Source organism: Shewanella sp. SM68 (assembly GCF_025653925.1).
GTDB classification, from domain to species: Bacteria; Pseudomonadota; Gammaproteobacteria; order Enterobacterales; family Shewanellaceae; genus Shewanella; species Shewanella oncorhynchi.
Genome location: NZ_JAKKRU010000014.1, coordinates 1 through 115,343, shown reverse-complemented (window position 1 = coordinate 115,343; position 115,343 = coordinate 1). Strand labels below are relative to the sequence as shown.

97 protein-coding genes, 1 tRNA gene, 1 rRNA gene, 3 pseudogenes and 1 riboswitch (1 of these 103 running past the window's edge) are annotated in these 115,343 nt (G+C 46.5%); of the genes and pseudogenes, 67 read left to right on the top strand and 35 right to left on the bottom strand.

The annotated features are described in order from the left end of the window. From L5M40_RS19480 to L5M40_RS19455, 6 genes are all read left to right on the top strand, one after another. Positions 1-269 carry the 3' portion of a MerR family transcriptional regulator gene (locus tag L5M40_RS19480; protein ID WP_105250930.1) on the top strand. 91 nt of this gene lie to the left of the window's left edge, so only the last 269 of its 360 coding nucleotides appear in the window; its start codon lies beyond the left edge, outside the window; the stop codon is at positions 267-269. A gap of 67 nt (positions 270-336) precedes the next feature. Further along, complete coding sequence (locus tag L5M40_RS19475; protein ID WP_263142259.1) at positions 337-915, top strand: NAD(P)H-dependent oxidoreductase; 579 nt, start codon at positions 337-339, stop codon at positions 913-915. A gap of 25 nt (positions 916-940) precedes the next feature. Further along, positions 941-1,336: a GFA family protein gene (locus tag L5M40_RS19470; RefSeq protein ID WP_105250932.1), complete on the top strand. Its 396-nt coding sequence runs from the start codon at positions 941-943 to the stop codon at positions 1,334-1,336. A gap of 3 nt (positions 1,337-1,339) precedes the next feature. Continuing rightward, positions 1,340-1,690, top strand: a complete 351-nt coding sequence (locus tag L5M40_RS19465) for a MerR family transcriptional regulator (RefSeq protein WP_105250933.1) — start codon at positions 1,340-1,342, stop codon at positions 1,688-1,690. Positions 1,691-1,906: 216 nt separating this feature from the next. After that, a complete protein-coding gene (locus tag L5M40_RS19460; RefSeq protein ID WP_263257096.1) occupies positions 1,907-2,293 on the top strand; it encodes a carboxymuconolactone decarboxylase family protein in 387 nt (128 codons plus the stop codon). A 269-nt stretch (positions 2,294-2,562) separates the two neighbouring features. Then, a complete protein-coding gene (locus tag L5M40_RS19455; RefSeq protein WP_263257095.1) occupies positions 2,563-3,654 on the top strand; it encodes a hypothetical protein in 1,092 nt (363 codons plus the stop codon). Positions 3,655-3,768: 114 nt separating this feature from the next. Here L5M40_RS19455 and mtnC read toward each other — a convergent pair whose 3' ends face one another. Next, on the bottom strand, positions 3,769-4,449 hold the full coding sequence (mtnC, locus tag L5M40_RS19450; protein WP_105253037.1) for an acireductone synthase: 681 nt from the start codon (positions 4,447-4,449) through the stop codon (positions 3,769-3,771). A gap of 381 nt (positions 4,450-4,830) precedes the next feature. Between mtnC and L5M40_RS19445 the strand changes: the two genes are divergently transcribed. Next, complete coding sequence (locus L5M40_RS19445; RefSeq protein WP_263237116.1) at positions 4,831-5,262, top strand: hypothetical protein; 432 nt, start codon at positions 4,831-4,833, stop codon at positions 5,260-5,262. Positions 5,263-5,269: 7 nt separating this feature from the next. Here L5M40_RS19445 and L5M40_RS19440 read toward each other — a convergent pair whose 3' ends face one another. Beyond that, positions 5,270-7,093, bottom strand: a complete 1,824-nt coding sequence (locus L5M40_RS19440; protein WP_263257094.1) for a glycerophosphodiester phosphodiesterase — start codon at positions 7,091-7,093, stop codon at positions 5,270-5,272. Between the two features lie 689 nt (positions 7,094-7,782). Between L5M40_RS19440 and L5M40_RS19435 the strand changes: the two genes are divergently transcribed. The 3 genes from L5M40_RS19435 to L5M40_RS19425 all read left to right on the top strand — a co-directional run bounded on the left by L5M40_RS19435 (position 7,783) and on the right by L5M40_RS19425 (position 9,838). After that, positions 7,783-8,055 carry a hypothetical protein gene (locus L5M40_RS19435; protein ID WP_014610083.1) on the top strand — a complete coding sequence of 91 codons (273 nt, stop codon included), beginning with the start codon at positions 7,783-7,785 and terminating at the stop codon, positions 8,053-8,055. Between the two features lie 477 nt (positions 8,056-8,532). Next, a complete protein-coding gene (locus tag L5M40_RS19430) occupies positions 8,533-9,093 on the top strand; it encodes a MarR family winged helix-turn-helix transcriptional regulator (RefSeq protein WP_113941237.1) in 561 nt (186 codons plus the stop codon). Next, positions 9,086-9,838 (top strand): siderophore-interacting protein, encoded by a 753-nt coding sequence (locus L5M40_RS19425; protein WP_263173719.1) that lies wholly within the window; start codon positions 9,086-9,088, stop codon positions 9,836-9,838. Before L5M40_RS19430 ends, L5M40_RS19425 begins: the two co-directional genes overlap by 8 nt. Before the next feature lie 97 nt (positions 9,839-9,935). Here the strand turns inward: L5M40_RS19425 and hutI are convergent, their stop codons facing one another. Then, positions 9,936-11,162: an imidazolonepropionase gene (gene hutI, locus L5M40_RS19420; protein WP_198573384.1), complete on the bottom strand. Its 1,227-nt coding sequence runs from the start codon at positions 11,160-11,162 to the stop codon at positions 9,936-9,938. 173 nt (positions 11,163-11,335) lie between these two features. On the opposite strand from hutI, the gene hutC reads away from it, so the two are divergent. The 9 genes and pseudogenes from hutC to selB all read left to right on the top strand — a co-directional run. Continuing rightward, positions 11,336-12,043, top strand: coding sequence for a histidine utilization repressor (gene hutC, locus L5M40_RS19415; protein ID WP_263175893.1), 708 nt, complete (start codon positions 11,336-11,338; stop codon positions 12,041-12,043). A 155-nt stretch (positions 12,044-12,198) separates the two neighbouring features. Continuing rightward, the gene (hutU, locus tag L5M40_RS19410) at positions 12,199-13,866 is read left to right on the top strand and encodes a urocanate hydratase (RefSeq protein WP_173496972.1); all 1,668 of its coding nucleotides are present in this window, start codon (positions 12,199-12,201) and stop codon (positions 13,864-13,866) included. A 52-nt stretch (positions 13,867-13,918) separates the two neighbouring features. Continuing rightward, positions 13,919-15,460: a histidine ammonia-lyase gene (hutH, locus tag L5M40_RS19405; protein WP_263257093.1), complete on the top strand. Its 1,542-nt coding sequence runs from the start codon at positions 13,919-13,921 to the stop codon at positions 15,458-15,460. A 675-nt stretch (positions 15,461-16,135) separates the two neighbouring features. Continuing rightward, positions 16,136-19,150: a formate dehydrogenase-N subunit alpha gene (gene fdnG, locus L5M40_RS19400; RefSeq protein ID WP_158683032.1), complete on the top strand. Its 3,015-nt coding sequence runs from the start codon at positions 16,136-16,138 to the stop codon at positions 19,148-19,150. A 2-nt stretch (positions 19,151-19,152) separates the two neighbouring features. Next, positions 19,153-20,064: a formate dehydrogenase subunit beta gene (fdxH, locus tag L5M40_RS19395; RefSeq protein ID WP_287480897.1), complete on the top strand. Its 912-nt coding sequence runs from the start codon at positions 19,153-19,155 to the stop codon at positions 20,062-20,064. Then, positions 20,061-20,702 (top strand): formate dehydrogenase subunit gamma, encoded by a 642-nt coding sequence (locus L5M40_RS19390; protein ID WP_011982054.1) that lies wholly within the window; start codon positions 20,061-20,063, stop codon positions 20,700-20,702. The genes fdxH and L5M40_RS19390 overlap by 4 nt, the downstream gene beginning before the upstream one ends. Continuing rightward, positions 20,702-21,607 carry a formate dehydrogenase accessory protein FdhE gene (gene fdhE, locus L5M40_RS19385; protein WP_263257091.1) on the top strand — a complete coding sequence of 302 codons (906 nt, stop codon included), beginning with the start codon at positions 20,702-20,704 and terminating at the stop codon, positions 21,605-21,607. Before L5M40_RS19390 ends, fdhE begins: the two co-directional genes overlap by 1 nt. A gap of 96 nt (positions 21,608-21,703) precedes the next feature. Continuing rightward, positions 21,704-23,125, top strand: a complete 1,422-nt coding sequence (gene selA / locus L5M40_RS19380) for an L-seryl-tRNA(Sec) selenium transferase (protein WP_263257108.1) — start codon at positions 21,704-21,706, stop codon at positions 23,123-23,125. After that, positions 23,122-24,969: pseudogene (gene selB / locus L5M40_RS22645) on the top strand (selenocysteine-specific translation elongation factor); the annotation flags it as partial. The gene selA and the pseudogene selB, both read left to right, overlap by 4 nt. 69 nt (positions 24,970-25,038) lie before the next feature. On the opposite strand, the gene L5M40_RS19375 reads toward selB, so the two are convergent. Further along, positions 25,039-25,133, bottom strand: a tRNA-Sec gene (locus L5M40_RS19375). Positions 25,134-25,274: 141 nt separating this feature from the next. Between L5M40_RS19375 and fdhD the strand changes: the two genes are divergently transcribed. The 3 genes from fdhD to yedF all read left to right on the top strand — a co-directional run bounded on the left by fdhD (position 25,275) and on the right by yedF (position 27,669). Next, a complete protein-coding gene (gene fdhD, locus L5M40_RS19370) occupies positions 25,275-26,111 on the top strand; it encodes a formate dehydrogenase accessory sulfurtransferase FdhD (RefSeq protein WP_105250949.1) in 837 nt (278 codons plus the stop codon). A 110-nt stretch (positions 26,112-26,221) separates the two neighbouring features. Then, positions 26,222-27,436, top strand: coding sequence for a selenium metabolism membrane protein YedE/FdhT (gene yedE / locus L5M40_RS19365; RefSeq protein WP_107946195.1), 1,215 nt, complete (start codon positions 26,222-26,224; stop codon positions 27,434-27,436). After that, a complete protein-coding gene (gene yedF / locus L5M40_RS19360) occupies positions 27,436-27,669 on the top strand; it encodes a sulfurtransferase-like selenium metabolism protein YedF (protein WP_263257090.1) in 234 nt (77 codons plus the stop codon). Before yedE ends, yedF begins: the two co-directional genes overlap by 1 nt. Before the next feature lie 128 nt (positions 27,670-27,797). Here yedF and L5M40_RS19355 read toward each other — a convergent pair whose 3' ends face one another. Then, complete coding sequence (locus tag L5M40_RS19355) at positions 27,798-29,126, bottom strand: M48 family metallopeptidase (protein ID WP_113941250.1); 1,329 nt, start codon at positions 29,124-29,126, stop codon at positions 27,798-27,800. Between the two features lie 452 nt (positions 29,127-29,578). Here L5M40_RS19355 and L5M40_RS19350 point away from each other — a divergent pair, with 452 nt between their 5' ends. The 4 genes and pseudogenes from L5M40_RS19350 to L5M40_RS19335 all read left to right on the top strand — a co-directional run. Then, complete coding sequence (locus L5M40_RS19350) at positions 29,579-30,217, top strand: MliC family protein (protein WP_131524607.1); 639 nt, start codon at positions 29,579-29,581, stop codon at positions 30,215-30,217. A gap of 18 nt (positions 30,218-30,235) precedes the next feature. Further along, positions 30,236-30,658: a VOC family protein gene (locus tag L5M40_RS19345; protein WP_131524609.1), complete on the top strand. Its 423-nt coding sequence runs from the start codon at positions 30,236-30,238 to the stop codon at positions 30,656-30,658. Between the two features lie 484 nt (positions 30,659-31,142). Next, positions 31,143-32,441, top strand: a complete 1,299-nt coding sequence (locus L5M40_RS19340; RefSeq protein ID WP_263175888.1) for a M23 family metallopeptidase — start codon at positions 31,143-31,145, stop codon at positions 32,439-32,441. A gap of 97 nt (positions 32,442-32,538) precedes the next feature. Continuing rightward, positions 32,539-32,739, top strand: a pseudogene (locus L5M40_RS19335) (VOC family protein); the annotation flags it as partial. A gap of 3 nt (positions 32,740-32,742) precedes the next feature. On the opposite strand, the gene L5M40_RS19330 reads toward L5M40_RS19335, so the two are convergent. Next, the gene (locus tag L5M40_RS19330; RefSeq protein ID WP_105250958.1) at positions 32,743-33,738 is read right to left on the bottom strand and encodes a DUF481 domain-containing protein; all 996 of its coding nucleotides are present in this window, start codon (positions 33,736-33,738) and stop codon (positions 32,743-32,745) included. 138 nt (positions 33,739-33,876) lie between these two features. Next, complete coding sequence (locus L5M40_RS19325; protein ID WP_263198304.1) at positions 33,877-34,506, bottom strand: DUF3157 family protein; 630 nt, start codon at positions 34,504-34,506, stop codon at positions 33,877-33,879. A gap of 215 nt (positions 34,507-34,721) precedes the next feature. Between L5M40_RS19325 and L5M40_RS19320 the strand changes: the two genes are divergently transcribed. Further along, a complete protein-coding gene (locus tag L5M40_RS19320) occupies positions 34,722-35,114 on the top strand; it encodes a DUF1090 domain-containing protein (protein ID WP_212600820.1) in 393 nt (130 codons plus the stop codon). A 32-nt stretch (positions 35,115-35,146) separates the two neighbouring features. Here L5M40_RS19320 and L5M40_RS19315 read toward each other — a convergent pair whose 3' ends face one another. Then, the gene (locus L5M40_RS19315; RefSeq protein ID WP_219235484.1) at positions 35,147-35,725 is read right to left on the bottom strand and encodes a porin family protein; all 579 of its coding nucleotides are present in this window, start codon (positions 35,723-35,725) and stop codon (positions 35,147-35,149) included. A gap of 209 nt (positions 35,726-35,934) precedes the next feature. Here L5M40_RS19315 and L5M40_RS19310 point away from each other — a divergent pair, with 209 nt between their 5' ends. After that, complete coding sequence (locus L5M40_RS19310; RefSeq protein WP_263175885.1) at positions 35,935-37,203, top strand: mechanosensitive ion channel family protein; 1,269 nt, start codon at positions 35,935-35,937, stop codon at positions 37,201-37,203. On the opposite strand, the gene L5M40_RS19305 is transcribed toward L5M40_RS19310, so the two are convergent. Next, complete coding sequence (locus tag L5M40_RS19305) at positions 37,200-37,823, bottom strand: LysE family translocator (protein ID WP_263257089.1); 624 nt, start codon at positions 37,821-37,823, stop codon at positions 37,200-37,202. The two genes, L5M40_RS19310 and L5M40_RS19305, sit on opposite strands and share 4 nt — an antisense overlap. 26 nt (positions 37,824-37,849) lie before the next feature. Next, a complete protein-coding gene (locus L5M40_RS19300) occupies positions 37,850-38,413 on the bottom strand; it encodes a lysophospholipid acyltransferase family protein (protein ID WP_113941259.1) in 564 nt (187 codons plus the stop codon). 133 nt (positions 38,414-38,546) lie between these two features. Between L5M40_RS19300 and L5M40_RS19295 the strand changes: the two genes are divergently transcribed. After that, a complete protein-coding gene (locus tag L5M40_RS19295) occupies positions 38,547-38,999 on the top strand; it encodes a YybH family protein (protein WP_263198303.1) in 453 nt (150 codons plus the stop codon). 39 nt (positions 39,000-39,038) lie between these two features. On the opposite strand, the gene L5M40_RS19290 is transcribed toward L5M40_RS19295, so the two are convergent. Further along, the gene (locus tag L5M40_RS19290) at positions 39,039-39,842 is read right to left on the bottom strand and encodes an NRDE family protein (protein WP_131525674.1); all 804 of its coding nucleotides are present in this window, start codon (positions 39,840-39,842) and stop codon (positions 39,039-39,041) included. A 61-nt stretch (positions 39,843-39,903) separates the two neighbouring features. After that, positions 39,904-41,556, bottom strand: a complete 1,653-nt coding sequence (locus L5M40_RS19285; RefSeq protein WP_263257106.1) for a metal transporter — start codon at positions 41,554-41,556, stop codon at positions 39,904-39,906. 532 nt (positions 41,557-42,088) lie between these two features. Here L5M40_RS19285 and L5M40_RS19280 point away from each other — a divergent pair. Together L5M40_RS19280 and L5M40_RS19275 are read left to right on the top strand one after the other, a co-directional pair. After that, positions 42,089-42,682, top strand: coding sequence for a YhgN family NAAT transporter (locus tag L5M40_RS19280; RefSeq protein WP_011848195.1), 594 nt, complete (start codon positions 42,089-42,091; stop codon positions 42,680-42,682). 326 nt (positions 42,683-43,008) lie between these two features. After that, a complete protein-coding gene (locus L5M40_RS19275; protein ID WP_263257087.1) occupies positions 43,009-45,600 on the top strand; it encodes an immune inhibitor A domain-containing protein in 2,592 nt (863 codons plus the stop codon). A 117-nt stretch (positions 45,601-45,717) separates the two neighbouring features. On the opposite strand, the gene L5M40_RS19270 is transcribed toward L5M40_RS19275, so the two are convergent. Next, complete coding sequence (locus L5M40_RS19270) at positions 45,718-46,281, bottom strand: chorismate--pyruvate lyase family protein (RefSeq protein WP_263257086.1); 564 nt, start codon at positions 46,279-46,281, stop codon at positions 45,718-45,720. Positions 46,282-46,451: 170 nt separating this feature from the next. Here L5M40_RS19270 and L5M40_RS19265 point away from each other — a divergent pair, with 170 nt between their 5' ends. Both L5M40_RS19265 and rlmF read left to right on the top strand, forming a co-directional pair. Further along, the gene (locus L5M40_RS19265) at positions 46,452-46,880 is read left to right on the top strand and encodes a flagellar basal body-associated protein FliL (RefSeq protein WP_105250969.1); all 429 of its coding nucleotides are present in this window, start codon (positions 46,452-46,454) and stop codon (positions 46,878-46,880) included. Positions 46,881-46,938: 58 nt separating this feature from the next. After that, complete coding sequence (rlmF, locus tag L5M40_RS19260; RefSeq protein ID WP_263175881.1) at positions 46,939-48,039, top strand: 23S rRNA (adenine(1618)-N(6))-methyltransferase RlmF; 1,101 nt, start codon at positions 46,939-46,941, stop codon at positions 48,037-48,039. Positions 48,040-48,126: 87 nt separating this feature from the next. Here the strand turns inward: rlmF and L5M40_RS19255 are convergent, their stop codons facing one another. The 4 genes from L5M40_RS19255 to glp form a co-directional block, all read right to left on the bottom strand. Beyond that, positions 48,127-48,372 carry a DUF333 domain-containing protein gene (locus L5M40_RS19255; RefSeq protein ID WP_263175880.1) on the bottom strand — a complete coding sequence of 82 codons (246 nt, stop codon included), beginning with the start codon at positions 48,370-48,372 and terminating at the stop codon, positions 48,127-48,129. 17 nt (positions 48,373-48,389) lie between these two features. Next, positions 48,390-49,052 carry a Bax inhibitor-1 family protein gene (locus L5M40_RS19250; protein ID WP_168826929.1) on the bottom strand — a complete coding sequence of 221 codons (663 nt, stop codon included), beginning with the start codon at positions 49,050-49,052 and terminating at the stop codon, positions 48,390-48,392. 128 nt (positions 49,053-49,180) lie between these two features. Beyond that, a complete protein-coding gene (moeB, locus tag L5M40_RS19245) occupies positions 49,181-49,951 on the bottom strand; it encodes a molybdopterin-synthase adenylyltransferase MoeB (RefSeq protein WP_263257085.1) in 771 nt (256 codons plus the stop codon). Positions 49,952-49,961: 10 nt separating this feature from the next. After that, on the bottom strand, positions 49,962-51,215 hold the full coding sequence (glp, locus tag L5M40_RS19240) for a gephyrin-like molybdotransferase Glp (protein ID WP_263175878.1): 1,254 nt from the start codon (positions 51,213-51,215) through the stop codon (positions 49,962-49,964). A gap of 349 nt (positions 51,216-51,564) precedes the next feature. Here glp and ftnA point away from each other — a divergent pair, with 349 nt between their 5' ends. Beyond that, positions 51,565-52,101 (top strand): non-heme ferritin, encoded by a 537-nt coding sequence (gene ftnA, locus L5M40_RS19235; protein ID WP_105250975.1) that lies wholly within the window; start codon positions 51,565-51,567, stop codon positions 52,099-52,101. Between the two features lie 72 nt (positions 52,102-52,173). On the opposite strand, the gene L5M40_RS19230 is transcribed toward ftnA, so the two are convergent. Together L5M40_RS19230 and ribB are read right to left on the bottom strand one after the other, a co-directional pair. After that, complete coding sequence (locus L5M40_RS19230) at positions 52,174-55,398, bottom strand: EAL domain-containing protein (RefSeq protein WP_263175877.1); 3,225 nt, start codon at positions 55,396-55,398, stop codon at positions 52,174-52,176. Between the two features lie 433 nt (positions 55,399-55,831). Then, complete coding sequence (gene ribB / locus L5M40_RS19225) at positions 55,832-56,485, bottom strand: 3,4-dihydroxy-2-butanone-4-phosphate synthase (protein WP_105250977.1); 654 nt, start codon at positions 56,483-56,485, stop codon at positions 55,832-55,834. 190 nt (positions 56,486-56,675) lie between these two features. Continuing rightward, positions 56,676-56,907, bottom strand: a riboswitch (FMN riboswitch). A 180-nt stretch (positions 56,908-57,087) separates the two neighbouring features. Here ribB and L5M40_RS19220 point away from each other — a divergent pair. After that, positions 57,088-59,223 carry a S9 family peptidase gene (locus tag L5M40_RS19220; protein WP_131525666.1) on the top strand — a complete coding sequence of 712 codons (2,136 nt, stop codon included), beginning with the start codon at positions 57,088-57,090 and terminating at the stop codon, positions 59,221-59,223. 20 nt (positions 59,224-59,243) lie between these two features. Beyond that, positions 59,244-59,513 (top strand): annotated as a pseudogene (locus tag L5M40_RS19215) (GIY-YIG nuclease family protein); the annotation flags it as partial. 348 nt (positions 59,514-59,861) lie between these two features. On the opposite strand, the gene L5M40_RS19210 reads toward L5M40_RS19215, so the two are convergent. The 3 genes from L5M40_RS19210 to L5M40_RS19200 form a co-directional block, all read right to left on the bottom strand. Further along, a complete protein-coding gene (locus tag L5M40_RS19210; RefSeq protein WP_263175875.1) occupies positions 59,862-60,554 on the bottom strand; it encodes a hypothetical protein in 693 nt (230 codons plus the stop codon). 144 nt (positions 60,555-60,698) lie between these two features. Beyond that, positions 60,699-61,145, bottom strand: coding sequence for a hypothetical protein (locus L5M40_RS19205; RefSeq protein WP_263175874.1), 447 nt, complete (start codon positions 61,143-61,145; stop codon positions 60,699-60,701). A gap of 309 nt (positions 61,146-61,454) precedes the next feature. Next, positions 61,455-62,240: a hypothetical protein gene (locus tag L5M40_RS19200; RefSeq protein ID WP_263175910.1), complete on the bottom strand. Its 786-nt coding sequence runs from the start codon at positions 62,238-62,240 to the stop codon at positions 61,455-61,457. Between the two features lie 269 nt (positions 62,241-62,509). Here L5M40_RS19200 and L5M40_RS19195 point away from each other — a divergent pair, with 269 nt between their 5' ends. Then, complete coding sequence (locus tag L5M40_RS19195; protein WP_263175873.1) at positions 62,510-63,277, top strand: class I SAM-dependent methyltransferase; 768 nt, start codon at positions 62,510-62,512, stop codon at positions 63,275-63,277. 25 nt (positions 63,278-63,302) lie between these two features. Here the strand turns inward: L5M40_RS19195 and L5M40_RS19190 are convergent, their stop codons facing one another. The 3 genes from L5M40_RS19190 to L5M40_RS19180 form a co-directional block, all read right to left on the bottom strand. Further along, the gene (locus tag L5M40_RS19190; protein ID WP_263175872.1) at positions 63,303-65,339 is read right to left on the bottom strand and encodes a M14 family metallopeptidase; all 2,037 of its coding nucleotides are present in this window, start codon (positions 65,337-65,339) and stop codon (positions 63,303-63,305) included. Positions 65,340-65,473: 134 nt separating this feature from the next. After that, positions 65,474-66,610: an FUSC family protein gene (locus L5M40_RS19185; protein ID WP_263175871.1), complete on the bottom strand. Its 1,137-nt coding sequence runs from the start codon at positions 66,608-66,610 to the stop codon at positions 65,474-65,476. Between the two features lie 274 nt (positions 66,611-66,884). Further along, positions 66,885-68,135, bottom strand: coding sequence for a dicarboxylate/amino acid:cation symporter (locus L5M40_RS19180; protein ID WP_131525701.1), 1,251 nt, complete (start codon positions 68,133-68,135; stop codon positions 66,885-66,887). Positions 68,136-68,634: 499 nt separating this feature from the next. Between L5M40_RS19180 and L5M40_RS19175 the strand changes: the two genes are divergently transcribed. Beyond that, positions 68,635-68,991 carry a hypothetical protein gene (locus L5M40_RS19175; protein WP_263175870.1) on the top strand — a complete coding sequence of 119 codons (357 nt, stop codon included), beginning with the start codon at positions 68,635-68,637 and terminating at the stop codon, positions 68,989-68,991. Positions 68,992-69,187: 196 nt separating this feature from the next. On the opposite strand, the gene L5M40_RS19170 is transcribed toward L5M40_RS19175, so the two are convergent. From L5M40_RS19170 to hslR, 4 genes are all read right to left on the bottom strand, one after another. Then, positions 69,188-70,747 (bottom strand): AbgT family transporter, encoded by a 1,560-nt coding sequence (locus L5M40_RS19170; RefSeq protein WP_263175869.1) that lies wholly within the window; start codon positions 70,745-70,747, stop codon positions 69,188-69,190. A 253-nt stretch (positions 70,748-71,000) separates the two neighbouring features. Beyond that, a complete protein-coding gene (locus L5M40_RS19165; RefSeq protein WP_173497001.1) occupies positions 71,001-72,542 on the bottom strand; it encodes a phosphoenolpyruvate carboxykinase in 1,542 nt (513 codons plus the stop codon). A gap of 198 nt (positions 72,543-72,740) precedes the next feature. Beyond that, positions 72,741-73,601 (bottom strand): Hsp33 family molecular chaperone HslO, encoded by an 861-nt coding sequence (gene hslO / locus L5M40_RS19160; protein WP_105250990.1) that lies wholly within the window; start codon positions 73,599-73,601, stop codon positions 72,741-72,743. Positions 73,602-73,615: 14 nt separating this feature from the next. Further along, positions 73,616-74,014, bottom strand: coding sequence for a ribosome-associated heat shock protein Hsp15 (gene hslR, locus L5M40_RS19155; protein WP_105250991.1), 399 nt, complete (start codon positions 74,012-74,014; stop codon positions 73,616-73,618). Between the two features lie 253 nt (positions 74,015-74,267). On the opposite strand from hslR, the gene gspC reads away from it, so the two are divergent. From gspC to L5M40_RS19095, 12 genes are all read left to right on the top strand, one after another. Continuing rightward, a complete protein-coding gene (gspC, locus tag L5M40_RS19150) occupies positions 74,268-75,197 on the top strand; it encodes a type II secretion system protein GspC (RefSeq protein ID WP_263175868.1) in 930 nt (309 codons plus the stop codon). A gap of 24 nt (positions 75,198-75,221) precedes the next feature. Then, the gene (gene gspD, locus L5M40_RS19145) at positions 75,222-77,336 is read left to right on the top strand and encodes a type II secretion system secretin GspD (protein ID WP_212600806.1); all 2,115 of its coding nucleotides are present in this window, start codon (positions 75,222-75,224) and stop codon (positions 77,334-77,336) included. Continuing rightward, entirely contained in the window at positions 77,329-78,894 is a 1,566-nt protein-coding gene (gene gspE, locus L5M40_RS19140; protein ID WP_105250994.1) for a type II secretion system ATPase GspE, read from the top strand. The genes gspD and gspE overlap by 8 nt, the downstream gene beginning before the upstream one ends. A 3-nt stretch (positions 78,895-78,897) precedes the next feature. Then, complete coding sequence (gene gspF, locus L5M40_RS19135) at positions 78,898-80,121, top strand: type II secretion system inner membrane protein GspF (protein ID WP_105250995.1); 1,224 nt, start codon at positions 78,898-78,900, stop codon at positions 80,119-80,121. A gap of 62 nt (positions 80,122-80,183) precedes the next feature. Further along, complete coding sequence (gene gspG / locus L5M40_RS19130; protein ID WP_105250996.1) at positions 80,184-80,618, top strand: type II secretion system major pseudopilin GspG; 435 nt, start codon at positions 80,184-80,186, stop codon at positions 80,616-80,618. A gap of 1 nt (position 80,619) precedes the next feature. Then, positions 80,620-81,195: a type II secretion system minor pseudopilin GspH gene (gene gspH, locus L5M40_RS19125; protein WP_113941577.1), complete on the top strand. Its 576-nt coding sequence runs from the start codon at positions 80,620-80,622 to the stop codon at positions 81,193-81,195. Continuing rightward, positions 81,182-81,550: a type II secretion system minor pseudopilin GspI gene (gspI, locus tag L5M40_RS19120; protein ID WP_105250998.1), complete on the top strand. Its 369-nt coding sequence runs from the start codon at positions 81,182-81,184 to the stop codon at positions 81,548-81,550. The genes gspH and gspI overlap by 14 nt, the downstream gene beginning before the upstream one ends. Next, on the top strand, positions 81,531-82,301 hold the full coding sequence (gspJ, locus tag L5M40_RS19115) for a type II secretion system minor pseudopilin GspJ (protein WP_263175866.1): 771 nt from the start codon (positions 81,531-81,533) through the stop codon (positions 82,299-82,301). Before gspI ends, gspJ begins: the two co-directional genes overlap by 20 nt. Next, positions 82,298-83,296 carry a type II secretion system minor pseudopilin GspK gene (gene gspK / locus L5M40_RS19110; protein WP_263175865.1) on the top strand — a complete coding sequence of 333 codons (999 nt, stop codon included), beginning with the start codon at positions 82,298-82,300 and terminating at the stop codon, positions 83,294-83,296. Before gspJ ends, gspK begins: the two co-directional genes overlap by 4 nt. A 177-nt stretch (positions 83,297-83,473) precedes the next feature. Then, a complete protein-coding gene (gene gspL, locus L5M40_RS19105; protein WP_263175864.1) occupies positions 83,474-84,661 on the top strand; it encodes a type II secretion system protein GspL in 1,188 nt (395 codons plus the stop codon). A 1-nt stretch (position 84,662) separates the two neighbouring features. Beyond that, positions 84,663-85,139 carry a type II secretion system protein M gene (locus L5M40_RS19100; protein ID WP_105251002.1) on the top strand — a complete coding sequence of 159 codons (477 nt, stop codon included), beginning with the start codon at positions 84,663-84,665 and terminating at the stop codon, positions 85,137-85,139. A gap of 14 nt (positions 85,140-85,153) precedes the next feature. Beyond that, positions 85,154-85,915 carry a type II secretion system protein N gene (locus L5M40_RS19095; RefSeq protein WP_263175863.1) on the top strand — a complete coding sequence of 254 codons (762 nt, stop codon included), beginning with the start codon at positions 85,154-85,156 and terminating at the stop codon, positions 85,913-85,915. Positions 85,916-86,058: 143 nt separating this feature from the next. Here L5M40_RS19095 and yrfG read toward each other — a convergent pair whose 3' ends face one another. Then, positions 86,059-86,721, bottom strand: a complete 663-nt coding sequence (yrfG, locus tag L5M40_RS19090) for a GMP/IMP nucleotidase (protein ID WP_263175862.1) — start codon at positions 86,719-86,721, stop codon at positions 86,059-86,061. Positions 86,722-86,881: 160 nt separating this feature from the next. On the opposite strand from yrfG, the gene L5M40_RS19085 reads away from it, so the two are divergent. The 14 genes from L5M40_RS19085 to L5M40_RS19020 all read left to right on the top strand — a co-directional run bounded on the left by L5M40_RS19085 (position 86,882) and on the right by L5M40_RS19020 (position 107,636). After that, positions 86,882-87,469, top strand: a complete 588-nt coding sequence (locus tag L5M40_RS19085) for an aspartyl/asparaginyl beta-hydroxylase domain-containing protein (protein WP_173242591.1) — start codon at positions 86,882-86,884, stop codon at positions 87,467-87,469. After that, positions 87,447-89,492, top strand: a complete 2,046-nt coding sequence (locus L5M40_RS19080) for a phytanoyl-CoA dioxygenase family protein (RefSeq protein ID WP_263175861.1) — start codon at positions 87,447-87,449, stop codon at positions 89,490-89,492. The genes L5M40_RS19085 and L5M40_RS19080 overlap by 23 nt, the downstream gene beginning before the upstream one ends. Beyond that, the gene (locus tag L5M40_RS19075; protein ID WP_263175860.1) at positions 89,492-90,631 is read left to right on the top strand and encodes a sulfotransferase family protein; all 1,140 of its coding nucleotides are present in this window, start codon (positions 89,492-89,494) and stop codon (positions 90,629-90,631) included. Before L5M40_RS19080 ends, L5M40_RS19075 begins: the two co-directional genes overlap by 1 nt. 276 nt (positions 90,632-90,907) lie before the next feature. After that, the gene (locus L5M40_RS19070; RefSeq protein WP_181800906.1) at positions 90,908-91,399 is read left to right on the top strand and encodes a GNAT family N-acetyltransferase; all 492 of its coding nucleotides are present in this window, start codon (positions 90,908-90,910) and stop codon (positions 91,397-91,399) included. A gap of 84 nt (positions 91,400-91,483) precedes the next feature. Then, complete coding sequence (locus L5M40_RS19065) at positions 91,484-92,005, top strand: phage tail protein (RefSeq protein WP_131525226.1); 522 nt, start codon at positions 91,484-91,486, stop codon at positions 92,003-92,005. Positions 92,006-92,017: 12 nt separating this feature from the next. Further along, a complete protein-coding gene (locus L5M40_RS19060) occupies positions 92,018-92,548 on the top strand; it encodes a phage tail protein (protein ID WP_263175858.1) in 531 nt (176 codons plus the stop codon). An 11-nt stretch (positions 92,549-92,559) separates the two neighbouring features. After that, entirely contained in the window at positions 92,560-93,096 is a 537-nt protein-coding gene (locus tag L5M40_RS19055) for a phage tail protein (RefSeq protein ID WP_113941567.1), read from the top strand. A gap of 69 nt (positions 93,097-93,165) precedes the next feature. Further along, complete coding sequence (locus L5M40_RS19050; protein ID WP_168826979.1) at positions 93,166-94,026, top strand: sulfotransferase family protein; 861 nt, start codon at positions 93,166-93,168, stop codon at positions 94,024-94,026. Next, the gene (locus L5M40_RS19045) at positions 94,023-102,470 is read left to right on the top strand and encodes an Ig-like domain-containing protein (protein ID WP_263257083.1); all 8,448 of its coding nucleotides are present in this window, start codon (positions 94,023-94,025) and stop codon (positions 102,468-102,470) included. Before L5M40_RS19050 ends, L5M40_RS19045 begins: the two co-directional genes overlap by 4 nt. A gap of 235 nt (positions 102,471-102,705) precedes the next feature. Further along, positions 102,706-103,287, top strand: coding sequence for an ADP compounds hydrolase NudE (gene nudE, locus L5M40_RS19040; RefSeq protein ID WP_212601707.1), 582 nt, complete (start codon positions 102,706-102,708; stop codon positions 103,285-103,287). Positions 103,288-103,591: 304 nt separating this feature from the next. Next, positions 103,592-104,404, top strand: coding sequence for a 3'(2'),5'-bisphosphate nucleotidase CysQ (gene cysQ, locus L5M40_RS19035; protein WP_198573335.1), 813 nt, complete (start codon positions 103,592-103,594; stop codon positions 104,402-104,404). Positions 104,405-104,411: 7 nt separating this feature from the next. Beyond that, entirely contained in the window at positions 104,412-104,855 is a 444-nt protein-coding gene (locus L5M40_RS19030) for a GNAT family N-acetyltransferase (protein ID WP_263170315.1), read from the top strand. Between the two features lie 316 nt (positions 104,856-105,171). Further along, on the top strand, positions 105,172-105,783 hold the full coding sequence (locus L5M40_RS19025) for a TetR/AcrR family transcriptional regulator (protein ID WP_263175856.1): 612 nt from the start codon (positions 105,172-105,174) through the stop codon (positions 105,781-105,783). Then, positions 105,774-107,636 carry an MFS transporter gene (locus tag L5M40_RS19020; protein ID WP_263175855.1) on the top strand — a complete coding sequence of 621 codons (1,863 nt, stop codon included), beginning with the start codon at positions 105,774-105,776 and terminating at the stop codon, positions 107,634-107,636. Before L5M40_RS19025 ends, L5M40_RS19020 begins: the two co-directional genes overlap by 10 nt. 79 nt (positions 107,637-107,715) lie before the next feature. Here the strand turns inward: L5M40_RS19020 and mnmH are convergent, their stop codons facing one another. The 3 genes from mnmH to L5M40_RS19005 all read right to left on the bottom strand — a co-directional run bounded on the left by mnmH (position 107,716) and on the right by L5M40_RS19005 (position 111,082). Beyond that, complete coding sequence (gene mnmH, locus L5M40_RS19015; RefSeq protein ID WP_263175854.1) at positions 107,716-108,822, bottom strand: tRNA 2-selenouridine(34) synthase MnmH; 1,107 nt, start codon at positions 108,820-108,822, stop codon at positions 107,716-107,718. Continuing rightward, positions 108,822-109,880 (bottom strand): selenide, water dikinase SelD, encoded by a 1,059-nt coding sequence (gene selD, locus L5M40_RS19010; RefSeq protein ID WP_263175853.1) that lies wholly within the window; start codon positions 109,878-109,880, stop codon positions 108,822-108,824. The genes mnmH and selD overlap by 1 nt, the downstream gene beginning before the upstream one ends. A 95-nt stretch (positions 109,881-109,975) precedes the next feature. After that, entirely contained in the window at positions 109,976-111,082 is a 1,107-nt protein-coding gene (locus L5M40_RS19005) for an acyl-CoA desaturase (protein ID WP_263175852.1), read from the bottom strand. Between the two features lie 144 nt (positions 111,083-111,226). Between L5M40_RS19005 and fabR the strand changes: the two genes are divergently transcribed. Then, entirely contained in the window at positions 111,227-111,841 is a 615-nt protein-coding gene (fabR, locus tag L5M40_RS19000) for an HTH-type transcriptional repressor FabR (RefSeq protein WP_105251021.1), read from the top strand. Positions 111,842-111,947: 106 nt separating this feature from the next. Here fabR and trmA read toward each other — a convergent pair whose 3' ends face one another. Beyond that, positions 111,948-113,045, bottom strand: a complete 1,098-nt coding sequence (gene trmA, locus L5M40_RS18995) for a tRNA (uridine(54)-C5)-methyltransferase TrmA (RefSeq protein ID WP_263175851.1) — start codon at positions 113,043-113,045, stop codon at positions 111,948-111,950. 222 nt (positions 113,046-113,267) lie between these two features. Between trmA and murI the strand changes: the two genes are divergently transcribed. Then, a complete protein-coding gene (gene murI / locus L5M40_RS18990) occupies positions 113,268-114,092 on the top strand; it encodes a glutamate racemase (protein WP_263175850.1) in 825 nt (274 codons plus the stop codon). Positions 114,093-114,127: 35 nt separating this feature from the next. Here the strand turns inward: murI and L5M40_RS18985 are convergent, their stop codons facing one another. After that, on the bottom strand, positions 114,128-114,589 hold the full coding sequence (locus tag L5M40_RS18985) for an RNA-binding protein (protein ID WP_113941557.1): 462 nt from the start codon (positions 114,587-114,589) through the stop codon (positions 114,128-114,130). A 644-nt stretch (positions 114,590-115,233) separates the two neighbouring features. Between L5M40_RS18985 and L5M40_RS18980 the strand changes: the two genes are divergently transcribed. Then, positions 115,234-115,343: ribosomal RNA gene (locus tag L5M40_RS18980) — 16S ribosomal RNA — on the top strand; the annotation flags it as partial.

Here is a 115,343-nt window from a genome sequence, read left to right as displayed (position 1 = left end):
GTCAGGGGCGTTATCGTATTTATAGTGCGGCGGATATTAGGCTGTTGTTGCTGATCAAAGAGGCCAAAGCCCTCGGTATTAAGCTTGTTCAACTAAAAGATTTACTCGAACAAGGCGATAAGCATGCTCAGTTAGCCACAGTGCAGGCTTTTTTGTTGGGTATAAAAGCGGATTTTTTACGCCAGATAAGTGAGTTAGAACATAAAGTCACTCAGTTAGATGCCTGTATTGATGGGCTCACCTCCTGTGAGTCGCAGCTGTTACCTTAGGTCTTGACTCTCCCCTTAGGGGCAGAGTTTATGCTATTTGTCACATTGACTGTTATGGAGTTTCATCGTGGCAAAAAAGATTTTAGTGATCTGTGGTAATCCTAAGGCGCAGAGTTTTTGTGAGCATCTGGCTGAAACCTATGCCCAAGCGGCGGCAGATAAACACTCAGTGAGAATCGTCAAACTAGCTGAGCTGAATTTTGACCCGAATCTGAGCTATGGTTATCGTCAACCTCAGCCACTCGAAGCCGATTTGCAGACGTTTCAAGCGAATATCCAGTGGGCGGAGCATGTGGTGATTGTCACCCCGATTTGGTGGGGCGGTATTCCTGCTAAGTTTAAAGGCTTAATCGATAGGACATTTTTATCTGGGTTTGCATTTAAATATGAGAAAGGTAAATTGATACCCGCTAAGTTGCTGCGCCATAAAACCTCGCGAATTATCATGACTATGGACACGCCGCCTTGGTATTACAAGTGGTTTCAAGGCGCTCCCGCACTCAAACAGCTTGATACCGCCACTTTAGTTTTTAGTGGTTTTAAGCGGGCTAAGTCCAATATGTTGGGGCCAGTGATGAGTGCTAAGGAGCCGCAATTGCAACAATGGCGAGCGTTGGTGCAGCGGCTGGGGAATTTAGGTTTATAGAATCTAGCGAAACAAGGAGTGGGCTGTGATTAAACAAGTGGGCAATACTCTTATTCAGCCAAAACACAGAGCGTCCTGCCATTGTGGTGCCGTGGTATTGGAGTTGTCATTGCCTAATGGCATCGAAAATCCACGCCGTTGCGATTGCTCTATCTGTCGCCGTAAGGGCGCAATGGTTGGCTCTGTGCCGCTGGCGGGGATTAAGATCCTCAAGGGTGAGGATGCGCTGAAACTCTATGAGTTCAATACCAAAACTGCCAAACACTACTTCTGCTCTATCTGCGGTATTTACACCCATCACCAGCGACGTTCCAATCCCCATGAGTATGGTTACAACATTGGTTGCCTCGAAGGGGTTAACCCATTCGATCTCGAAAATGTGCCCACGAATGATGGCGTTAACCATCCTGCGGATCGTTAGATTATGAATATAGGTCAGTTTGCTGTACTCACAGGACTGTCGGCGCATACGCTCAGATATTACGAGAAAATTGGCCTACTGCAGTCTGTCGTTCGAAATGGCAGCGGGCATCGTGATTATGCGGCGAAAGAAGCGGAATGGATTGGGTTTATCAATCGCTTAAAAGAAACGGGCATGCCGTTAAAGCAGATATTGACCTATGCCGAGTTGCGTGTTCAAGGCGATGCAACCGCTGGCCAGCGACAGCAGTTGCTCGAGCAACATGCAACACAATTGGCTGAGCGTATTCGCCAAGAGCAGGAGCATTTGGCTGCCCTTAAGCAAAAAATTCACTATTACCAAACTCATTTTTAGTGGCTAAGCTCAGTCGCTAACATTTGTGGTTAAATGCTAAAAAGCTAATAGTATTTACTTTTCTATTTGCTTGCTTGTGCCTCTAGTCGGTGAGTTAAGTAGAGGGTTAGTTTTACTGATCCGCATTGCCTGTGTCATGCATCAATGAACCATTGACTTAGAGTTAACTCTAAGGTTTAGGCTGCTTGCTGTGATTTAATCCAACTGGAGCTAAAAATGAGTGATCAAAGATATGTGCAGGGCCTCGCTAAACTGACTGAAATCGACGGTGAGGCGGGGGAGAAAGTCATCCGCAGTCTTGCCGATATTTGCCCTGACTTAGGCAAGTACATTATTGAATATCCTTTTGGGGATATTTATCAGCGTGAAGGGCTCGACCTTAAGACGCGGGAGCTAGTGACAGTTGCCGCACTCACGGCGCTAGGGCATTGCCAGCCACAGTTAAACGTACATATTAATGGCGCATTGAATGTTGGTTGTACGCCGCTGGAAATTGTTGAGGTGATATTGCAAATGTCGGTTTATGCTGGCTTTCCTGCTGCACTTAATGGCATGTTTGTCGCTAAAACCGTATTTTCTGAGCGGGAGTTAAGCGTCGTTTAGTTAGTCCTGAGTCAGGTTTATCGATTTGCAAAAGTGACCATAAGGCCGCTTTAATTTCCTCTCTCAAGTTCATTTTAGTTGGATTTAAACGGGCGATGGGGTGTTGCAGAGCTTTCATTCGACTCTAAACAGAACATTCGACTTTGGCTAGAGATAGCCAAAGTGACCAATGTACCGAGATTGAGTGGCACAGTTGCCATCACTGTGCTTGGCACATTACAGTGGCAAATGTTGCCCGTCTTACTATTTCAATGGAATGTAAAATAATAATGAATTTAATCGGTTACATTGGGGCGACTCGCCAATACTTGCGAAAGCTCAGTTTACCATCACTGAGTGAAATCCGTTTAGGTTTGGGCAAGTTCTGGCGCTGTCTTATCCTAGGGGTGGCTAAGTTATCCTTTGCGCAAAAGCTGTATCTTATTGCTTTGATATTGGCTTTTAGTAGTGAGTTAATGGGGTTGGTCGCTGTGATTGCCGTAATCGCTATGGCTATCGAGTTTTGGCCTGTGTTCGAGCGGGTTTGGCACAGTTTGGCGGGCAAAGCTGTGTTGTTGCTGTTTTATGCGATGATTGCCAACTTTGCTTTGGGCTGGTCTGGCGCGATAGTTAACGAAGTGGTTGGGGTCTCAGCAAGCGATCTCAATTACACCCATAACTTAGCGATTTTACTCTATATGCCCGCTTGGTTTTTGATGGTGAGCGCGATCGTGCTGCTGGCATTGCAGTTGATTATTCCTATCTATTTAATATTAATTTTTTTGCTTAAACCTTTGGGTGTCAAGTCGTTACGGCTTACCTCGCATACTTCATTCCGTAAAACGACTTTTTTGATCCGTATCGTGCTAGCGACTGTGGTTTTGTATCACTTGAGCCTGTTAATTGATTTAGAGACGCGCATTGAAACTTCGTTTGGCAACTTTATTACCTCTCCCCAAGAAGCCTCTAAGCATGCGCCTCGCGAGCCTAAATCGGGACGGTTGCCGGATGCGACCGATGTGCTGACGGTACCGATTGTAGAGCTAACTCAAACTGCTCTTGATTCTGAAAGTGATAAATCGAGCAAGGCTGAGAATAGTAATGATGACGGCGAGCAAGAAGAGGAAGAGCGCAAAAAGGCCTACGCCTCGGTGCGAACTCAATATCAGTACTTAGTGCGGCAATGGCTAGCTACGTTCGCATTTTCACTTGAAGCCAATGGCCGCTCGCGTTGTAAAAAGCCTGCCGAGTCGAATGTGATTGAATTAAATGATTACGAGATTTTGTTGATCACACCCGATAAGAATGCGGATTATGGTTATCGTTTTGAGGTGGAAAAATGTATCTCGGCCGCGTTTCCGCTGGCGGTGAAGGGTAATTGAGTCAATTAATAAAAAAGCGACCACAAGGTCGCTTTAGTTTTATCGGCTAAATCAGCTTGAGCTGACTGAGTCGACTATCGTGTTATTCAACCATCACGTTATTCAATAATCGCATTATTCAATCAGCAGCTCATCGAAGCTGCTGATTTTGCGGAACTCGCCAGTGCGTTGCTTGCTGTCGCGAACCATTTGGCAGGTCATCATGCCCGCAGCGTCGGCAGCCTTTAATTCTTCAATAACATCAGACACAAACAGCACTTGTTTGGGGCTTAAACTGATAGTGTTGAGGATATTGCAGTAAGCCTGCTTATCTAATTTGTTGCCCGTGCGGGTGTCGAAATGGCCGTTAAACATTTCAGTTAAATCGCCGCCGTCACTGTGGCCGAACAACAGTTTTTGCGCGTCGACAGAGCCGGATGAAAAGCTGTAAATACGCAGATTTTGTGCGCTAAAACGTTTCACCGCTTCAATAAAGTCCGGGAAGATATGGCCCTTAAATTCGCCATGGGCATAGCCTTGCTTCCAAATTAACCCTTGTAAGGTTTTAAGTGGCGTAGCTTTACGGTCTTCGTTGACCCACTGTTGCAGTATCTCAGTTACACGCGCTAAGTCAGCCTCGGGCTCTAGGGCGATATCTTTAGTGTCACAAATACAGTTTTCAACCAATACATTGTGTTGGTTCTGTTCTAAAAAGTCTGGCAAGGCTTTGACAGAATAGGGGAATAGTACATCTTGGATAAAGTTTAGGTCTGTCGTGGTGCCTGCTGTGTCTACGACTATGGCTCTGATACCCATAATGTTTTGATACTCCACAATATGTTGGCTAAAAAATGCAACTCCGATCCTAAGCGTTATTGGTGAAATTGGCTAGTCTATTTCACCCAAACACATGGGCAAATTGTGGGTGATATCACTAAGCGATAAGATTGAAATTTGATTAATCTAGTAATTTTAAAAGCTTATCCACTGATTATCCGAGAAAACACTAACTTGATACTGGATTTCATCTCGTTTATTGCGCACAAGTTTGTGGTAGACATAAGACTATGGTCTTAATAGCTAAGGGAAATTTAGGCTGCTATTGTAGTTAATGTCTCTTTACTCCTTTATACCTTGCATGCTGTGGTTTTCGGGAGACGAGACAGCATATTTCACCTGCGAATAGAGAGACCTTACATGAAATATTTACCCGCACTTGGCTTTGGTATCCTATTAGCCTTATTGAGTTTTATCAGCTTCTCATTGGTCGCCAGCGCGGGTTATATGTTGGACATGTTGAGTACGGTGCCTCACATCTCGCATAACAGTGTGGAGTATCTTTTGTTGGCGGCTCACGATGCGAGTTTGCTGATATTGCTTGCAGGTTTAGTGCTTTATGCTTACCACAGGATCTTTCCTAAACTTCCCTTCGATTGGTTTACCGCTGTGCTTATCCAAATGCCCCTTGGCTTGGCGGTACTGGTGTTAGATGGTTTTACTTTAAACCTGTTTTCATTCAAAGGTTTTGCTCTAACGTTGACCACTTTAGCCGCTTCATTTGGGGTGTTAAGCCTCTTTTGGTTGCTTCAACGCAGAGCTAAGCGCTTCGAGGCGAGGTTGAGTAAATAAGCAGAATTTACAGAACATAGCGTAGGCGCAGCGCCGTTTGTTCAACAGGGGATAACGCGAGCCACTGTTCTCGGATTTCCACGGCTTCCTGCGGATAGTCGGTAATGAGCACATCGGCTCCCAGCGCCAACATGCGCAGCATTTGCCGCGGATTATTTACTGTCCATACATGCACTTGCTTACCTCCTTTGTGTGCACGGGCGATAAATTTTTCGTTAGTAATCGATTGATTGACCGCTAAGAATTGTGTATTCGCCTTAATGGGATCGCCAATGGATTGAGTTACGATAAGGCCTGTGTGAATGGAAGGGTCGAGTCGTTGCACTTCTTCAATGGCTCTTGCTTCGAGTGATGTAATGACGACTTGTTGTGTCATTTTCTCTTGTTGCAATAAGGCGACAACGGCCTGTGCCAAGCTGGGATCGGCTTGATTATATTTAAGCTCAATGTTCAAACCGATTTTGTTGCGTGCCTCATTAAGCATCTCTAGTAGTGTTGGTACGGATTCACCTGCAAAGGCGGCACAGTGCCAACTCCCCGCATCGAGTTGTTGTATTTCACTCGCACTGAGGTTGGCAACTCGCCTAGAATCGCCCGCTATGCGCATTAAATCAGCATCGTGCAATACCATTAAGGTGCCATCGGATGCCGTTTGCACATCGATTTCGGCATAATCCGCCTTTTCTGCAATCGCTAAACGCAAAGCCGCAAGGGTATTTTCTGGTGCCCTAGCAGCGCCAGCACGGTGGGCAGTAATCAGGATGTCATCCCTTTGTGGTTCACTATTGAGGGCATATACCCCTAACCCCAACATGATTAAAAAAGTGCCGATCAACACCCCGCTTATCGTATAAATCGACAGTTCAGACGTTCTTTTTACCGTTTGTCGCCCAAGGCGTTCTAACCCTGCGGGTTTTTCTCCCAGTTGGCGGTATAACAGCAATATGATAAAAGCTTCGCCAAACATTCCGAGTAAGGACCATGCTGCACTGAGCATAAAAATCAGTGCAGAAACGAGGGCCAATATGGCTAATTCTGCCGAAAGTGTCAGCGTAACCCTATCGAGTAAAGTATCGGCTCCCCAGGAGATCAGCAGTATTAAGGGATACACCAAAGCACCTATCCTCAACCACCAACCCGCAGCGTGCCACATAATCGGGCGTTCATTGCCTGCGCTTAATTGCCAACTGCGTTTGAGTGCCGTCAAAGCATCGGTCGTTTCACTCACAATAATCGTCAGTGAAAAGGCCGCTTTGGCCCACAGATATAAGGCAACAAGGACATAGATTATCGCTAAGAACGCCATACTCGTTAAGGCGAGATACCAGTCTATAGGCTTGAAATACAAGTAGTAATTGATGTCGTGTCCCTGTAGAAACACGCTGAAAATCAGATATCCTAACCCGATAAAAGGTACGCTGAGCAGCAATAAGCAAGCCGCATAAATGCTACCAAGGCGAATAAATACGGGTAAGCGCGCAGTCGCGAAAATCAGCGCCCGCACTGGGCCAATGGGAATATCGTATAAGCCAGATGCTGCGAGAATCGTGACTCCAGCACGTTGGGTAAAAAACACGGTAAAGCTGCTGAATAGAGTAATGACCATAAACAGCAAGCCATAGGGAGACATGGCGAAAGCGATTAAGTCATAATTGGTTATGGTGACATTGCCCGTTTGGGCAATCAGATGGCGCAGTAGCCAGCCAAAAGACGGGACGATAATACCCGCCGACACTAAGGTGAATAACAGTTCAAATTCAATGAGTTTTCTACCGCAGCGACGAATGGCTTTAAGCGTGTCATGCCAGTAACTGTGTCCAGGATTGAGCATGCAGCTTCCTTAATCGTGCGAGTTTAGGACTGTAATTTAGCAGCGTTTCAGGTTGACGGTTAGTCATTCGTGTAATGTTTTGAGCTGGTGAGTCAGTTGTTATTATCCATAACGCAATAAATACACTGATTATTTCAAGTTTCCGAGCTGCGCCTATGTCGGGTCGTTTGTCATTGAGCTTTCTTCAAAGTGTAATAATAGATAGCTCGTTAAGTTGGTTCACTCGATTTAGTATCGTCGCCAAGTTTATTGGTATCGCAATCTTTCTCTATTTTAAACATTGGGTTGAGTATATTCGGCTGTGAGTGTGCTGATGGTGATACCTTCTATTCTTATTTTTGATATTTAATATGTTTTAGTGAGTCGACTTTATAAATAAATTACTTATCCCAGAAGTGCACAATATCGCAGATTAAGCCTGTCTATGTTTTGTTGCTTATTCAATATTTTGATTTTTTTGTGGATAAAAATCAAAATATTGAGATGTAAACTTGGTGATTAATCTAGGTAAGACCTGCGTATACATGTTTGCCTCGTTAAAATCCGTGAATCAGATTTACCTCGTCTGGTTTACATACTAAAATTTCACGCAATTTACCCGTGTCAAAGGGATTGCGTTGGTAACAGTCGTTCTTTTATGTAGTTCTACATGATAAGAATTTGCTTATAAATAAAAGAGTAGTAATAAATTGTCTTATAAAAAATTTAATGCATTTTTGAACGCAAACATGCGGACCTTTGAAATGGTTGGTGTTCTAATGCGCATATTTAGTTTCTCACTTGTCAGTTGGCTTGGCCCTGAAAGTCCTTTTATGTTTGTATGGATTTTCAACACGATAGATGCTGTTTTGCTAACATGGTGTGCCGCTTTACGCAAAGATGCCGCTTACACGTTACTCAATGGTTTTTGGATTTTGATTGGTATTGTAGGGATCGCAAGAGCTGGCGGATTGATTCACTAAGTTTTCTGGTTCATGTCAGTGAATCACTCTACCCCAGACTGATTCATCACATCGCCAAAACATGCCCTTAAGCCCTGTTATCGGGTATTGGAGGGCATTTTTTTTACCCTAAAATGAATCAAATTCCTTAAGAACTGATTCAAGCCATCTTGATGACACCACATTATCAACATAACGAGTTTGTGATGGCGGCGCAGTTTCCTGTAACTCAAATTGCATAAGGCTAATGGCTAAACTAGATCGTCAATATGCGCGGGAGTTGATGAGATTAAGCACTGGCATCTAAGTCACCGTTTGTGACAGGGATGTCACGGTCGAGCCCTCAAGGATGAGTTTATGGCGCGTCACTGGAAAGCTAGTGCTTAATCATTTTCTGATTATTTGCACATTGCCGCACACTCAGTACAGGGCTACTTAGTTGACACAATCAATCAATCTCGATATTGTTGATACAGTCAACTATATCGAGAGCCTTCTATGTCGTCATTGTCACTCAGTGAAACTTTGCACAGATTAGTGCATGCCTACAAAAAGCAATTGCGTAGTGATATTGCTGCACAAGAGATTGATTTACCTGTCACTCATATCCGTGCCTTGAAGGGGGTTTGTCGTAATCCTGAATCAACGGCCCAGTCTATCGCCCTGCGTATGCAGCGGGATAAAGCACAAATTACCCGTGTTCTTAATGAGCTACAGCAGAGTGGGTTGATCACTAAAATCGATAACCCTAAGGATGGCCGCAGCCAGTTGCTGCGACCCACGGCTGAGGGGGAAAAGATCATGACTCAGATCAATGCCTCAGAACGTAAAACCGTGGCGCGCATGACGCAGGCGCTCAGTTCAGACGAAGTTGATACTTTTATTAAACTTGCCAATAGGATCAGTAAAAGTGTGGATGATGCTGCTGCCGCCAAAAGTGAAACTGATTGCCTTACTCAAAAAAGACCATCTAGTAAGCCAAAAGATACGGCTGGAAAAGGAGCCATTGAGTTGCGCTTAACGGCAGAAAACGCAATAGGAGAAAATCATAATGAATAAACCTGCACCACGTGAGCTAGAAGTGATCCGCTCGACTTATATCACTCCGCATATGTTACGCATCACCTTAGGCGGTGCGGGATTGGCTGGATTTCCTGTCGATCAAGAGAGTGCCTATATCAAGTTGTTATTCCCACAAGCGGGTGAGCGTCCATTAATGCGAACTTACACTATCCGCCAGCAACGCGATGATGAAATCGATGTGGATTTTGTGCTGCACGATACTGACGGCCCCGCATCGAGTTGGGCGAAAACGGTGCAGGTGGGCGAACTCATTCAAATTGGCGGACCCGGACTTAAAAAACTGATCAACTTTGAGGCGGATTGGTTTTTACTCGCAGGTGATATGACAGCCTTACCCGCAATTAGCGTGAATCTGGAAAAATTGCCAAACAATGCAGTAGGTTACGCTGTGGTAGAAGTGCTAAGTGAAGCAGATATTCAACCTTTAGTGCATCCTGAACGCGTCGAGCTGCATTGGGTGATCAATCCTGAAGCCGATCCCGAAGGTCGCCCTTTGGTCGAGCGAATTGCCCAATTACCTTGGCTTGCTGGCGAGCCAGCCGTGTGGATTGCCTGTGAATTTAACAGCATGCGCGCGCTAAGAAGACACTTTAAGCAAGCGCATTCACTGCCCAAGAGCCATTTTTACACATCGAGCTATTGGAAAATTGGTTGTAATGAGGGCGAGCATAAGCTGGTAAAACAAGAAGATGAACAGTTAGAAAATGGGGCCAGTGTTTAAATCAAGATAAGGTCGCCAAGTTTGATTTAGCGACCTTATCTAACCTTTCGCTTATGCCGTTTTTGCTGCTGATGCACCTATTATTGATGCATTTAGGCTACTGGTGAACTAGCTTGCCATTCTTCACCACATCTTTGCAGGGATTGACGCCATAGCTGTAGGCCAACTGCGCAGGCGTGGCGATATCCCACAGACAAAAATCGGCTTGTTTGCCAACGACTAAACTGCCAACAGTGTCTTCAATTCCTAGTGCTTTGGCGGCATTTAAGGTGAGTCCTGTTAGGGCTTCTTCTGGCGTTAAGCGGAACAAGGTGCAGCCCATATTCAGCATCAACAGGGTTGAGCAAATGGGGGATGAGCCTGGGTTGAAATCGCTGGCGAGCACCATAGGTACGCCGTATTGGCGCAATAAATCGATAGGTGGTTTTTGGGTTTCCCGCAAAAAGTAAAACGCGCCGGGCAGCAGTACGGCGCAGGTGCCGCTTTCACTTAAGGCTTTTACGCCTGCCTCATCTAAATATTCGATATGATCCACAGACTTAGCACCAAGATGTGCGGCCAGTGCGCTGCCGCCCATATTGGTTAACTGCTCGGCATGGAGCTTAATCTCTAAGCCCGCCGCTTTGGCTGCGTTGAGCACCCGTTCGGTTTGCTCAAGGTTAAAGGCGATATTCTCGCAGAACACATCCACTGCATCGGCAAGATTTTCGGCGATCACTGCGGGTAGCATCTTATTGATAATTAAGTCGACATAGCCGTCGCTATTGTCTTTATATTCTGGCGGAATCGCATGGGCGCCAAGGAATGTGGTCTTCACATCTACGTGGTGATGTTTGCCGAGCTCGCGGGCGACACGCAGGATTTTCAATTCAGTTTCAGTATCTAAGCCGTAACCCGATTTGATCTCAACCGTAGTCACTCCTTCTTTGGCTAGCGCGTTTAAGCGCTGGCGGCCGAGTTCAAATAATTCTGCTTCATCCGCTTCGCGGCAGGCCTTAACGGTCGAAATAATGCCGCCACCTGCACGAGCAATTTCTTCGTAACTGGCGCCCTGTAGGCGTAACTCAAATTCATTGGCGCGATTACCGGCAAAGATTAAGTGGGTGTGGGCGTCAATTAATCCTGGGGTGATCCAACCGCCTTTGCCCCTGTAAACGGGAATTGACAAAACATCGAAGGCGGGCAGTTCGCTGCGGGGGCCAAGCCAAGCAATTTTGCCATCTTTTACTGCGATGGCCGCGTTGGTGATCGCACCATAAGGTGCTGATACGGAAGGGTCCATTGTGGCTAAGTTAACGTCTATCCAAACCTGATCCCAAGACATGTATTCCCCTCGCTGTGCTGGCAGATGTTAACCAAGTGATTAACGGTTTATTAAATTTATGTGAGCTGGCTTGTATTTACTTGTATATACAAGCTAGGATTGTAGCCGCAATTTTGAACGTTTGAAAGAGTGAATAGCATCTAGATTCTAGCGCTTTATATTGAGGAAATGTTTTGGCTACACCTAAGTTTGCAGAAATTAAGCAATACATTATCTCCTCTATCGAATCTGGCGAGTGGGAAGAAAACGCCCGCGTGCCTTCTGAGAATCAGCTGGCCGACTTGTTTACCTGCAGCCGAATGACGGCGCGACGTGCGTTAACCGAACTTACGGATAGCGGTGTGCTTGAGCGTTCTCAAGGGCTAGGCACCTTTGTCGCAGGGTGTAAATCCCAGTCGTCTATGTTGGCGATCCGCAATATTGCCGATGAGATAAAAGACCGTGGCCACGGCTATAGCGTACAGCAATGGGCGTTAGAGCAAGTCGCGGCGAGTACGAGTATCGCAATTTCCCTTGGGCTTGAGCACGGTGCGGCAGTATTTCATTCGATCTTAGTGCATTGCGAGCAGGGCTTACCGTTGCAAGTTGAAGAGCGTTATGTGAATCCCGAGTTGGTGCCCGATTATTTATTGCAGGATTTTACCCAGCAGACACCCCACGAATATTTGTCCCAAGTGGCACCGCTGACCGAGGCGCATCACACGATTGAAGCGATTATCGCCAGTGAAGAATTACAGCAAAGGCTCGAAATCCCCGCCACTGAGCCCTGTCTACAGATTTTACGCCGTACTTGGTCACGCCAAGGCGTCGTGAGTTTCGCAAAATTAGTTCACCCAGGTAGCCGCTTTAAACTCGGCGGCCACTTAACCTTTAGCAAGTAACGCCAGTGGCGTGATTAACAGATGTAAATCAGTAACTTTGATAGCTGTACCCTTATAAGTTAAAAGATAAAAACACAATAAAAACAATAGTGCTAACCCGTATTAGCGACTTAGCGAATACGAGTTAGCACCACAGGTTGAAAGAGGAAAATTCAATGGATAAGCGCCACGACCCAAGCCGCCGTATTATTGCACCGCATGGCACACAATTAAGCTGTAAGAGTTGGCTCACTGAAGCGCCAATGCGTATGTTAATGAACAACTTACATCCCGATGTCGCCGAGCGCCCAGAAGACTTAGTCGTCTATGGTGGTATCGGCCGCGCCGCCCGCGATTGGGACTGTTACGACAAAATTATCGAAGTTTTACAACGCCTCGAAGACGACGAAACCTTATTAGTGCAATCGGGCAAACCTGTGGGCGTATTTCGCACCCATGCGGATGCACCGCGCGTGCTGATTGCTAACTCAAACCTAGTGCCACACTGGGCGAACTGGGAGCATTTCAACGAGTTAGACAAGCTCGGTTTGGCCATGTACGGTCAGATGACGGCGGGTTCTTGGATCTATATCGGCACTCAAGGCATAGTCCAAGGCACCTACGAGACCTTTGTGTCGGTCGCAAAACAGCACTTTGAGGGCATCTCTAAAGGCAAATGGATCCTTACTGGCGGGTTAGGTGGTATGGGCGGCGCACAAACGCTGGCGGGCACTATGGCTGGCTTCTCAGTGTTAGCCTGTGAAGTCGACGAAACCCGCATCGATTTCCGCCTGCGTACTCGTTATGTTGACAAAAAAGCCACTTCGCTCGATGAAGCATTAGCCATGATTGAAGAAGCGAACCAAGCTGGTAAGCCAGTATCAGTGGGCTTATTAGCGAATGCCGCCGATGTGTTTGCTGAATTAGTTAACCGCGGCGTTACCCCAGATGTGGTGACCGACCAAACCTCGGCACACGATCCGTTAAACGGTTATCTGCCGCAGGGTTGGACTATGGCTGAGGCCGCCGCCATGCGTAAAACCGACGAAGCGGGCGTAGTGAAAGCGGCGAAAGCTTCGATGGCGGTGCAAGTACAAGCCATGCTCGACCTGCAAACCGCGGGTGCAGCCACGCTCGATTACGGTAATAACATTCGCCAAATGGCGTTTGAAATGGGCGTTGAAAATGCCTTCGATTTCCCAGGTTTTGTACCTGCTTATATTCGCCCACTGTTCTGTGAAGGCATTGGCCCGTTCCGCTGGGTGGCGTTATCTGGCGATCCCGAAGATATCTACAAAACCGACGCTAAAGTCAAAGAACTGATCCCAGATAATCCACACCTGCACAATTGGCTAGACATGGCGCGCGAGCGTATCGCCTTCCAAGGTCTGCCAGCGCGTATTTGCTGGGTTGGCTTAAAAGATCGCGCTCGCTTGGCGTTAGCTTTCAATGAAATGGTCAAAAATGGCGAGTTGTCGGCGCCCGTGGTAATCGGTCGCGACCACTTAGATTCTGGCTCAGTGGCCAGCCCGAACCGCGAAACCGAATCTATGCTGGACGGCTCAGATGCGGTATCCGATTGGCCATTATTGAACGCGCTACTCAACACCGCTAGCGGTGCAACTTGGGTGTCGCTGCACCACGGCGGCGGCGTCGGTATGGGCTTTAGCCAACATTCGGGTGTGGTGATTGTGTGTGACGGCACAGATGCGGCGGCAAAACGGGTTGGCCGTGTGCTGTGGAATGACCCTGCGACAGGCGTGATGCGTCATGCCGATGCGGGCTACGAGATTGCGAAAAACTGCGCCAAGGAGCAGGGCCTCGATTTACCTATGCAAGACTAGCCGATGCTAACGACTCAATAACAATAATAACTAAAAGCTTGGAGCTAAAAATATGAAATCTGTGAATCACTTAGTGTTAACGCCGGGCAACTTGAGCCTAGCGCAATTGCGCGAAATCAGCCGTCATAAGTTGACACTGGAACTCGCACCAGAGGCGATTACTGATATCAACACCAGTGCGCAAATCGTGCAAAAAGTGTTGGATGAAGGCCGTACTGTTTACGGCATCAACACGGGCTTTGGCTTGTTGGCCAATACCAAGATAGCGCCCGAAGATCTGCAATTGCTGCAACGTTCTATCGTGTTGTCACATGCCGCTGGCACGGGGCAATACATGCAAGATGCCACAGTGCGTTTGATGATGGTGTTAAAAATCAATTCATTAAGTCGTGGTTTTTCAGGCATTCGTTTAGAAGTGATTAACTTCTTAATCAGTTTAGTGAACGCCGAAGTTTATCCCTGCGTGCCAGAAAAAGGTTCAGTCGGTGCCTCGGGTGACTTAGCGCCACTGGCGCACATGTGTTTGCCTATGCTGGGCGAAGGCGAAATGAGCTATCGAGGCGAGTTAATTTCCGCCGCCGAAGGTTTAGAAATTGCTGGTCTCAAGCCAATCGATTTAGCGGCCAAAGAAGGGCTGGCTTTGCTTAACGGCACACAAGCGTCGACTGCGCTGGCGCTGGAAGGGTTGTTCCATGCCGAAGACTTGTTCGCAGCAAGTTCAGTGATCGGTGCCATGAGCGTCGAAGCCGCTATGGGCAGTCGTAGCCCGTTTGATCCTCGCATCCATGCGGCGCGTGGTCAGAAAGGTCAAATCGATTCGGCCATGGTCTTCCGTCATCTACTGGGTGAAGAGTCTGAGATAAGCTTAAGTCATGCTAACTGTGAAAAGGTGCAAGATCCTTACTCACTGCGCTGTCAGCCACAGGTGCTGGGTGCTTGCTTGACCCAAATTCGTCACGCGGCTGATGTGTTAGGCACTGAGGCCAATGGCGTAACCGATAATCCACTGGTGTTCCAAGACACGGGCGATATCATTTCTGGCGGTAACTTCCACGCCGAACCCGTGGCTATGGCGGCGGATAATCTGGCGATTGCAATTGCTGAACTGGGCTCCATTGCCGAGCGTCGTATTGCACTGCTAATCGATTCTAGCCTGTCGAAATTACCCCCTTTCCTAGTGAAAAACGGTGGCGTTAACTCAGGCTTTATGATCGCCCAAGTGACGGCGGCGGCATTGGCGTCCGAGAACAAAACCTACGCACATCCGGCATCAGTTGACAGCTTGCCAACATCGGCTAACCAAGAAGATCATGTTTCTATGGCGACCTTTGCTGCCCGCCGCTTGCGCGATATGAGCGAAAATACCCGTGGTGTACTGGCAATTGAATTGTTAGCGGCGGCTCAGGGTTTAGATTTTCGCGCTCCTTTAGCCCCAAGTGCTGCAGTGGCTAAGGCTAAAGCCGAATTGCGTGAAGTCGTCGCCTATTACGATAAAGACAGATACTTCGCGCCAGATATCGAAGCCGCGACCGATTTGTTGTATACAGCGAGCTTTAACACTTATCTGCCTGCAGGAACGCTAGCCAGCTTTTAGGCGTTTGTTTTAGTTTAATGGTTGAACAGGTGTTTACTCCGCGGGAATAGGCTGCACTGAGGCGCTTTTGTTATCGCGCCCAGATTTTGCACCTCAATGTGCTAAAAATAAGCGTTAAAAGGCAAAATTTAAGGTGCAGGCAGATTGCTTGTGCCTTTTTCTTTGGTTTTTATCTGCTTTTCCTCGATCTTTGTCTTTGCCATTTTGGTGTGTTTAACACCGCAGACTCTGCACTTTTTACCCTAATCTTTACATTGTCAGTTTTTGTGGCTATCTATCCCTCTAGAAACCGTTACCTTTGTGTTTTTATCCGCCATCATTATGCATATTTGAATGCATGTAATCATTTTTAATAACCACAACCATATGATGTGGGACAATATGGGGTTGCCATGTTGGACAAAATGTCTTTTGTGGTTTATTGGTTTTTAATTCCTTAAATTGTGCTTTTATTATCATTTATTGGTCTTTGGTGCTTTATTTGAAATGTTTTTTGGAGTTAAGTTCTGTGGTTGTTTATTTGGGATCTTGATCTCATGTCATTATTTGTTATCTATTTCTTCTTTGGGGATAATCTTAAATTAAGTGTGGTCTTTAGTAGGACTCACTCAATCGGTTGCCATTTTTACCACAGCAACCACTAGACTCATAACGACAAGAGTGTGAGAGGACGCAATGAACAGACGCCAGTTTTTTAGACTGTGTGCTGCCGGAGCTGCCACCTCAGCAATTTCAGCGTTGGGATTGATGTCCGAAAAGGCCTATGCGGCCGTTCGAGAATTCAAACTCATTAGCGCGAAAGAAACCCGCAATAACTGCTGCTATTGCTCAGTGGGTTGCGGATTGCTGATGTACAGCAAAGGAAGTAACGGCAAAAACGCCGAACAAAGTATTTTCCATATCGAAGGGGATGCAGACCATCCAGTTAACCGCGGGGCCTTGTGTCCTAAGGGTGCTGGTCTAGTAGATTATGTGAACAGCCCTAATCGTCTTAAATATCCTGAGTACCGTGCGCCAGGCAGTAATGAATGGACTCGTATCAGCTGGACTGAAGCTTACCAACGCATCGCCCGTCTGATGAAGAATGACCGTGATGCTAACTTGATTGAAAAGAATTCTGCTGGGATGACGGTTAACCGTTGGCTTAGCACTGGGATGATGACCTCGTCGGCGATGCCGAATGAAGGCGGCTATATCACCCAGAAATTTGCACGGGCACTGGGCCTAGTTGCAATCGATACTATTGCGCGTAACTGACACTCTCCAACGGTAGCAAGTCTTGCTCCGACATTTGGACGTGGTGCCATGACCAACCACTGGATCGATATTAAAAACTCTAATTTGATCATTATTATGGGCGGTAATGCTGCAGAGGCTCACCCTGTCGGATTCGGCTGGGTTACAGAAGCTATGCAACATAACAACGCTAAACTTTTGGTGGTCGATCCTCGCTTCACCCGTAGCGCCGCTGTGGCCGATTACTATGCGCCGATCCGCTCGGGTACAGATATCGCCTTCCTGCTCGGAGTGATCCGCTATCTTATTGAAACTAAACAAGTGAACTACGACTATGTGAAGGCTTATACCAATGCCAGTTACATAGTGCGCGAAGACTTCTCTTTTAGTGAAGGTCTGTTCAGCGGTTTCGATGAAGAAACAGATAGCTACAATAAAGAGTCTTGGTACTACGAGTTAGACGAACAGGGTTACGCGAAAATCGATCCTAGCTTCGAACATCCACGCTGTGTGTGGAACTTAATGAAGCAACATGTAGAACGCTATGACTTTGAAACAGTAAGCAATATTACCGGTACGCCGATTGCGGACTATGAGATCGTTTGCCAACAAATTGGTAGCACTCATACCCACGATAGAGCCGCGACCTTTATGTATGCCTTAGGTTGGACTCACCACAGTAAAGGGGCGCAGAACATTCGCTCTATGGCCATGGTGCAGTTGCTGCTGGGTAACATTGGGGTGTTGGGCGGTGGTGTTAACGCTCTGCGCGGACACTCGAACGTGCAAGGCGCGACCGATATGGGTTTATTGTGTCAAAGCTTGCCCGGTTACCTCAAGTTGCCGAACGAAAAAGACATTAATCTTAAAACCTATCTCCACAACTATACCCCTGTCGCTCTGCGTCCGGGTCAAACCAACTATTGGCAAAATTACCCTAAATTCTTTGTTTCACAAATGAAGAGCTTTTGGGGCGATAACGCTACGGTTGAAAATGACTTTGGTTATGACTGGTTGCCGAAATGGGACAAGCAGTACGACTTTACTAAACACTTAGATATGGCTTTCCACGGCGAAGTGAATGGCTACATTATCCAAGGTGTTAACGCCATTAACTCTATGCCAAACCGTAATAAGGTACTCAAAGCCTTGAGTAATCTTAAGTACATGGTGGTGTTAGATGCCTTGGCAACGGAAACCGCAACCTTCTGGCAAAATGCCGATGGCTTCAATGAAGTCAATCCCGCTGAAATTATGACGGAAGTGTTCCGTTTACCTACGACATGTTTTGCCGAGGAAGAAGGTTCCATCGTCAACTCTGGCCGTTGGATACAGTGGCATTGGAAGGGTGCTAACCCGCCGGGTGAGGCCAAGCCAGATGCTGAGATTCTCTCCGGCGTCTTAATGGCAATGCGTGAACTGTACAAACAAGAGGGCGGTAAGTTGCCTGAGCCTGTACATGCGATGAGCTGGAATTACCACAATCCTCACTCACCGCACGCAGAAGAAATCGCTCGTGAGCTTAACGGTAAGGATCTCGTGACTCAACGTCAGCTCAGTAGTTTTGCTGAACTGAAAGCCGATGGTAGTACCGCCAGCGCCTGTTGGATTTATGCGGGTTCTTGGACCGAAGAAGGCAACTTGATGGCTCGCCGTGACAACCATGATCCTTCGGGTAAAGGTATTACTCCGGGTTGGGCATTTGCTTGGCCAGCAAACCGTCGTGTGTTGTATAACCGCGCTTCTTGCGATATCAACGGCAAACCTTGGGATCCAAAACGCACTATCGTCGAGTGGGTTGACGGTAAGTGGCACGGTATCGATGTGGGCGACTTCAATATGAAGTTAACACCACAGGAATCCGCTGGCCCCTTCATCATGCAACCCGAAGGTGTGGGTCGTTTCTTCGCCCTTAAACTATTGGCCGAAGGTCCGTTCCCTGAGCACTACGAGCCGATGGAGTCGCCTATTGGGTTGAACCCGTTACACAAGGTCACCAGTAACCCTGCGGTACGTATGTTACCGGGTGTGAAGGAAACCTTAGGTTCCCATAAGGACTTCCCTTATGTGGCAACTACTTACTGTGTAACTGAACACTTTAACTTCTGGTCTACGCATGCTCGTTTAGCTGCGATTTCTATGCCTGAAACCTTCGTCGAAATCGATGAAATGTTAGCGGCAGAAAAAGGTATCGCCAATGGGGATTGGGTCACTGTCAGCTCTAAACGCGGCAGCATTGAAACCAAAGCCTTAGTGACTAAACGGCTACAGCCGTTAAAGGTAAATGGCCAGTTAGTCCATACCGTCGGGTTACCCCGTCATGGCAGCCATAATGCGCTCACTCGTAAGAGTTACTCCTGTAACGTACTCACCACGGAAGTGGGGGATGCAAATACACAGGTGCCTGAGTTCAAAGCATTTTTGGTTAACATCACTAAAGCGGAGGGGATCTGATTATGGCATCACAAGACATTATCCGCCGCTCCGGTACTTCAGCGGTGACGCCTGCGGCAAAGGGGCGTAATTCGTCAGAAAAGGTCGCCAAGCTGTTCGACGCCACTAAGTGTAATGGTTGTAAAGCCTGCCAAGTGGCGTGTTCTGAGTGGAATGATTTACGGGAAGAGGTAGGTACTTTCCAAGGCAGTTACCAAAACCCTATGTCGCTATCGGGCCAATGTTGGACCCTGATGGAGTTCCATGAGGTGATGGAAAGCAACAAGCTGCGTTGGCAATTTACCCACTCGGCCTGTATGCACTGTGCTGACCCTGCCTGCTTAACGGCCTGTTCGACCTCGGGCGCGATTATCCAGCACGCCAATGGTGTGGTGGACTTCGATTCGGACAAATGTATCGGCTGCGGTTATTGCGCCAGTGCTTGTCCTTTCGATGTGCCCAAAATCGATCCTAAGGATAACAAGGCCTACAAGTGCACTATGTGCTCTGACCGTTTGGCTGTGGGATTGGAACCTTCCTGCGTTAAGTCCTGTACCACAGGGGCGCTGCGTTTTGGCACCCGTGAGGACATGTTGTTCTACTCGCAAAAACGGGTCGAAGAACTGAAGGAAAAGGGCTTTGCTAAGGCAGGACTTTATAACCCTGAGGGTGTAGGTGGCACGGGTATGATGATGATATTGCACGATATCGAGCAGCCCGAAAGCTACAACATGCCTGATAACCCGCAGATCCCACTGTCACTCACTCTGTGGCAGGACTGGGTCAAACCTTTAGGCACTATGGGTATTCTTGCCACTGCCGCCGTCGCTTGTCTGCATAAGATCACCGTCGGTCGCAACATAGTTGAAGAAGACCAACCGGGTTATCAACCGCCAGAGGAAGAGGCTAAGCAGGAAGAGGGGGCCGACAAATGAGCAAGCATGATAAGCAAGAAATGATAGTGCGTCACAAGCTGTTCGATCGCATCTGTCATTGGTTCATTGTGGCGGTTGGCCTAGTGACATTTCTCACAGGCTTTTCCTTCTTCTATCCGTCGTTTCAATGGCTTGGGGCGATAGCGGGCACACCGCAATTGGCGAAGTTTATTCATCCCATTGCGGGCTTGATGATGTGCTTACCTCTGATGTTGATGTTGGTGCGTTACTACAAACACAACAAATGGGAAAAGCACGACCTCGCTTGGATGCTCGCCATTAAGGATGTGATGTTCGAGAACGAGGAGAAAATCCCGCCTATCGGCCATTACAACCCTGGACAAAAGGTATTGTTTCGCGCCTTCGTGCTGACATCTATCACTTTAACGGTGACGGGAATCATCATGTGGCAGCCTTACTTTGCGCCCTATTTCTCCGCCACTGTGGTGGGTTGGGCCATTCTGTTGCACGCCATTTGTGCGCTCATCATGTTGATTTTTGTGATGGTGCATTTCTGGATGGCGACATGGGTGGAAGGGTCGGTTACAGGCATGCTTTACGGCAAAGTCTCTAAGGCTTGGTGCCGCAAACATCACCCTGTGATGTTGGATGAACATTCGGACGTGGAGAAACATTAATGAGTCATACAGCCGAGATACCTCTGGCCCAAGGCAGCGAATCGCCGCTGGAACTTAAACCGTTAAAAGCGGCAGATCCCCAAGCTGTGTATCACAGAAGGGCGCAACGTTTGCTGTCATTGGCCAAGGACTCGCCGCTGGCTGACTACTTTGAGCTATGTCGCCGTTTGGTCTCTATACAGGCCAGGTTAGCGCAGGAGGCTGACTTCGGTAAGCTTCTCGCTTGGGGGAAAGATGAGGCGACTCCGCTTTCCCTTTTGGGCTCAGAGGCAGATAGCTATTGGCAAGGACTGCTACAGCAACTGTTAAGTGATTTGTTGCCGCAGGTGGATGAATCCATAGCTCGGGTAGTGCGTTTGCTGATGCAGCAATCGCCCGAGCAACTGAGTTCGTGGGGGCGTTCACTACGCCAAGGGCATGTCAGTGAAGTGCCTGCCCGTTTTAGCTTATTTATCTGGGCGGCGATGGGCGTTTATTGGTCGCATTGGGCACCTATGGTCATCAAGCGGATGGATCAGCGCAAGGTGGCGCAGCAGAGTATGTGTCCCGTGTGTGGATGTCATCCAGTGGCGAGTGTGATTGTCGATCAGCCCCGAGCTGGTTTGCGCTACTTGCATTGCAGTCTGTGCGAGAGCGAATGGCATTACATTCGTGCCCATTGCACCAGTTGCGGTCAGGACAAAGAGATGACGATTTGGTCGCTAGATGATGCCAAGGCTCAAGTGCGGATCGAAAGCTGCGATGAATGTCATGGTTATACCAAGATGATGTTCGTCGAAAAGTCACCTTCTATGGATGTGGCGGCAGACGATCTCGCGACCTTGATGTTAGACAGTGAGCTAAATGCTAAGGGCTTTGGGGCGACAACATTGAACCCACTGCTACTGGCCCACGAAACCACGTAAGCCACATAGCTTAAACAAATGCGGGAGGGAGTCGGGTTGCTGATCCCTTCCTGCTTTTTATAAACCAATGGCAATAATATAAACAAAATGACACAGATGATGACCCAAGCACCTGAAACACTACAAGTTCTGTACCGAGCTTTGCCTTCAATGGATAGCTTACTTGCAGAGCCTAGTTTTGTAGTATTGCTGCAGTCCTACGGCAAAGCGGCAGTAAAGGCCGCACTGGATACCCAGTTAAAGGCGGCGCGCAGCTTAATCGGCCGCGAGCACCGTTTGCCGACATGGTGTGGTGAGCTTGCGCAATTGCACAGATGTTTGGTTGATCAACTGTCTAACGATTACAGCCACAGCTTAAAACCCGTGTGGAATCTCACTGGCACCATATTGCATACCAACCTTGGCCGAGCGCAGCAGTCAGAAGCGGCAATTCGAGCCGTGACTTCTGTTATGCGCTACCCCACACCGCTGGAGTTTGAGCTTGCGGCAGGTGAACGTGGTCACAGGGATAATGCGATCAGTGCTTTAATCCAGCGCTTAACGGGTGCCGAGGCTTGTTGTGTCGTGAATAACAATGCCGCTGCGGTTTTGTTGATGCTTTCTGCGGTGGCGGCGGGGAAAGAAGTCATAGTCTCCCGTGGTGAGTTGGTGGAAATTGGCGGCGCGTTTCGTATCCCTGACATTATGCGCCAAGCGGGCTGCACCTTAGTCGAGGTCGGCAGCACCAATCGGACTCACCTTAAGGATTATGAGCAGGCCATTACTGAAAATACCGCTGCGATAATGAAGGTCCACACCAGTAATTATCATATTAGTGGTTTTACTGCCGCAGTGGAGGAGGCAAGGCTGGGTCAGTTATGCCGTGAGCGTGGCATATCACTCATTTCGGATCTTGGTAGTGGATCACTGACGGATCTGCGCCGCTTTGGCCTAAAACAAGAACCTACGCCCCAAGCCATGCTAGCCGATGGGGTCGATTTAGTGAGTTTTTCCGGCGATAAACTATTGGGTGGCCCTCAGTCTGGTTTGATCGTTGGCAAACAGTCGCTGATTAAGCAGTTACAGAGTCATCCACTAAAGCGCGCCCTGCGTTGCGATAAGCTGATTTTGGCGGCGTTAGAAGCGACATTGATCCACTATCTTAACCCTGAAACCTTAGACATTGAGCTGCCTATTATGGCGAAATTTGCCCGTAGCCAAGAGACGTTATGGCAGATTGGTCGTCGCTTACAGCAAGCTTTGGTTCCACATTTTGAACCTTGTTATCGCATTGAGTTAGTCGAGTGCCAAACACAAGTCGGCAGTGGCTCACAGCCCGATACTTTTTTACCCTCAGTGGCGTTGTGTTTTACCGCACTCAATGGCGGTAGTTTAAGTTTGTTAGAACAACAATTTAAGCAGGCGGCACGGCCTATCATAGGCCGCATGTGTCAGGACCAACTCAGGTTAGATCTGCGCGGTCTTGATAGTGAAGCCGAACTCCTCGCCGAGTTGAGCACTTTAGGTGTGCAGTTGTGATCATTGTGACTGCGGGTCATGTCGATCATGGCAAGAGTACGCTTATTCGTGCTTTGACTGGGATGAATACCGATCGTCTGCCGGAGGAAAAACGCCGCGGTATGACGATCGATCTTGGCTATGCATTTATGCCACTTCGAGATGGTTCGCGCCTTGCTTTTATTGATGTGCCCGGCCACGAAAAATTTATCAACAACATGCTGGTGGGCGTGAGTCATGCTCGGCATGCCCTGTTAGTGATGGCCTGTGACGATGGCGTAATGCCGCAAACCCGTGAGCATCTGCAAATTCTTGCGCTCTTACCTTTGCACAGTTTGACCTTAGTGCTAACTAAGCGGGATTTAGTTGATAGTGACAAGGCGGCACAGCTTGTCGCCGATGGACTCACTTTGCTGGCCGAGTATGGCATTGAGGCCAGTGGTGTTTTTGAAGTGTCGGCGAATGGAACCGCCGACTTAGCATCCAATGGCGTGGCGGCGCTGAAGGCGCATATTCTTGATTTAGGTGAGCAAGAGTCAAAGCGAGCGGAGGATGCCAGCAGCTTTAGGATGACGCTCGATCGCGCCTTTAGTGTGAAAGGTGCGGGTTGTGTCGTGACGGGCACAGTGATCAGCGGCAGCGTATGTGTGGGGGATAGTCTTTTTAGCTCAGGGCAAAAGGCCAAACTCAGAGTGCGAGGCATACATTGTCAGGGACAAGAAGCCCAAAGGGCTGTCACGGGTACACGCGTAGCACTCAATTTAACGGGTGTCGATAACCATAGGGAGCCAGAGCGTGGCGATTGGCTGAGCAGTTTGCCTCAAGCAGAGCTCTGTAGCCGCCCCGTTGTGCACATTCGAGCCTTCGATTTTTTAGGCTGTGAGCCATTAGTGCATTGGCAAAATGTCCACTGTCACCATGGTGCCGATCATACTTTAGGTCGAGTTTCCCTGTTAAATGAAGCTGATGAAGAAGGCTTCTGTCTGGCGGAGTTAGTACTCGAAAAGCCACTACTCCTATGTCAGGACGATCGAATTGTCCTGCGACACATTGGAGGTAAACAGACTTTAGGTGCGGGGCGAGTGTTGGCGCTGAAAGTCCCTAATCGTAAGAAACGTACACCTGAACGAGTCGCGAGATTACTGCAATTAGCACGCTTGGATAATCCTGCCCATGTGGTGGCTTTACTCGGCCAAACTCAGGCGCTAGAGCTTGATGAAATCGCGTGGCGTTGGCAATTAACCGACGAAGGGCTGGCAATGCTGTTAGCCCAAGCGGGTTTAGTTCGTTTTGGGGCATTTGCTATAGCGACAAGTTTACTTGAGCAAGAAAAACAACAGTTTATTACTTTACTTAACGAGTTCCATCAACAGCATCCTGACCAACTTGGGCTTGGGCGTAATCGCTTGCAGCGAATGAGCCATAGCGCTTTGCCGCCCGAATTAGCCAATAAAGTGCTCGACACGCTTTGCCAAGAGGGACGCATGGTATTGCGTGGCGCCCTGTTGCAATTGGCCGAGCACAAAATAGTGCTAGATGCTGAGGCGCAGCATTGTTGGCAGGCACTTGCGCCTTGGCTTGCCGAGCAAACCGCCCCCGTGTGGGTCACCGAAATGGGCGAATACCTTGAGCTTGAACCTGCCAAATTAAGGCTGCTGTGTTTCCAGCTGGTGCAGCAGGGGTTTATTACTGCTGTGGTGAAGGACAGATATTTGCTCAGCGAGCAAATCTGTTACTACGCCAGCTTAGTACGTACTCATATTGCAGAACACGGCAAGCTCGAAACGGCAGAATTTAAAGACATGGTTGGGCTTGGGCGTAAGGTGAGTATTCAACTGCTTGAGTTCTTTGACAGAAGTGGTTTTACCCGTAGGAAGTATCGCAGTAATAGTCGAGAAGTTCGGGATGCGGAGTTGTTTTTTTCCCATGAGAATTGGCGGAAGAACATAGGAGTCGAACCTACCCAGGACTGCTGGCAGCCCTACCCGGATTTGAAATCCGGACGCCTCACCGGAGACGACGTTCTTCCAATAGAAGACCTAGGGATAGTAGAAAATGCGTAAGGATGATTCAAGGCGATTCTTATTTAGTTTATGGGTTTGTGATACAAGTCTTAAATTGTCATCAAACTAATTGTTTTTATTTGGTTTTATAGTTTTAAAGGGGCGCTATGGAATATCATTCACATGAAGTGGTGACAGAAAGAAACGTGATCTTGTTAGAACATGGGCACGCATCTGAGCTGACTGACTACTTAGCTAATGAAGTGCGGGTTGCACTGGTCTATAACGGCATAGCGCATACCGTGATGTTGGCGAGCCCTCAAGATTTAGAAGCCTTCGCTATTGGTTTTACGTTATCTGAACGTATCGTTTCCCATATCAATGATATCAAAGGGGTTGAGCTCGAGTTCACCAGTGAAGGCGTGTTGATCCAAGTGGAAATCAACCAACGATGCTTTATGGAACTCAAGCAACAAAGGCGCAATATGGCGGGGCGCACAGGTTGTGGATTGTGCGGCGTCGCCCAGCTCGAAGAGGCCGTCAAGCCTGTGATGCGGGTGGACTCAGATGCCAGATTTGATATCGAACACTTACAGGTCGCACTTGGGCAACTTCAAGATAATCAACAACATTTTAAGCTGACGGGCGCCACTCATGCGGCCATGGGGCTTAACCATCAAGGACAGATCATCGCCGCCTATGAGGATATAGGCAGGCATATCGCACTAGACAAGCTAATTGGCGCCTTTTCCGCTCATAATGTGGAACGTCCAGTGGCCGTATTGCTCACCAGTCGCGCGAGTTTTGAGATGGTGCAAAAGGCCGCTAGTGCCAATATCCAAATTCTGTTTGCTATGTCCGCCGTGACTTCACTGGCGTTGGAATTAGCAGAGAAAAGCAATATCACGCTTATCGGTTTTTGCCGTAATGGCAGGGCAACGCTTTACACCCACGGTTATCGCCTGTTGGGGCAGCAGTGTGTCAGCTTAGCTAAAGCCATTTAAGCGTGAGGCCACTTGTGATTGAAGTTGTCGAACGACTTCAATCACTCTGGCACACGGGTTATAAGCGCATTGCGCTTATTTTTTATAGTCTCGTTCATTAGGGTAATGACATGACATGGCAACAATTTAAACAAGAATATTTAGTCCGTTTTTGGGCGCCAATGCCAGCGGTTATCGCTGCGGGTATCCTTTCTACTTACTATTTTGGTTTGACCGGAACCTTCTGGGCTGTTACTGGGGAATTCACTCGTTGGGGTGGTCATTTACTGCAGTTTTTAGGTGCAGAACCAGAAACTTGGGGTTATTTCAAAGTGATAGGTCTGCAGGGCTCTCCTCTAGATCGTATCGACGGCATGATGATTATCGGTATGTTTGGTGGTTGTATTGCCGCTGCGCTTTGGGCCAATAACGTCAAACTGCGTATGCCACAGAGCCGTATCCGTATTGCTCAGGCACTGATCGGCGGCATTATTGCTGGCTTTGGTGCCCGTTTAGCTATGGGTTGTAACCTTGCCGCCTTCTTCACGGGTATTCCGCAGTTCTCTTTACATGCTTGGTTCTTTGCTTTGGCGACTGCGGCAGGCTCTTACTTTGGTGCAAGATTTACCTTACTACCTATGTTCCGTATTCCGATAAAACTGAAAAAGGTAAATAAAGCGACTTCAATCAAGCAGGACGAAAACCAAGCTAGACGTCGTTTCCGTATCGGTATGTTGGTGTTTGTAGGCATCGTCGGTTGGGGGTTATTGACTATGTTCAATGCGCCAAAACTCGGCATTGCTATGCTCTGTGGTGTTGGTTTTGGTTTATTAATCGAACGGGCGCAAATCTGCTTTACCTCAGCGTTCCGCGATATGTGGATCACTGGTCGTACTCACATGGCGAAGGCGATTATCTTAGGTATGGCGGTCAGTGCGATAGGTATTTACAGCTATGTGCAACTGGGTGTGCCACCTAAGATTATGTGGGCTGGCCCTAATGCGGTGATCGGCGGCTTACTGTTTGGTTTTGGTATTGTACTGGCTGGTGGTTGTGAAACGGGTTGGATGTATCGTGCAGTCGAAGGCCAAGTGCATTTCTGGTGGGTGGGCTTAGGTAACGTGTTGGGTTCAACCTTACTGGCGTATTACTGGGATGATATCGCTCAGCCATTAGCAACGAACTGGGACAAAGTTAATTTACTGACCAGCTTTGGCGATAAAGGCGGATTATTGCTGACCTATGTGCTGCTGGGGCTCTCCTTTGGCGCTATGTTGCTGTGGGAAAAACGTTTCTTTGCTCGTAAGGCGAAGCGGGATGAACAATTGCTAGCGGAGGCGGCGTAATGGCTCAATATATTCCAGATTATCAACTCGATATGGTGGGTGAACCTTGCCCTTATCCCGCAGTGGTTACTCTTGAGGCTATGCCAAAGTTAAAGCCCGGTGAAATTCTCGAGGTGATTAGTGACTGCCCGCAGTCTATTAACAACATTCCCCTCGATGCTAAAAATCATGGTTATAAAGTGCTGGAAATTGAGCAGAATGGTCCGACTATTCGTTATCTGATCCAGCGTTAATCACTGACTTTCGCGATTATGAAAACAAAAAAGCACAAACTTATGTTTGTGCTTTTTACTATTTCATCAGGAAATACAATTAGCTTCCTCAGTAAAAGTTTCTTTCAGCTAATTAGGCAAATTCAGGATTAGCCTTGGCAATCTACTGGCAGATATTCATCCGGAATACCGTTGCTGCTGCAAACCCAAGTGATATTATTTTGCTCATCAACTTGAGGCGATAGATAGACTTCATAGCCTTGATAATCCCCGAGCGCTTCGCTTCCTATAAAACCGACTATGCCATCTGTGTACAGATTAAATGTCGCAATCTGCTCGTCCGTGAGTCCAAGCACATCCAATTCGGTTGGCCAAGCTTTGTTGGTTTGATAGTAGCCGACTAAGATGTCAGTGATCGGTGCCAGTGCTTGATGTTGCTGGTCGATACTGGCAATGGCCAGTGCCGCATCGGGTACATTCAATGCTGCTGGTGTGGCTTCGGTCGTGGTTGGCGCCTCATAACTCGTGGCGGCACCCATCTTCTCTTGATAGTCCTTATACGCTGGCAACGCGACTGCTGCAGCAATACCAATAATCGCAGCGAAGATTATCAATCCACCGCCTGCTGTGCCTAAACGTGGCATAAAGAAGCTGAGTACATAGGCCCATGCACTGCGTGATGGCGGTGCATATTCCACTCCTTGTGCTTTGGCTTGGACTCTCGCCATGCGCTTGGTCAACCAAGGATAGCTGCCATTAAGCTCGTGCAGCGACATCCAAAAACCACTCGACTCACTGGCTTGGCGGATATATTGATCCACATTCATACGTTTCCATTGCTCGACACCAGCGGCTAACACAGCAACGGCATTTGTGGCTGAACGTAAGCTGTTGCAGCAACGTAATCCGTGGAGATCGCAGGTATATTCACAGGCGCGAGAATAAGCCGCACCGACTAAAGGTAACCAAGTGGCGAAGACTAAGAAGGGCGCTTTACCTATATGATTGCGGCGAATATGGCCTAACTCGTGGCCGATATAGAAGTTGAGCGCATCTTTATCTGACTCAAGCGCATCCACAATCGATGAAAATAGCACTATATAGTTGCGACCGAGGAAGCGTGTCGCCAGTGCGTTTAACATGCCATCAGCGGCCAATAAGTAAGCGCGTGGTGGCTCGCGCATTTCTAAACGTTCGCAACACGCTAAATATTGTTTATGTAATTCAGGAAATTGCTCTGCATTGATTTCGACAGCCGTGCCTTTTAAGTAGCTGATAAAGGCGGAGTGGCTAAAGAGATAAATAATAAAAAACATCAACACATAGAGCAGCGCCATGCCAAAAGTGCCTATGATCAATGCCGCCCAGACGATCCCAGAAATAATAGCTAACAGAGTGAACAGCGATTTTTCCTTCGAATAGACAATATCTGTCATTTGAATGGGATTCTCGTTCCCTGCGGTAATAACTTGTTCCATGTTGATCCTTTTCCTTGTGAAGAGACAAACGGCGTGAAAATAGTCAATTTTACTCGAAAATTCAACCACTATCGTGTGCAAAGCAAAAAATTAACCGTTTTGACATTCAGTTTAATCAGCTATGCGCAAATTGGAGTAGGTCGATTTCATCAGGATTTTGTGGTTTTTTGGCGCTAGAGAGTCCGATTATGCAGGCGGACACAGATTGGTAAGTGGCTCTTAGTCTCTGGGCATTTTCCTCGCAGCGCACTAGAATTAGGTGTTTTCGCAGCATATCGGCTGAGGGTTAAGTCTTAAGTTAGAACCGAGATAAAAGTAAATCACATCACTATGAGTGCACTTTAAGGCATGGTTCTTCAAGGCATAGTGCTTTGAGTCAGGCTCGGTTAAGCCTATATAGGGTTAGCTATGGCAAGCGTTGAAACAAACCACAGAAATACAAAGGAATTGAGATGGCTAAGTTAACAAATAAGATGATAAGTAATCGATTGGGTTTCAAATGGTATTGTGCCGCAGGCGTGATGGTTAGCGCGTTAAGTGCGGGAGTAATGGCGGCTAACGCACCTTCTTTTGACTGCACGAAAGTGAATGCTGGCAGTATTGAAGACATGGTCTGTAAGGATGCGGGGCTGAACCAACTTGATAATCAGTTAGCTAAGGTTTATAGCCAAGCGCTTGAAAAAGCGAAGAATGAACAACCTCCTACTTTAAAGGCGATGCAACGTGGTTGGGTGAAAGGCCGTAATGAATGCTGGAAGAGCGACGATAAGCACGCGTGTATTGAATCTAGCTATCAAACCCGCATTGCCGAACTGCAGGCACAATATCGTTTAGTCGACATGACCGGCCCAGTGTTTTATGCCTGTGACGGCAATCCAGCTAACGAAGTAGTGGTGACTTATTTTAAAACCGAACCTGCCACCCTGATTGCTGAACATGGTGATAGTACTTCATTAATGTTTGTGCAACCCAGCGGCAGCGGCGCTAAGTATCAAGGCCGCAATGAAAGCCTATGGGAACATCAAGGCGAAGCTAAAGTAGTTTGGGGCTACGAAGCACCAGAAATGACCTGTAAACTGGTGACTAAATAGGATTGATTTAAGGTCGCCATGAAACAAGCTCTCGTGCATATCGCCTTAGTCGTAAGAGATTACGACGAGGCGATTGATTTTTATGTGAATAAATTAAAATTCGAATTAGTCGAAGACACTTATCAAGCTGAGCAAGATAAGCGCTGGGTCGTTGTTGCCCCACCGGGTTCTAAGGGCGCTTCTATCTTGTTAGCGCGGGCGTCTAAACCTGAGCAGTTCGATTTTATCGGTAATCAGGCGGGTGGTCGGGTGTTTTTATTTTTAAATACCGATGACTTTTGGCGTGATTATCGCCGTATGGTCGCCGATGGCGTGGAGTTTGCGCGCGAGCCGCAAGAACAAGACTATGGCACAGTCGCTGTGTTTAAAGATCTCTACGGTAACTTATGGGATTTACTGCAATTGAATTCGAATCATGTCATGGCTAAGCGAATGAGTTAAGATTCAGTATTTAGTATGAATTACCGCGCAAGCTATTTAATGGAGTCAAACACTGGGAATATTCTTTGTGTTTGACCTCTGTTAAGTTCGTCGAAAATTCTCAGTTATTGATCATTTTTATTAGGGATTCACTGTAAATTTCAATTTATTCTTGTGGAACCGATAGATTTTATAATGGATCGGCCAATACCATTATGTTTTTATTCAAAATTCAATGTCTATCGAATAAATTACTCTTTTGTTTTTATAATTACCTATTCACTTTTTCCGTACTTTAGTATTTAACTCACATTTAAATTAATGAGCGTCAGTTTTTGTTGACAGTTTTATACGTCACTTATTTGCATAGGCGATTATTGTCACTTAGCTTCTTTAATGTTCTCTAGCTATAAAAATTTAGTCGTGAATATCATTACGTCTAAAGCAAGCTGGCATTTGAAAATAATATTTAATCTGAGTGACTTACTAAAGGAATCTGATAAGTATGAATTTTTTTAAAATACGTTGCACGGCATTATGGATAGGCCGCGCGTTAAGTGTCTCCGCGATAATAGCGTTACCATCGTTCGCATCTGATATGCCAACCAGTCAGTATCATATTGATGCAGAAGAAATGAAAATGGTAGATATGCCTAGTGTGTTACTGCCATTTAATAATCTGATGTTTTTATATGGCGTAGATGCATCGCAGTTTGATTTAGCTGACTTTATTTACGTCAATGTTCCTGATTTAATCGATAAAGAAGAGGCGATTACGCATTGGGCTGGATATTATAGTATTAACCCCAAAGTCATACTGACTTTGATGGAAATGCAATCTCAGTTAATTTCGTCTCCGACAGCTGAAGCGCTTAACCGACCTTTGGGAACATTATCGGATAAACAGGGTTTTGAGGAACAACTCCAAGATGTATTGGCTCAGCTATCACAACGTTTTTATGCCTATGAAGAGTCTCAATTAAAAGGCCTATACCCGCCAAGTACCGACGCAGTTAATGCATCGAGTTTTGCATTATTGGCTTTGTTAAACGGTCGTAGGATAGAGCAACAGCAACATGCCGTTATGACGGGTGAGCACGCTTTGGGATTGGACCTATTCATTGAGCAGTTTAGATTATTATTTGGCAATACTGACCGTGAGTTGTTAATGAGTTCAGTTGCTAAAAATCCGCTTGTAGCTGATTCAACTCAGTCGATGCAACAAGTCGTCCCATTGGCGAATATTACCGCGAGTAGTCTGCCACCCAGTAACATGCTGCAAATGCCTTGGCGACAGGGATATTCATGGCAATCCAATGGTGCTCATTCGCATACTGGGTCTGGCTATCCGCTATCATCAATCGATGTATCCTACGATTGGCCACAATGGGGAAGTCCGACTTATTCGGTTGCTTCCGCACATGATGGGACTGTCAATGTGTTGTCTCGCTGCCAAGTACGGGTGACAAATGCTAACGGTTGGGCGACTAACTATTATCATATGGATCAAATTACAGTGCGTAATGGTCAATATGTAAACCAAAATACTGTGATGGGCATTTATGCAAATAATAAAAATGCAGCCTTGTGTGAAGGTGGGAGTTCAACTGGGCCCCATTTGCATTTTTCTTTATTAAAGGATGGCCGCCATGTGTCGTTGCAAGATGTACATTTGGGGCAATATAGAATCAACATTGGTAGTTACAACTATGACAATAACTGTAGTCGTTTCAATCTGTTTGATGTAAGTAACAATCGTACAATGTGCGCTTGGGCGCCGCTGTATAATGCTGGAAGTCTCTAATCCATGATAGAAAGCCCCTCAATCGAGGGGCTGATATAATGCGAGGAAACCGTTGATCGATAAGCTAGCTAGACCCTCAAATTATTTGAATATCCCCCTGTTTAAATTCTTGAATACCAGTGGTTTTTGGCGGGATTGTCAACGTATGGTCGCCGATGGCGTGGAGTTTGCGCGCAAGCCGCAAGAACAAGACTATGGCACAGTCGCTGTGTTTAAAGATCTCTACGGTAACTTATGGGATTTACTGCAATTGAATGATGAGCATCCTATGGCACACAGGTTAGCGTATCGGGAGTGAGGATTAGAAGTTAACCCCTAATCCTAAGGTGTAGCTGGTATCTCTCGTATTGCCTATCACTGTTTTAGTGTCATTGAAGTCATATTTAAATGACAAATAAATCCGCTGAGTTAGCAGATATTTAAGTCCTACTGTCGAGTTTGAGATGTAATCAATCGAAGGCATATCTGGGAAGGCAATTTGCAGATCGGCATAGGACTCTAAAATGCCACCAAACCAATATTGTTTATAGTTAAGTGAGGCCGCCCAAGCATTTAGTTCTAGTTTAAAGGACTGTTGTTCAAGCCAAAAATGGTTGTAGGTTACGACGAAGTCTAATTTATCGCGCCCAGCACCCCAAAAGCGATAACCAGGACCGAGTCCCGCATAATAACTATGGCTATCGATGCCGAGTTTATCTTCTTCATAAAAATCTTCCTGACGTAACAGCCAATGCTCATTGAGCAGATAGTCTAATGAATAATGTCCTTCGAGGGTGTTGCGCTTAGTCACGTCATCTTCGGTTTCGTAGCGTACTTCGGTCTTGATATTATGTCGCCATTGCAAGGTTTCCGCTGTGATATCGCCTTTGATATGTAGCTTCTGACTATTTTTCTTGTTTTTGGTGACATCAAGTGTGGTTTCTACACTACCGTTAAAATTCCAATCTGAGTTTGCATAGTGCTGCGAGAATCTCAACTCACTCACGGGAGTGTGCTGGTTATTAATTAATACCATGCCATGTTCATTAGAGGCTTGAATACTTATGTCCTGTATGGAACGACTGACACTCCAAGGTCTAGTATCTGTGACTTCGAGGCTGAGAATGGCACTGCGTTGAATGGTAATTTTAGGGGTATAACTGGTGTTGATGATGAGATTTTGATCGTTAAACTCTTTAATTTCACCGCTAATTTTATCGCCATTGAGCAAAAAAACTGTGTCGGCATAACACAAGGGGCTGACACTACAGAGCGTAGCAACAAGGTACAATGCTGGATTGGATATCAGATTATGCATCTTGCTCGTGGGCTCAAAATAAAGGGAGAGTAAGTGTTGTCATTCTACTCGAACACAGGCTCTACAAAGCAATAACATTTGATAAAAGTGTTGATAAGGGATTGAAAACGGGTTCGCAATCCCTTACTTCTTTGCCTGTTAGCGTGAGTTAATTTCGGTTATTTTGAGGTTAATGAGCTGCTTCTGCCATTGGGATTTATCTATGCCTTCGACCCAAATGACGCTGCTTTTACGCTGTTCGCCTTTGCGTAGATAGGTCTCAGGCATGCGGAAAATGGCTTCCCACACTTCGAGTTTTTCGGTTTTGAGCAAAGTACCATTATCGGCGAAGAAGCTAGCTTCAACTTCAACTAAGGTAACGTGTTCATTGCTGGTGCTGGCGAGATCGAAGCTGAGTCCGAGTTTGTCGCCTTTCCATTGACCTTCAGCAAAGCTGACTTTGATCCCATCTTTTGCCGTTGAGCCTAATAGCTCAGGTTGGGTAATCGCAGTGGCGGTCAATGTGGTGACTGGCGCAGCAACAGTTTGAGTGGTAACTGCGGCACTTGGGACACTGGCAACATTGCTCGATGCACTTGCTACGGCTGCAGCGGCTAAGGCATTGGGCGCGGCTTTGGTTTCAGTGATCACGTATTCCCAAGTAAAGTCGTCTTTGAGTCTGACTTGGGCGCCATTTTCTAGGGTGATATTGGCTACGTCGGCCGCCATAACCGATGATGTTAGCAATAAAAATGAGCTAAGTGCGCTAAGGCGTAATGAAGTGTGCATTAATTTTCTGGCTCCGATATCCGTCTGAGTCAATATTCTGCCCTAACATAAACAATTTGCCGCATGTTAGTCACTGTCTAAGTCGTGTTTTGATGAATAAAGTGGATTAATGGCGAGATTTTAACGCTAGTACAGATTGAGCTAGCTGACTGTGGCACTATTAGATAGGTGTACATGAGCGGTATGCTCAATGAATAAAGTAACAGGAGATTAAGATGCAGATGAAACATGGAATTTATGGCTTAGTGATTGGATTGGCATTTAGCACTGTCACTTTGGCTGCTGAAGCACCGAAAGTGGGCTGCGCGGCGAAATTAGATGCTATTAGTGCCGAACTTGCCCAAGCAAAAGCGGCAGGTAATAAGCATAAAGTCGCGGGACTTGAAAAGGCCTATGACGAAGTTTCAACCCATTGCGACGATGATAGCTTATACGCCGAGCGAGTCGCTAAAGTTGAGGCCTTAGAGGAAAAACTCATTGAGCGCCAAAACGAATTGGCCAAAGCCATAGAAGAAGGTCGTTCTATGGATAAAATCAACAAGAAACGCAATAAAGTCGCCGAAGTCGAGGCTGATCTTGCTAAGGCGCGAGCCGAGCTAACGCAATAAATAGTTCAAGCTCAAGCCCAATCGCTAGGAGCTTAGCCCGCGTAACCTATGCTTAAAATAGTGGATTCTGTGCTGGAGTTATAACCGGCACTCAGTATGAAGTGCTCAGTGATTCGATATCTTAGCCCAGCTTCTGCGCCCCAACGGGTCGTTTTATCTTCTTCCCATGTGGGTTTGCCATCGACAATTTTGGGTGAAATGTTATTCGTGTAAGACACAGTGCTGATATAGCCGCTGCCTCCGGCATAAAAGCTTAAATCTGCCGTTAAGCTGTAGCTTAAGCCTAAGCGGAAGAGGCTTTCTTGGCGATAGGACTGCGCGGGTTCTGGCACGATAATATCGGTTTCACGACTGCGGGCATAGCCTAGGTAATAACCCCATTGTTGGTAATTATTATCGAAATGATAGGGGGCGATTGTAATGCCATAGAGATTATCTGTGGCGGGAATATAATCGAGCATGAGAGCGATATAAGGTGCATTGGCAGTTTCGTCTGATTTATCTGGCCTAACTAATTGCTTAGAAGTGCTATATTCGGCCGCTTGAAGCGGTTGGCATAGGCTCAGGAGTCCAATGCTAAGACAGGCTAGCGTATATGAATGACGACACATGGGATGGTTTCCTTAGGGATAGGGGAAATATTGTTCATTTTCCTGTGTGCGGGGTCAATTCAAAATGCTAAAATCTCTTTTAAAATAAGTATTTGTAAATATTTTGTGTTTTGATTTGAGTGTTTTCTAGGGTGATATTTAACCGAGGTCAACTCGGCAGTTACCTTTGTATGGGTTTGTTGCGCTAGCGCCTACGTTGGAGTGAAATTGTGGATCAGGAAATAAGGCTCGAAATTTCGGCATGGTTAGCGGGCTTTGGGATTGATAGCCAACCCTCTGATGGAATATCGACCACAGTTATGGTCATTGCTTGCTTACTGTTAGCGAGCATCGCTTATTTTATTGTCCGACGCGTGGTGATTCGTGCGGTGAATATGGTGATCCTGCGCTCTAAGGCGACGTGGGACGATGTATTCATGCGTTATAAGGTACTTGAAAAGCTGGCCATGCTTGTGCCCGCTATCGTACTTAATCTATTAGTGCCAATCGCGCTGACTGAGCATCCACTGCTAAGCGGGCTAGTCGACCGATTACTGAGTATTTGGTTAGTGGTGCTGATTATCCGCGCTATGTATGCAGGTATGGATGCGGTTGATGAAATTTCAGATGTGAATCTGGTGAGTCGGCGCTTGCCTGTTAAGAGTTTCGTACAGTTAACTAAGCTATTTTTATTCTTTGTTGGGATTATCGTTTCTATCTCAATCTTGGCCGATCAATCACCTGTGTACTTCCTCAGCGGCTTAGGTGTGGCAACGGGTTTTGTGATGTTAGTGTTCCGCGACACTATCTTAGGTTTTGTGGCGGGCATTCAGTTAGCGGCTAACCGTATGGTGAGTAAAGGCGACTGGATCCAGATGGACAAATACGGCGCCGACGGTGCGGTAGAAGAAGTCTCGCTGACCACAGTGAAAGTGCGTAACTGGGACAAAACCATCACTATGATCCCTGCTTATGCCTTAGTGTCGGATGCGTTTCGCAACTGGCGGGGTATGTCTGAGTCGGGTGGTCGCAGGATCAAACGCGCGATCAATATCGATATCAACAGCATAAAGTTTTTGACCGAGGAAGAGCGCGAACGTCTTAGTAAGATCAATTGCTTAAAAGAATATTTCCCCGCAAAAATAAACGAAATTCGTGAGTCGAATGCCAGAGTGTCGGATCTCGATATGAAAGTGAACGGCCGCCATTTGACTAACGTCGGCACTTTCCGCGCTTATCTGCAGGAATATTTACAGCGTCACGATAAAGTCCACAAGGAAATGACCTTAATGGTACGCCAATTAGCGCCGACCACTGAAGGGTTACCGATTGAGATTTATATCTTCACCAATGACACTCGCTGGGCATTTTATGAGGCGATACAAGCGGATATCTTCGACCATGTTTTTGCAATATTGCCTGAGTTTGGTCTGCAGGCGTTCCAAGCGCCCACCGGCAATGATATTCGCAGTTTAAAATCGGTGAAGGTCGAGGGTTAGTCTCGACTGATCAGAATCGCGGCTAAGGTAAGAAAAACACCGCCGCTGGTTCTGTCAAACCAATGCAGCTTGTTGCTCGCCTTTATGCCGAGCGCAAGCACATTGGCCATGCTGGCGTAAATCATCACAAAGCTAAAATCCACCACGGCCCAAGTGACTGCAAGAATGGTCAGTTGCGGTAATTGCGGCGCGGCAAGATTGATAAATTGCGGAAACAAGGCGGCAAAAAACAGTAAATCCTTCGGATTACTGATCCCCACTAGAAACGCCTGCTTATAAAGCTGCGCAGGCGTACCTTTGCCCTCTGACGGGCTAACTTCAAGGGCTTGACCCTGGTTTTTCGTCAATAACAGCTTAATACCTAAAAATACTAAATAGGCCGCGCCGCACCATTTGAGCAGAGTAAAACCGTATTCTGAGGCGCTAATAATCGCCCCCAGTCCTGCCGCTGACGCCATCATTAAGATTAAAGCGGCGCTAACACTGCCAAGGCCTGTAGCTATGCTACGCATCTTGCCGAAGTGGATCCCATGGGACATAGATAACATAGCGATAGGGCCGGGTGAAATCCCAATCAATACAATGGCAAATAAATAGAGTAACCAAGTTTCGGGTTGCATATTTGCTGCTCTAAATGGAATAAATGTTAATGTTTAGCACTCGCTATAAAATCAGGGATCACCTTGGGATGACGGCCTTTAATGGTGCGATAGAAGCTCAAAATCTCTTGCATGTCGGTCACGATATCGTCACTGGGTTGCAGTGGTGTACGGATAACGACAGTGCGGCGGCTAAAATCTAAGCCAACGGGTGTAATGGGTACTTGGGCCTTGCTGGCGATATGATAAAAGCCGCACTTCCAGCGCGTCACTGGGCCGCGGGTGCCTTCTGGCGCTAGCGCTAACTTGTAATCGGATTTTGACTCAAACAGCTGCACGGCGGCATCGACTAAGTTGTTATTCTTGCGCCGATCCACCGGACTGCCGCCAATGGCGCGGAAAAACCAGCCCCAAGGCGGGATAAAGAGTTGGTGTTTGCCGAGAAAGTGAATGCGGATACCTAGGGCGCCACGGGCTAAAATGCCGACAATGAAGTCCCAGTTACTAGTGTGCGGTGCAACTATGATGATGTATTTAGCACAGTCGGGCAGTTGGCCTTCTATCTGCCAGCCTGAAGTTTTAAGTAGCCAACGGCAAAGTGGTGTAAACATAGTTCGGTGCCCAGAGTCGAAAAATTAATAATATCATCAGCTTTTTTAGATTTTAAACTGGCTTAAACAAGATAGTCTGTACTTAATTCGTTATAGTACAGTTTAACCTGATTGATTGTGGGGGAACGATACTATGTTGAAAAATGGACGATTAAACAAGGTTATCTGGCAGCGTGTTTTTGCGGCACTGTTACTCCTGCTGACTTGTCATGTTAATGCTGTGCCGACGGATGAAATTACGCAGATGCTTAAAGGCCAAGAAGACGCTTGGAATCGCGGCGATCTCGATGCTTATATGCAAGGCTATTGGAAGAGTGATCAACTGCGTTTTGTCTCTAATGGTAAGTTTCGTTTTGGCTGGGAAGAAACTCTCGCTGCCTATAAGAAAAATTATCCAAATAAAGAAGCGCTTGGTGAACTGAAGTTCACTATCAAAGAAATCAAAATGCTCAGTAATTACGCCGCTATGGTTGTTGGGCGCTGGGATTTACGGCGGATAAAAGATGCCCCAACGGGTGTGTTTACTCTGTTGATTGAAAAAATCGACGATCGTTGGGTGATCACCATGGACCACAGTTCAGATTAAACCGTGTCCTTTGCACTCAGTGTTGCACTGCAGTTCAAATTAGATTTGCGATAATAAACAGTCTGGTTTGGTGGGCGGCTCGGCAGGCAGAGTTAAATGGAAATCCTGCTGTCCAAGCTGTCTACCTTTGCCATCGTATCTCACTTCGGTGAAATGCATACCGCCCTCAGCATCTTCAAGCAGAATGCTGGTGGAGCGGGTGCCATAGTCGGGGTGACGAATATAAATCGCAGCTAAACGCCGTTCCCACTCGATCCCTACTCCCGTATTAGGCAGCTCATTATCTTGCGGCTGGGAATCGTCTTTCATTAGTTGTAACAGTACTTGCACTTCTATACTGCTGGACTGGCTGATTGCCGCTTCTAACGCCTGCTGTCCCTTCGCCATTTTCGGCCAAATATCATCGAGTGCACCATTGCTAATGGCATGAAATCCATCGGCAAGTTTTACTGTGTCTTTATTGATACTGTTAAAACAATATAAGTCAGTACCTTGGCCGAAGATGAGATTGAACGGCTGATAATTGTCGCTATGTTCAACAAGCCAATTAGGGCACACGAGCGACCCTGAGTTGAGCGTCATAGTAATTAGCTCGCCACGACTACGCATGGCTTCAGGGTTCTTTTGCGGAACGCGCAGATTGGTTACGCCAGCGATTTGTCCTTGTTTATTGATGCCAAACCAAGTGCCACCGGCCTGCAGATCTTTACCCGCGAGTATGTTTTCTTCCGGCGGCCAAAAATGCGCTGGCGCAGTTGGTCTATGATGAAACTCATCGCGGTTGGCACAGATGATTAAGGGATACTTAGGATGGGCATTAATGGCGACAAAGAGTATGCACATAGCAGGCTAAATTAATCCAAAGGTAGATTAACTTAGCCTGTCTGCTCACAAATGAACAGCGTTAGTGGTGCGAGTGCTTATCTGTTTTTGCGTGTTCATGTGCATGTTTATCGGCACTAGGTGTCACAACAGGTTTCTGCTCGTCTGTGTGCGAAGCGCTAGATTCGTGAGTATGTGTATTCTCGTGGGAATGGCTATGGGCGTGACTATGCGCATGAACTACCGGTTTGCTGAGCATTAAGCGGCGTAAAAATTTACGTGGACCTAAGCGCAGTAAGCTGGCGGCAAACAACCCTGAGAGGATCAGTAGAGCAATTAAGTTCACGACTTCAGGCAAGGTAAATAAGGAGAACCATAGTGGCAAGCGTAATGCTGCGGCTAAGCTCAGCGCAATAATACTCAGTAATATCGCCCTTTGCGTCCATGTCATTAACTTAAGCTGAGCTATGTTGAGCACAGGTGCAGCAATCAGCGGCATCATAATCGCGATAGGATTCCAGCCACTATAAGCCAGTGCAAGAGCGAGTACGGCGGCGCCTAAGTTGCAGAAACGCATAGGTAAAAATACAAGCAATAGCACAACAACCTGTAGCAATGGATTGCTTAAGGGCATTGAAGGGTGGCCAATTAAATTCACTAATACTAGGCTGAGTAAAATCCAAGGTGCGCTGCGATCGACTAAATGAGCAAAGCCGAAACGCAGTGAACTGCTGGGTAATTTAGTGTGTGGATCGGTAATGGTGACGTTAGCATGGCTTAAATATGCACTCAGAATAAACACTACAAGCAATTGGAATAACGCTAACCAAGGACCGAGAAGTAGAGCTGTGATCACTAAGGCTTCAGGCCCAGCTAAGCGTTGGAACCAGCGACGGGCTAAACTGCTATCCTGCGGCGTCAAACCTAATTTAAAGCGCAGCGCAGCCGCACCATAGCTTAGCAGCAACACGGGTGCGAGCTTTAATAGCCAAGTCATTAATTGCTCTGTGCTGTGATCATGGTGGGCATGTTCGTGGCCGCCTGAATCCATTAATAGCAATATCACGAGTAAACCGATGCCGAGCAAACTACCTATGCCAGCTTGGTATTCATATTTGCCTTGCGTATCACTTTCATGCTGACCATGGGGTTGATGTAGTACCACATGCAGAATTGTGCCAGTAATAAAGGCTTGTAAGTAGACAGTGTCATCGATATTTAAATAAGGAAGTAGTTGCTCACCGGCGAAATAGCCTATGCCTGTAAATAGCATCTGGGCTGCAAAGATCATGAGTGTCCAACGTGTTCCGAGATGGGGTTTAAGTATCCACCATACTGCAAAACCGACGGGTAATTGGTGGAGTATGACACCAAGAGCTAGCAGAATGGAGTTATCGTCTTGCTGCGCCAAAACCATAGCGGTGCCATCGGTGATGGTATGCAGTAATAAGCCACCAATACCCAAGAAAAGCGTAAAATTATGGGTGACTTCTGAATAACGGTGAAATAGGCGTTCGCTGGCGGTAGGCCCCCAGATGCCGAGGAGTACAAAGATGATCGCAAGCATGCCACCATGCTCGAGTAATTCTGGCAAGATGTGGATCAGCACTAATCCGCCTAATGAGACGAATATAAAACCATCGAGACCCTTTTGTAAGCCACTACTCGATGAGAAGTAGCGATAAAACAGAGGGCCAATTAAGAGTGCGATACAGCTAGCAAGAAGATAGAGCATGGATTCCACGGAAAATTTGCTGAAAAAACGCCATAGTATACCAGCTGTAAAGCAAAGTGAGCAGTGACTTGCAGGCAATTTACTCAACTGACATTTTATACTGTGTTTTGAAGGGGAGAATTTTATTCACTTTGGCCATTCTGCGGAGAAATTTTCAGATCTAACTCGAGAAAAGGTACTATACCCAAGCTACCTGAAGATACGAGTTTCAGAGCGCCTAGGGTGCTTCAATTCAAGGCGCATCAATGACAGAATGTCGGCCACCTTTTGAATTGTTGCAACACGGAAGTGGAGCTCCCTAGGCGCTCCGTTCCGGCGGGTTGTAACGTACTTTATGCCGTGTTGGTTATTTTTAACTTAGCCCACTAGGTCCGCAAATAACCGCAATCGCCATGGATGGCGTGAATGCCATTTATGCAGGAGCAATAAAGGGCCTTGCCTAAAGTGCGTTACATTCCCGCTGAATCCTGCATCTTCAGGTTGTTTGGGTATATAATATCGGCTTATGTTGGCTTGGGTGTTGATACGTTAAATGGATATATTTTCTGCTGCGGTAATGTTGTTTCTGATCATGGACCCTTTGGGGAATTTGCCGATTTTCGCATCGATTCTGCGACATATCGATCCCAAGAAACGTCGTAAGGTACTGATCCGCGAGTTACTTTTCGCCTTAGTGATCATGCTGTCTTTCCTTTATGCGGGTGAAGCAATTTTAAGTTTCTTAAATCTTCGTTCCGAATCTGTGAGTATTGCAGGCGGTATTATTCTGTTTTTGATCGCGATTAAGATGATTTTCCCCCAACCCGGTGGTGTCGTTGGATTAGCCGCGGGAGAAGAGCCTTTTATCGTGCCTATGGCTATTCCCTTGATGGCGGGCCCATCGATTCTTGCAGCCTTGATTTTACTGGCGCATACCGATAGCTCACGTATGGGCGATTGGACCATAGCGTTAGTGTCAGCTTGGGGGGCGAGTGCGGTGATCTTAATGTTTTATAAACTTTTCACCCGTGTGCTGGGGGAAAAGGGGCTCACAGCAGTCGAGCGTTTGATGGGTATGGTGCTGGTCATGATCTCAGTGCAAATGTTCCTCGACGGTATTTCAAACTATCTGAAAACCGCTGGCTAACTTTATCTAGTTTGATCAAAACGAAACCGTATTAACGTTGTTAATGCGGTTTTTTTATGGCTGAGATTTGGCTTGGAATTGAGTCAGCACAGAGGTTTGCTGAATATTTGCTGACAAAAGTGCAAATCTTACCTGCGAACAGGTGTATCAAGTTGTTACTGAGGTGCAGTGCTGCTAATGTCGAAAACTCTGTCTCTATCACTTGAAGACGGATAAACCCTGAGTAGGTTACTAATTAAAGGCAATTTGTCTTAATACAAAGAGACACTAGTCTTAATAAATAGAATGGCGTAAACGGCGTTAGCTGTTACAGAAGGATGTTAAAAATGCGAAGTACAAAAGGCGTAACAGCGTTTGGACTGATGTTGGCATTGATTAGCGGCGCGAGTATTGCCGCTCCGAATCATACGCCTGCAGATGCGGGTGTGATTAATAAAGATCGAATTTTATATTGGTTGATTAAGCGTGGCGAAGTGGCCGCCGATGCCAGTGATAGCGTAAAGCAGGAGGCGATAGAAGCTTATATTCATCGCGCCACTTTGGCACAACCCAAAGCGCCGCGCATCGAAGTTGAAGCTGAACATGCGCGTCTACAAAGAGCTAAATCATCGCAAATGATGCGCTCATCCGCACAGCGTTTACAGGCCGATGCGGATGTAAAGAAAACCGTAAAAGTGCTCACGGTATTAGTGGATTTTGCTGATCTAAAACATGATAACAATGGCTTAAAAGCGGGGGATACAGACATGTATTACCCGAGTTATCCTGCGTCCCACTACAAGGAATTACTCTTTTCGCCTACGGGCTTCAAAGGTCCACAGGGGCAGACGTTAGATTCGGGGTATCAATATTATCAAGCGGTTTCTGGGCAAACCTTCTCCTTTACTGGGGATGTGAAGGGCTGGTATACCGCCTCGCAAAATGCCGAATACTATGGTGTTAATGATCCAGATACCCGTAGTGATTCACAGGTCGAACAATTGGTAAAAGAAGCCGTATCTCAAGCTGTTGCAAATATGTCTGCAGCTGAGTTGGCGAGTTATGATGTTGAAGACCAAAATGATTTGAACAATAACGGTAATTACGATGAGCCCGATGGCATTATCGACCATGTGATGATTTTCCACTCTAGCGTAGGCGAAGAGGTCGGCGGCGGAAAACTAGGATCGAGTGCGATATGGTCGCATCGATATTATGTCGACCAAGCAACCAATGGTTATGCGCTTCCTGGTACGAACAAAAAAGTATTCGGTTATACAATCCAGCCTATCGATGCGGCAACGGGCGTGTGTACCCACGAGTTTGGCCATGATTTAGGTCTGCCTGATGAGTACGATACCTCTGAAAATGATAAGAAAGACGGCTCACCTGTGGGGCTATGGTCTTTGATGTCTGGTGGTAGTTGGGCTGGTGCTATTCCTGGCGCTCAGCCGAGTGGTTTTAGTCCTTATGCTCGATCTTATCTACAGAAAAGATACAAAGGTAAGTGGTTAAATGAACGTGAAATTTCCTTAGATAGCATTCCCAAATCAGGCATGGAAGTGACGTTGAATGAGGCGGTTAATCATCAGGCGGTTAATCAGATCTCTATTCCGCTCCCTCTTGTGTTAATTCCTTTTAAAACACCTTATCAGGGCAGTTATCAGTACTATTCTGGCCAAGGAAATATGCTGAATAACAGCATGAATTTTAATGTTAATTTACCTGCCGTAACCACAGATAAACTGATTCTGAGTATGAAGGCTAGTTGGAGTATTGAGCCTAACTATGACTACATGCAGGTGAAAGTGGATGGTGTGGCCATTGCGGGTAATTACACTAAGTCGAACAATGCAATGAATAGTGCTCGTCATATCATCACTGGTGAATCGTCTGCGCTTGCTCAGGCGGAAGGTCGCGATGCTTGGGTAACATTAGAGTATGATTTATCAGCATATTCTGGAAAATCTGTTGCTGTCGAAATCAACTATGTCACCGATGATTATACCTCTGAGTCAGGGATCGCTATTGATAACATCAGCGTTAAACAAAATACCACTGAGTTATATAGTGATAACGCTGAAGTCGCGGATAAAATGACGTTTTACGGCTATAGCCGGATTAAGGATTCTCGTCCGGATCCCAAATCTCTGTCTCGTTATATTATCCAGCTACGTAGCCATAATGGTGTCGATGCGGGTTTGAAAGCAAAAAGCTTTGATCCCGGAGTTTTACTCTGGTTAGAAAATTTTAACTACAGTGACAATAACGTTTCAGACCACGCTGGCCATGGCTTGATTGGCGTGATTGATGCTGACCAGAATATGATTGGCACTCGCTCTACCGACGTACAAATTCGTGATGCGGCCTTTAGTACAGTAAATCAAACCTTCTATTTGGAGGACAATCATCGCGATGCTGTCAGCCTGTTCGATGACAGCTTAGATTACAGCGCGCCACTACAGCCACAGTCAGGTATGGTGTTGCAGCAGCTAGGGTTGACAATGCAGGTACTATCTCAAGCCAGCAATAATGGTACTGCGGTTATTCGTCTTGCGAATGCGAACTCTGATGCTATAGCGCCGTTAACTGTCAGTTTTACTAATACTGTCAACCAATTAGCAGTAAGCTTCACCAGTAATATTGATGGCGGTATGGGAGTATTAACCTACGCTTGGGATTTTGGTGATGGCACGACAAGCACTGTCACGGCGCCAACCCATACCTATGCGAAGGCGGGCACTTATACTGTGAAGCTTACAGTGACAGATGCGCAAAATACTAAGGCGATTAGCAGTTCGACGGTAACGGTTGTTGCACCTGTTACGCCTCCAGTAACTCCGCCGGCCAGTGAGAGTTCAGGTGGCGGCAGCTTAGGTTGGTTAAGCCTTGCCTTCCTTAGCTTATTGACTTGGCGCCGCCAGTTAAATGTGCACTAAGTTAAATGTCCACTAAGTTGATTGTTTGAAACCCGAACAAAAATGCCTCTGATCTAGAGGCATTTTTTATCTGTCTTGAGGCTAAATTCTGACTAAGCTTTGGATGAAGTCTAAAGTTTACAACTGACGGATAGCTTGCTCGGCCGCTGGAAGAAAGATTTCGCTGACGATCATTTCATGCTCACCGTGATGGAAATAGCGGCGGCGTCCCCAGAGTGCATGTTCGACACTTTGATCTAAACTTTCAGCTAAGTGGGCAAGGCGACTACAGGTTTCGAAGCTGGCCACTTCGATTCTACCGGGGATGAAGTTATCTTGGCTAAACAGCAATTCACCTAAGGGGCGAGTACCCAAACTAAGGAAATCCATTTTGCGCTCGGCCATTAATTTTTCAGGGATCAAGGTTCTGGCAAATACCCAAGGTATCGAGTCGAGGCAAAGCAAGACTTCACGGATCCATACAGCACCTTGCTGGGGATATTCGCCCTCTAAGGGATCATGCAGTCCTTCGCCTAGTATCTTTACTTCAAATTGAGCGCAGCAAGTTTTGAGTTTTTGCGTTAGGCTGCCAGTGGCAAGCAACCATTCTTTCAAGGGCGATTTGGGGAGTTTGTCGGCTAGATCGGCTGAAAACCACTGAATAGATTCACCATAGGGAAAGCTTAAGCTAGTCACATTCATTAAATACTCGTTACAATATAAACAAACGTCGGCAGTCTAGCATGTCGCGACGCGAGCATATATACCCAAGCTACTTCCAGATACGGATACTGCATCTTCAGGTTGTTTGGCTATATAGATTGGGAAGTTTCTTCCATTACCATTATTGTTTTAGGGAGCCGTAAGTCGCTATGAAAAAATTACTCTCAGTCTGTCTTATCCTGTTTACAAGTGTTTTCAGTGTTTATGCGGCCGATGAAAAAGAAGCTGCACCTGCAGCAGCAACCCCACCTACGGGTGAGTATGCCTACTATGGTTTCGAACCCGAAATTGTCACTAACTACATTTCTAATCGCAAGAAATTGGGTTTTGTGAAGATTAGCGTTGAGTTAATGGTAAAGAGTCCAGATGATCTAGTGACAATTGAGCTCCATAATCCATTATTACGAGCCGCAATTGTTGAAGTGTTAGGCAATCAATCGGAAGAGAAGATTAAGTCACTCACGGGTCGTGAAGAGATTCGTCGTGAGTGCTTTGAAATGGTTAACAATTTGATCACCAAAGAAGCTGGTAAACCCTTGATCGTAAACTTATTGTTTACCTCTTATCTGTACGATTAATTTACTGCCTCACTCTATGGGCTGACTTAGGTCGGCCCACTGCGTTACAAGAGCTATTATGTCAAAACCTGCCGTGAAACCCGTCCAATTAGTGACTGCGAAACGCCTAACGAGTACAGCCAGCATTGGTCATGCAAAAACTAAAGCACCAAAGCAGGCTAGAACTGAGGTGAAAGGCAAAGTGAAGTCGGTCAAAAACAGGCCCAGTGCTGAGATTAAAAAAGCTTTGCATCCTCGAAATGTACACTTGAACGGCTATGATTTTCCGGCGCTGATGAGTTCATTCCCTAAGCTAAAAGCCTTTGTTCGACCCACGCCTTATGGGGCTTTATCGGTCGATTTTGCCGATCCGTTAGCAGTTAAAATCCTTAATGCGGCGCTACTGAAACACCATTATGGGATTGAATCTTGGAATATTCCTGATGGAGCGTTATGTCCTCCTATTCCCGGTCGAGTCGATTATTTGCATTATTTAGCAGACCTTCTAGCCGAAGGCGATGATGTATTTGCCTTGGATAAGGCTAGGATATTAGATATCGGTACTGGCGCGAACGGTATTTATCCCATATTGGGTTGCCAAGTATACGGTTGGCAATTTGTCGCCTCGGATATTAATGCCGGTTCACTCAGTAATGTGCAGAGTATTATTGAGCAAAACCCAGTGCTGCAAGGGCAGATAAGTTTACGATTCCAGCCAAATGATAAGGCGGTCTTCAAGGGAATCATTCAAGCCGGAGAACGTTTTGCGTTAACCCTGTGCAATCCGCCATTTCATGCCTCTATGGCTGAGGCGAGCGAAGGTACAAAGCGTAAGGTGAATAATCTGCAGCTCAATCGAGGTGGCTTGGTCAAGTCTTCCCCTAAGCTGAATTTCGGCGGTCAAGCGGCTGAGCTTTGGTGCCAAGGCGGTGAACGACAGTTTTTAGCGACTATGATCCGTGAGAGCCAAATGTTTGCAGATCAATGCTTATGGTTTACCAGTCTAGTGTCGAAGAAGGAAAACCTGAAACCTTGTTATCAAGCCTTAGCGCAGTTGAAAGTCGATACTGTGAAAACGATTGAGATGCAGCAGGGTAATAAAATTACGCGGGTTTTAGCGTGGAGCTTCCAGTCAGCAGCTAAGCGCAAAATCTGGCGCGGTGAACACTTAGCCCGTTAAGGCTTTTTGGGTATGACCCAATTAAGTACTATTAACAAAACAGGCGCTAATGGCGCCTGTTTTTATTAAAGGTAAAAATAGCCACTGTTACTGCGGCTTTTCTTCCTTATGATCGCGACGGAATAACGCCCACTCTTCAATGGCTTCACCGCTGGGTAAGGTGCAGATCCCATGTTCACCTTCGGCTGTTTTCTCAATTGTTAATTTGCCACCAATGGAGACACAATACTCAGAGGCGGGATTGGCTATTTTTGCTTGTTCAGTATCACTGCATCCGACTAATACCACACTCGCCAGAAGTGGAGCAGTAACAAGTAGGAATTTGATTTTCATAGACACTCCTTGGTGAGTTATTTTCGCCCTAAAATCCGCAGGATCCGTAGGAACAAGTTGATGATATCCATATACAAAGCGGCGGCGCTATCGATGGCATTATCTATGGTTTTAGGAATTTGATTCGCCCGTCCCCAGTCATAACCAATATAACCGCAGAAAATCAGCACGACGATCCAATCTAAAATGCCGTGGTGAGTATTAAAGATAAACACTTCAATCAGTTCGACGACGATAACGAGCAATAAAGCAATCGTGAGTGCACCGGAAATTTTTTGGAAAAAGGCGGGGAAGAGTGTGCCTAAACACATCATAGCTATGGTCACTAGCCCTGTGATACGAATGGCCTCAGTCACCAATTCGGGATCGTATTGACTGACCACCATATTGATTATTAAGCCGAAGGGCACGACCACAAAGTTGTAGCCAATAAAACTGACAACGGGATTAGTCGATTTTTGGAATAGATAAATCCCAAAGAAACAGGAGGCGAAATAGCCGATAAAGAAAATCCAAGGATTAACACTGGCAATCGCCTCTGGGTCGATATTGGTGACCATCCAATAGTTAACGGCAAAACCCCAAATCAGCGTGAGGCCGATAACGAGGTTATAAATACCTGCGCCAACTATGGGGTCGTCTGTGGTCATGCGGTCAAATACACTGTTTTCCGAATCCATATGTTTTCCTTATGATTTCCTTATTTTAACGGGCCATTAAGCGTCATCAGTGTTGAGCTATATGACGGCAAATTAAGCGGTGGCAATTAAGTTATTGTAAATAAAGATGTTTTTCAAGCGAGAACAACCTAAGCCTCTTCAGTGCCACAAACATTGCAGCGGGCTTGTTTCGGTAACTTCATCTCGCGAAACTCCATCGTCATCGCATCGATCATCAAAATGCGTCCCGCTAAGGTTTTACCCATGCCAGTAATCACTTTGATAGCTTCAACCGCCTGCAAACAACCTATCATACCGACTACAGGGGCTAGGATACCCGATTCAACGCAGCTCAGTTGTTGCTCGCCAAATAGGGCGCTAAAGCAATGATAACAAGGCGTTTCGCTGTGATAATCGAACAGAGTGACCATGCCTTCCATCCGAATTGCCGCGGCAGACACTAAGGGCACTTTATGCTTAAAACAGCTGAGATTAAGTTGCTCGCGCACACTGACATTATCGGTACAGTCGAGCACTAGGCCGTGATCGGCGACTAGGGCGTCAATCTCATGATCATCTAATACTGCATTGATAATGTTGATCTTAATAAAGGAATTGAGCTGCATGAGGCTCTGTTTAGCCGATTCGACTTTAGGCTGGCCGACATTGGCATCTTGATGCAGCACTTGGCGCTGCAAGTTGGATAATTCAACTGTATCAAAATCGACCAGTGTCAGCTCACCAATACCCGCAACCGTAAGGTACTGGCTGGCGGCACAGCCCAAACCGCCAGCGCCTATCATCAGCACTTTGGCTTGTTTTAAGCGTTCTTGACCGTCGATATCCATAGCCTTGATGGATATTTGGCGGCTGTATCTTAAGAGTTCGCTGTCGCTGAGAATATCTTTTGGCACATTCATTGGGATTTTCCTAGCAAAGCACGCTGTTAAATGGCTCGACAGTCACTTGGGTGCCAGCGGGAGTATCACCTTGGAATTGCTCCAATAAAACGAAACAGTTTGCTAAGCTCATCGAAGTCAACATGCCAGAACCTTGGCTACCAGTAATGGCAACTTCAAGTTTACCTTGTGCATTACGGCTTAAAATGCCCCGTTGATATTCGACGCGGCCCGGTTGTTTACGCACAGGCTTGGTGAGCGTAGCGTCTAACATCAAAGGTGCAACTGGGGTTAACCCCTGCATCTTGTTCAGTATTGGCCAAACGAGTTTGTAAAACGTTACCATAGAAGACACGGGATTCCCTGGCAAACCACAGAATATCGCTTTGCCGATACGGCCCATGGCAAAGGGCTTGCCTGGTTTGATGGCGAGTTTCCAGAAGGTAATTTTGCCTTCCTCATCAAGAATTTGTTTGGTGAAATCCGCTTCACCGACCGACACGCCACCCGAGGTTAATACCATGTCGGCTTGGCTGGCAGCATGGCGAAATGCCTGACGTATGGCTTCAGGATCATCGGCTATTACGCCTAAATCAAGCCATTCCACGTTAGCGCGGCTGAGTAAGCCTTGGATCGAGTAACGGTTTGAATCGTAAATTTGTCCTAGGGCTAATTCGCTGCCAACGGGACGCAGTTCATCGCCAGTGGAGAAAAAGGCCACTTTAAGCTGACGATAAACTCGCACTTGGCTAACGCCAATCGTGGCTAACACCCCGAGTTCGGCGGCACCAATTTGAATGCCAGCACTGAGCACTTTAGTGCCTTGGGTGAGTTCTTCACCGCGGCAACGCACATTGGCGCCTTGCGCCCTAGGGTGGCGGATATGAATAATCTCACCTTCAACCTCGGCTTCTTCCTGCATTTGCACTGTGTCATAACCTGTAGGCACAGGCGCGCCCGTCATGATCCGCACGCAGGTATTAGGTTTGGCTTCACCTTTAAAACCATGGCCAGCGAAGGAATTGCCGATAAGGCGCAATGCGGTCTGATTGGTTTGCGTATTTAAGTCGACAAAACGGAAGGCGTAGCCGTCCATAGAGGAGTTGTTAAAGGGCGGCAGGTCTATGCAGGAAGCTAAATCTTCTGCTAGGACGCGGCCAAGGGCATGGGGAAGCAATACGACTTCGGTGTCTGACACTGGGCTAACTTGCTCGAGCAAAAGGGGAATAGCTTGATCTGGATGCATTAAGCTAGGTTGCGAACAAGGATCGGCTGTTACGGACATTAGGGTCTGCCTTATATGCAATGGGTCGTAATGACGCTGAATGAATTTCCACCTGATTATGACTGGCTATTATGCCACGGTGATCTGGGATGGCTATGATTTGCATGTGAGTTTCTGTGATAGGCCAGTCAGTTTTTTCTGCCACTTTGGGCGATAACCTCGCTAGAAGTCACACAATTTACTGCGCTAATTCGAGGGTTGAACGCGAGTCGATGAACAAATGAAAATCATTTTTATCAATGAATCATTAACTTAGCAAGAAATCCAAAGGTAAATTTTGTTGCTTTTGTCGACCCCCTTGATGACAATGTCCCCCATGATTCAGTTCGAATGCAAAAGAGGATTTACTATGCTGTCTGCAACTATGATCGAAAAGTTGAATGAACAAATTAATATGGAGTTCTTCTCCTCAAATTTATACCTGCAAATGAGTGCGTGGTGTGAAGATCAGGGATTTGAAGGTGCAGCTAAGTTTATGCGTGAGCACGCGGATGAAGAAATGGGCCATATGCGTCGTCTGTTCACGTATGTGAGTGAAACTGGTGGCTTACCTTTGTTAGGTGCGATTGCGGCGCCACAGTCACAGTTCGATTCTTTACTGGCGTTGTTTGAATTAACCTATGAGCATGAGCAGCTGATTACCCGTCAGATCAATGCCTTGGCCCATGCCGCATTTTCGAATCAAGATTACTCAACCTTTAACTTCTTACAATGGTATGTCGCTGAGCAGCACGAAGAAGAAAAGCTGTTTAAGTCGATTGTCGATAAGATACGTTTAGTGGGAGAAGATGGTAAGGCACTGTTCTTTATTGATAAAGATTTAGCTAAGCTAGCCTCTAAGGGTGGCGAAAGCATAATGAACGGCCAAGGCCAACCACAGGCTTAAACCCGTTTTATTTGCCACAAAAAAGCAGCCTAGGCTGCTTTTTTGCTCTTTATCGTTTTATTTTTTATAAGCTTAGATATTCACGCATTTATCTTGATAGCCATCATTCAACAGTGCTGTGTGCTTGATGCGTAGCAAGGGAGTGATTTCATTGAAGGGGAGCGGCTTGGAGATCAAATACCCTTGAGCGAAGTGACAACCTAAATCTCGTAGGAAGTGCCACTGTGCTTCGGTTTCTATGCCTTCAGCAACTAACTCCATTTCTAGGCTTTGCCCCATCATGACAATCGCTTTGACTAAGTTGGCGTTCGAGTTATTTTCGAGGGCATTTTCCACAAAGCTGCGGTCGATTTTAATCACTGAAATCGGGAATTTTTTTAGATAACTCAGGGAAGAATAACCCGTGCCAAAGTCATCGATATAGATTTGCGAGCCTAAATGACGAATAGACTCGAGCGTGCTCAAGCAATGGCTGGCATCGCCCATCAGCATGCTTTCAGTGATCTCAATATGCACATTTCGTGGGTTAACGTGGTGGCGGTTGAAGCACTCTTGCAACACTTGGTCGAACCCCATACCGCGTGTATTGATACATTGGCGGCTGGAAACATTAATCGCGACATTGATATTTAAGCCACTTTTCTGCCATTGCCTCAGGTCATGCATGGCTTGGTTGAGCACCCATTCGCCCATAGGCTCTATCAATCCAGTCTCTTCGGCTAATGGGATAAATTGATCCGGCGGGATCAACCCAAGCTCGGGATCTTGCCAGCGGATAAGGGCTTCGACGCTGCAGACACTTCCGGTTTGCATATCCACGATAGGTTGATAATGCAGGGCAAATTCATTTTGTGCCACGGCACGGCGTAGACGTTGTTCTAACTCCATCCGGGCGAACATGGCTTGATTCATACCCGCGGTGAAGTATTTAAAATTGTTCCGTCCCGCATCTTTGGCTTGATACATGGCGGTTTCGGTATTGCGGGTGAGTGAGCCAGTATCTAACCCATCTTCGGGATAGACGCCAATACCAAAGCTGGCCGAAATCTGGATCTCGCGGTCATTTAAGTTAAATGGCATACCTAAGGTTTCAATGATTCGGGTTGCCATGTGTTCGATGGCGAGTTCGTTAGTCAGTCGTGGCAAGATAAGCACAAACTCGTCGCCACCGATACGTGCGATAAAATCTGTTTTCCCCGCAATGCCTTCTAAGCGCTTTGCGACATCTTTAAGTAATAAGTCGCCAGTGGCATGGCCTTGTACATCATTGATATATTTGAATTGATCCAAATCAATCAGCAAGATAGCCAGCTTGCGAGAGTCATGCTGCGCCACATGGATTTCGTGCTGCAGTCGTTCATTGAACAGCTTACGATTAGGCAGCCCAGTTAACCCATCGAAGTTGGCCTGATACCAAAGATCCTGCTCATATTGCTTACGCTTACTTATATCCATAAATAAACCAATATGTTGGATTATTTTACCTTGCTCATTTCGCACCACAGTAATCGCTAGATACTCGGGATACACTTGGCCATCTTTGCGTTTATTCCAAACCTCACCCTCCCATTTCCCTTCTTTTTGTAGTGATTCCCACATGGCGGTGTAAAAGTGCTTAGGATGACGGCTAGAGCTGAGTAGGGAGGGACTGCGGCCTTTCACTTCTTCCAATGAATAGCCCGTAATGTGGCAAAAAGCGGGGTTGACCAGTTCAATATGGTTGTCGGCATCTGTCACCACTATGCCTTCGGCAGAATAGTCAAACACAGCTGCAGCGCGGCTTAGGGCATGGTTTGCTTTTTGCCGTTCACTAATCATACGGTTCATGGCACGGGCCATGCGGGCGAGTTCATCTGTGCCTGAGACTTGGATATTAATATTGAGCTGTGGATCTGCTGCCATTTGCTGCATGTCATTGGCAATCTTAGTGATCTTATCCATAAAATTGCGGATGATCTTTTGTCCAAGCCAAAGTGTGATGGTCGCGGTGAACAAAGCCGAGAACAAGTATAAGCCGAGTAAGATTAAGGTGTGGTTTTGTTGATATTCGCTCTGCTGCGCCATGTTCTTGGTGATATTTTGCGCCAGCAAATGTAGTTGATTGATACGCTGAGTGGTGAGATCCCACCACTCCTGGCTATCAATTGGATGTGGCGGCATTAATAGTTGGCTCATCGCTTGGCTTAATTTGTCCTCACTGGCTGGGACTTGCGCGATGGCTTTGATCTCCATCATCGGCAAACCTTGCTGCTTCAGTTGCTGCAACTTGACCATGCTGAACTGGTATTGATCTATGCTGTCCTCAATGGTTTTCAGCGCTGCCTTAAATTCGGGTAGAGAACGAGTCTCGTGACTGAGTTCATCCAAATTAAGCTGAATCGTCGCAAGTGCTGCATTAAATTTTTGCAGTGAAATCTCATCGCCCTTAAGCAAATAGTCCTGAAAACTGCCCATTAAGCCACCGAAACCTAAGTAGGCATTAATATTTTGTGCCAGAGCGCTAATGCGAGTTTGTTGTTCAATTTGCTTGCTGATTTGCAGAATGCGTTGATTTTCTGGTGAATCTTGTAGGTTTTGTAGTAAGGACCTTCTATCGGAAATTGATGCATTACTTGCGTGCATCACGGCTCGCTCATATTCATACATGAAGGAGATTATGGTGCGGTAATCATTAATATTGAGTGATTTGCTGAGCAGTAATTGATTGATGGCACTTCGTTCTTTTACGGCCAACTCCTGCACCATAAGTAGGTTCAATAGATCGGTATAGGCACGGGACTGACTGATTTCGTTGGTTTGTAACTGTAATAACTGAATGAGCTGCAAAAGCTGAGTGTGGAATTGATTATAGAGTTCCGTAAACTGACTCAGTGTTTCGTCTGTGTGGTTTTGGTGAACGTTAGCGAGTTTGTTGCCTGTGAGTTTGAGCGTATCCAACAATGCGTTCATTTTGTTTGCTTCAATACTTTTAGGGTCGAGCGCCTCCAGAAGATGCTCTAAAGGCTCACTGTTCAGTAACGCATCGAGTGCTTTTGACCTAGTTGCTTGTTGCTGTAATAGCACTTCATCGGTTGGTCGCTGATTTGTACTTAGACCATATTCGTTTTGCAACTGATAGAGTAGCTCAGTGATTTGTACCGTCGTTTGTACCGCAAGATGGTTGTGCTTGGCCGAGTGTGATTCCTTTATCAAGTCATGCATGCGCGTCAGAATGAAAAAGCTCATCATTAATAATGGGACTAACGAAAACAGAATGAGCTTTTGCTTCAAACTGAGATGGTGTAGCGCTGACGGCATTAAAGATCACTCCACTCGTTCGCCTAGGCAGAAAAAGAAAATTCAACGTAATAACGTTGAATCCGAGTTACAAATAGGACTAGGCACAGGGTGAGGATATTTAACATAGGCGGCCAGCCACCGCGACCTTTAGTTTATGGATATCTAATCTAGGTCACGAAATTAAGCAAATTGTTATATATCATGCTAAGAGACTATTTTTATTAACCTATTTTGCACCTATCAAACAAGCATTTGCTTTGTCTGTGATGTGAAGCAGTATTTCATCATTCGAAAGAATGACTTGTTTAACTTTACCTTTCATCGGTTTTTAGTGCATTAGGTGGAACGCGATTGTTAACGGTAAATCTACTTAAATAAAAAGGACGTTTGCCGCAGCTAAACGTCCTTCTATTTAAATCAATGCCCTAGGTTCAGGCGATTGGCGCGTTATCTAGCCGACATTGGCCAGCAATGATTTGCGATAAACGACAATATCTTCAATCGTCAACACGGGTATATTGTGCTGAGCACCGAAGGCAATAATTTCGGGTAAACGCGCCATAGTGCCATCGGTGTTAGTGACTTCACACAATACGCCAGCGGCTTTTAAACCCGCGAGTTGCATTAAATCAATAGTGCCTTCAGTGTGACCACGGCGGGTCAATACCCCACCCGGTTGGGCGCGAAGTGGATACACATGGCCAGGACGAGCGAGATCACTTGGCTTAGCGCCATCGGCAATCGCCGCTTTAATGGTGGTCACGCGATCGGCGGCAGAAACGCCAGTCGTCACACCGACTTTAGCTTCAATACTCACAGTAAACGCAGTGCCGTATTGGCTCGAGTTGTTTTCCACCATAGGGGGCAACTCGAGGGCTTTGACTTTTGCATCGGGTAAACACAGGCAAACAATACCGCTACATTCACGGATGAGCATGGCCATTTGAGCGTTAGTCAGCGTCTCGGCAGCGAAAATTAAATCGCCTTCGTTTTCTCTATCTTCGTCATCGACAACTAACACACCTTGGCCTTGACGCAGGGCATTAAGACCCGCTTCAACGCGTTCGATAGCAGTACCAAAAGGAGCAAGTAAAGACTGATTCATGGTTAATATCCTTAAATAAACGACATTGGAATATCCAGAATCAGGGCGTGCAGAAATACAACGTAATCAAACCAAAAGGCTCGATTTTGCTGTAGCAATATCACTTCACTTGGGGTGAAGTTATTGCAAAACATGAGGCTAACACTGCAATACATAAGTGCGTTGCACTTAAATACCGCAAGGTGTTGTCTTACATTCTCTTCCATCCGGACTCAGCACTGTCGCCATTAAAGCAAACAGTCCATTACCGTCGGCTCTGGAATAGTCAGCTTTGCACTAGGCAAAATCTAAGGCACCAGATCTGCTGACCCCGAAAGTGATTTCGGGCGCTCGCGGGCTTTGGGTGTCGCTCAGCAAAATAATCACTTAGTCGTTACCCATTTACCGCCGGTGGGGAGTTTCACCCCGCCCTGAGAATTTGCTTTTGAGCCATTTGCGCTCAAAAACGCGGTTATGTTGCTCTTATTTACCGCGAATGGCAACTTCTCGCGTTCAATGTTTGCGCTAGTGCACACCTGACCACTATCATACTGAACACATAAGCTAATTGACTGGCCGTCGCATTCTTCGACGGTCGTTATGGACGTCACAAGGACGTATAAATGCGCTCTCTGCTACTCACTTTAGGTATTGCTATGCTGTTATCCGCTTGTTCGACCTCCAAAGGGCAAGTACCCGCCCCGGTTGCTGAAAAAATTCCCCATGTGATGACTTTACATGGCGTAACGCGTACCGATGATTACTATTGGCTGCGTGATGATGAGCGCAAAGATCCTAAAGTGTTGGCCTATCTCAACGCTGAGAATCGCTATACCGCGGCTTATTTCAAACCATTAAAGCCGTTGCAAGATGGTCTTTATAAAGAGTTAACCGAGCGTTTAGTCGCCGATGAGTCGAGCGTGCCGTACCAATGGCATCTGCACAGCTACTATCACAGATACCAAGAGGGTAGCGAATATCCGCTGATCAGCCGTAAGGGCGCCGATGGTGTTGAGCAAGTGATGCTCAATGTTAACGAGCGAGCTAAGGGCCATGAGTTTTATGGTTTAGGCGGCGCCAGTGTCAGCCCAGATGAAACCATGTTGGCCTTTGGCGAAGATGTCCTAAGCCGCCGTGTATATCACATCTATTTTAAAGACTTGGCTTCGGGCGACATGATCACCGACGTGCTTGAAAATACCGAAGGTCGCGTAGTGTGGGCGAACGACAACAAGCATGTGTTCTATATCGCCAAAGATCTAAAAACCTTGCTGGGCTATCAAGTGTATCGCCACGAGCTGGGCACTAAGCAATCGAGCGATGTCTTAGTGTATGAAGAACAAGACGATTCATTTTATATCTCACTTGGCAAAACCTTAGATGAGTCGCAAATTGTGTTGTTCCAAGAAAGCACCACGACGAGTGAAGTGTCTATTCTCGATGCCAGCGAGCCTTTAGGTTTATTCAAGCCAGTATTAGCGCGGGAAGAAGGCCACGAATACAGTGTGTCTAAGCTGGGTGATACTTATTACATTCTCACCAACTGGCAGGCGACTAACTTCCGTTTGATGAAAGTCGCCATTAAAGATGCAGCGGATAAATCTAAGTGGCAAGAAGTGGTTGCGCATAATCCCAATGCCCGTATCGAAGACGAGTTAGTGCTCAAGGATTATCTGATTATTCAGACCCGTGAAAATGGCCTAACGCGGATTAAAGTGATGCCGCTCAATGGTCAAAAGCCCTTCGAGTTGAGCTTTGATGAGCCTGCTTATGTGATGGGTTTAGAGATTAATTCCCAGCAAGACAGCAATAAGTTACGCATTTTCTACTCCAGCCTAACGACGCCAGAAGCCGTATACGAATATTCGCTGGTGAATCCCGATAGACGTGATTTATTAAAACAAGATCAAGTCTTAGGCGGCTTCGATGCCAGCCAGTATCGTGCCGAACGGATATTTGTGACGGCCCGCGACGGTGCAAAAGTGCCCGTCTCTTTGGTATATCGCAAAGATAAATTCAAGAAAGATGGCACTAACCCTCTGTATCAATACGGTTATGGATCTTACGGTTACACAGTAGAACCCGATTTTTCTTCATCCGTTATCAGTTTGCTCGACCGCGGTTTTGTGTATGCCATCGCCCATGTGCGCGGCTCAGAAATGCTAGGTCGCCCTTGGTATGACAATGGTAAGCTGTTGAATAAGCAGAATACCTTCAATGATTTTATTGACGTAACAACGGCATTAACGGCGCAAGGTTATGGCGACAAAAACAAGGTAGTTGCCTCTGGCGGCAGCGCGGGTGGTTTGCTAATGGGCGCGATTGCTAACCAAGCGCCGGATAAGTATTTCGCCCTTGCAGCCCATGTGCCTTTTGTTGATGTGGTGACGACTATGCTGGACGAGTCGATTCCGTTGACGACCAATGAGTACGACGAGTGGGGCAATCCGAACGAGAAAACCTATTTCGATTACATGCTGAGTTACTCGCCCTACGACAATGTCACCGAGCAAGAATACCCACACATGCTAGTGACGACAGGTTTGCATGATTCCCAAGTGCAGTATTTTGAACCCGCCAAGTGGGTCGCTAAACTGCGCGATGTACAGAATAAGTGGTACAAGATGGATGATAAGGTGTTGTTATTCAATGTGGATATGGAAGCTGGCCACGGCGGTAAGAGTGGTCGCTATCGCCAATACCAAGACACAGCCCAAGAATATGCCTTCTTCTTGAGTCTGTTAGGTATGGCGAAGTAGGTCATTCGCAAGTGACTGGCTCAGCCCTCTGGTATTTGTATTTAGTCCGCTGCGCGAACGGGCATTTATATACAGGCGTCACCACAGATGTCACACGACGCTTTAGCGAGCATCAGTCGGGTGGCATCAAATCCGCTAAGTATCTGCGCGGTAAAGGTCCGTTAACGCTGATGTATCAAGAGCAGGTTGGCAGTCAGGGTGATGCACTGCGGCGTGAGATTGCAGTTAAAAAGCTGAGTCGCAGTCAAAAGCTGGCATTGATTGAATCTGTCGAACATAGTGCGATATGAAAGAGCAAAATCCTGTTAAGTCTTTGGTATTTGAATACAATGATTAAGCACTGGAATGGCAGTGCTTAATAGCTTAATGATTAATTTCCATAATAAATCAAGTGGTTAAGATTTCATCGCCACCAAAGACTGGTCTGCATTGGGGTTAGAGAAGTAAGAATTGAAAGTTAAAAAATGCCACTGGCCGGTTTATTGCCGGATTTATTATTGGGGTGAGTCGATTTTTTCTTCTGCTGAGTGATAAGTTTGTCAGCTATTGGTATTCTGAAATCCATTCAACGGTTTAAGAATGCCACTTACACAGATCTTTTCACGCTCTCGAACTACATGTCCGGCCTTTTTCTATGCTTAATTTACAATCCCTGGTAGGGCTTCTCTTAAAAGTTCCAACTCCTTTTTGTTTGCTTTAATCCAAAGTTTTTTCAAGTTTGGTATCGAAGCCAAGATTTCTACTGTCTCTTTAGTCTTAATTACATTTGTTTCAACAAGATACAACGCAAAAATATTTTTATTTCCACGCAACTCGTCAATACTGGACAACTGTGGGTTTCCACTGAGGTCTAAAATTTTTACGCTGTCCAGCGTTGAAATGATAGAACCCAAATCTAACTTTTGACATTTATTCAAAGATAAGTAGCTTAAATTCTGGGTGTTTCCGGTAATTTCAGAGAGTTTGCTTGCATGGGACACACTTAATGATTCAACTGAGTCTGAGCATAAATTAATTGACTCTAATGAACGAACAATGGAGCAGTTTAATGAAATTGCGACATCAACTTTTAGATTAATAACTTTGGAGTTGAATATATTTACATGCTTAATCCCATCAACCAATTCAGATGATTCATTTTGCTCAATATAACCTTTCCGAATGAATGCCATTATGGCTTTCCAATCATCTCGCTGCCATTCAGTGTTATATACATAATCCAATATTGGCAATATAGAATCGAAGGTAGGTAATGAATTTTCCCATCTCTGCCATTCTGAAACATTTTCTGGTGCTAACTTTATATATTTCTTAAAAGATGAAATGTCCATATTATCACTTAATTAAAATTGGGTTGTTGAATTTAGAACGTTGATCTCTTCCGGTATATTTTTGCATTTCTTTTGAGAAGCGGCTCTAAATTTTGATGATTTATTCTGTCACGCTATCCCTTTACTCACTCTTATTTGAGCTGACTAAAGCTTTAAAGCGAAGGTCACTCTGCTCAGAGGGGTAAGTGCCTCGGCTTTGGTGAGATATTGCATAGTGATGTGGATAGCGTCTTGATGGTGACTAAATTCCCTAAAAAGACGCTTTGCAATCAGCAGATTTAATTGATGTGCAGCTAATGAGGCATGCTCATGTTTTATCTGTAAAATAACCTCTTTTAGGGAGATAGGTTGAATTTCTCCCAAGGTTATAAGAAAGGCTTTTGCGACAGTTCTGGCGTGTGAGAAATAGTCTGATCGCGCATCTAAGGCGTAAATATGCTTGAAAATGTGTTTGGCTAGGGCTTTATTGCCGTTGCGGTAAAAAGATTCGCCATCAAAACAAATATCCCCTAGTCCTTCCATTATCTGTCTAGGGTTATCTGATAGGGAAAGCGATTCAATTTCTCTTTGGTATTCCGAAAACTGATCCATATTCTCGACCTTACTGGCACTACAGTGTGACTTTTCGACTATTGAAGTGGGAAGGCTGACAATCTTAGCAAATCCACAAGGTTAAAGCGTAACGGTCTGAATAAAATCAATCTCATTTCTGCAAACTCAAGCTTAATTTCGGTATAAAAAAATGCCACTACAAGGGGTTAGTGGCATAAATGCATAAGTCGGGCTTAAGCTTAAAAGGGTGGGTAGAAGACTGACATCTTGGCTGGGAACCGTTGCAACATCAGCCTCTACGCCGGGAAGTGGGTAAAACCTTTGGGTGTAGGGTAGTAAAACAGCGCGTTATTGCATGCTCACTGGGCCGTCGATTTTGTTAAATGTCACATCGCCAGAACCTGCCGCAAGAATCGTTAATCCCTTAGTGTTAAAGACATTAATGTTGCCTGAGCCATCTGTGATGGTCACAGCACTTTGCACATTGGCGACCTCGATGTTGCCCGAGCCGTCATCAATTGCGATATTGCCGCGAATATCGGTCACCTTGATGGCACCAGAGCCATCTTCAATGGTTAGGCTGCCGTTGATTTGGCTGATTTCAATATCACCTGAGCCATCCTCTATGTTGATATTGTTACCACCGTTGATAGTGAGTTCACCCGAACCGTCTTTGACGTTCATGTCCGACGTCATCTTGCTGATCAAAATAGCCCCTGAGCTGTCATCAATATCCAGTGTAAAGTTCGCAGGGACTTGCAGTTTTAGGTCTATATAGGGCGAGTCATTGTTAGAATCTGTTTGCTCAAAGTTGGCCTTGAGCTTGGCTTTATTGGCTTTTTTCTCAAGGGTGAGAATGACTTTGCTGTCATCGTTGCCGTCCTTATTGCTATAGATGTCGGCGACGAGTTTAATTTGGCTGAGGCCTTCGACACCGATAATTTCCAAACTGCCTGCGCCAGTTTCTGCAATCAGGCCTTGTAAGTCTTGGCTATCGAGTGTGAGTTCGCGTTGCTGGTGGTCTAAGTCTGGCATGCCTGCAGCGTTCACATTAAGAATGCAGCCAGTGAGCGATACTCCAGCAGTAAAAAACACTATAAAAGCGAGGGTGAATATAAATGGGCGTAGTGACATGTTAGCTTCCTTGTTTATCTGGCACTCGATTTTTTGGGTGAGTGCTGAGTCGTCTTGCGATGAATAAGACATTGCACAGCCCATGCCAATTTTAAGTTTCATTTATAATCAATTGGTTAAGCTGAAAGTGTCCGAGGTTCACTGTGCGGACATGTCCGCTACATGGGTGATTTACTCATAGATTAGTGAAATTGCTCATTTATTAAGTTAGTTTAAGCTCCGTAAGTCACGCGGAATCAAAAATACAAAAAAGACAAGAAGGGATGCTGATGGATTATTTAACAACAAACAAAACGGCTTGGGATGCGCGCACTCGGGTACATTTAACTTCTGATTTTTATGATGTGGCGGGCTTTCTTAGTGGTAAGACTTCGCTGCGGGAAATTGAGCTAGGTGAACTCGAGGTTGCAGGTAAAAGTTTGCTGCATCTGCAATGTCATTTCGGCTTAGACACCTTGTCGTGGGCGCGAATGGGATCGAGAGTCACTGGCGTCGATTTGTCAGAGGTCGCGATTGTTGAAGCGCAAAAGCTGGCAGAACGGACACAGTTGTCCGCTGAGTTTATCTGTAGCGATGTTTACAGTGTGGCGAGCAAGGTTGAGCCTCACGATATTGTGTTTACGTCCTATGGTGCCATTGTTTGGCTGCCGGATTTAACTCTGTGGGCGCAGACAGTGGCTGCCTGTTTAACACCCGGCGGACAGTTTTACATGGCCGAGTTCCATCCTGCGCAGCAGCTATTCGATGGCTATAGCTATTTTAATCGGGGTGAGCCAGACATAGAGCAGGAAGGCACATATACCGAAAATACCGGTGATGATCAGCAAACCTTAATGTGCTGGTCGCACAGTTTATCTGAAGTGATCAATGCATTATTGCAGGCGGGCTTAGTGTTGGAGTTCTTCCACGAGTTTGATTTCAGCCCCTATAACTGCTTTGAAGGGCTCGAAGCGCAAGCCGATGGTCGTTATGTGTTAACACACCAAGGGCAGAATGTGCCCTTGGTGTACAGCATAAGCGCGCGTAAGCCCGCTTAATCACAGCCTTTTGTAATCGAGATGATCAGCGACTACGGTAAACCGGATACTTAAGGTATTGGTTATCGTAGTAAGGGCTACGTTCATAGAACCAGCGTAGGCGTGCCTCAGGATCGGCGGCAAACTCGGCATTGGTCAGTGCTTTGTCGAACTCAGCTTGTAGCTTAGGATCATCTTTTAGCATCTTGGCCGCCAGTGGCTCTACCGCATAATCTTCAATGTATTCAGTGCGAGTGAAGATAGGATTGAAGAAACCCCATTGCAGTAAAGAATCTGGTGATTGCGGCTCAAGCAGTAAAATCGCCAGATCGCCTAGCGGTTGATCTGTACTGATTTTAATGGTGCCAGCGGGCAGAGTAGTGCTGACTTTGGTTAACTCTGACTCGGCTTTGACCGTTTGGCGGCCCTCAAAATCCTTAGTGTTAAACACGGGATTGCTGAGGGTATATTGCTGCAATTTCAACTCGGTTGGCTTTTTGAGTGTGGTCATGCGAATGCCATGCACGTTAAGACGATCAATCACTTGAGTCCATTGAGCGGGAATATAGTAAGCACTCGGACGAGTGACCTTAATGTCGGGCACTGTTTCAGCCATCACAGGCAAGTTAGGGTAAAGCTTAGGTTCACCTGTCCAGCGCACAACTTCAGCGCCACTGATGGGGCTCTTTTCAAGTTGATAATCTATGCCTTTAAAATCCCAGCCTTTTTCTAATGGTGCTAATTTCCAAGTAAGGGTGATTAGCGGTGAGGCGCGGTATTTATCTTCTTGAATCGCACTCTTAAGTTTCGTCGCCTGTTCACCCACGGTTTTGAGGGTTTGCGCTAACATCACATAAGTGCCGAGCACCCTTTGCTTAAAGGGCTTTAGGCTGTGGTTTTCAACCAGAATGGTGGGCAAATGGCGAGCATCGCCATAACCGTTAGAGAAGCGCGGGCTTGGATTCCACAGCGACATGCCTTTGTTAATATCGGCGTTATCCACGGTAAAAATCAGTGCGCCGGGAATATGGCCTTGTTCCGTTAATGCCGCTTCAACTGCAGGTCTGTAGCTGTTTTCGAGCCAGCGGTAACTGGCTGGGCTTAAGCCTTGGGCGAGGTTATAACCAAAGGTGACATCGTATTGATAGTCGATGCCGTCAGTAACATGCACATCGATATACAGATCCGGTTGCCATACGTTGATTGCACGCAGCATGTGCTGCATTTCTAAGCTGTCGGCCTTAGCATAATCGCGGTTAAGGTTGAGATTATTAGCCGTAGTGCGCCAGCCCATATTCACAGGGCCACGTTGATTTACACGATTAAATTCGCCGCTGCGCTCATGGGCATCAACACTAAAAATAGGCACAAACAAGAGGTTGGCTTTATCGAGCAGGGCACTTTTATCGCCTTGGATAATGTCTCGTAGCAGCATCATGCCGGCATCCTTACCGTCGATTTCTCCTGCATGAATTCCCGCCTGCACTAGCACTGTCGGTTTAGTGTTTTGTTTGAGGCGTGCCGATTCATTAATGCCTTCACTGCTGACGATATACATCCAAATATCGCGCCCTTGTGGGCTCTTACCTAAACTCACCTTTTGTAATTTATCTGTCTCGCCCGCGAGTTTATCGAGCCAAGCGATAGTGGCATCGTAGCTTGGACTTTCAATACCGCCACTTTGCTCAAAGGGAGTCGCCCACTCGCTATCAACACTTAACATGAGCGATTCGCTGGCGCCATGCCAAGTGATGCTGGGCGGTAAAATCGCATCGTTGACAAAGGTGTTGGCTCGTTCAGGAATGGGCGCTGGTTGTGCTTCTGGCGCCGTAACTGTGGTATCGGCAAGTACATTAGTCGCAGTTTCAGTTGCTTGGCTATTCGCTGCTGGACTTGCATCCTGTGACGTTGTGATTACTGGGGAGCCAACTGCCAATGTTTCTGTGGTAGAGGCTTGCGCCATAGTGGCTGCCGGAGTTGTTTGGGCTGTGGTTTTCGCATCATTGGCAAAAGCATTCCCAGGGGACAGATTGCCCGTAGAGAGACAGGCAATGGCGATAACGGAGAAAGAAAACAAGCGCATGAAAAGAGTCCATCTATCGAATTTTTATTAGGACGGTATCTTTTCATTAAACGCCCCGTTAACGCAAGGGCGGTTAAGGGTTATCCGGTATTTCTGACATGGATTTAAGCACTAAGCGGAATGGGACAAATCGACTAAGCCGTTTTGTTGGGCGTTATCTGAGAAGCTGGCCGCTTGTGATAGGCAATGTCGATAATGGCAATGTCTTTATAAAGTGCTTCGACGGCAATCGCGAGCTGATAAATCAGCCAGCTATAACCTGTGAGTGCAAATCCCTGCGGCACTTGGTCGTTTACGGCGGTCACTGGATCAGCGGTTGATGCTTGAGTGGCTGCGACTAGGGCAAGCTGGAGTCTGTGTTGTAATTCTTGATCTAAGCATTCTGGTAGTGTCGGTAATTGTTGAGCTTTACCCGCTACAAATTCTGCAAGTTGTTGCAAATAGAAGGCAAGCTCAGAGGCAACCGCATTAATCTGCAGATAGGCGTCTTTGTCTTCTTCCTGCCAGCGGGTTAAGGGTAAGAGTTCGAGTAAGGTGATTAAGCGCACTTGTTTATTGGCTAACTGCGACAGTAGCACTTTGTGTTTTTTGAGGGTTTGACTTTCCCATTCCAAGGAGAAAAACAGTTTCTTTTGAGTGAGTACGGCCTTCATCGCAGCCTCTAGTCTAGCGCGAAAATCGAGCTCATGATTGGCGGGTGCCTTAAGATGCTCGGCTAATACTTCGGCCATATTGTCGATGGCATTGGTGAGTTGGGAGCGCCAATCTTGTTTAGCTTTAATCGGAAAAATGAACAGTGAGACCAAAATAGCAATCACGCAGCCGGAGAGGATGTTGGCCGTGCGCCATAGTGCCTCAGAGGTGTCATGGTTGGCGTCGCCGACGACGATTATGATGGTAAATCCGGCCACTAAATAGGCATAGCTGTAACGTCCGGCCGAGATAAAACAAATCAAGCTAACGGCTAAGATCAGCAGGCTCATGATTAGCCAATAACTGTCCACGGTGGCAACTAACATCACCCCATAAGCTGAGCCTAAACAAGTGCCTATCGCCCTTTGTAGCGACTTTTCAATCGCGCCGCCTACCTGAGGTAAACTCATCATAATGATCACTATCGTGACCATGCTCCAAATAAAATGCGGTGGCGCCCAAATGGCATTAATAGTGACAGCAACGAGTAAGGCTAGCCCGAGCTTTAGGGCGTGAATTGAGCGGAAATGGCGATAGATAAAGTCGGCAAAGGGTGTGGCTGGGGCAAATACAGACATAGGGCAAAATTCCTTTGAGCTAACTTAGCGATGTTAATCTGGTGGCAGTATCGCAGAAAAACCGTGTCACTTGCGGCCATAGCGCCATAAAGAAATGTAAATTGCGAAATCTAGCAAATTGAGCTTAGTGGATGGCGCGGGAGAGATCACATTAACACTCAGATTAAATAGGCTTAACTTATGCGTGTAGAGGCAGGCCATTATACCGTGCTGCAGATATAAAAAAGGCTTGAATAAGCGTTGCCTATTCAAGCCTATATTCAAAGTGTTTGAGTTAGCTTAAGCTGCGCTCACTATCCGCTTTAACGTCAACTTCTGTGTATTTATCCATAATCAAGGCACAAGCCGCATCGCCAGTGATATTGAGTGCGGTACGGATCATGTCAAAAACCCTGTCTAACGCAAACAGCAAAGGTAAACCATCGATAGGAATTCCTGCAGCTAACAGCACTGCCACCACTAAGAAGGATGGGCCTGGCACACCAGCTTGACCAATTGCACCTAAGGTTGAGGTGAAAATAATGGCCGCATAGGCTGTCATCGATAGATCAACGTTATACATTTGGGCGAAGAACATGGCCACTAAACCATAATAAATCGCGTTGCCGCTCATATTAATGGTGGCGCCTAACGGCAGTACAAAAGCCGTGGTTGCCTTAGAGACTTTAAGATCTTCCTCACAGGTTTCCATATTCACTGGCAGAGTCGCCATTGAAGAGGCGGTCGATAATGCCATCACCTGTGGTTTCTTCATTGCCGAAATAAACTGGCGCGCCGACACTCTTGAGAAGAGTTGTACCACTAATGGGAAGAAGATAAAGCCGTAGATCAGAATCGCAGCCACAAACACGGCGAATAACTTAAACACGACTTCTAGTGCATCGAAACCGAAGGTACCGACAGAATCGGCCATCAAACCAAATACACCGATAGGGGCAATGATCATCACGCAGTTGATCATCCACACAAAGGCATCGACGACTGTGTTGAGTGCGGCCAAAATAGGCTTAGCGCCATCGCCTTTAACTTTAGTCAGTGCGATGCCGAAGAAGATACTAAAGACTAAGATTTGTAATATGTTACCGCCGTTCAGCGACTCGAACACATTGGTTGGGATCATGCCGATAAAGGTATCCATTACCCCGGGTAATGCGCCATGTTCCTTGGTTACTTCCATCAAGTCTGTGCTGCTGTGGGCGGTAAAATCAACGCCTGCACCCGGTTGGAACAGATTACCCATCAAGAGTGCAAGCACAACGGCAAAGCCCGACGTGACAATAAAAAAGCCGAAAGTGCCAATGCCAATCTTACCCGCCGATGGGCTATCGCCTAAGCTCGCTGCTCCGCTGATGATAGAAACCAATACCAGTGGTATCACTAGCATTTTGATTAAATGGATGAAAATGGTTCCGAGTGGTGCAAACACACTTGCACTCTCACCCATCATAAAACCCACCAGTGCGCCGATAATCATGGCAATAACCACTTGCACACCAATGTTACCTAATAAACTCTTGCTCTTCATTCTTGCGAAACTCCCCAGTTGCCGCAGCATTTTGTGTCATGCACAGACGATTTGAACCTAGATGACTCAAGCTTTAGTGATTAAGGCTTACTCTAGGCTAAAGGTTCACTCTATGTTAAAGGCAAATGCCCGACATTTTTGACCGAGTAAAGTACCACAATTGCATAGCAGGGGATTGTGAAACATCACTAACCTTGGTTTCAAAATAACCAAAGTCTAAATCACGCTAACGTTAAATGAGGAATGCTTAAATTTATGCGCTTAAAAATGAATAAAGCTTATTTATTTGTGGGATTTTAACTGCCGAATTGATGAATTGTGATTTTTACTTTGATGGGCGCAGATATCCTCTCGTATTCTTTGGGCGGCTTGAGTCGTTGGTCACCCATCTTTTATTTGTATGAATCATGAGAGTGGTTAATAGCTAAAAAACCTCCATGACCATTCAACTCTGTGACTCACTCTGTTTTCCCTATGACAACTCCATTTCGAGGACATTATGAACATCACCTCATTTTTTGGCCCGCCCGAATCGTTACAGTGCTGGATAAGAAAGTGCGTCGAACAACCTGGATTAAGTTATTGGCTGGTTTATCAAGATCTTGATGAAGGTGAATCCCTGCAACTGACCACTCCATTATTCCCGATAGTGAATGATATGAGAGACCTATTGGATGACGAAATCGATGCCTTTGAGGATAGCTTAGGCCGGAGTGACTATGGTTATCTGCTAAACATGGATCAAATCGAGGATGTGATCGATAACCTGATGCAGCAAAAAGCTCAGCCCAGTGAACAGGAACTGCTTGAAGCTATTATCTTTTACTATGAGCGAGATGCGTTTATAGATATTTAAGTGTTTATTTTTATTTTGTTGTTTCTATATAAAATAAAATTACGTGTTGTTAGCGGTAAAATACCGACGGTTAACGTCGGCATTTGCGTTTAAGGCGAGGTAATAAGTTGTGCACCATTTAGTGGTTATTGAGGTATTGAGCGCCTGTTTATTATGAATTCAATTTCGCAAGCACTCTGAATACCTCTTGAACGCCCTAAGGCATTGCGGGGAAGGAGAGCGAGCTGCCAATCCCTAGAGGCAAGCCAAAGGCCCAGTAAGCCAATAAGAAACCGCTCCAAAGTAGGAGAAAACTGATTGAAAATGGCAACATCAGCGCCACTAAGGTGCCTATGCCTGATTCCTTAACGTATTTTTGGCAAAACACCACAATTAACGGAAAGTAAGGCATCAGTGGGGTGATGATATTAGTGGATGAGTCGCCCACTCGGTAAGCGGCTTGAGTCAAATCCGGTGACACACCTAGTTCCATTAACATGGGTACCATAATGGCGCCAATCAATGCCCATTTGGCTGAGGCGGAACCCACTAATAGATTGACGAACGCCGTGAGAAACACAATTCCCACCAAAGTCACACCCATAGGAAGGGCTAATTCCTTTAACGCCAACGCGCCTTTAATGGCCATTAATGCGCCTAAATTGGATTGACCAAAAGCATAAATAAACTGGGCGCAGAAAAAAGCCATGACGATGTAATAACCCATGCCGCTCATGGATTTGCTCATGCCTTGAATAATGGCTCTGTGGTTGTTTGCCGTGCCAGCGGCATAGCCATACACGATGCCGGGAATGAGGAAAAACACAAAAATAATCGCCACAATGGAGCGCATTAATGGCGCTGAAGCACTGGTTAGGGCGCCGTCAGTAGCACGCCAAGCAGAATGTTCACCATAGGCGGTTAATACTAATCCTAATGCACACAACAACATGGCGGCCATGGCGAATTTGAGTCCGCGGCGCTCATGGGGTTGCAGTTCATCTAGGGTTGGGAGCGTGCTGGGATCGCCATTCACCGCAGTGTTTTTTAGGCGCGGCTCGATAACTTTATCCGTTAAGAACCAGCCAACTAAGATAATTAAAATGGCAGAAGCCGAAGTAAAAAAGATGTTATTTAGTGGGTTAATCGTTAATGTCGCGGCCGCGGGGTCGGCTGATAATCTTGCCGCTGCCTGAGTTAAGCCCGCTAGCATAGGATCAAGGCTGGATGGCACGCCAACGGTCGCAGAAAAACCACCGGATACGCCAGCGAAAGCGGCGGCAATACCGGCTAAGGGATGACGACCCGCGGCATAGAAGATCACCGCGCCGAGTGGGATAACGAGTACATAACCCGCATCAACCGCGACATGGCTCAGGATACCCACGGCTATCAATACCGGGGTGAGTAACATCTTGGGGGTAACAGATAAAATCGAGCGCAGGCCAGCATTAATAAAGCCAGTATGCTCAGCAACGCCAAGCCCCAGCATAGCAACCAGCACGACACCTAGCGGCGGGAAAGTCACAAAGGTGGAGACTATGTTCGAGGTAAATGCAGTCAGTGCGCCGCCTTCGAGCATATTGACGACTTGAATCGGGTTGCCAGTACGAGGGTCGATTTCATCAAAACTGACACCCGATAATCCCCAAGAGATCAACCAGACTAAGCCCAGAAACATCGCAAATAATACTGCGGGGTCGGGCAGTTTGTTGCCGATGACTTCGACGCCATTGAGAAATCGCTGGAATCCAGTGACAGGTTTATGATTTTCCATTTGGGTGCCGCTTCCTAAAAATGATGATTGTTATCGGCGATTATAAAAACGCAGCATTAATTTAAGCTTGGTTTAACTAATCGATAAGAAATAAAACACATAAAAATCTATCGCAGTGGCTTTAGTGCGGGTGGATTTAATCATCACTAAATCAATTTAGCCGCAAATAAAAAGCGCGGGTTCATGACTGAACCCGCGCTTTTTTACTCAACAATGTGTTTGATTACATTATCCGAATGGATCCGCTACGCGCTTATGCCTTTGGACCTGCGTTACGGATAGCGTCTGACACTTGATACTTAGCGAAGTTTTTAGTGAAAGCTTCTGCTAGTTTCTGGGCGTATTCGGCATATAGCGCTTTATCGCCCCAAGTGTTGATTGGGTTGAGTAAATTGCTGTCTACGCCTGTGACTGCCACAGGAACGGCGAGGTTCAAGGTGTCTAAGTGGACAGTTTCCACATCTTTCAATTCACCGCTGACAATCGCATCGACGATGGCGCGGGTGGTTGGGATATCAAAACGTTTACCTACACCGTGTGGACCGCCAGTCCAGCCTGTGTTGACTAAGTACACTTGGCTACCGAATGACTCAATGCGCTTCATCAACAGTTCTGCGTACACGCCAGCAGGGCGAGGGAAGAAAGGTGCGCCGAAGCACGTTGAGAAGGTGGATTGAATCGCCGAGGTTGAGCCGATTTCAGTCGAGCCCACTTTGGCGGTATAGCCAGATAAAAAGTGGTATGCCGCTTGTTCTTTGGTCAGGATAGAAACCGGTGGTAATACGCCAGATACGTCGCAGGTTAAGAATACAACCGCATGTGGCTCAGCGCCGCAGTTGTCTTCTTTACGTTGGGCGATGTGCTCCAGCGGATAGGCTGCGCGAGTATTTTCCGTTAGGCTGCTGTCTTTGTAGTTAGGTACGCGGTGTTCGTCCATAACGACGTTTTCAAGTACAGTGCCGAAACGAATCGCATCCCAAATCACGGGCTCATTCTTCTGGCTTAAATCGATACATTTGGCGTAGCAACCGCCTTCAATATTGAATACGCCGCCAGGTGCCCAGCCGTGTTCATCGTCACCGATAAGGAAGCGTTTTGGATCGGCAGAGAGTGTGGTTTTACCTGTGCCAGATAAACCGAAAAATAGCGTAGTGTCGCCATCTTTACCTACGTTGGCTGAGCAGTGCATAGGTAGCACGCCTTGGGCTGGCAGTAGGAAGTTTTGTACTGAGAACATAGACTTTTTCATTTCGCCAGCGTATTTCAGGCCAGCGAGCAGCACTTTACGTTCGGCGAAGTTTAAAATCACGGTCGCATCTGAGTTAGTGCCATCACGTTCTGGTACGCAAACAAAGTCAGGGGCATTGATGATCTGCCACACTGGTTTGTCTTTACGATTAAATTCTTCAGGAATGATAAATAGATTGCGGGCGAACAGTTGGTGCCAAGCGTATTGTGTGGTGACTCGTACTGGTTGGTAATGTTCAGTGTCGGCACCGACTTCGAGATCAGATACAAACAGTTCTTTATCGGCTAGGTAAGCTTCAACCCGTGCCCATAAACCTTCAAAAGCACCTGGATCGAAAGCCTGATTGACTGGGCCCCATTCGATATCAGCTTCTGAACTGGGTTCTCTTACAATGAAACGATCGCCAGGTGAGCGACCGCTGCGAGCGCCTGTTTTAGCAACTAATGCGCCATTGGCTGTCAATTCACCTTCGCCGCGTAGCAGGGCAAATTCGACAAGTTGTGCTGTTGAGGGGTTAAAGTGAACGCGGTTTAATCCATCCGCCATAGTGAGGTCTCCATTTGATTTGTAAGGTTATTTTAATATCGATCGTCTGCCGATTTAATTTTATTTATCGCCTGAGTCGTGCTAGGTGACAAAGTGAGGGCGATTGTAGCCTAAGCCGAGTGCAATGTGTGAGGGGATTATAGGTATGAATAAAAAATGGGCGCCAAATAGGGCGCCCATTTTTTAGCGGGAGTCGTTTTACTGCTGGGTTGTTGATGTTTGACCGTTAGCAAATAAGGTTGCTACGTCTATGGCATCAAAGGTGTATTTAGCGTGGCAATATTCGCAACCCATTTCTATCTTGCCATCTTCGGCGAGTATGGCTTCGATTTCTGCTTGATCTAAGGTTTTGATCGCGCCGGCACTGCGTTCATGGGAACAAGTGCATTTAAAGCTAACATCGATAGGATCAAATAAGCGTACTTCTTCCTGATGATAGAGGCGATGTAACACGCTTTCTGCATCAAGAGTAAATAGCTCTTCGGCCTTGATGGTCGACGTCAGTTGGCTCAAGTGTTCGAAGTCGGCGTTGTGATCTTGCTGGCTTGGCAGAATTTGTAGGAACATGCCCGCCGCTTGTTTGCCGTCGGCAAATAACCAAATTCCTGTTGGTAACTGTTCAGATTGATTGAAGTATTCTTCAACACAGGCCGCAAGCGTTGGCTTGTCTAGTGCAACGACACCTTGGTAGCGTTCACCTTCATCGGGTGTTAAGGTGATGACCATATAGCCTTGGCCGAAGAGTTCTGTGAGGCTAGCATCATCGGCGAGTTCAGCATTCCAGCGAGCCACACCGCGTAACTCTTGTAAATTGTTACCGTTGATCACCGCTAAAGAAACAGGGCCGTTGCCTTGTAACTGTACGCTGATATCACCGCTAAATTTCAATGTAGCGGTTAATAGTGAGGTGGCTGCCATTAATTCACCCAGTAGCACTTGCAGTACGGCTGGGTATTCTTGGGCGCTGATCACTTGTTGATAGCTGTCTTGTAACTGCACCAGTTCACCGCGCACATCGGCATTATCGAACAAGTAGCGGTGTAAAGTATCTTGGTTCATCGTGTATCTCACTGTTAAAGGTCTTTAAAGCGCATGAGCTGGCGTCGTTGCTTTTTATCTGGTTTCTGATCGGGTATCGGGTTATTGAGCATGTGGAGGCGTCGTTGCTCAGCATTAATGGCCCGTTTAGCCAGACTTGTCGCGGTTTCTTCGTACAATTCTTGTGCAATCGAACCACTTTGGCGTAATTGCGATAATTTTTTTATGACGATCTCTTTATCGTCATATCCTTGGCGTATCTTAAGGACGGCGCCTATCTCGGCATTCCTACTAGATTTGGCACGCTGGCCGTTGTAATGTACTTTGCCGCCGTTAATCATTTCTTTGGCGATGGCACGGGTTTTATAAAAACGTGCAGCCCAAAGCCACTTATCGAGTCGAATGTCTGTTTTATCGCTTTGACCTTGAGTCATAGTGTCTCCAGCTAAAAGATCGATGAGTTCACATGCCGAGCAAGAAAATGCGTCAAGAGCATTTCTATTATGTTAAAGGGTGGCGTGCTTCACACCCTTTTATGGCGGGCAAAGTTAGCATAATTGGCCTATTTTCGCCAATTTGAATGCTGTTATGGGCTTGTTGCCAAATGCTGCCTAGGTTAGCATGAGACGGTAATCGCCTAATTATTATAATCAGAACAGAGACCTGTATCGAGGGTCCACATAAAATATGGATTTATTAGATAAAGTTATCGCAAAAGCCATTGGCATGCCCCATAAGCCCTTAAGCCGGATAGTCTTCTGGTTGGGTTTTATTGTGATCATGTTGTTAGCCGCGCAAATTACATGGAAATTAGTGCCTACTAGCTCATCACCCAGTGCTTGGTCGCCAACGCCCGTTAACCTGACGGGTAAAGGTGCTGGGCAGGTTGATCTTGCGGGTTTACAGCAGCTTGGTCTCTTTGGTAAGGCAGATGCTAAATCTGAAAAGCCAAAAACTGAGGTTGTTGAGACTGTGACCGACGCGCCTAAGACCACGCTCTCTATTCAGCTCACTGGCGTTGTTGCATCGACAGCAGATCAGAAAGGCTTAGCGATCATTGAGTCAAACGGCAGCCAAGAGACCTACAGCTTAGGCGATAAAATTAAGGGCACTTCGGCATCACTGAAAGAAGTCTATGCCGATCGTATTATCATCACTAACGCTGGCCGTTACGAGACATTAATGCTCGATGGCTTAGTTTACACTAGCCAAAGCCCAGCCAATCAACAGTTACAACAAGCTAAGACTAATAAGACTGGCTCGGCAGTGAGCCGTGTCGATCAACGTAAAAATGCCGAAATCTCCCAAGAACTCGCCGAATCCCGCACCGAATTGTTAGCCGACCCTAGCAAGATCACCGATTATATTGCCATTTCGCCTGTCAGACAGGGTGATGCTGTGGCGGGATATCGCTTGAATCCAGGGAAAGACGCCAATTTGTTTAAGCAGACGGGTTTTAAAGCTAACGATTTAGCCAAATCGATTAATGGATACGACTTGACCGTAATGAGTCAAGCGTTAGAAATGATGAGCCAATTACCCGAGTTAACCGAAGTTTCTATTATGGTTGAGCGGGAAGGACAATTGGTTGAAATCATGTTTAGTTTGCCGCAATAACACGCGTTAGAGGAAAGAAAAAGAATGAATAACAAAAGGATTCGACGCAAGCTGATTGCTGGGGTTGTTGCGGGTGCAGCCATGTTCTCCTCCCAATTTGCTTGGTCTGAACAGTATGCGGCCAACTTTAAAGGCACGGATATTCAAGAATTTATCAATATAGTTGGTAAAAACCTGAATAAGACCATCATAGTTGACCCGACAATTCGCGGCAAAATCAACGTTCGCAGTTATGATCTGTTGAACGATGAACAGTATTACCAGTTTTTCCTCAACGTCTTACAAGTTTACGGTTATGCCATCGTTGAGATGGAAAATAACGTTATTAAAGTCATTAAAGACAAAGATGCCAAAACCGCTGCAATTCGAGTCGCTAACGATAACGACCCCGGCCTTGGTGATGAAATGGTGACGCGTATCGTGGCCTTGTATAACACTGAGGCTAAGCAATTAGCGCCGTTATTGCGCCAACTTAATGATAATGCGGGTGGTGGCAACGTAGTGAACTACGACCCTTCCAATGTCTTGATGTTGTCTGGCCGTGCTGCGGTAGTGAACAAGTTAGTCGAAATTATCCGCCGAGTGGATAAGCAAGGCGATACCTCGGTGCAAGTGGTGCCGTTAGAATTTGCCTCCGCGGGTGAAATGGTACGAATTATCGATACCCTTTATCGTGCTACCGCTAACCAATCCCAATTGCCAGGCCAAGCGCCAAAAGTGGTTGCTGACGAACGTATCAATGCCGTAGTCGTGAGCGGTGATGAGAAGAGCCGCCAACGTGTGGTCGAGCTTATCCGTCGTCTCGATGCCGAACAAGCCAGCACAGGTAACACAAAAGTTCGTTATCTACGTTATGCCAAAGCAGAAGATTTAGTTGAAGTGCTGACCGGTTTTGCCCAAAAGTTGGAAGGCGAGAAAGATCCGAGCGCTCAGGCTGCAGGTGGTAAACGCCGTAATGAAATCAATATCATGGCGCATACTGAAACCAACGCCTTAGTGATCAGTGCTGAACCCGATCAGATGCGCACTATCGAGAGCGTGATTAATCAACTCGACATCCGCCGTGCTCAGGTACTCGTAGAAGCCATTATCGTGGAAGTCGCCGAAGGCGATAGCGTCGGCTTTGGGGTCCAATGGGCCGCGAAAGCGGGTGGTGGTACTCAGTTTAATAACTTAGGCCCAACCATAGGTGAAATTGGTGCAGGTGTATGGCAGGCGCAAGATCAAGAAGGGACATTCATCACTAACCCGAGCACTGGTCAGGTGATAGGTCAAAACCCGAGTACTAAGGGAGATGTGACGCTACTCGCCCAAGCCTTAGGTAAAGTGAACGGTATGGCTTGGGGCGTGGCCATGGGCGACTTTGGTGCCTTAATTCAAGCAGTGTCGAGTGACACTAACTCAAACGTACTGGCAACGCCTTCTATTACGACCTTAGATAACCAAGAGGCCTCGTTTATTGTGGGTGACGAAGTGCCTATTCTGACAGGTTCTACCGCCAGCTCGAGCAACAGTAACCCATTCCAAACCGTTGAGCGTAAAGAGGTTGGGGTTAAACTGAAAGTGGTGCCGCAGATCAACGAAGGCAGCTCAGTTAAGCTGACGATTGAACAGGAGGTTTCTGGGGTTAACGGTAATACAGGCGTGGATATTTCCTTCGCGACTCGTCGCTTAACCACTACCGTTATGGCGGATTCTGGTCAAATTGTGGTACTCGGTGGTTTGATCAACGAAGAAGTACAAGAAAGTATACAAAAAGTACCGTTCTTGGGGGATATCCCTATTCTAGGACATTTGTTTAAATCTTCCTCGAGCAAAAAAACGAAGAAAAACCTCATGATCTTCATCAAGCCAACGATTATACGTGATGGCATCACGATGGAAGGGATTGCTGGACGTAAATATAATTATTTCAGAGCATTACAGCTTGAACAGCAAGAGCGTGGCGTTAACTTAATGCCTGATACTAAAGTGCCTGTACTAGATGAATGGAATCAGTCTGAGTATTTACCACCTGAAGTTAACGAGATTTTAGAGCGTTATAAAGAAGGTAAAGGCTTAGAGACTCAGATGCGTAAAACGGATCCGACGCTCAAAACACTCGATGAAAACAAAAACAAAGATAAAACCAATGAGTGAAATTCAACTATCCCAAGTCGATGACCTCAGCCAAGTCTCTAATGAGCTAGGCCTTGAAGCTGAAGGTGATGAGGTATTTCGTTCGAGCAGTAAAGAGCGTTTACCTTTTGCCTTTGCACACCGCCACGATGTGGTGCTCGCGCTGGGTGAAACGGGCGAGTTAAGCTTGTTCTATACGAGTAAAACACCGTTAACGGCTATGCTCGAAGCGCGGCGTTATTCGGGTGTTGATTTGCCTTTGGTTAAGCTCGAAGTGGCGAAGTTTGAGGCCAAACTCACTCAGGCATATCAGGCGAACTCGTCTGAAGCGCAGCAGTTGATGGAAGACATAGGCAACGAGATGGATTTATTCACCCTTGCCGAAGAGCTGCCGCAGACCGAAGACTTGCTCGAAGGTGATGATGATGCGCCTATCATCAAACTGATTAATGCCTTGTTATCTGAAGCGATTAAAGAAGAAGCGTCGGATATCCATATCGAAACCTACGAGAAACAGCTTGTGGTGCGTTTCCGTATCGATGGTGTGCTCAAGGAGGTCCTCAAGCCAAACCGTAAACTGTCGTCGCTGTTAGTCTCGCGGATTAAGGTTATGGCTCGCCTCGATATCGCCGAAAAACGTGTGCCACAGGATGGCCGTATTTCGCTGCGTATCGCAGGTCGTGCGGTAGATGTGCGGGTATCGACCATGCCATCGAGCCACGGTGAACGTGTTGTACTGCGTCTGCTGGATAAAAATACTGGCAACCTAGATTTAGAGCAATTGGGGATGACAGACAGTATTCGCGTTAAGTTTGAAGATCTTATTCGTCGCCCTCACGGGATCATTTTGGTGACTGGCCCAACGGGCTCGGGTAAAAGTACCACTTTGTATGCGGGTTTGACGGAGATCAACTCCAAAGACACCAACATACTCACAGTAGAAGACCCTATCGAATACGAGTTAGACGGTATTGGTCAGACCCAAGTTAACACTAAGGCCGACATGACCTTTGCTCGTGGTCTGCGCGCTATTTTGCGTCAAGATCCCGATGTCGTGATGATAGGTGAGATCCGTGACCTCGAAACTGCGCAAATTGCGGTGCAAGCGTCACTCACTGGCCACATGGTGATTTCAACCCTGCATACCAACACAGCCTCTGGCGCGATTACACGTTTGCAAGACATGGGCGTAGAGCCTTTCCTCGTGTCTTCAAGTTTACTCGGTGTGTTGGCTCAACGTTTGATCCGAACCCTTTGTCCTAAATGTAAAATCGAGCATGTGCCCGATGCGCGTGAGCGTGAGTTGCTGGGCATAGCTGCCGATGACGACAGACGTATTTTCCGTGCCAATGGCTGTAAATCCTGTGGTAACAATGGCTACCGTGGTCGAACCGGTATTCATGAGCTATTACTGGTTGACGATAATGTGCGTGAATTGATCCATGGCGGCCGCGGAGAGTTAGCCATCGAAAAGTATATTCGTCAGTTTGTACCAAGTATTCGTCACGATGGCATGAGCAAAGTGCTCGCGGGCATTACCACTCTCGAAGAAGTGCTACGTGTGACTCGCGAGGAGTAATTTATGCCAGCATTTGAATATAAGGCACTGGATGCCAAGGGAAAGCAGCTTAAGGGCGTGATTGAGGCGGATACCGCCAGACACGCCCGCAGCCAACTGCGCGATCAGCGCATGATGCCCTTGGAAATACTGCCTGTTACTGAAAAAGAAGCCAAAGCTAAGAGCAGCAGTTTTTCGTTTTTCAAACGTGGTATTTCAGTTGCTGAATTAGCTTTGATCACCCGCCAAATTGCGACCTTAGTGGCCGCGGGTTTACCGATTGAAGAATCCCTTAAAGCCGTTGGTCAGCAGTGCGAGAAAGATCGTCTCGCGAGCATGATTATGGCGGTACGTTCTCGGGTGGTGGAAGGTTATAGTCTGGCCGATTCCTTGGCTGAATTTCCGCATATTTTCGATGATTTATACCGTGCCATGGTGGCCTCGGGTGAAAAGTCCGGTCACTTAGAAGTGGTGCTTAATCGTCTGGCGGATTATACCGAGCGACGCCAACAGCTTAAATCTAAGCTGACCCAAGCCATGATTTATCCCGCGGTTTTGACCACAGTGGCGATAGGGGTGATTTCAATCCTGCTAGCAGCGGTAGTGCCTAAAGTGGTCGGACAGTTTGAGCACATGGGCGCCGAGTTACCCGCTTCGACCCGCTTCTTGATTTCTGCCTCTGACTTTGTTCAAAACTATGGTGTGTTTGTGGTCATCGCCTTAGTGCTGCTGTTTGCACTCTTTCGGCGCATGTTAAAGTCACCTGCGTTTCGGATGAAGTACGATAATTTTTTATTGAGCATGCCAGTTGTTGGCCGCGTGAGTAAGGGATTAAATACGGCGCGTTTTGCTCGGACGTTAAGTATCTTATCTGCCAGTTCAGTGCCTTTGCTCGATGGTATGCGTATTGCGAGTGAAGTGTTGCAGAATATGCGAGTGCGGGCCGCAGTTGACGATGCGACCGCACGCGTGCGGGAAGGAACTAGCTTAGGTGCAGCGTTGACTAATACTAAGTTGTTTCCGGCTATGATGTTATACATGATTGCGTCGGGCGAGAAGAGTGGTCAACTTGAGCAGATGTTAGAGCGGGCCGCCGATAACCAAGACAGGGAATTCGAAGGTAACGTCAACATAGCATTGGGTGTATTCGAGCCTATGCTGGTGGTCAGTATGGCGTGTGTTGTGCTCTTTATTGTGATGGCAATTTTGCAGCCAATTTTAGCCTTGAATAACTTGATTAGCGGTTAATTTTTGAATTTATGGATTATGACCAAGTCGATTGGCATAGGATTTTTTAGGAGAAGTAGTCGATGCAAATGAACAAGAAACATCAAGGTTTTACCTTACTCGAAGTGATGGTTGTTATCGTGATTTTAGGGATTTTAGCCTCTATGGTTGTGCCTAACTTGATGGGTAACAAAGACAAGGCTGACCAACAAAAAGCCGTGTCTGACATAGTTGCACTCGAAAATGCCTTAGATATGTATAAGTTAGATAACGGTGTCTATCCATCGACCGAACAAGGCTTAGAAGCATTAGTGCAAAAGCCTACGATTTCGCCTGAGCCACGTAACTACCGTGAAGATGGTTATGTAAAACGTTTGCCAGAAGATCCATGGCGCAATAACTACCTGTTGTTAAGCCCTGGCGAAAACGGCAAGTTAGATATTTTCAGTGCAGGCCCCGATGGTCAACCAGGTACCGAAGATGACATCGGTAACTGGAATTTACAGAATTTCCAATAAGATGCTAAAGCTGCGTCACGCTGGTTTCACCTTAATGGAGGTGATGCTAGTGATTTTGTTGATGGGGCTCACGGCTGCGGCTGTGACTATGTCTATCGGCAATTCTGGGCCGCAACAGGCCTTAGATAGAACGGCGCGGCAGTTTATTGCGGCCACTGAAATGGTGCTTGATGAAACCGTTTTAAGTGGCCAGTTTATTGGTATTGTGATTGAGAAAACCAGTTATCAGTTTGTTTTTTATAAAGAAGGTAAGTGGGAGCCTTTGGATAAAGACAGACTCTTATCTGAAAAGCAAATGGAGCCAGGGGTTGTACTGAACTTAGTGCTCGATGGTTTACCTTTGGTACAAGAGGATGAGAAAGACGATTCTTGGTTCGAAGAACCGCTGATTGAACCCTCTGCCGATGATAAGAAGAAACACCCTGAGCCACAGGTCATGCTATTCCCGAGCGGTGAAATGAGCGCTTTTGAGCTGACGTTTATCGCTAAAACTAACAAAGGCCAGCAGGCCGAAACGTTAGTGGTCGGTGATGCGCTGGGTAGATTAACCATAGGGCGCCCCGATGAAACGCGTTAAGGGCATGACCCTACTCGAAGTGATTGTGGCCCTTGCCGTATTTTCGATTGCGGCCGTGTCTATCACTAAAAGTTTGGGCGAGCAGATGGCAAACATGCCGATTCTGGAATCGCGCACTTTGGCACAGTGGGTGGCTGATAATCAGATGGTCGATGCCAGACTTGATCCACAGTTTCCTGAAATCGGTAAAAAAGAAGGTCAAGTTGAGCTCGCAGGAAAGGATTGGTATTGGCGTAAAGAAGTGGTGAAAACGACGGACGATAATTTTCGTATGATCCGCATAAGTGTGAGTGAAGACGAACGCTATCAGCGTATTGCCGCACAAGTGAGCAGTTATGTCCTTAAAACTAACTAGTGCGCAGCGGGGATTCACCCTGCTGGAAATGCTGATCGCCATCGCGATTTTCGCCATGATAGGTTTGGCTTCTAATGCGGTACTCAGCACAGTGCTGACTAACGATGAAGTGACACGCGCGTTTTCAACTCGGCTTAAAGCTCTACAGCAAGGTTTTGGTGCGATTGAGCGTGATCTCGCGCAAATGGTGGCGCGCACACCAAGATTACTCGAAGGTGGTCGAGGTTCGACCGTCTTCCAAACGGGCAATGATATCTTAGATTCGGAATCGGAAGCCTTAGTGTTTTACCGTTTAGGCTGGTTAAATCCCGACGGTTTATTACCGCGAGGCAGCTTACAGTCTGTGGCGTATGTGGTGCATGAAGGGCGGCTGGAACGTTGGTATTTTCCTTATCCTGAGCCTGAGTTTGGCGCCGAGCCAATTAAGACAGTGATTATCGACAAAGTGCTGTCGGTGGAATATTCCTTCTTCATGGAAGATAAGTGGGAGCGCAAAGTCGAGGCGACTAAGTTGCCTAAAGCGATCGCCATGGAGATTGAGATTGAAGGTTTAGGCAAGATCCAACGTAAGTTCTTGTTGCCGCTGGGTGCTGTTGCACCAGAAAAGTCTAAGGATGACGATAATAAAGACGAAAATCCTGACGATACGAACAAAGATAAAGACAAAGATGGTGATGGAGTCGATGATGGCTCGGGGAACGATCCTGGTGATCCAGGTGATGGTGACCCTGAAGATGAGGGCCGCGAATGAGAACCCAATCTCGGTCTAAACAGCGCGGTGTCGCACTGATAGTTGTGCTCTTGATTGTGGCCATGGTGGTGATTATCGCGACAAATATCACAGGTCGTAATCAGTTATCCATGCGTCGAACGTTGAACTTGGCCCAGTACGATCAAGCCTATTGGTATGCGATTTCTGCCGAAGAACTGGCGAAGAAGATTTTAAAACAAGATTTAGACGACTCGGAAGGTCGAGTCCACAGGCAACAATATTGGGCCATGGCCGATGTGGTGTTTCCGGCGGAATACGGTGAAATTGCTGGCAAGATCACTGATATGCGGGCCTGTTTTAACTTAAATGCCCTGTCTGTGACCACGAAAGAGGTGGAAAACAGTCAACCTAAGCTGCCGCTGGCGGCGAAGCAATATAAGGCCTTGTTGGTGAGTTTAGGGATGGACGACTTTAGTGCGGACCGTCTGACCCAGACCTTAAAAGATTATATCGACGAAGACACCACTGCTAGCCCTTATGGTGCCGAAGATGCGGAATACGAAGCGCGAAATGTGCCTTACCGTGCGGCCAATACGCTGATGAATCATCGCAGTGAATTACGGGCAGTGATGGGATACACCCAAGATATCTATTTGAAACTCTTGCCCTATGTATGCGTTATCCCTGGCAATGACAGGCAATTACTGAATGTGAATACCTTGGAAGTCGAGCAAGCGGCGCTGTTAGCTGGCATGCTTGATAATCAGATTTCGGTCGGCGAAGCAGAAAGCATTATCAACCAACGCCCCGGCGATGGCTTTGCCAAAATCGAAGATTTTTATGAAAGCTCATCTATGGGCTCGATCAAGTGGGAAGGTGCCATGAAGTCCAGCTTTGTCATCGATAGCCAATATTTTTTATTGGCCTCGGGGGCGAAGGTTGATAACGCCGTATTTAGAATGGAAAGTGTGCTCAATAAGAGCGGCGGCAATAAAATGGAAGTGCTCACCCGTCAGTTTGGTGGCCAAAAATAATGGCAGTGCTCACCCGGCAGAATCTGGTGGACAAAAATAATAGCAGTGCTCACCCGGCAGGGTTTGATGTTGGTGGGCAAAAATAATGGCAGTGCTCACCCGGCAGAATCTGGTGGACAAAAATAATAGCAACGAGCTCAGTCACGCTTTCTTGACTGGGACTGGTGGAGAAAAACTGTGAGTGAACGGCTATTTATTCGCTTAGGCAGAACAGCAGAGCAAGCGTGCTCTTGGCTCGTTTGGTCGGAGCAAGAACAGGAAATTATCGCTTCTGGTGAGCTCGCCAATGCCCAAGGTTTGTCGACCTTAACCGAGCGTGCGGGCAATCGTCCCGTCGATGTGTTAGTGCCCGCAGCGGCAATGACACTCACTAGTGTGCATTTGCCCGAAAAAGGCCAACGCCAAGCCTTGAAAGCCTTGCCTTTTATGCTCGAAGAAGCCTTAGCCGATGATGTCGATGCTATGCATTTTACTGTTGGTCCACGTGACGGTGACGCCTTAAGTGTGGTCGCAGTGGCACATGAGCAAATGCAGACTTGGCTGAGTTGTTTGACCGAAGCGGGTTTAAAAGTGAAGCGCATTGTGCCTGATTGTTTAGCCTTGCCATTGCAAGAGTGCCAATGGGCGGCAATGAATTTTGGCAATGAGCTATTGCTGCGTACCGGATTAGCTTCGGGCCAGAGCTTACCTCTGCCTTGGTTGCCAATTGCGTTAGAACAACTTAGGCCCACACAGGGTGAGGTCTCTGTCGCCAGTTACACCGAGATGCAACTTGAGGGGGTCGAGCTTAAGCCGCAGTCACTTGAGCTACCTATGTTAGTGTTAGCCCGCGGCATTTTGCATGCGCCAGTGAATTTACTGAGCGGCGTTTACACGCCGAAGCGTGAATACAGCAAACAGTTGATGATGTGGAAAAGTGCGGCCATCGTTATTGCCATCGCGTGCGTGCTGGCCTTAGTGAATAAAGGGCTGACTATACATCAAGTCAATGGTCAGGTTGCCGATCTTAAAGCCCAGAGTGAATCCATTTATCAGCAAGTGATCCCGGGAAATTCGCGCATTGTTAACCTACGTTCGCAGATGGAAAGTCAATTACGTGCATTGCAGGGACAGGGCAGTGGTGCCGAGTTTTTTGCTATGCTCGATGGTTTACAGGATGCCTTTAAGCAAGTGCCTGAACTTAAACCTAATAGCTTAAGATTCGAAAGCGCTCGTAACGAGATCCGCATGCAAGTGAGTGCGAAAAATTACGCACAAATCGAGAAGTTTAAAGAGATTGTCGGTCGTCGTTTTCAACTCGATGGCGGCACTATGAATAGCGGTGAAGAGCAAGTCACCAGTACCTTAACTTTGAGGAGCAAATAAGATGGATAATTTGCGGACTTGGTGGCAAGGGCTCGCATCGCGCGAGCAGCAGTTAGTAGGCTTTTGCTCGGTATTTTTAGTCATTGGTATTTTTTATTGGGGTGTTTGGACGCCGATTGCCAATGCTGAAGCCGATGCATTACGTAACCTCAATGCACAACAACAGACGTTGAACTATGTAAAACAAACGGCGAATAAAATAGCGAGTCTTAAGCAGAACGGTGCTAAGCCAACTACGTCGGGCAGTTTAAGCTCAGTGGTTAACCAAACTGCGGGCAATTATGGGTTAGTGATTACTCGCATGCAGCCCCAAGGCGATAAGATCCAAGTGTGGATGGACGATGTTCCTTTTGATGCCTTGTTAGGTTATTTGAGTGAATTAGTGCAGAAGAAAGGACTTTCACTCGAAAGTGTTGATTTGGCTGAGGCCGATGTACCTGGCTATGTCAAAGTGAGACGTATCCAATTAGCGCAATAAATTAAGGTGTAGCTGTGAGTTTGATAAAAAAAGTCATCATAGGCGTACTGATTTATTTAATATTTTTAGTCGTTCTATTCCCCGCTAAGATTGCGATAGCGTTAGCCCCATTGCCCGCGAATATCAGTGTTTCGGGTGTGAGTGGCAGTATTTGGTCTGGCAGCGTAGAAACCTTAAGTATGCCGCAGCGCCAGGTAGAGCAAGTGCGTTGGGATCTGAGTCCTTGGGCGCTATTTTTAGGTAAAGTGAAAGTTGATTTTCAAGTGGGCAGCCGCGCAACACCTGTCAGTGCTAAGGGATTAATTTCTTGGTCTATGGGAGGCTTAAGTGCGAAGGGGTTACGTTTCGAAGCGCCGGATAGCTTTTTACTCGGCAATGCAAAACTGCCTTTTAAAACCGAAATATCCGGTGAAGTCAGCCTATTAGTCGAGACGTTAGAGCAAGGTAAGCCTTGGTGTGAACAGTTGTCTGGTAAGCTGTTTTTGAATCAAACCAATGTTAAGAATCAGTTTGGTAACTATCCTCTAGGTAATATTGAACTCGGACTGAGTTGTGTCGAAGGCAAAGCGCAATTGGCCACAGATGAAACCAAGAACCAGCTTGGTATTGTTGGTACCTTACAGTTAGATGAAGGCAATATGGTGAAGGTTGAGGCTAAGATTAAAGAAACGGCAGAGCAACCAGAAGATATGCGTGAGTCGCTGAATATTTTAGGTAAGCGTGGTGCGGATGGTTATTTCCCTGTGGTATATCAGGGGCGGATCCCTGGGTTATAGCGCTGTTTTAGATGAGCACTTAAACTTAATGTGAGTGCTCAGATGTGAAGGGCGTAATGCGAGAGTTGCGATTAAATGTCCGATCATAAAACAATACGATGAATAGAAACGAAGGCACCTTAGGTGCCTTTTTTATAGCCTTTTTATCGCGTTAGATCAGTCAGTAGTGAGTGATAGTCGGTAATCGCGGGGAAATCTTGAAAGACTTTGATTGGTTTTTTACTGTCTGGGTTAGCAATCCCTAATTGATGACCCACACCGGCAAGTTTTGCGGCCTTGAGTATGGGTTCGCTATCGTCGATAAAGAGACAGCGACTTGGTTCAAGGTTGAATTGCTTAAACAAGGTCTGCCAAAATTGTGGGTGTTCCTTAGGGTAACCTGTCTCGTGGCTAGAAATCATGTCATCGAGCCCTGCTGCCAGCTCGGTATGTTCAAGCTTTAAGGCAAGACTCTTGGGATGCGCATTGGTCACTAAGATGCGCCGTTTACCCGCAGAGGCCAAGGCCGTTAAAAATGGCATGCTGTCTTGGCGCAGTTGAATACGATCCACTAAAGTGCGGTGCAAGCCCATAATGTCGAGCTGCAGTTGCTCCTGCCAATAATCGAGACAGTACCAATCGAGCGTGCCTACGACTTTCTCATAGGCGTTCACAACTAATTGCTGCGCTTCGTTGTGGCTCAAACCTTGTTGGCGACTCAATTCCTGCGGTACTAAATTCAGCCAAAAATGATTGTCGAAGTGCAAATCCAATAGGGTGCCATCCATATCGAGCAGAACCGTATCGATAGTCTTCCAGTTAAACATGGGTATTTCCTATTTTTGCAAAACTGAATCACGCTTAGCATTGATTGTTGCACTGCGTAATACTCAGTGATGACGATGATTCGAGTCACTTGTATGCTTAAATCTTTGTGCTAGTCTTGGATGATTAATTATTTTTAGTCTGAAAATTAAGCGGTTGGATATGGATATCTGTTCTTTTGCCCTATTAGCTCAAGTTTCAAACCCCCTTAGTTTACAGCAAGAGTTGAATGCTTTGCTGCAACAAGACTGGTTACCCCATGTAAATCAGCGTGATTATATGGGTGGTTGGGATGTTCTCGTCTTACGCTGTGCAGCAGAGTATCGCGGTGCTCATCCTATCTTGCAAGCCTTCTCAATTTCTACCGGTCAGCACTGGCAAGATTTGCCTCAACTCGAATCGAGCCCTGCGTTATGCCATTTTCTACAATCTTTAGCCTGCCCAGTGAAATCCGTGCGTTTGATGCGCTTACATGCGGGGGCAGAAATCAAACCCCATAGAGATCAAGGACTCTGCCTAGAACAAGGCGAGGCAAGACTGCATTTGCCACTGCAAACGAATGAGCAACTCAACTTTTACGTGGACGATAAACGTGTACCCATGCAGGCCGGAGAGCTTTGGTATATCAATGCCGACCAAGTCCATTGGGTTGAAAATAAAGGGCAGGATGCGCGGATCAATTTAGTGATTGATTGCGAGGTCAATACTTGGTTAAGGGAGTTAATCGATGCTGCAAAGATCAGAGCTTGAATTAGGGCATAGTTTGGATGTAGCTGTATTAACTCAGTTTGCTAATTCGCTACTGCTGTCAACCTCAGCAGGGGAGTCTAAACGGCTCATTGATCCCATGCTGAAGCAGTTGTGCCAAATAGCGGCAGTGGAGTTACACCCCGAGTCTTTTTTGGATACTGAGGCGAGCCATACGCCTTTTGGTAAGGCGGTGTCATTCACTACCGCGGCGCAGTGTGCCGAAGATCCCGAACGGGGTCGAGTCTTTATACAAGGGATTTATCAAGCAATACAAGATCGTCTAAAGGCTCATCCCGGGCAGATTGTGAACATCTTATATGCGGGGACTGGGCCTTTTGCTTGGTTATTATTACCTCTGCTGCCGTTATTTTCTGCGAGTCAAATTCAAGTGACCTTGCTCGACATTCATCAAGCCTCGTTAGATAAAGTCACCAAGCTTATTGAACACTTTGATTTGGCTGATCGTGTGGTGGAGAGTGCCTGTGCGGACGCCACGCTTTGGCAGCCAAATACAGTCGTAAAGTTTGATGTGATTCTTTCCGAAACCATGAAGCACTTGTTGCAACAGGAGCCGCAAGTGCAAATTTTTACCCATTTACAGGCGTATCTTGCAGATGATGGTGTGCTCATCCCGCAAAATATTGAGTTAGACGCTTGGCTTGAGTGTCGTACTGTGCAGGATTTTGTGGAGACGCATTATTTAGGACCTTTGTTTGCACTCAACCTGCAAACTGCGCGCTTACTTGCCAGTGGAGACCGTAGCTTCTTGGCTGGTACTTTACTGCTCCCCGATTTCACCCCGAGTGCGGTAACGCTTAAGTTCACGACTTCCGTTCAAGTCTATGGTAATTCCACGCTGAGCGAATACCAATCTCAACTCACGTTACCTCGATATCGACGTGAACATTGGCTTAAGCCACTCTCATGCCTTGCTTTTCGATATGAGCAGGGTACTCATCCCGATTTTGTGTTTGATGTTATAGAGCAAAAACCAGTGCTGGTGTCGAGTGACGATCTGAGCTGCTTAGGCATTTATCATTTGCAGCGGCTTTGGCAAAAGATACAGCTACGCAAACGGGGAGTGCCATTCACTGAACTGGCTAATGAATGGCACTTAGATAAAACCTTGCTGGATCTTTGTGGAATAGGGCTAGAGCCGGGTCTAAGAGCTTTATATCAAAACGATCATCAGTCAGCTTTTGTTGCTTACATTCAGCAAATCGCCAAGCTGACAGCCGCGGATATTGCAGGGATTAATCAGCAATTAGGCGCTATTTTCCATGGATTAACGCCATCGGTCACTGTACCAGAAGTCGAAGACTTCAATTCAGCGGAGGTTGAAGACTCAAATCCGGCGGCAGTACTCAGTGAGTCACAACTCAATTTTTGGCAAAGTGAAGGCTACTTAGTGATCCCGCAAGTACTCACGGCAGAGCAATGCGCCGCAACTCGAGATTTTATTTGGCAGCAGTTAGGAGCCAATGAACAAGATCCCACCACTTGGTATCAACCTCATGAGTTTATGCAGAAAATCATGCTACAACTGTTTCGCCATCCGCAACTAGATGCGAATCGACAAGTCTCCAAAATCCGTCAAGTGTTTGAACGGTTGTGGCAGCGAACTGATTTAGTTATGACAACCGATAGAGTCAGTTTTAATCCACCTGAAACGCCAACTTGGCATTTCCCCGGTCCGGATATGCACTGGGATATGCCGCTACAGCTACCCGTTAAGTTTGCGACTCAAGGGTTAATTTATTTAACCGATACCAGTGCCGAACAAGGCGCATTCTGTTGTGTCCCCAGATTTCATCTCAAGATAGAGGAGTGGCTTCTCGAACAGAACAAGCCTGATATTGAGCTTCAGCAACAGGATTGGCATCGCTGGCAAGTAAAACCTATAGCGGCTAAAGCGGGCGATTTAATCATTTGGCACCATGCCTTGCCCCACGGCGCCAGTCCTAATCGTGGGACGTTACCGCGTATGGTGCAATACATTAACTTTTACCCTATGGCTTCCTAATGGTTGATTTTAAAGAACAACAGCAACGCTATTGGTTGTTAGTTCATAATCCAGCCGCCCTGAGGGAGCTTGGCAAGGTTATGACTCTCACCAACTTTTGCCAATATTTGCGGCTTTTTTGGTACTTACCAGACTGTGGCGATGATACGTTACTGGCCATCTTGCATACTGGTAATCGACAAAGGATAGAGCCGGATTATTCACTCTTCTGCCAGTTTTGGGCGCCAGCAGACTATGACCCTAAACGCAGAGTATTAGAGTGGATGTCCGCCGCAGAAAAACCGATTCATCCTTTCTACTCGGAGCATATTTCTGCCGTGCGGGGTCAGTTATTGTCCGCCTTGATCAAACCCCAAACTGCTCTGTTACCTGCGCCAAATCTTTCTGGGCTAGTAGAACAAGTGCAGCCTGCCGGATTTATATTTCACCTCTCTCGCTGTGGATCTACCTTAGTGTCGCGCAGTTTTGCGGGGTTATCTAAATGCAGGGCGTTATCTGAATCGCCTTTGCTGACTCAAGTGCTATTGGATAGGAACCTATCAGACACTGAAAGACGCGCAGCTTTAATATTTTGCATTAATACCCAAGGTCAGTTGTTTCATCCTGAACAGCATTTGTTGATTAAATGGAATGCGTGGGATTTGCAGTTTTGGCCATTGATCCTATCACTTTATCCTCAAGTTCCCGTGTTATTGCTACTTAGGGACCCCGTCGAGATCTTAGCCTCACAGCAAAAGTCTGCTGGATATCATATGGTGCGACAACCGTCTCGACCTTTATTCCGTGAATTATCAGTACCAGAGGAGGGGGAGTCGATACTGGATTATCAATGTAAGGTATTGCGCTTGTTATTGGGTTATGGGTTAGAGATGAGTCAGCGTAACCAAGTGATGGTCGTGGATTATCAGGAGTTGTTACCCGCGATAGCGAATAAAATCGCAAACTGGTTTTCGTTGGCTCTCTCTAAAGAAGAGTGCAGCCAAGTCGAACAATGTCAGTTAATACACTCTAAAACAGCCACGCAGCCCTTTGTAGCAGATTCACAATCTAAACAAAGTTTTTTTTCGGCTAAGCAAAAAGAACAGATCCACCGTTATTGTAACTGGTCTAATCTTCACCTTTTTGAAACTAAAGGTTAACATAAATCTTGTATTTTTGTGTGATGTGAACTAGCTTTAGCCAACTATCTATATTAAAAAATATCAGCAAGTTAACGTTTTTATTCTAGGGATGGAAAATGCAACCATGTACTTCCAAGTCGTTAGCCTTTTTTATTCTGCGAACGCATTTCCCTGAGTCACTCTTTAAACCTGTCATTCGATTTGTTGAGTTTTGCCCGTTAACCCCGAGCTGCCACGACGAATTAAAGAACTATAAAGCGCTGTTAGAGTTACTTATTACAGGGAATGTATTTGATGGTAGAAGACATCGTATTACCTAAAGCCTATTCATTGCGTTATGCGTATAAAAATGACGATGCTTTTGTATTTGCACTATTTTGTTCTGCAAGGACGGAATTGTCTCTATTACCGCTTCCCCCACAGCAACGAGAGCTGTTAGTGCAACAACAATACCGCTTACAGCAAGCGAGTTACGCTGCCCAATACCCTCAAGCGGTGACTCTAATCATTGAATATCAATCAATTTCTATTGGCAAAATCATACTTAATCCCTCTGCTAACGGTGTCCATATCGTCGATTTTGTCATCGCACCGCAATTTCGTGGCTATGGTTATGGTTCAGTCATTTTGGACTCGGTAAAAGCCTATGCCCAAGCAAAAGAGGCGAGTGTGAGTCTGAGTGTTGATCGACAAAATATGCGTGCGAAACAGTTATATCTTCGCTTGGGTTTCTTACCTTTTGAAATATCACCTACCCAAGAGTGGCTATCGTGGCCATCACCATAGGTAGTGTTGTTTGAGGGAAGAGGAAAGCGTGTGTAATCAAACAGATGATGTATAGATAGGTTTATTTTTATTAAGGATTCATGGATGTCTGATTTTTTTCTCGGAGAAATTAAGCTTCTCCCATACAACTGGGCACCTAAGTATTGGACTTTGTGTGCAGGGCAATTATTGCCAATCAACACCAACCAAGCGCTTTTTTCACTCTTGGGTACGACCTACGGTGGCGACGGTATCAATACTTTTGCGTTGCCGGATTTACGTGGTCGCGTACCAGTTCACCCTAATGTTAGTGCAGGTTTGCCTCAGGGCAGTAAGGCGGGTGTTGAAAATGTAACCCTAGTACCTAACAACCTGCCAGTACACAATCACCTTGTGATGGCCAGTTCTACGGCGGGCGATACCACGTTGCTTGCAGGCAATAATATTGCCGCCGCCAAAAATGCAGCAGGTGAGGTCAATTTGTATGGGTCCGCTGCAAGTTTACAAGCGTTGGACCCTGCAACTGTATCCAGTACCGGCGGCAATCAAGCCCATGAAAATTGTCAGCCTTCACTGGTAATGAATTATTGCATTGCCACTCAAGGCATTTACCCTTCACGTAACTAGAGGAGAATCACTATGGATCCTTATATCGGTGATATCCGTCTTTTTGCGGGTAGTTTTGCACCTAGAGGTTGGATGTTGTGCGCTGGTCAGCTATTAAGTATTAGCGAGCAAAGCACTCTTTTCGCAATTATCGGAACTACTTATGGTGGTGATGGGGTAACAACATTTCAATTGCCGGATTTGCGCGGTCGCCTTCCAGTTGGGCAGGGTAATGGCCTTGGTCTGACTCCCCGTGTTATTGGCCAGCAGTTTGGTGTTGAATCCGTTACCTTATTAACGCCGCAAATACCTTCACACAGCCATAGTTTGTCGGCGAGTACTGCAAGTCCCTCCACATCACCTAGCCCTATGGGTAATGTCTTTGCCCATAGTAATACCGATAATATTTATGCTCCTTTGCCATCTAGCGGTGCCGATCCCCAAGTTATGAATGCACTCAGTGTGCAAGCCTCAGGGGGAACACAACCACACAATAACATCATGCCTACTACAGCGATAAATTACATCATATGTATTGAAGGCATTTTCCCATCGCGTAATTAAGGAGCGAAATTATGGATCCATTTATAGGTGAAATCCGTTTGTTGCCATTCAGCTTCGCTCCCCACAATTGGGCGCTGTGTAATGGCCAAATATTGTCAATCGCAAGTAATACCGCGTTGTTTTCAATTATCGGAATTACTTATGGTGGCAATGGTACAACCACATTCCAATTGCCTAATTTGCAGGGGCAGACCGTAGTTGGTGTAGGTCAGGGCCCCGGGCTGAGAACCTGGGATTGGGGCGAACAGTTTGGTGAAAATGGGGTGACGCTGATCTCCACTGAAATGCCAGCACACAACCACACGCTGACCGGTTTGAATAATCAGGGGACTTTGCCTTCTCCGGCAGCGAATACCTATCTTGCGAAGGATGGACGTGGTGGTGGCATAGTCAACTATATGCAGGCAGCACCAGGTACATTAAATACCACTATGGCACCACAGACTTTAGGTCTAAATGGTGGTGGTCTACCCCATGAAAACCGTCAGCCATTTATCGCATTGAATTATTGTATTGCCCTTTATGGTGTATTTCCGGCACGCAATTAATTGATGAATGATCCCGGCATGTTTGTCGGGAAGTTTTTAATAAATATTTTTAATTAGTAAGTCACATTAATGCCAAACAAATTACATTTTATTTCAGGTTTACCGCGTGCTGGCTCGACGCTGCTCGCAGGTATACTTCGGCAAAATCCACGCTTTCATGCGGCTATCAGTAGCCCTGTAGCGGGGCTTGTGAATGGTGCCCTCGAACAAATGGGGGCTGGTAGTGAGTCCTATTCATTTTTCGATGAACATAAACGTAAGGTCATTTGTCGGGCATTAATTGATGCTTATTATCAAGATAAAAATCATCCGGTTATTTTCGACACCAACCGTCACTGGACTGCCCGTCTACATCAATTGGTAGAGTTGGTTGATGATTTTAAAGTGATTTGTTGTGTGCGCAATCCGGCTTGGATTATGGATAGTTTTGAAGTGATTTACCGTAAAAACCCTTTTGATTACAGCCGTATGTTCAATGCGGCCTCGCGCCAGACGGTGTATAGCCGCTGCGAGTCATTAATCAATGCTGGTGGTGCGGTTGGAAGTGCATGGACGGCACTCAAGGAAGCCTATTACGGCGAGTTTTCTGATCGCTTGCTATTAGTGGATTATGATCTGCTTACCCAGCATCCGGCACGCACGCTGGAGTTAATCTATCGTTTTATTGGCGAACCACAATTTGAGCACGATTTTAATAATGTCGACTATGCTGAAAATGAGTTTGACCACAATCTTGGGGTCAAAGGTTTGCATAGCGTTAAGCGGAAAGTGGAATACAAAAGTAGGCGCAGTATTTTACCGCCTGACTTATTTATGAAGTATCAAGAAATGGACTTCTGGCTGGATAGTACTGGCACTGCAGCCAATATTATTGCAAGTAAAAAACCTGTAGCACCTAACGCAAAAAATGAAGGGAATCACTTATCATGAGACACGCACTGCTTAGTGGGCTTTCCTCGCTGTTATTACCATTTGGACTCTATGGTGCTGGTGCTATTGCAGCGCCGAGTTATCAGCGATCCTATTTGAGTTCATCGATAAGTGCATCGACCGATCTATTATTGCGTTCAGACACCTCTCTACCACAGGATCTAATTGATTTATCTGGCGATCAATTGGATATCCAGAGTGCACATCCGGTGCGTGAGCTGGTGATTGTTGATGGTGCAGTGGCTGAAGCTGATAAATCGGTATTGCGCCGCGCCCTTAAACCTAGTGTTCAATTGGTAGAGTTAGATTCTTCTATCGCTGGATTAGCGCAATTAATTAATGTACTTGATGGACACAAAAATCTCGCTGCTATTCATGTGGTCTCCCACGCACAAGCGGGCGCTATTTTGCTCGGTAATTCACGTATTACTCCGGAGACAATCCAGCGTGAAGTGTTGGCATTTGCCGCGTTAAAAGGCGCGGTGCGTGAAGGTGGCGATTTATTATTTTACGGTTGCGATCTGGCCGCGAATGACAGCGGTGAAGAGTTGCTGGATATCATCAGCAATAACACAGGTTTGGATATTGCCGCCTCCAATAATTTAACCGGCAATGCCGAATTACAAGGCGACTGGGATTTAGAAGTTACCCGCGGAAATATTGAATCTACTTTGGCGTTTTCTGAAAAAGCATTAAGGGATTTTTCAGGGGTGTTAGCGCCAATTGTAAATGGCACTTATGGTTTTGTAGGTTGGAGTGGGCAGGCAACTGCACAGCTCAGCACAACTCATTTCAGATTAACCGCTAAGGGTGGTGATGGCGTCACTCAAAATCTAGCTAGTAGCATTGGCAATTTTGCTTACATGCATGGTGGTGAGACTAGCACTAACCATTATTTTTATTTGCGCGCAGATGGTACCAATACCACTGCATTTGAGTTAACTGGATTAACGGGAGGCGAGGCTGCTGATCCTGCCTATACAGCTCAATTTACTAATCTGCGTATTGTTGGTTACTTGCAGAATGGCGGAACTGTTACCTCCTCGACTGTTAACGGAAGCGGAGTTAAAGAGACCTTTACCTTTGCACCAGGACAATTGGCGTCTTTTTCGGGCGTTAAGCTAAAAGGCTTTAAATTGTTTTTTGATTGTGCCAGTGCTTGTAATTCTTCAACGGATGGCCCCGAGTTCTTTGAGTTTTATGGTTTCACCGTCGCGAATGCAATAGATACTCCACCACCACCTACAGTCAGCGATGCCCGAATCAGCATTTCCGGCGCAACTGGCACCAGTGGTGCTTACAAGATTGGCGATACAGTTACCGCTACTTGGAATAATACTGCAAGTGGCGATAATAATTCTGGTGTTACCGGTGTAACGGTTGATTTTTCACAATTCGGCGGTGGTGCTGCTGTTGTTGCAAGCAATAGCAGTAATACCTGGACTGCAAGCTACACAATCACCGCAGGTGCCATCGATAATACGGCGCGCAATGTGAGTGTCACTGCTACGAATGCAGGTGGCAGCGATACTACAGCGGATAGCACCAATGCTACCGTCGATAGCATCGCGCCTACTGTGACAGATGGACGCATCAGTATTTCCGGCGCAACTGGAACCAGCGGTGCCTACAAAATTGGCAATACGGTTACGGCGACCTGGAACAACACGGCTGGTGGTGATAACAATACCGATACGATTAGTTCAGCTACCGTCAACTTCACACAATTTGGTGGTGGTGCTGCAGTGGCCGCAACCAATAGTTCGGGAACCTGGACTGCAACCTACACCATAGTCGCTGGTGCGATTGATAACACCAACCGCAATATCTCCTTCAGTGCAACCGATAACGCCGGCAATGCCACAACCGCAGCAGATACTACTGGTGCGACGATTGATAATATTGCTCCGACCCTGAGCGGTATTGCGCTCAGCGGTACTCCTGCTTCAACTGATTCGAGCATGGCATTTGTTGCCAGTTTCAGTGAGTCAGTAAGCAACATATCAACCGATGACTTTACCTTGGCGACAACTTCAGGAACCGCTACGGGAAATATTGCCAGCGTGTCGGCAGCGTCGGGTACCAGCGTTAATATCAATATCAACGGCATTAGTGGCAACGGCGTCTTCAAGTTGAATTTAAATGGTTCAACCAATATTGCTGACGACGCAGGTAATGCGGGTATTGCGGCTTATAGCAGTGGTGCAACCCACACAGTTGCTATTCCAACTGCGCCTGCTGCACCAACCATAGGCACAGCCACCGCAGGCGATGGCCAAGCATCAGTAACCTTTAGTGCCCCCGGCAATAATGGCGGTTCAGCAATTACTACTTACACCGCTACGGCTAACCCCGGTGGTGCATTTGGCACCTGTGCTGGGCCCGCAGCTTGTACTGCTACAGTTACTGGTCTTAGCAATGGCTCGGCTTACACTTTTACCGTTACCGCGACTAATGGCATAGGCACCAGTACGGCCTCCGGTGCTTCCAACTCAGTAACTCCCAAAGGTGCTCAAACCATCACCTTCGGTAATCCTGGAGCGCAAAACTTTGGTACCACACCAACGCTCAGTGCGACAGCAACATCCAGCTTGACCCCAACCTTCAGTTCATCCACTACCGGTGTTTGTACCATCACCAGCGGCGGCGCCCTGACCTTTGTGACGGCGGGTTCTTGTACTATCGATGCAGATCAGGCAGGCAATACGGCTTGGAATGCGGCCACTACGGTTACCCAAACTTTCACCGTGAATGCGATAGTTCCTGATGCACCAACCATCGGCACTGCCACTGTAGGTGATACTGAAGCAACGGTGACATTTACTGCACCAGCCAGTACGGGTGGGGCTGCGATTATTGCCAGCGGTTACACCGTCACCGCTAATCCAGGTGGTGCAACCGGTACGGGTTCAAGTTCGCCAATTACAGTAACTGGGCTGATGAACGGAGTGGCCTATACTTTTACGGTAACCGCGACCAACTCAGCAGGGACGGGTGCAGCATCGGCAGCTTCCAACTCGATCATTCCGGCATCACCACAGACGATTACCTTTGCTAATCCAGGAACACGGAACTTTGGTACTTCGCCAACGCTGACCGCAAGCTCATCGGCAGGTGGTGGTTATGTTGTCACTTTCACCTCATCTACCACCAGTGTTTGTACTATTACCAGTGGCGGTGTGTTGACCTTTATAACGACAGGAACCTGTACGGTCAATGCGGATCAGGCGGGCGATTTGTCTTTCCTGGCTGCACCGCAGGTGAGCCAGTCTTTCAGCGTTAGCCCCGTAGTTCCCGGCGCACCAACCATAGGGACTGCAATCGCCGGTGATACCCAGGCCAGTGTTGCATTTGTTGCCCCAGTGAATATTGGTGGCTCGGCGATTACCGGTTATACCGTGACGGTAAACCCGGCGGATGTCGTTCCAGTACACGGTGGTTCATCTCCGATTGTGGTGACCGGTTTAACCAATGGCCAAGCGTACACCTTTACTGTAACTGCCGATAATGTGGCGGGTACTGGCTCTGCATCGGCCGCATCCAACTCGATTACTCCGGCAGCAATCCAAACCATCACTTTTGCTGCCCCAAGTGCACAGAACTTTGGTACTACGCCAACATTAACGGCTACAGCTGATTCAGGCTTAACACCTGTCTTTACTTCATCCACTACGGGCGTTTGTACTATTACCTCCGGTGGTGCACTGACCTTTGTGACGGCCGGTAGCTGTACTATTAATGCAGATCAAGCAGGTAATAGTAGCTATTTACCAGCAACACAGGTGAGCAGAACCTTTGCGGTAAATGCTGTCGTGGCTGGAGCGCCAACCATAGGAGCCGCAATCGCTGGGGATAGCCAAGCGGTTGTTAGCTTCACTGCACCGATATTTAATGGCGGTTCATCAATTACAGCTTATACAGTGACATCTAGCCCCGGTGGTTTTACGGGTTCGGGAGCAGGATCTCCAATTACAGTTACAGGGCTTTCAAATGGTACGGCCTATACATTTAGTGTTACTGCGGCGAATACTGTGGGAAGTGGTAATGCTTCAAGTGCGAGTAACTCTGTGACGCCAAATGGTGCACCGACTATTAGTGGTTCGCCGATATTAATAGTGAATCAGGATGCTTCGTACCAGTTTACGCCAACAGCGTCTGACTCTGTGGGAGATACACTTAGCTTTAGTATTAGTAATAAACCTACGTGGGCAACGTTTAATACCGCGACAGGTATGTTGTCTGGTATTCCATTAAATCAAGATGTTGGTGTGACTAACGGAATTGTTATCAGCGTTTCTGATGGCGCTTTATCCGCGAGTCTACCAGCGTTTAATTTAACTGTGACGAACGTCAACGATGCACCGACGATTAGTTCTATGGCTATGACTGCAGCGACCCAAGATGCAGCGTATAGCTACATCTTTACGGCTGCGGATACTGATGTGGGCGATGTACTTACGTTAAGCGCGATAACTAAGCCTAGCTGGCTAAGCTTTAACGTCGCGACTGGTGTATTAAGCGGCACGCCTACTAATGCTGATGTGGGTTCTCACCCAGTGACGCTGAGGGTGACAGACGCAGATGGCTTAACGGCTGACCAATCCTTCATGGTTATTGTGACCAACGTCAACGATGCACCTGTGATTAGCTCTCCAGCCATCACTACAGCAACTCAAGATATAGCTTACAGTTACACAGTGATAGCTACAGACTTAGATGTGGGTGCTGTGTTAACCCTCAGTGTAGTGACCAAACCGAGCTGGTTGAGTTTCAACTCGGTGACGGGTTTACTCAGTGGTACGCCGAGCAATGCGGATGTGGGCAGTCATGCTGTGTTACTGCGAGTGACGGACGCTGACGGATTAACAGCAGATCAATCGTTTAGTATTACAGTCACTAATAGCAACGACGCACCTACCATCACTTCAACAGCAACTACGGCCGCTGTGCAAGAGGCTGTTTACAGCTATACCTTTGCCGCTACAGATGTCGATGTGGACGACGTACTGACATTGAGTGCGGTGACGATACCGAGCTGGTTGAGTTTCAACGCGGCGACGGGTTTACTCAGCGGCACGCCTGGCAATGCTGATGTGGGCAGTCACCCGGTCACCTTACGTGTGACGGATACGGATGGCTTAACGGCTGAGCAGTCCTTTAGCATTACAGTGACTAACGTTAACGATGCGCCTGTTGCGACGAGTGCAAGTGTGACCTTAGAGGAAGATAGCTCTGTGATGATCACGCTTACTGGGGAGGATGCAGATAGTGATCCTCTTACCTATGAAGTGGTGAGCCAACCTGAATCGGGCACTTTGGAGCAGCATGGAACTGTGTGGTTATACACACCGGAGAAAGATTTCAACGGTGCAGATCAGATAAGCTTTATTGCTAAGGATGCTGAACTGAGTTCTGAGCCTGCAACTATCACCATTAATGTCACGCCAGTGAATGATGACCCACAAGCTGTCGATGATAATTACACTCTAGCCAGCACCGCGGATGATAAATACACACTAGCTGCGCTAGAGAATGATGTTGATGTGGACGGTGATACTTTGACTATCGATGGCGCGGCGGCAGACATAGGTAGTGTGCAGATTACTGCTGATGGACTCATATTTACTGCCCCTGCAGCTTATGTTGGTCCGGTCGCACTTCGTTATACCATTAGTGACGGTCAGAAAGGGCGCGCAAGTGCAAAAGTCAACTTACTGGTAGAAGGTGGGGAGGCTGACAATTTACCTGTTATTACTGTACCTAGTGATGTTGAAGTTAATGCAACAGGCTTGTTCACTCGAGTGGATCTAGGGTTTGCGAAGGCCGTCGATCGTAATGGTCATCCACTGCCCGTTTCTTTGGTCGATAAGCGTTTATTCTTTGCCCCTGGTAGTTATCTTGCTTACTGGCAAGCCGTAGATCGTGATGGCAATAAAGCGACTAAGGCTCAGAAAGTAAAAGTGCATCCATTAATTTCCTTGAGTAAAGATCAAGTCGTGGGTGAGGGTAATGAGGTTGTTGTTAGTATTCACTTAAACGGTGTAGCGCCTGAGTATCCAATATCAGTTCCTTATACGGTTGCAGGTTCCGCGGACAGCAATGATCATGACTTAGTCGATGCGGTAGTGGAGATTACTTCAGGTACATTGGCCCATATTCACTTTAGAACCATAGAGGATGGGGAAGTTGAGGCTGAAGAAGATGTGTTGATCAGCCTAGATCCAAGTTTGAATTTAGGCAGTAAGAAGCAAACACAAGTGTCGATCACTGAGGCTAACATTGCCCCGAGTGTGACTCTTGAGGTGACTCAAGCGGGTGAACGTCAGTTGATCGTGGCACAAAATGGTGGCGAGGTTCATATTCATGCGCAGATTAGCGATGCCAACATGAACGATACTTTGACATCTGTATGGTCGAGTGGCGCGCTGAACTTGCAGTCCGATGATGCGGGGATGTTCTTCTTGCCGACAGAGGTCTTGCCTGGCATTTATCCTGTGAGCCTGACTGTGACGGATAGCGGCTTACCCGCGCTGTCTACCACGGAGAAAGTTTATATTGTTGTGCGCCCATCTTTGCCACCTCTGACGGGGACTGATACCGACGGTGATTTGATCCCTGATAACCAAGAGGGATTTACCGATACAGACCGCGATGGCATTCCAGATTACTTGGATGCAATCAATGATTGTAACGTGATGCCTGAAGGTGAGTTGCAGCCTGTGTACTTTCTGGCAGAGGGGCAAGCGGGCGTGTGCTTACGCTTAGGTAATATTGCACTGATGCAAGAGCAAAGTGGTATTCAACTATTACCTAATCTGGTTCCTGAAGACAGTATCGCGGCCAATGTGGGGGGGATTTTTGACTTCATTGCTACAGGACTACCGCAACAAGGGCAGAGTTACAGTCTGGTGATACCACAACGTTCGCCAGTTCCTGCCAATGCGGTATATCGTAAGTATCAAGCCCAAAATGGTTGGAAGGATTTTGTGATTGATGCACGTAATAGTGTCGCGAGTAGTGAAGGTGAGCGTGGTTTCTGCCCTCCTCCTGGAGATAATCGTTGGACTTCAGGATTAACTGAAGGCCATTGGTGTGTGCAGTTAACCATAGAAGATGGCGGGCCAAACGATGACGATGGCGTCGCTAACCGAACCATTGTCGACCCAAGTGGTGTGTCAGTGATACTCAATGGTAACCATTTACCTGTGGCGAACCCAGATACGGCATCTTTACCTTGGAATCAGAGTCTCGATGTCGATGTGCTCGCCAATGATACGGATAGCGATGGTGATGCTTTGACGGTAACACAAGTCACCAGCGAGTTCGGAACTGTAGTTATCTTGGCTAATCAGCAGTTAAGTTACACGCCAGCAACCGATTTCATCGGTACAGATGTGCTGGTGTATAGCATTACCGATGGTAAAGGTGGTACTGCGAGTAGTGAGTTGACTGTGATTGTTAATGGCAATACAGCACCTAAGACAGTGAACGATAGTGCTGCCATAGATGACAGAACGAGCTTGTTACTCGATGTGTTGAGTAATGACAGCGATCCCGATGGCAACGTTTTAACCTTAGTCAGCGCAACCGCGCAGCAAGGAACGGTTTCTGTTGAGTCTAATAAACTACGTTATATCCCTAAAACTGGATTTGATGGAGTAGATACTGTGAGTTATCAGATTAGTGATGGATTGGGCGGCGAAGCAACTGGGCAAGCGTTAATCACAGTTAAGGCATACCAAGATGTGGTGATAGATAACAAGTCGGGTGGAGGCAGTATGTCCTTATGGGCATTAGGTTTGATTCTTACAATGGGGTTAATTCGCCGTAAGGAATTACATAAATTAGTCTTGGGCGCTGTGTTGCTCGCAGGCTCCGTTAATCAAGCAAATGCGGCTGATAACTGGTATGTCGAGGGATTTGTCGGGCAAGCTCAGGTTGATAACAGCAGGCGAGCTCTACAGCCACAAGCGGGGACAGGCTTTGTAACATCGGTTGATGATAAAGATACTGCTTTGGGTGTGAGTATCGGTTATCAATGGACTCCCTTTGTTGCCACCGAATTAGGCTATGCCGACTTTGGTAATGGGACTGCGAGGATTGAGGGCGCAAGTCTCACCCCTGAGCAATATCATGAGCAGGTCAAAGCCGTAACGCCAGTACTGGCCGATGGTGTCATGCTGGGATTACGTTTCACTTTACTCCAACATGAAGCTTGGCGGTTTGAAGTACCCATCGGATTGTTTAGGTGGCAAGCGGATATCAGTAGCACTATGGGCAATAGCCGTTTAACTACAGAGCTTGATGGTACAGATTGGTATGCGGGCGTGCGTTTTAGCTATCAATTTAGTGAGTCATGGTCTGTAGGTTTGGGATATCAATATGTGGATATCGAGCCTAATGATTTCCTCAGTTACCAGCTCAATCTACGATATCAATTTTAAGCGTTAGCATATCAAAAGGGGCATTCGCCCCTTTTTACTATCCAATAAAACATCGTATTTGAGAATATTTTGAAGGTGTTCACTTAAGGCTGGGCTGGGTTTGTGATGCATATCGCAAAGGATTTGTGGCTTACCATTAGGAGCATGTAATAAATTCAGGTTGTAGATTAAAGACAGGATAGTAAGATTGTCACTTACCTTATTTAATTTATCGCTTTTTTATCCAGAGGCAGTTATGTCGCAACGGCAGAATAAGCCGGAAATATTGCATACCGAAGTTGTCGCGAGAAGCCGATTATTTCAAATTGAGCAAGTGCATCTTAAGTTCTCCAATGGTGTAGAGCGCCAATATGAGCGCATGAAAGGCGGTAGTCGTGGCGCTGTGATGATAGTGCCTATTCATCAAGGGAAAATGCTACTGGCACGCGAATATGCTGCCGGAACTGATAATTACGAACTCGGTTTCCCAAAAGGTTTGATCGATCCCGGTGAGACAGCAATAGAAGCTGCTAATCGTGAATTACAGGAAGAAATTGGCTTTGGATCGAATAAGCTCACCTTACTGAAAGAACTCAGCCTAGCTCCGGGTTATTTCTCTAGTAAGATGCAAATTTTTCTTGCAGAAGATCTGTATGAGAGTCGCCTTGAAGGTGATGAGCCTGAGCCAATTGATGTGGTGCCTTGGGCGCTCGCCGATTGGGAAGCCTTGCTCGATGATGTCGATTTTTCTGAATCCCGTAGTGTGAGCGCGTTGTTTTTGGCGCAAAAATATTTATACCCAAACAACCTGAAGATGCAGGATTCAGCGGGAGTTTAACGCACTTTAGGCAAGGCGGTTATTTGCAGACCTAGCGGGCTAAGTTAAAAATAACCAACACAGCATAAAGTGCGTTAAAACCCGCCGGGACGGAGCGCCTAGGGCACTCCACTTCGGTGTTGCATCAATTTAAAAGGTGGCCGACATTCTGTCATTGATGCGCCTTGAATTGAAGCACCCAAGGCGCTCTGAAACTCGTATCTTCAGGTAGCTTGGGTATATAACTTAAATAATCTTTTTCCTTTTAAGCGTTCAGAGTTTGCACGCTTGCAAAACATTCGCTCAGCAGGCGATTGGAGTTGTTATGAAGCCAGAAGAGTTGATCGACGAAGTTATTGCGATTGCGACCGATGCAGGGATAACTATCCGTGACATTTATCTCAAAGGTAATTTTGAGCGAGAAATGAAGTCTGACAATACCCCTGTCACTTCCGCAGATTTAGCGGCGAACAAGATCATTTGTGACCGATTAACCGCCTTAACGCCTGATATTCCAGTGTTATCTGAAGAAGCCGCCGACATTCCGTTAAATGTGCGTGAATCTTGGAAGCGCTATTGGTTGGTGGATCCGCTTGATGGTACGGGGGAGTTTATCGCTGGCAGCGGTGATTTTTCAGTCATTATCGCGCTGGTGGAACACAATCGTCCTGTGATGGGCGTGGTTTATGTGCCTATGACGCAAGTGTGTTATTACGCTATTGCTGGTTTAGGGGCGTACAAACGCACGGATAAACAAGAAGTGCGTATTAGCAGTCGCCAAATTGAGCACCGTGAAAAGGTATCCCTAAGATTGGCCGTAAGTCGCCGTCAGGACCCCCAATCTGTGTTGACCCTATTCAACCATCCCAAACACTGCGAGTTAGTCGTGATGGGGGGCGCAGCGTTAAAGAGTTGTCTTGTCGCCGAAGGTCGTGCTGATTGTTATGTACGAGTCGGACCAACGGGTGAGTGGGACACGGGAGCCGCGCAAATTATCGTCGAGGAAGCGGGTGGACAGCTGATGGATACTGAGCTGCAACCGTTAACCTACAATGAGCGTGAGAGCTTAGAGAACCCTAATTTCATCGTAGTTGGTGCACCCAACTTAGAGTGGGATAAGATTTTAATAGGTGAATGATTTTCAAATGCAGTCTATACGTCCGGTATTAAAGTCAGAGTTATTCGCGGTTTATCAGCTCGAACAGGCCATTTTTGGCGAGCACAGCTATCCCGATTTTTTCTTCCGTCAGGGATTTGATTGTTGGCCAGAGCAATTTTTAGTGGCCGTGGATGCAGATAATCAGCTACAAGGCTATTTGCTCAGTGCCCAGAGTAGCGATCCTAACTGCATGTGGATATTATCTGTCGCAGTGAGTGAAAATGCTCGCGGGAAGGGATTCGGCAAACGTTTGATGCAACAATGTTTAGCCGAGTTGCCCGTGTCAGTTGAGCGGGTGTGTTTAACCGTTGATCCGAGTAACCCTGCCCATGGCTTATATCAGCATTTAGGTTTCATTGATTCAACTTTTGAGGCCGATTATTTTGGCGATGGCGCAGATAGGGTTGTGATGACTTATCGCAGGCCTTAAATCGCGCGCTTATCTTTGAACCAAAGATTATCCTCAAATAAAAATCACCTTTGAATTAAGAATGATTTTTAAATCAAAATAATGGACGGTGTGCTGACTGAGCGCGCCGTTTTTTATGCTCTTTTAGGTGATGTCATCCCACGGATCCAGTTCGGCTTGCTGAGGGAATCTAATTCGAGTGCCTATCTTTATCCATCATCTTCAATAATATCCTTCATTATTTACCCTCTTCTGTACGTAAAACAAACTTATTTTGAACGTTGTTTTTTATTTTAACTACTGTTAGTCTCTTGCTATTCAACAGGGGATGAGACCTATGGCCAGACGAAAAGAACACAGCCATGATGAAATTCGCGCGATGGCAATACAAGCGGCAACTGAGTTACTGATAGATCAAGGTGCCATAGGGCTCAGCTTACGCAAAGTGGCCAGCCAAATTGGTTATGTCCCTAGTACCTTGATCAATATTTTCGGCAGCTACAACTATTTATTACTGGCGGTTTCTGAGTCAACGCTTAGGACTTTGCACGACCGATTGACGGGTGTTCGTGCGGCCGACAGTTTAGGTAAAATTATTGCAATGGCGTGGGAGTATAGTCAATTCGCCCATGAGCAGCGCCAAGCTTTCAAGCTGGTTTTTGAGCTGCAATTACTCGATTCTGAACCCTTGCCTGAATCGCAAGGGCAATTGATTGCGGGGTTATTTACTCTGATTGAGCGTGAATTGGCGCAACTATTTCCCGAGGTTACGCCGGTGCAGCATCTCAGTATGAGCCGGGTATTATGGGGGGGTATTCATGGGCTGACCTCTCTGTCACTCGATAATAAGCTCTTCGCTGAGTCATTATCACTGCGGGATTTACTCAAGAGTCACGTACAAGCTTATTTACAAGGAATGGGTTACCAGAAGGAACTATCATGCTGCTAACAAAACGTTTTTTACCCTATTTTGCGACTCAGTGCTTAGGCGCATTGAATGACAACATCTATAAAAATGTGTTGCTGTTATTAGTGACCTTTAGCCAAGTGAAAGACCTACCCATAAGCGTCGATATGTTTGTGAACTTGGCGGCTGGGGTGTTCATTTTACCATTTTTCCTCTTTTCGGCCCATGCGGGTGTTGTCGCCGATAATATGGATAAGGCTAAACTCATTCGCCGATTGAAACTACTCGAAGTCATCATCATGTTTAGCGCCGCGATTGCGATTCTGAGTGAGAGCTACATGGTGATGTTATTACTGTTATTTTTAACGGGTAGCCAGTCAGCATACTTCGGTCCGGTTAAATATTCCTTGTTACCCCAAGCGTTGAAAGAGGACGAGTTAGTCACAGGCAACGCTTGGGTTGAAATGGGCACTTTTCTCTCTATTCTGGTGGGCACTTTGAGTGCGGGGATCTTGGTTTCTGATGAAAACGGTACGCTTTGGTCGGCGATTACTGTTGCTGTATTAGCCTTTGCAGGATATTTATCGAGCCGAGCGATTCCTGCATTACCCCCACAGGGCATCATCGAAAAAATACGTTTCAGGCCGTTATCGGGCACTTGGCGTAGCATCAAAAAAGCCCGTCAAACGCCTTCAATCTGGATGGCTATCCTCGCTATCAGTTGGTTTTGGTTTTTAGGCGCGACCTATCTGACTCAGTTTCCTAACTTTGCTAAGCTGCATTTGCATTCTGGTGCGACTGTGGTGTCATTATTATTAGGCATGTTTTCCATCGGGATTGCTGTTGGCTCCTTCGTTTGTGAACGTTTCTCCTACGGCCATGTGGAACTCGGTTTGCTGCCGTTTGGGGTATTGGGATTAACTATCTTTGGTGTCGATTTGCTTTGGGCTATTCCACCTGCGCCCGTAGATGCTGGTTTTGTCTATGGATTAAAGGCCTTTATTGGCGAGTCCCAACATTATCGGGTGATGCTAGATTTCTTTATGATTGGCGTTAGCGGCGGTTTGTTCATCGTCCCCCTGTATGCGTTTATTCAATCTCGTTCGCCTAAGGGGGAATGTGCTCAGGCGATTGCCGCCAATAACATTATGAACTCATTGTTTATGGTGGTTTCGGCACTGTTATCTATGCTGTTGCTGGGCGTTGCAGGTTGGACGATTCCACAGTTATTTCTGCTACTCGCCGTGATGAATGCTGTAGTCGCGCTCTATGTTTATTCACAAGTACCAGAATTTACACAACGATTTATCAGTTACTTACTCAGTCATGTTATGTATCGAGTGACAGTCACAGGCCGAGAGAAAATTCCAAAGGAAGGGGCTGGCATCATAGTCTGTAACCATGTGAGTTATGTGGATGCATTGATTATTATGGGAGCGTCGACACGGCCAATCCGCTTTGTGATGGATAAATCCATCAGCGAAATTCCTCTGTTGAAGTATTTGTTCCGCCATGCAGGTGTGATCCCTATCTGTTCACCTAAGCAAAGTGAAGAGACCTATAATCGTGCCTTCGAGGCGATTCATGAAGCGCTCGCCAATGACGAGTTGGTATGTATTTTCCCTGAGGGTCGACTCACACCTGACGGTGAACTTGGCGATTTTCGTCCTGGAATTGATAAGATTTTGGCCAGAGATCCAGTGCCAGTCATTCCTATGGCATTGCACGGATTATGGGGTTCTTACTTTAGTCACAAGGGCGGACATGCCTTGGCTAAAATGCCCAAGCGTTTTTGGTCAAGGGTGTCGGTGGATTTAACGGATGCCGTCGATGGTAAGCTTGCGAATAAGGAATCTTTGAGAGTCCAAGTGGCGAGCCTGCTGGGCAAGTCTTAAATTCGTTAAGGCATGAAATAAAGTGAAGTGATAACCGCGGATCTAATGTTCGCGGTTATCTCATTTATGCGTGGGCAATTTATCGAGTTTGATAACTATCCAACCATTCGTGCATCGCTTGATGTGAGCCTTTAAAAAGAACACGTTCGGACTTTTTCTGTAATTGGTATTGATACATAGGATCGTAATACTTGTGCAATAACAGGTTTATCCAGACTAAATGCTGCGAAGTGTCATTCTGGTTAATTTGCTGATCGAGTGCTTGTTGCATCAAATCTTGCAGTTCTTGATGTTGTTTTCCGCCTAAACGTTTGCGAATGCTCACTAAACTCTGTAATAGATATTCACTGAAAGCCGCAAAACCTGCTTCCGGCCCTAGGCGCTCACAGAAGCCGCTATACATTTTATGCACATATTCATAGCGTAAGCGTTCGAGCCTCGCATCATCCGACTCTTCTAGCACTAAAACATTAGCGGCTTGCATGGCATTGTAAAATGTCTGCGGCAGCGCCGAACGCCCAATCAGGAAGCTTTCATCCTCGAGCAGTAAACACGCTGCGCCACTTGTTTGGTGCTGTAGCAAGGCAATGGCGAGTTGATTTTCAAAGTTAATCTGCGTTGGCTGTGGGTCGATATTCTTTCCAAAACTAGAGCCTCTGTGATTGGCTATCCCTTCAAGATCAACCGCTTCTTTACGCTGTAGTAGAAAATCGGTTTTACCGCAGCCCGTCATCCCGCTCAAACTCAATAACGGTTGCTGAGTCGGTGCCGCTTCAATCACGCCAATCAGATATTGGCGCATGGCCTTATAGCCACCCTGAATATAAGGGACTTCGATACCCGCTTCTTTGAGCCATTGTTGAGTGAGTTGCGAGCGCAGGCCGCCGCGAAAGCAATAAAGGTAAGCATTAGGATTGGCTTTAACATAGCTTGCCCAAGCTTCGATTCTCTGTTGCTTGATGGGACCATTAACCAGTGAATGACCCAATGCAATCGCGGCTTGCTGACCTGATTGCTTATAACAAGTGCCGACTTTTTCCCTTTCACTATCCAGCATCAAGGGTAAGTTGGTCGAGTTAGGAAACGCACCTCGAGTAAACTCTATAGGCGCTCGCACATCCATGATGGGGTGTTGATTGAGGAAAATTTCCCGATATTGTTCTGCAGCGACGATCGCGTTTGGCATCAGCACAACACCACATTTACTTCAGTGGTGGGTGTTTCCAGTGATCCAATGCAAATTGGGGCGATGTGATGCGCATCGAGTAGAGCAATCAATTCCGCTTCGGCTTCGGCCGAGACGGCAACTAACAGACCACCACTGGTTTGCGGATCGCACAGAATCGCTTTTTGATGCTCGCTGAGCTCGGGGAGATGCTCGCCATAACTGTCGTAATTTCGGTGAGTCCCGCCAGGAACGCAACCTAAGGCTAAGTAATCTAAAGCGCGTGGCAGTAACGGCACCGCATCAAATTTGAGTTTTGCCGTGAGCTTGGCACCTTGGCACATTTCGAGTAAGTGTCCCGCCAGTCCAAATCCTGTGACATCGGTCAGGGCGTTTACACCGCTAATTTTGGCAATCGTCGTGCCTATAGTATTCAGCTGACACATAGCATTAACCGCAATGTGACTGTCTTCATCTTGGAGTTTTTTCTGTTTTTGCGCCGTAGTTAAAATGCCAATGCCGATAGGTTTAGTGAGATATAAACGATCGCCCGCTTTAGCAGTATCATTCTGTTTTAAATCAGTTAACGCAATTTGTCCCGTTACTGCGAGACCAAAAATAGGTTCGGGTGCATCTATGCTGTGACCACCGGCGAGCATGATCCCTGCTTCCATGCAGGCTTGTCTGCCGCCATCGACCACTTGTTGTGCGATTTCTGCGGGTAGTTTATTGATTGGCCAACCTAAAATTGCAATCGCCATAATAGGCGTGCCACCCATGGCATAGATATCGCTGATCGCATTGGTCGCTGCGATACGACCGAAGGTGAAGGGATCGTCAACAATCGGCATGAAAAAATCGGTAGTGCTGATGATGCCTATGTCGTCATTGAGTTTATACACTGCGGCATCGTCACGGCTTTGATTGCCGACCAGCAGATTAGGATCGGTAAACACGGGTAACTGCGAGGCCAAGATAGTGCTGAGCACTTTAGGGGATATCTTGCAGCCACAACCTGCACCATGACTATATTCTGTTAGCTTGATTGATTCTGGGAGTGTAACTGGGGAATCTGACATGATCTCAACAGCCTATTTAAGTGATTAAGGCATCATCATAATCAGATACGGCCACCATGCAAGGTGGCCGTATGACTTTCGGGCAGAATTGTGGCTTAGCTATAAGTTGCGGTCAGGCTGCGCCAATGTTTTTGCTGGACTAAGAAACGCGCCTTTAGCTCTTCAACTTGTTGCAATAGTTGCTGATCGACAAGTTGTTTACGCTTGGCTTCAAGCAAGGTTTTCTGTGCTTGATAGTAATCCATTAAGTGCTGCTTTAATAACTCATACTCTGCTTGGATTTTTTCAATAATTTCATCAGCATTAGGCAGGTTATTAACCTTCCGCTTGGTACGTAATAACTGCATCTGTAAGCGTGCGCTCTCGATACGTTCCTGTGGACTCTTACGCAAATCTTTAGCTAAACCTAATAAAGATAATGATTTAATCAACCATTTGGTCGGATCGTAGTGCCACCATTTAATGCCATTACGATAGTCATTTTCGAAAATATGATGGAAATTATGATAACCCTCACCGTAGGTCAACATGGCCAAGAAGCCATTATCGCGGGCGGTATTCTTATCGGTATAAGGCTGGCTGCCCCACACGTGGGCTAAAGAGTTGATAAAGAAAGTGCAGTGATGCACCACCACTAAACGCAATAAACCCGCCATCAATAACATAGACAGCACGTCACCATTGAGCCAACCAAGCAGTGCAGGCAGTCCAATGTTCATCAGCAACACGAGTGCGAGGTAATGTTTGTGTTGCCACATGACAATACGGTCATTTTGCAGATCACGCACATTTTGATAATCGTGATAGCGTTGCGACTGATACTCTCGCAGCATCCAACCGATATGGCTGTACCAGAATCCCATTTTGGCAGAGTACGGGTCTTTGTCGTTATCATCTACGTGTTTGTGGTGAACTCTGTGATCAGATGCCCAGTGCAATGCACTGTTTTGTAATGCTAAAGCACCACCAAGGGCATATATAAAACGCACTGCCGGATGGACTTTATAGGCCTTGTGTGACCAGAGTCTGTGATAACCAGCGGTGATCGACAAACCACTGGCAAAGGCTAAAACAATAAAAGCGATCCATTCACTGGCACCATAGCCATGAACAATACCGCGCCATGGAACTAAAATTACCGCACTGAGGAAAGTGATGGCAAACAGACTGACATTAAGCCAGATGATAGGGGGTTTTTTCATTATAGGTTTCCAAAATTCGCTTTTGAGCGTACATCTGTAAGCTAATTTAGCTTAGCTATATTGTTTGGTCAAGGACGATGGGGCTGTGTTTAATGCCTAAAAGCGGTATTATCGCGTTATTACATTCAGTTAGCGGATTTAAGAATGGGTATTCGAGCACAGCAAAAAGAGAAAACTCGCAGAGCTTTAGTCGATGCGGCCTTTAATCAGCTAAGTGCTGAGCGCAGTTTCTCAAGTCTGAGTTTGCGAGAGGTTGCTCGGGAAGCTAATATCGCGCCGACATCTTTTTATCGCCATTTTAAAGATATGAACGAACTCGGTCTTACTATGGTGGACGAGGGCGGGTTAACCCTAAGGCAGATGATGCGTAAAGGCCGTCAGCGAGCTGAAGTGGGTGGCAGTGTGATCCGTATTTCCGTTGATACATTTATGGAAGTACTTGATTCTAATCCAAACGTATTCCGTATTTTATTGCATGAACGCTCTGGAACCTCGGCAGCATTCCGTGCGGCAGTTGCCCGCGAAATTGAGCATTTTATTTCTGAATTGGCTCATTATACCGAAGCCAAAGCGGGTCGAACCCCCTTGCTAGCCCGTGCGCAGGCTGAAGCTTTAGTGACTCTGGTGTTTAATGCTGGCGCTTCCGCATTAGATATGAAACGGGCTGACCGTAAAATTCTTGCCGATCAATTAGTCATGCAATTGCGCATGGTCGCCAAAGGCGCCGAGGCTTTGCAGCATAAGGTTGAACACCGCTAATCTGAGTGAGATGTAGATTTACTAAAATAATGGAGCCTAAGGCTCCATTATTTTTAGCGAATTTACGTTAAGTGTTCTGCAGTCGAGCTCAGTGTATCTGAAGTGATTAACGACGCTCGAGTAGTACACCCGTTTCCATGTGATCTGTGTAAGGGAACTGATCAAACAAGGCAAAGCGGGTCACCTTATGGGTTTCGTTCAGTTGTTGCAGGTTATCTTTTAAGGTTTCTGGGTTGCAGGATATATACAAAATCCGCTCATAACCTTGGACTAACGCCAGCGTATCAGGATCAATCCCCGCGCGTGGTGGGTCAACAAAAATGGTGTTGCAAACGTAGCTGTCAAGATCGATACCTTCTAAACGTCTAAAGCTGCGTTTCTTCGCCATGGCATCGCTAAAGTCTTCGGCTGACATACGAATAATCTGGAGATTATCAATACCATTCACTTCGATATTGTATTGCGCCGCATCGACTGAAGGCTTAGCGAGTTCGGTGGCCAATACGCGATTAAAGTTTTGCGCCAGTGCGATAGAGAAGTTGCCATTACCACAGTAGAGCTCGAGTAAGTCTCCCTTACTGTTTTGAGTCGCATCGATAGCCCACTCCAACATTTTTACGGAAACTTTGGCATTCGGTTGAGTAAAGCTGTTCTCGATTTGCTTATATAAGAAGGTTTTATCATTTACTTGTAATGACTCAACCACAAAGTCTTTATCTAAATCGATTTTTTGCTTACGGGCACGGCCGATGATGTTGACGTTAAACTGGCTACTTAACTTGGCTTTCAATGCAGCCGCATCGGCGCGCCATTGGTCATCAAGCTGCCTGTGATAAAGCAAAGACACTAAAATCTCGCCGCTTAAAGTCGACAAAAAATCCACTTGGAACAATTTGTGCCTTAGACTCGGATTCGGTTTCAGCTCGGCGATTAAGGCCGACATCATTTGATTGATGAGTACGCTAGCTGGTAAGTATTGATCGCAACGTACTTTCTCATTCAATACTTTATCGAACATGTAATAGTATAAGTCGTCACCATCATGCCACATGCGGAATTCGGCGCGCATACGGTAGTTAGCTGGCTCTGAGGCAAAAACTTCAACACTCGGTGTTTCAAATTGGGCAAAGGCTTGTTCTAGCTTGATACGCTTGTGTTCTAACTGCGCATCATAAGTCTGAGGGTCCATTGCTGCTAAGTTCATTGTTTGATTCACCGTTGCTGTAAATTGGGGCGCAAATATTATACTAGGTGACACGAATGTCCAGTATCTTGCTTTTGCTGTTTTCGCAAAGCTATGGGAAAATCCGCGCACTTGAATGTGGTTCTATGGTATTTGGCTGGATTCCGTCGGTAAAGCAGCCATCGAATCGTTAATGCGTCCAATCTGTATAGTTTATCTATATATCCGAAACTGGAGATTCGCTTGTCGCGACCTATATTAGTGTTTGATTCTGGGATTGGTGGCCTATCTGTTCTGGCTGAAATCCGTAAGAGTTTACCCCATAGCGACTATTGCTACCTTTTCGACAACGCTAGGTTGCCCTATGGTGAGTTGGAAGAGCAGGTATTAATTTCTGGCTGTGTCGAATTAGTATGCGATCTAGTGGCTCGTACCAATGCAATGATAGTGGTCGTTGCCTGCAATACTGCAAGTACTGTTGTGTTACCGGCATTACGTGCACATCTTTCAGTCCCTGTCGTAGGTGTTGTCCCCGCCATTAAACCCGCCGCTCTAATGTCTAAGAGTAAACGTATTGGACTCTTGGCTACACCTGGCACAGTTAAGCGTCATTATACCCATGAACTCATCAGCCAATTTGCTGATGATTGCCATGTCGAACTCTTTGGTTGTTCTGAATTAGTGATGATGGCAGAACAAAAAGTGGCGACTGGAATGTTGGATATGTATAGATTGGCACAGTTACTGGCACCAGTCGTTGCCGCACAATTGGATGTTCTGGTACTAGGTTGCACTCATTTCCCTATGATCAAAGCTGAATTACAACAAGTGCTCGGTGCGGGCGTAAAACTAATGGATTCTGGCGCTGCTATTGCTAAGCGAGTTGTCACTCTTTTAACGCAACAGAATCTTATTGTGGAAGAGCACAGAGTAACAGATGAGAGAGAAGCTGTAATGGAGTCAGTTATGCAAGCTTTCTATACTAAGGTGGGAATCAGCGAAGGGTTAACAACAACATTAATTGATTGTGGCTTTTCAACTATCGAACGAATCACCACAACCAACTAAATTACAAAATAAAGCAAACAGTTTAAGCGGTAATGCTACTCGTCTGTCCCTGTACGGTCGGCAGCTTCCGAATCTTGTGTTTTTGCTTCTCTTACTTTTAAGGTTCTTTCTTGGAAACTATAGTCATTCAGTTTAACCATGGCTTTCTGAGCGCCTGATTCTGACATCTCCACAAAACCAAAACCTTTACGACGACCCGTCTTACGATCTCTGACTAAACGCACAGAGTTTACTGGACCAAATTCGCCAAATAATACTTTTACTTCACCCTCATGAACACGATAAGGCAGGTTACCTACATATAAGGTCATAGTAGGGCCAACATATTGTTCTTCTGAAGCATGAGATGATGAAGTCTCTGGAACAAATTTAAAAACAAGACTTGCAATGATAGCGCCAGCGACAAAAGCAATAGCTGATAATGGCGTTGCGAACTGAGATAGTGCTACTGCGCCAATAATGGCGACAATCAAGACAATAAGAAATGACTTTTGCATAAGAATGCTCTCTGATGAATGGGAAATTGATAAATAACTGTTAACAGCAAGTATATGGTAATGAATTATTTACTTTTACACTAGACCATTGCTGAAATATTGAGCGTGAATTATCAATTATTAGATAAAAAACCTTACTTATCTCCGATAAATAGAGCTTATAAGCTAAAAAATGGTCATAACGTTTAAAATATCGACGTGCGATTCAATGATCGATAAAAAGCCCTTGCGGACTTTCTCAATCCCCCTATAATGCGCATCCACTGACAGGGCAGACAGCGAAACGCAAGTTAAGCAAAGAAAGCCATGCAGTTCATCGGTTAGCGAGCTAAACGATGAGTGTTGAGAAAGTTGAAAAAACTACTTGACGCACTAACGGGAATGCGTAGAATACGCAGCCCTGACCCGCTGAAAACTCAGTGTGTGGTCAACGCTCTTTAACAATTTATCAAGCAAATCTGTGTGGACACTCACAGGTGTTGAGTTAATCGAAACTGCTTAACCTTCGGGTTGGCAGTCAAAAATTTAAATCAATGTAACAATGAGTGTTCATAGTAATATGTACAGTTTGTTTCTTTTAGCGAGAAACAAAAAATCAGAATTCATTGAGCCGCTGACGTCGCAAGACGGAAGCAACAAAACTTTAATTGAAGAGTTTGATCATGGCTCAGATTGAACGCTGGCGGCAGGCCTAACACATGCAAGTCGAGCGGCAGCGCAAGGGAGTTTACTCCTGAGGCGGCGAGCGGCGGCG

Excerpts from the sequence above, each read along its gene's own strand:
- L5M40_RS19465 (WP_105250933.1), top strand. The coding sequence starts at position 1,340 with ATGAATATAGGTCAGTTTGCTGTACTCACAGGACTGTCGGCGCATACG.
- L5M40_RS19460 (WP_263257096.1), top strand. The coding sequence starts at position 1,907 with ATGAGTGATCAAAGATATGTGCAGGGCCTCGCTAAACTGACTGAAATC.
- L5M40_RS19455 (WP_263257095.1), top strand. The coding sequence starts at position 2,563 with ATGAATTTAATCGGTTACATTGGGGCGACTCGCCAATACTTGCGAAAG.
- mtnC (WP_105253037.1), bottom strand. The coding sequence starts at position 4,449 with ATGGGTATCAGAGCCATAGTCGTAGACACAGCAGGCACCACGACAGAC.
- L5M40_RS19445 (WP_263237116.1), top strand. The coding sequence starts at position 4,831 with ATGAAATATTTACCCGCACTTGGCTTTGGTATCCTATTAGCCTTATTG.
- L5M40_RS19440 (WP_263257094.1), bottom strand. The coding sequence starts at position 7,093 with ATGCTCAATCCTGGACACAGTTACTGGCATGACACGCTTAAAGCCATT.
- L5M40_RS19430 (WP_113941237.1), top strand. The coding sequence starts at position 8,533 with ATGTCGTCATTGTCACTCAGTGAAACTTTGCACAGATTAGTGCATGCC.
- L5M40_RS19425 (WP_263173719.1), top strand. The coding sequence starts at position 9,086 with ATGAATAAACCTGCACCACGTGAGCTAGAAGTGATCCGCTCGACTTAT.
- hutI (WP_198573384.1), bottom strand. The coding sequence starts at position 11,162 with ATGTCTTGGGATCAGGTTTGGATAGACGTTAACTTAGCCACAATGGAC.
- hutU (WP_173496972.1), top strand. The coding sequence starts at position 12,199 with ATGGATAAGCGCCACGACCCAAGCCGCCGTATTATTGCACCGCATGGC.
- hutH (WP_263257093.1), top strand. The coding sequence starts at position 13,919 with ATGAAATCTGTGAATCACTTAGTGTTAACGCCGGGCAACTTGAGCCTA.
- fdxH (WP_287480897.1), top strand. The coding sequence starts at position 19,153 with ATGGCATCACAAGACATTATCCGCCGCTCCGGTACTTCAGCGGTGACG.
- L5M40_RS19390 (WP_011982054.1), top strand. The coding sequence starts at position 20,061 with ATGAGCAAGCATGATAAGCAAGAAATGATAGTGCGTCACAAGCTGTTC.
- fdhE (WP_263257091.1), top strand. The coding sequence starts at position 20,702 with ATGAGTCATACAGCCGAGATACCTCTGGCCCAAGGCAGCGAATCGCCG.
- selA (WP_263257108.1), top strand. The coding sequence starts at position 21,704 with ATGATGACCCAAGCACCTGAAACACTACAAGTTCTGTACCGAGCTTTG.
- fdhD (WP_105250949.1), top strand. The coding sequence starts at position 25,275 with ATGGAATATCATTCACATGAAGTGGTGACAGAAAGAAACGTGATCTTG.
- yedE (WP_107946195.1), top strand. The coding sequence starts at position 26,222 with ATGACATGGCAACAATTTAAACAAGAATATTTAGTCCGTTTTTGGGCG.
- yedF (WP_263257090.1), top strand. The coding sequence starts at position 27,436 with ATGGCTCAATATATTCCAGATTATCAACTCGATATGGTGGGTGAACCT.
- L5M40_RS19355 (WP_113941250.1), bottom strand. The coding sequence starts at position 29,126 with ATGGAACAAGTTATTACCGCAGGGAACGAGAATCCCATTCAAATGACA.
- L5M40_RS19350 (WP_131524607.1), top strand. The coding sequence starts at position 29,579 with ATGGCTAAGTTAACAAATAAGATGATAAGTAATCGATTGGGTTTCAAA.
- L5M40_RS19345 (WP_131524609.1), top strand. The coding sequence starts at position 30,236 with ATGAAACAAGCTCTCGTGCATATCGCCTTAGTCGTAAGAGATTACGAC.
- L5M40_RS19340 (WP_263175888.1), top strand. The coding sequence starts at position 31,143 with ATGAATTTTTTTAAAATACGTTGCACGGCATTATGGATAGGCCGCGCG.
- L5M40_RS19330 (WP_105250958.1), bottom strand. The coding sequence starts at position 33,738 with ATGCATAATCTGATATCCAATCCAGCATTGTACCTTGTTGCTACGCTC.
- L5M40_RS19325 (WP_263198304.1), bottom strand. The coding sequence starts at position 34,506 with ATGCACACTTCATTACGCCTTAGCGCACTTAGCTCATTTTTATTGCTA.
- L5M40_RS19320 (WP_212600820.1), top strand. The coding sequence starts at position 34,722 with ATGCAGATGAAACATGGAATTTATGGCTTAGTGATTGGATTGGCATTT.
- L5M40_RS19315 (WP_219235484.1), bottom strand. The coding sequence starts at position 35,725 with ATGTGTCGTCATTCATATACGCTAGCCTGTCTTAGCATTGGACTCCTG.
- L5M40_RS19305 (WP_263257089.1), bottom strand. The coding sequence starts at position 37,823 with ATGCAACCCGAAACTTGGTTACTCTATTTATTTGCCATTGTATTGATT.
- L5M40_RS19300 (WP_113941259.1), bottom strand. The coding sequence starts at position 38,413 with ATGTTTACACCACTTTGCCGTTGGCTACTTAAAACTTCAGGCTGGCAG.
- L5M40_RS19295 (WP_263198303.1), top strand. The coding sequence starts at position 38,547 with ATGTTGAAAAATGGACGATTAAACAAGGTTATCTGGCAGCGTGTTTTT.
- L5M40_RS19290 (WP_131525674.1), bottom strand. The coding sequence starts at position 39,842 with ATGTGCATACTCTTTGTCGCCATTAATGCCCATCCTAAGTATCCCTTA.
- L5M40_RS19285 (WP_263257106.1), bottom strand. The coding sequence starts at position 41,556 with ATGCTCTATCTTCTTGCTAGCTGTATCGCACTCTTAATTGGCCCTCTG.
- L5M40_RS19280 (WP_011848195.1), top strand. The coding sequence starts at position 42,089 with ATGGATATATTTTCTGCTGCGGTAATGTTGTTTCTGATCATGGACCCT.
- L5M40_RS19275 (WP_263257087.1), top strand. The coding sequence starts at position 43,009 with ATGCGAAGTACAAAAGGCGTAACAGCGTTTGGACTGATGTTGGCATTG.
- L5M40_RS19270 (WP_263257086.1), bottom strand. The coding sequence starts at position 46,281 with ATGAATGTGACTAGCTTAAGCTTTCCCTATGGTGAATCTATTCAGTGG.
- L5M40_RS19265 (WP_105250969.1), top strand. The coding sequence starts at position 46,452 with ATGAAAAAATTACTCTCAGTCTGTCTTATCCTGTTTACAAGTGTTTTC.
- rlmF (WP_263175881.1), top strand. The coding sequence starts at position 46,939 with ATGTCAAAACCTGCCGTGAAACCCGTCCAATTAGTGACTGCGAAACGC.
- L5M40_RS19255 (WP_263175880.1), bottom strand. The coding sequence starts at position 48,372 with ATGAAAATCAAATTCCTACTTGTTACTGCTCCACTTCTGGCGAGTGTG.
- L5M40_RS19250 (WP_168826929.1), bottom strand. The coding sequence starts at position 49,052 with ATGGATTCGGAAAACAGTGTATTTGACCGCATGACCACAGACGACCCC.
- moeB (WP_263257085.1), bottom strand. The coding sequence starts at position 49,951 with ATGAATGTGCCAAAAGATATTCTCAGCGACAGCGAACTCTTAAGATAC.
- glp (WP_263175878.1), bottom strand. The coding sequence starts at position 51,215 with ATGTCCGTAACAGCCGATCCTTGTTCGCAACCTAGCTTAATGCATCCA.
- ftnA (WP_105250975.1), top strand. The coding sequence starts at position 51,565 with ATGCTGTCTGCAACTATGATCGAAAAGTTGAATGAACAAATTAATATG.
- L5M40_RS19230 (WP_263175877.1), bottom strand. The coding sequence starts at position 55,398 with ATGCCGTCAGCGCTACACCATCTCAGTTTGAAGCAAAAGCTCATTCTG.
- ribB (WP_105250977.1), bottom strand. The coding sequence starts at position 56,485 with ATGAATCAGTCTTTACTTGCTCCTTTTGGTACTGCTATCGAACGCGTT.
- L5M40_RS19220 (WP_131525666.1), top strand. The coding sequence starts at position 57,088 with ATGCGCTCTCTGCTACTCACTTTAGGTATTGCTATGCTGTTATCCGCT.
- L5M40_RS19210 (WP_263175875.1), bottom strand. The coding sequence starts at position 60,554 with ATGGACATTTCATCTTTTAAGAAATATATAAAGTTAGCACCAGAAAAT.
- L5M40_RS19205 (WP_263175874.1), bottom strand. The coding sequence starts at position 61,145 with ATGGATCAGTTTTCGGAATACCAAAGAGAAATTGAATCGCTTTCCCTA.
- L5M40_RS19200 (WP_263175910.1), bottom strand. The coding sequence starts at position 62,240 with ATGTCACTACGCCCATTTATATTCACCCTCGCTTTTATAGTGTTTTTT.
- L5M40_RS19195 (WP_263175873.1), top strand. The coding sequence starts at position 62,510 with ATGGATTATTTAACAACAAACAAAACGGCTTGGGATGCGCGCACTCGG.
- L5M40_RS19190 (WP_263175872.1), bottom strand. The coding sequence starts at position 65,339 with ATGCGCTTGTTTTCTTTCTCCGTTATCGCCATTGCCTGTCTCTCTACG.
- L5M40_RS19185 (WP_263175871.1), bottom strand. The coding sequence starts at position 66,610 with ATGTCTGTATTTGCCCCAGCCACACCCTTTGCCGACTTTATCTATCGC.
- L5M40_RS19180 (WP_131525701.1), bottom strand. The coding sequence starts at position 68,135 with ATGAAGAGCAAGAGTTTATTAGGTAACATTGGTGTGCAAGTGGTTATT.
- L5M40_RS19175 (WP_263175870.1), top strand. The coding sequence starts at position 68,635 with ATGAACATCACCTCATTTTTTGGCCCGCCCGAATCGTTACAGTGCTGG.
- L5M40_RS19170 (WP_263175869.1), bottom strand. The coding sequence starts at position 70,747 with ATGGAAAATCATAAACCTGTCACTGGATTCCAGCGATTTCTCAATGGC.
- L5M40_RS19165 (WP_173497001.1), bottom strand. The coding sequence starts at position 72,542 with ATGGCGGATGGATTAAACCGCGTTCACTTTAACCCCTCAACAGCACAA.
- hslO (WP_105250990.1), bottom strand. The coding sequence starts at position 73,601 with ATGAACCAAGATACTTTACACCGCTACTTGTTCGATAATGCCGATGTG.
- hslR (WP_105250991.1), bottom strand. The coding sequence starts at position 74,014 with ATGACTCAAGGTCAAAGCGATAAAACAGACATTCGACTCGATAAGTGG.
- gspC (WP_263175868.1), top strand. The coding sequence starts at position 74,268 with ATGGATTTATTAGATAAAGTTATCGCAAAAGCCATTGGCATGCCCCAT.
- gspD (WP_212600806.1), top strand. The coding sequence starts at position 75,222 with ATGAATAACAAAAGGATTCGACGCAAGCTGATTGCTGGGGTTGTTGCG.
- gspE (WP_105250994.1), top strand. The coding sequence starts at position 77,329 with ATGAGTGAAATTCAACTATCCCAAGTCGATGACCTCAGCCAAGTCTCT.
- gspF (WP_105250995.1), top strand. The coding sequence starts at position 78,898 with ATGCCAGCATTTGAATATAAGGCACTGGATGCCAAGGGAAAGCAGCTT.
- gspG (WP_105250996.1), top strand. The coding sequence starts at position 80,184 with ATGCAAATGAACAAGAAACATCAAGGTTTTACCTTACTCGAAGTGATG.
- gspH (WP_113941577.1), top strand. The coding sequence starts at position 80,620 with ATGCTAAAGCTGCGTCACGCTGGTTTCACCTTAATGGAGGTGATGCTA.
- gspI (WP_105250998.1), top strand. The coding sequence starts at position 81,182 with ATGAAACGCGTTAAGGGCATGACCCTACTCGAAGTGATTGTGGCCCTT.
- gspJ (WP_263175866.1), top strand. The coding sequence starts at position 81,531 with ATGTCCTTAAAACTAACTAGTGCGCAGCGGGGATTCACCCTGCTGGAA.
- gspK (WP_263175865.1), top strand. The coding sequence starts at position 82,298 with ATGAGAACCCAATCTCGGTCTAAACAGCGCGGTGTCGCACTGATAGTT.
- L5M40_RS19100 (WP_105251002.1), top strand. The coding sequence starts at position 84,663 with ATGGATAATTTGCGGACTTGGTGGCAAGGGCTCGCATCGCGCGAGCAG.
- yrfG (WP_263175862.1), bottom strand. The coding sequence starts at position 86,721 with ATGTTTAACTGGAAGACTATCGATACGGTTCTGCTCGATATGGATGGC.
- L5M40_RS19085 (WP_173242591.1), top strand. The coding sequence starts at position 86,882 with ATGGATATCTGTTCTTTTGCCCTATTAGCTCAAGTTTCAAACCCCCTT.
- L5M40_RS19080 (WP_263175861.1), top strand. The coding sequence starts at position 87,447 with ATGCTGCAAAGATCAGAGCTTGAATTAGGGCATAGTTTGGATGTAGCT.
- L5M40_RS19075 (WP_263175860.1), top strand. The coding sequence starts at position 89,492 with ATGGTTGATTTTAAAGAACAACAGCAACGCTATTGGTTGTTAGTTCAT.
- L5M40_RS19070 (WP_181800906.1), top strand. The coding sequence starts at position 90,908 with ATGGTAGAAGACATCGTATTACCTAAAGCCTATTCATTGCGTTATGCG.
- L5M40_RS19065 (WP_131525226.1), top strand. The coding sequence starts at position 91,484 with ATGTCTGATTTTTTTCTCGGAGAAATTAAGCTTCTCCCATACAACTGG.
- L5M40_RS19060 (WP_263175858.1), top strand. The coding sequence starts at position 92,018 with ATGGATCCTTATATCGGTGATATCCGTCTTTTTGCGGGTAGTTTTGCA.
- L5M40_RS19055 (WP_113941567.1), top strand. The coding sequence starts at position 92,560 with ATGGATCCATTTATAGGTGAAATCCGTTTGTTGCCATTCAGCTTCGCT.
- L5M40_RS19050 (WP_168826979.1), top strand. The coding sequence starts at position 93,166 with ATGCCAAACAAATTACATTTTATTTCAGGTTTACCGCGTGCTGGCTCG.
- L5M40_RS19045 (WP_263257083.1), top strand. The coding sequence starts at position 94,023 with ATGAGACACGCACTGCTTAGTGGGCTTTCCTCGCTGTTATTACCATTT.
- nudE (WP_212601707.1), top strand. The coding sequence starts at position 102,706 with ATGTCGCAACGGCAGAATAAGCCGGAAATATTGCATACCGAAGTTGTC.
- cysQ (WP_198573335.1), top strand. The coding sequence starts at position 103,592 with ATGAAGCCAGAAGAGTTGATCGACGAAGTTATTGCGATTGCGACCGAT.
- L5M40_RS19030 (WP_263170315.1), top strand. The coding sequence starts at position 104,412 with ATGCAGTCTATACGTCCGGTATTAAAGTCAGAGTTATTCGCGGTTTAT.
- L5M40_RS19025 (WP_263175856.1), top strand. The coding sequence starts at position 105,172 with ATGGCCAGACGAAAAGAACACAGCCATGATGAAATTCGCGCGATGGCA.
- L5M40_RS19020 (WP_263175855.1), top strand. The coding sequence starts at position 105,774 with ATGCTGCTAACAAAACGTTTTTTACCCTATTTTGCGACTCAGTGCTTA.
- mnmH (WP_263175854.1), bottom strand. The coding sequence starts at position 108,822 with ATGCCAAACGCGATCGTCGCTGCAGAACAATATCGGGAAATTTTCCTC.
- selD (WP_263175853.1), bottom strand. The coding sequence starts at position 109,880 with ATGTCAGATTCCCCAGTTACACTCCCAGAATCAATCAAGCTAACAGAA.
- L5M40_RS19005 (WP_263175852.1), bottom strand. The coding sequence starts at position 111,082 with ATGAAAAAACCCCCTATCATCTGGCTTAATGTCAGTCTGTTTGCCATC.
- fabR (WP_105251021.1), top strand. The coding sequence starts at position 111,227 with ATGGGTATTCGAGCACAGCAAAAAGAGAAAACTCGCAGAGCTTTAGTC.
- trmA (WP_263175851.1), bottom strand. The coding sequence starts at position 113,045 with ATGAACTTAGCAGCAATGGACCCTCAGACTTATGATGCGCAGTTAGAA.
- L5M40_RS18985 (WP_113941557.1), bottom strand. The coding sequence starts at position 114,589 with ATGCAAAAGTCATTTCTTATTGTCTTGATTGTCGCCATTATTGGCGCA.